This is a genomic window from Nocardiopsis xinjiangensis YIM 90004 (assembly GCF_000341145.1).
GTDB classification, from domain to species: domain Bacteria; phylum Actinomycetota; class Actinomycetes; order Streptosporangiales; family Streptosporangiaceae; genus Nocardiopsis; species Nocardiopsis xinjiangensis.
The window spans coordinates 288358-403700 of record NZ_ANBE01000003.1 but is presented as its reverse complement, the minus strand read 5'-3'; the positions used below and the strand labels follow the sequence as shown (position 1 = coordinate 403700).

Annotated in this window: 101 protein-coding genes, 1 tRNA gene and 1 riboswitch (2 of these 103 only partly in view); of the genes, 69 read left to right on the top strand and 33 right to left on the bottom strand. The window is 69.3% G+C overall.

Translation table 11 applies throughout. The features are described from left to right. From D473_RS0102320 to D473_RS24030, 3 genes are all read left to right on the top strand, one after another. Window positions 1–538: the 3' portion of a hypothetical protein gene (locus D473_RS0102320; RefSeq protein ID WP_017607485.1), read on the top strand. The gene continues 11 nt to the left of window position 1, outside the view; only the last 538 of its 549 coding nucleotides appear in the window; its start codon lies beyond the left edge, outside the window; the stop codon is at window positions 536–538. Window positions 539–759: 221 nt separating this feature from the next. Beyond that, window positions 760–950, top strand: a riboswitch (cobalamin riboswitch). A gap of 158 nt (window positions 951–1108) precedes the next feature. Then, entirely contained in the window at window positions 1109–3664 is a 2556-nt protein-coding gene (locus tag D473_RS0102315) for a ribonucleoside-diphosphate reductase subunit alpha (RefSeq protein ID WP_017607484.1), read from the top strand. Window positions 3665–3717: 53 nt separating this feature from the next. After that, complete coding sequence (locus D473_RS24030) at window positions 3718–4800, top strand: ribonucleotide-diphosphate reductase subunit beta (RefSeq protein ID WP_275040634.1); 1083 nt, start codon at window positions 3718–3720, stop codon at window positions 4798–4800. Between the two features lie 79 nt (window positions 4801–4879). Here the strand turns inward: D473_RS24030 and D473_RS0102305 are convergent, their stop codons facing one another. After that, entirely contained in the window at window positions 4880–5209 is a 330-nt protein-coding gene (locus D473_RS0102305; RefSeq protein ID WP_017607482.1) for a CU044_2847 family protein, read from the bottom strand. 104 nt (window positions 5210–5313) lie between these two features. Here D473_RS0102305 and D473_RS0102300 point away from each other — a divergent pair, with 104 nt between their 5' ends. Next, window positions 5314–5565 (top strand): DUF397 domain-containing protein, encoded by a 252-nt coding sequence (locus D473_RS0102300; protein ID WP_026126521.1) that lies wholly within the window; start codon window positions 5314–5316, stop codon window positions 5563–5565. Here the strand turns inward: D473_RS0102300 and fxsT are convergent. From fxsT to D473_RS27580, 3 genes are all read right to left on the bottom strand, one after another. After that, window positions 5548–9396, bottom strand: a complete 3849-nt coding sequence (fxsT, locus tag D473_RS0102295) for an FxSxx-COOH system tetratricopeptide repeat protein (protein ID WP_017607480.1) — start codon at window positions 9394–9396, stop codon at window positions 5548–5550. The two genes, D473_RS0102300 and fxsT, sit on opposite strands and share 18 nt — an antisense overlap. 183 nt (window positions 9397–9579) lie before the next feature. Then, the gene (locus D473_RS0102290) at window positions 9580–11463 is read right to left on the bottom strand and encodes a serine protease (protein ID WP_017607479.1); all 1884 of its coding nucleotides are present in this window, start codon (window positions 11461–11463) and stop codon (window positions 9580–9582) included. Between the two features lie 20 nt (window positions 11464–11483). Beyond that, the gene (locus tag D473_RS27580; protein WP_193373238.1) at window positions 11484–11660 is read right to left on the bottom strand and encodes a hypothetical protein; all 177 of its coding nucleotides are present in this window, start codon (window positions 11658–11660) and stop codon (window positions 11484–11486) included. A gap of 345 nt (window positions 11661–12005) precedes the next feature. On the opposite strand from D473_RS27580, the gene putP reads away from it, so the two are divergent. From putP to D473_RS0102250, 7 genes are all read left to right on the top strand, one after another. Beyond that, window positions 12006–13589, top strand: a complete 1584-nt coding sequence (putP, locus tag D473_RS0102280) for a sodium/proline symporter PutP (protein WP_017607477.1) — start codon at window positions 12006–12008, stop codon at window positions 13587–13589. 96 nt (window positions 13590–13685) lie between these two features. Further along, window positions 13686–14294, top strand: a complete 609-nt coding sequence (locus D473_RS0102275; RefSeq protein ID WP_017607476.1) for a putative glycolipid-binding domain-containing protein — start codon at window positions 13686–13688, stop codon at window positions 14292–14294. 125 nt (window positions 14295–14419) lie between these two features. Next, on the top strand, window positions 14420–15259 hold the full coding sequence (nadE, locus tag D473_RS0102270) for an ammonia-dependent NAD(+) synthetase (protein ID WP_017607475.1): 840 nt from the start codon (window positions 14420–14422) through the stop codon (window positions 15257–15259). Window positions 15260–15541: 282 nt separating this feature from the next. Then, window positions 15542–16852: an acyltransferase family protein gene (locus D473_RS0102265; protein ID WP_017607474.1), complete on the top strand. Its 1311-nt coding sequence runs from the start codon at window positions 15542–15544 to the stop codon at window positions 16850–16852. Between the two features lie 298 nt (window positions 16853–17150). Continuing rightward, window positions 17151–17972: an alpha/beta fold hydrolase gene (locus D473_RS0102260; protein ID WP_017607473.1), complete on the top strand. Its 822-nt coding sequence runs from the start codon at window positions 17151–17153 to the stop codon at window positions 17970–17972. Window positions 17973–18090: 118 nt separating this feature from the next. Continuing rightward, on the top strand, window positions 18091–18540 hold the full coding sequence (locus tag D473_RS0102255; RefSeq protein ID WP_017607472.1) for a helix-turn-helix domain-containing protein: 450 nt from the start codon (window positions 18091–18093) through the stop codon (window positions 18538–18540). A gap of 1 nt (window position 18541) precedes the next feature. Continuing rightward, the gene (locus tag D473_RS0102250; protein WP_017607471.1) at window positions 18542–19096 is read left to right on the top strand and encodes a PIN domain-containing protein; all 555 of its coding nucleotides are present in this window, start codon (window positions 18542–18544) and stop codon (window positions 19094–19096) included. A gap of 117 nt (window positions 19097–19213) precedes the next feature. Here the strand turns inward: D473_RS0102250 and D473_RS27575 are convergent, their stop codons facing one another. Continuing rightward, window positions 19214–19654: a hypothetical protein gene (locus tag D473_RS27575; RefSeq protein ID WP_152436733.1), complete on the bottom strand. Its 441-nt coding sequence runs from the start codon at window positions 19652–19654 to the stop codon at window positions 19214–19216. Further along, the gene (locus D473_RS0102240) at window positions 19651–20190 is read right to left on the bottom strand and encodes an ATP-binding protein (RefSeq protein WP_017607470.1); all 540 of its coding nucleotides are present in this window, start codon (window positions 20188–20190) and stop codon (window positions 19651–19653) included. The genes D473_RS27575 and D473_RS0102240 overlap by 4 nt, the downstream gene beginning before the upstream one ends. 261 nt (window positions 20191–20451) lie before the next feature. Here D473_RS0102240 and D473_RS0102235 point away from each other — a divergent pair, with 261 nt between their 5' ends. Both D473_RS0102235 and D473_RS0102230 read left to right on the top strand, forming a co-directional pair. After that, window positions 20452–21216: a GntR family transcriptional regulator gene (locus D473_RS0102235; protein WP_017607469.1), complete on the top strand. Its 765-nt coding sequence runs from the start codon at window positions 20452–20454 to the stop codon at window positions 21214–21216. Next, window positions 21213–21650 (top strand): NUDIX hydrolase, encoded by a 438-nt coding sequence (locus D473_RS0102230; RefSeq protein ID WP_017607468.1) that lies wholly within the window; start codon window positions 21213–21215, stop codon window positions 21648–21650. The genes D473_RS0102235 and D473_RS0102230 overlap by 4 nt, the downstream gene beginning before the upstream one ends. Before the next feature lie 35 nt (window positions 21651–21685). Here D473_RS0102230 and D473_RS0102225 read toward each other — a convergent pair whose 3' ends face one another. Together D473_RS0102225 and D473_RS0102220 are read right to left on the bottom strand one after the other, a co-directional pair. Beyond that, window positions 21686–22516, bottom strand: coding sequence for an SDR family oxidoreductase (locus D473_RS0102225; protein ID WP_017607467.1), 831 nt, complete (start codon window positions 22514–22516; stop codon window positions 21686–21688). A gap of 109 nt (window positions 22517–22625) precedes the next feature. Continuing rightward, window positions 22626–23336, bottom strand: coding sequence for an HAD-IA family hydrolase (locus tag D473_RS0102220; protein ID WP_017607466.1), 711 nt, complete (start codon window positions 23334–23336; stop codon window positions 22626–22628). 970 nt (window positions 23337–24306) lie between these two features. Between D473_RS0102220 and D473_RS24015 the strand changes: the two genes are divergently transcribed. The 5 genes from D473_RS24015 to D473_RS0102195 all read left to right on the top strand — a co-directional run bounded on the left by D473_RS24015 (window position 24307) and on the right by D473_RS0102195 (window position 27955). Further along, a complete protein-coding gene (locus D473_RS24015; protein ID WP_017607465.1) occupies window positions 24307–25863 on the top strand; it encodes a sensor histidine kinase in 1557 nt (518 codons plus the stop codon). 155 nt (window positions 25864–26018) lie between these two features. Continuing rightward, the gene (locus D473_RS0102210; RefSeq protein ID WP_088177536.1) at window positions 26019–26438 is read left to right on the top strand and encodes a roadblock/LC7 domain-containing protein; all 420 of its coding nucleotides are present in this window, start codon (window positions 26019–26021) and stop codon (window positions 26436–26438) included. Between the two features lie 3 nt (window positions 26439–26441). Further along, window positions 26442–26813, top strand: a complete 372-nt coding sequence (locus D473_RS0102205; RefSeq protein WP_017607463.1) for a DUF742 domain-containing protein — start codon at window positions 26442–26444, stop codon at window positions 26811–26813. Beyond that, complete coding sequence (locus D473_RS0102200) at window positions 26791–27366, top strand: GTP-binding protein (RefSeq protein WP_017607462.1); 576 nt, start codon at window positions 26791–26793, stop codon at window positions 27364–27366. The genes D473_RS0102205 and D473_RS0102200 overlap by 23 nt, the downstream gene beginning before the upstream one ends. A 31-nt stretch (window positions 27367–27397) precedes the next feature. Then, window positions 27398–27955 carry a GAF domain-containing protein gene (locus D473_RS0102195; protein ID WP_017607461.1) on the top strand — a complete coding sequence of 186 codons (558 nt, stop codon included), beginning with the start codon at window positions 27398–27400 and terminating at the stop codon, window positions 27953–27955. A 110-nt stretch (window positions 27956–28065) separates the two neighbouring features. On the opposite strand, the gene D473_RS0102190 is transcribed toward D473_RS0102195, so the two are convergent. Further along, window positions 28066–29250: an acyl-CoA dehydrogenase family protein gene (locus D473_RS0102190; protein WP_026126519.1), complete on the bottom strand. Its 1185-nt coding sequence runs from the start codon at window positions 29248–29250 to the stop codon at window positions 28066–28068. Window positions 29251–29798: 548 nt separating this feature from the next. Here D473_RS0102190 and D473_RS0102185 point away from each other — a divergent pair. The 3 genes from D473_RS0102185 to D473_RS0102175 are packed head-to-tail and all read left to right on the top strand — an operon-like array spanning window position 29799 to window position 33501. Then, window positions 29799–31058: an AGE family epimerase/isomerase gene (locus D473_RS0102185; protein WP_017607459.1), complete on the top strand. Its 1260-nt coding sequence runs from the start codon at window positions 29799–29801 to the stop codon at window positions 31056–31058. Next, entirely contained in the window at window positions 31055–32023 is a 969-nt protein-coding gene (locus D473_RS0102180; RefSeq protein WP_017607458.1) for a carbohydrate kinase family protein, read from the top strand. Before D473_RS0102185 ends, D473_RS0102180 begins: the two co-directional genes overlap by 4 nt. Before the next feature lie 29 nt (window positions 32024–32052). After that, window positions 32053–33501, top strand: coding sequence for a phytoene desaturase family protein (locus tag D473_RS0102175; protein WP_026126518.1), 1449 nt, complete (start codon window positions 32053–32055; stop codon window positions 33499–33501). An 11-nt stretch (window positions 33502–33512) separates the two neighbouring features. On the opposite strand, the gene D473_RS0102170 is transcribed toward D473_RS0102175, so the two are convergent. Then, a complete protein-coding gene (locus D473_RS0102170) occupies window positions 33513–34658 on the bottom strand; it encodes a carboxylate-amine ligase (RefSeq protein WP_017607456.1) in 1146 nt (381 codons plus the stop codon). 425 nt (window positions 34659–35083) lie between these two features. Here D473_RS0102170 and D473_RS0102165 point away from each other — a divergent pair, with 425 nt between their 5' ends. The 6 genes from D473_RS0102165 to D473_RS0102140 all read left to right on the top strand — a co-directional run bounded on the left by D473_RS0102165 (window position 35084) and on the right by D473_RS0102140 (window position 42838). Further along, window positions 35084–37864: an AAA family ATPase gene (locus tag D473_RS0102165; RefSeq protein WP_051042933.1), complete on the top strand. Its 2781-nt coding sequence runs from the start codon at window positions 35084–35086 to the stop codon at window positions 37862–37864. Between the two features lie 93 nt (window positions 37865–37957). Beyond that, entirely contained in the window at window positions 37958–38797 is an 840-nt protein-coding gene (locus D473_RS0102160) for an ABC transporter ATP-binding protein (RefSeq protein WP_017607454.1), read from the top strand. After that, window positions 38794–39510, top strand: coding sequence for an ABC transporter ATP-binding protein (locus D473_RS0102155; protein WP_017607453.1), 717 nt, complete (start codon window positions 38794–38796; stop codon window positions 39508–39510). Before D473_RS0102160 ends, D473_RS0102155 begins: the two co-directional genes overlap by 4 nt. A 9-nt stretch (window positions 39511–39519) precedes the next feature. After that, the gene (locus D473_RS0102150; RefSeq protein WP_017607452.1) at window positions 39520–40371 is read left to right on the top strand and encodes a branched-chain amino acid ABC transporter permease; all 852 of its coding nucleotides are present in this window, start codon (window positions 39520–39522) and stop codon (window positions 40369–40371) included. 3 nt (window positions 40372–40374) lie between these two features. After that, on the top strand, window positions 40375–41448 hold the full coding sequence (locus tag D473_RS0102145) for a branched-chain amino acid ABC transporter permease (RefSeq protein ID WP_017607451.1): 1074 nt from the start codon (window positions 40375–40377) through the stop codon (window positions 41446–41448). 49 nt (window positions 41449–41497) lie between these two features. Continuing rightward, a complete protein-coding gene (locus D473_RS0102140; protein WP_033352398.1) occupies window positions 41498–42838 on the top strand; it encodes an ABC transporter substrate-binding protein in 1341 nt (446 codons plus the stop codon). A gap of 78 nt (window positions 42839–42916) precedes the next feature. Here the strand turns inward: D473_RS0102140 and D473_RS0102135 are convergent, their stop codons facing one another. Next, a complete protein-coding gene (locus D473_RS0102135) occupies window positions 42917–44110 on the bottom strand; it encodes an FUSC family protein (RefSeq protein ID WP_017607450.1) in 1194 nt (397 codons plus the stop codon). Between the two features lie 216 nt (window positions 44111–44326). Then, window positions 44327–45268 (bottom strand): alpha/beta hydrolase family protein, encoded by a 942-nt coding sequence (locus D473_RS0102130; protein WP_017607449.1) that lies wholly within the window; start codon window positions 45266–45268, stop codon window positions 44327–44329. A gap of 269 nt (window positions 45269–45537) precedes the next feature. Here D473_RS0102130 and D473_RS0102125 point away from each other — a divergent pair, with 269 nt between their 5' ends. Both D473_RS0102125 and D473_RS0102120 read left to right on the top strand, forming a co-directional pair. Next, window positions 45538–45960: a ChaB family protein gene (locus tag D473_RS0102125; RefSeq protein ID WP_017607448.1), complete on the top strand. Its 423-nt coding sequence runs from the start codon at window positions 45538–45540 to the stop codon at window positions 45958–45960. A gap of 52 nt (window positions 45961–46012) precedes the next feature. After that, window positions 46013–47821, top strand: coding sequence for a thiamine pyrophosphate-requiring protein (locus D473_RS0102120; protein WP_017607447.1), 1809 nt, complete (start codon window positions 46013–46015; stop codon window positions 47819–47821). A gap of 66 nt (window positions 47822–47887) precedes the next feature. Here D473_RS0102120 and D473_RS0102115 read toward each other — a convergent pair whose 3' ends face one another. After that, a complete protein-coding gene (locus D473_RS0102115) occupies window positions 47888–48742 on the bottom strand; it encodes an SDR family oxidoreductase (RefSeq protein ID WP_017607446.1) in 855 nt (284 codons plus the stop codon). A gap of 214 nt (window positions 48743–48956) precedes the next feature. On the opposite strand from D473_RS0102115, the gene D473_RS0102110 reads away from it, so the two are divergent. Further along, entirely contained in the window at window positions 48957–51047 is a 2091-nt protein-coding gene (locus D473_RS0102110; RefSeq protein WP_017607445.1) for a catalase, read from the top strand. Between the two features lie 14 nt (window positions 51048–51061). Further along, window positions 51062–52024 carry a TIGR03557 family F420-dependent LLM class oxidoreductase gene (locus tag D473_RS0102105; protein ID WP_017607444.1) on the top strand — a complete coding sequence of 321 codons (963 nt, stop codon included), beginning with the start codon at window positions 51062–51064 and terminating at the stop codon, window positions 52022–52024. Between the two features lie 31 nt (window positions 52025–52055). Here the strand turns inward: D473_RS0102105 and D473_RS0102100 are convergent, their stop codons facing one another. Next, window positions 52056–53426, bottom strand: coding sequence for a cytochrome P450 (locus D473_RS0102100; RefSeq protein WP_017607443.1), 1371 nt, complete (start codon window positions 53424–53426; stop codon window positions 52056–52058). A gap of 385 nt (window positions 53427–53811) precedes the next feature. Between D473_RS0102100 and D473_RS0102095 the strand changes: the two genes are divergently transcribed. The 5 genes from D473_RS0102095 (at window position 53812) to D473_RS0102075 (ending at window position 61300) form a co-directional block, all read left to right on the top strand. Continuing rightward, window positions 53812–55116 carry an SWIM zinc finger family protein gene (locus D473_RS0102095; RefSeq protein ID WP_026126515.1) on the top strand — a complete coding sequence of 435 codons (1305 nt, stop codon included), beginning with the start codon at window positions 53812–53814 and terminating at the stop codon, window positions 55114–55116. A gap of 126 nt (window positions 55117–55242) precedes the next feature. Beyond that, the gene (locus tag D473_RS0102090) at window positions 55243–56745 is read left to right on the top strand and encodes a DUF5691 domain-containing protein (RefSeq protein ID WP_017607441.1); all 1503 of its coding nucleotides are present in this window, start codon (window positions 55243–55245) and stop codon (window positions 56743–56745) included. Then, window positions 56746–57855 carry an ATP-binding protein gene (locus D473_RS0102085; RefSeq protein ID WP_017607440.1) on the top strand — a complete coding sequence of 370 codons (1110 nt, stop codon included), beginning with the start codon at window positions 56746–56748 and terminating at the stop codon, window positions 57853–57855. Next, entirely contained in the window at window positions 57855–60140 is a 2286-nt protein-coding gene (locus D473_RS0102080; RefSeq protein ID WP_017607439.1) for a DUF5682 family protein, read from the top strand. The genes D473_RS0102085 and D473_RS0102080 overlap by 1 nt, the downstream gene beginning before the upstream one ends. Continuing rightward, a complete protein-coding gene (locus D473_RS0102075) occupies window positions 60137–61300 on the top strand; it encodes a vWA domain-containing protein (protein ID WP_017607438.1) in 1164 nt (387 codons plus the stop codon). Before D473_RS0102080 ends, D473_RS0102075 begins: the two co-directional genes overlap by 4 nt. Before the next feature lie 558 nt (window positions 61301–61858). On the opposite strand, the gene D473_RS0102070 is transcribed toward D473_RS0102075, so the two are convergent. The 3 genes from D473_RS0102070 to D473_RS0102060 form a co-directional block, all read right to left on the bottom strand. Beyond that, a complete protein-coding gene (locus D473_RS0102070) occupies window positions 61859–62875 on the bottom strand; it encodes a hypothetical protein (RefSeq protein WP_152436732.1) in 1017 nt (338 codons plus the stop codon). 590 nt (window positions 62876–63465) lie between these two features. Beyond that, window positions 63466–63822, bottom strand: a complete 357-nt coding sequence (locus D473_RS0102065; protein ID WP_017607436.1) for a DUF3140 domain-containing protein — start codon at window positions 63820–63822, stop codon at window positions 63466–63468. Window positions 63823–63852: 30 nt separating this feature from the next. Continuing rightward, the gene (locus tag D473_RS0102060; RefSeq protein WP_017607435.1) at window positions 63853–64866 is read right to left on the bottom strand and encodes an SDR family oxidoreductase; all 1014 of its coding nucleotides are present in this window, start codon (window positions 64864–64866) and stop codon (window positions 63853–63855) included. Window positions 64867–65029: 163 nt separating this feature from the next. Here D473_RS0102060 and D473_RS0102055 point away from each other — a divergent pair, with 163 nt between their 5' ends. After that, window positions 65030–66892, top strand: a complete 1863-nt coding sequence (locus tag D473_RS0102055; RefSeq protein ID WP_017607434.1) for a glycoside hydrolase family 15 protein — start codon at window positions 65030–65032, stop codon at window positions 66890–66892. Between the two features lies 1 nt (window position 66893). Beyond that, a complete protein-coding gene (locus tag D473_RS0102050) occupies window positions 66894–67406 on the top strand; it encodes a DUF1360 domain-containing protein (RefSeq protein ID WP_017607433.1) in 513 nt (170 codons plus the stop codon). 26 nt (window positions 67407–67432) lie between these two features. Here D473_RS0102050 and D473_RS0102045 read toward each other — a convergent pair whose 3' ends face one another. Beyond that, complete coding sequence (locus D473_RS0102045; protein ID WP_017607432.1) at window positions 67433–67870, bottom strand: hypothetical protein; 438 nt, start codon at window positions 67868–67870, stop codon at window positions 67433–67435. A gap of 157 nt (window positions 67871–68027) precedes the next feature. On the opposite strand from D473_RS0102045, the gene D473_RS0102040 reads away from it, so the two are divergent. From D473_RS0102040 to D473_RS0102025, 4 genes are all read left to right on the top strand, one after another. Next, a complete protein-coding gene (locus D473_RS0102040) occupies window positions 68028–68840 on the top strand; it encodes an alpha/beta fold hydrolase (protein WP_241474687.1) in 813 nt (270 codons plus the stop codon). Continuing rightward, window positions 68837–70222 carry a hypothetical protein gene (locus tag D473_RS0102035; RefSeq protein WP_017607430.1) on the top strand — a complete coding sequence of 462 codons (1386 nt, stop codon included), beginning with the start codon at window positions 68837–68839 and terminating at the stop codon, window positions 70220–70222. Before D473_RS0102040 ends, D473_RS0102035 begins: the two co-directional genes overlap by 4 nt. 304 nt (window positions 70223–70526) lie before the next feature. Next, window positions 70527–71465: an aromatic acid exporter family protein gene (locus D473_RS25430; protein ID WP_241474686.1), complete on the top strand. Its 939-nt coding sequence runs from the start codon at window positions 70527–70529 to the stop codon at window positions 71463–71465. Window positions 71466–71616: 151 nt separating this feature from the next. After that, window positions 71617–73305 (top strand): glycosyltransferase family 4 protein, encoded by a 1689-nt coding sequence (locus tag D473_RS0102025; protein WP_017607428.1) that lies wholly within the window; start codon window positions 71617–71619, stop codon window positions 73303–73305. A 7-nt stretch (window positions 73306–73312) separates the two neighbouring features. Here the strand turns inward: D473_RS0102025 and D473_RS0102020 are convergent, their stop codons facing one another. Further along, window positions 73313–74068, bottom strand: a complete 756-nt coding sequence (locus tag D473_RS0102020) for a hypothetical protein (protein WP_017607427.1) — start codon at window positions 74066–74068, stop codon at window positions 73313–73315. Window positions 74069–74497: 429 nt separating this feature from the next. Between D473_RS0102020 and D473_RS0102015 the strand changes: the two genes are divergently transcribed. Next, on the top strand, window positions 74498–75679 hold the full coding sequence (locus D473_RS0102015) for a UDP-N-acetylglucosamine--N-acetylmuramyl-(pentapeptide) pyrophosphoryl-undecaprenol N-acetylglucosamine transferase (RefSeq protein WP_017607426.1): 1182 nt from the start codon (window positions 74498–74500) through the stop codon (window positions 75677–75679). A gap of 21 nt (window positions 75680–75700) precedes the next feature. Here the strand turns inward: D473_RS0102015 and D473_RS0102010 are convergent, their stop codons facing one another. Then, window positions 75701–76930 carry an MFS transporter gene (locus D473_RS0102010; protein ID WP_017607425.1) on the bottom strand — a complete coding sequence of 410 codons (1230 nt, stop codon included), beginning with the start codon at window positions 76928–76930 and terminating at the stop codon, window positions 75701–75703. A 667-nt stretch (window positions 76931–77597) separates the two neighbouring features. On the opposite strand from D473_RS0102010, the gene D473_RS0102005 reads away from it, so the two are divergent. The 4 genes from D473_RS0102005 to D473_RS0101990 are packed head-to-tail and all read left to right on the top strand — an operon-like array spanning window position 77598 to window position 81580. Continuing rightward, window positions 77598–78626: an iron-siderophore ABC transporter substrate-binding protein gene (locus D473_RS0102005; protein ID WP_017607424.1), complete on the top strand. Its 1029-nt coding sequence runs from the start codon at window positions 77598–77600 to the stop codon at window positions 78624–78626. Window positions 78627–78639: 13 nt separating this feature from the next. Next, on the top strand, window positions 78640–79677 hold the full coding sequence (locus D473_RS0102000) for a FecCD family ABC transporter permease (protein WP_017607423.1): 1038 nt from the start codon (window positions 78640–78642) through the stop codon (window positions 79675–79677). Beyond that, window positions 79674–80780: a FecCD family ABC transporter permease gene (locus D473_RS0101995; protein ID WP_017607422.1), complete on the top strand. Its 1107-nt coding sequence runs from the start codon at window positions 79674–79676 to the stop codon at window positions 80778–80780. Before D473_RS0102000 ends, D473_RS0101995 begins: the two co-directional genes overlap by 4 nt. Then, complete coding sequence (locus D473_RS0101990; RefSeq protein WP_193373237.1) at window positions 80759–81580, top strand: ABC transporter ATP-binding protein; 822 nt, start codon at window positions 80759–80761, stop codon at window positions 81578–81580. The genes D473_RS0101995 and D473_RS0101990 overlap by 22 nt, the downstream gene beginning before the upstream one ends. 65 nt (window positions 81581–81645) lie before the next feature. On the opposite strand, the gene D473_RS0101985 is transcribed toward D473_RS0101990, so the two are convergent. Continuing rightward, window positions 81646–82857, bottom strand: coding sequence for a PQQ-dependent sugar dehydrogenase (locus D473_RS0101985; RefSeq protein WP_017607420.1), 1212 nt, complete (start codon window positions 82855–82857; stop codon window positions 81646–81648). A 541-nt stretch (window positions 82858–83398) separates the two neighbouring features. Between D473_RS0101985 and D473_RS0101980 the strand changes: the two genes are divergently transcribed. Together D473_RS0101980 and D473_RS28325 are read left to right on the top strand one after the other, a co-directional pair. Further along, window positions 83399–84739 (top strand): L-lactate MFS transporter, encoded by a 1341-nt coding sequence (locus D473_RS0101980; RefSeq protein WP_017607419.1) that lies wholly within the window; start codon window positions 83399–83401, stop codon window positions 84737–84739. Next, complete coding sequence (locus tag D473_RS28325; RefSeq protein WP_017607418.1) at window positions 84736–84867, top strand: MFS transporter small subunit; 132 nt, start codon at window positions 84736–84738, stop codon at window positions 84865–84867. The genes D473_RS0101980 and D473_RS28325 overlap by 4 nt, the downstream gene beginning before the upstream one ends. Window positions 84868–84931: 64 nt before the next feature. On the opposite strand, the gene D473_RS0101970 is transcribed toward D473_RS28325, so the two are convergent. Then, the gene (locus D473_RS0101970) at window positions 84932–85363 is read right to left on the bottom strand and encodes a VOC family protein (RefSeq protein ID WP_017607417.1); all 432 of its coding nucleotides are present in this window, start codon (window positions 85361–85363) and stop codon (window positions 84932–84934) included. Between the two features lie 90 nt (window positions 85364–85453). Here D473_RS0101970 and D473_RS0101965 point away from each other — a divergent pair, with 90 nt between their 5' ends. Then, on the top strand, window positions 85454–86131 hold the full coding sequence (locus D473_RS0101965; protein WP_017607416.1) for a GntR family transcriptional regulator: 678 nt from the start codon (window positions 85454–85456) through the stop codon (window positions 86129–86131). Window positions 86132–86162: 31 nt separating this feature from the next. Here D473_RS0101965 and D473_RS0101960 read toward each other — a convergent pair whose 3' ends face one another. The 4 genes from D473_RS0101960 to D473_RS0101945 are packed head-to-tail and all read right to left on the bottom strand — an operon-like array spanning window position 86163 to window position 89234. Next, complete coding sequence (locus D473_RS0101960; RefSeq protein WP_017607415.1) at window positions 86163–86858, bottom strand: glycosyltransferase; 696 nt, start codon at window positions 86856–86858, stop codon at window positions 86163–86165. After that, on the bottom strand, window positions 86855–87451 hold the full coding sequence (locus D473_RS0101955) for a class I SAM-dependent DNA methyltransferase (RefSeq protein ID WP_017607414.1): 597 nt from the start codon (window positions 87449–87451) through the stop codon (window positions 86855–86857). Before D473_RS0101955 ends, D473_RS0101960 begins: the two co-directional genes overlap by 4 nt. Then, window positions 87448–88194: a PIG-L deacetylase family protein gene (locus tag D473_RS0101950; RefSeq protein ID WP_017607413.1), complete on the bottom strand. Its 747-nt coding sequence runs from the start codon at window positions 88192–88194 to the stop codon at window positions 87448–87450. Before D473_RS0101950 ends, D473_RS0101955 begins: the two co-directional genes overlap by 4 nt. Beyond that, complete coding sequence (locus D473_RS0101945) at window positions 88191–89234, bottom strand: acyl-CoA dehydrogenase family protein (protein ID WP_017607412.1); 1044 nt, start codon at window positions 89232–89234, stop codon at window positions 88191–88193. Before D473_RS0101945 ends, D473_RS0101950 begins: the two co-directional genes overlap by 4 nt. An 890-nt stretch (window positions 89235–90124) precedes the next feature. Between D473_RS0101945 and D473_RS0101940 the strand changes: the two genes are divergently transcribed. Next, the gene (locus tag D473_RS0101940) at window positions 90125–90961 is read left to right on the top strand and encodes a peptidoglycan recognition protein family protein (protein ID WP_017607411.1); all 837 of its coding nucleotides are present in this window, start codon (window positions 90125–90127) and stop codon (window positions 90959–90961) included. Window positions 90962–91409: 448 nt separating this feature from the next. On the opposite strand, the gene D473_RS26235 is transcribed toward D473_RS0101940, so the two are convergent. After that, window positions 91410–91847 carry a GNAT family N-acetyltransferase gene (locus D473_RS26235; RefSeq protein WP_083917885.1) on the bottom strand — a complete coding sequence of 146 codons (438 nt, stop codon included), beginning with the start codon at window positions 91845–91847 and terminating at the stop codon, window positions 91410–91412. A 338-nt stretch (window positions 91848–92185) separates the two neighbouring features. Between D473_RS26235 and D473_RS27025 the strand changes: the two genes are divergently transcribed. Beyond that, window positions 92186–92911 carry a hypothetical protein gene (locus tag D473_RS27025; protein ID WP_152436731.1) on the top strand — a complete coding sequence of 242 codons (726 nt, stop codon included), beginning with the start codon at window positions 92186–92188 and terminating at the stop codon, window positions 92909–92911. Between the two features lie 32 nt (window positions 92912–92943). Here the strand turns inward: D473_RS27025 and D473_RS26230 are convergent, their stop codons facing one another. Further along, complete coding sequence (locus tag D473_RS26230; protein ID WP_241474685.1) at window positions 92944–93675, bottom strand: XRE family transcriptional regulator; 732 nt, start codon at window positions 93673–93675, stop codon at window positions 92944–92946. Between the two features lie 405 nt (window positions 93676–94080). On the opposite strand from D473_RS26230, the gene D473_RS0101935 reads away from it, so the two are divergent. From D473_RS0101935 to D473_RS0101925, 3 genes are all read left to right on the top strand, one after another. Next, window positions 94081–94359 (top strand): hypothetical protein, encoded by a 279-nt coding sequence (locus tag D473_RS0101935; protein ID WP_017607409.1) that lies wholly within the window; start codon window positions 94081–94083, stop codon window positions 94357–94359. A gap of 102 nt (window positions 94360–94461) precedes the next feature. Further along, a complete protein-coding gene (locus D473_RS0101930; protein WP_026126513.1) occupies window positions 94462–94941 on the top strand; it encodes a GntR family transcriptional regulator in 480 nt (159 codons plus the stop codon). Window positions 94942–95065: 124 nt separating this feature from the next. Further along, window positions 95066–95503 carry a hypothetical protein gene (locus D473_RS0101925; protein WP_017607407.1) on the top strand — a complete coding sequence of 146 codons (438 nt, stop codon included), beginning with the start codon at window positions 95066–95068 and terminating at the stop codon, window positions 95501–95503. Between the two features lie 5 nt (window positions 95504–95508). Here D473_RS0101925 and D473_RS0101920 read toward each other — a convergent pair whose 3' ends face one another. Both D473_RS0101920 and D473_RS0101915 read right to left on the bottom strand, forming a co-directional pair. Further along, the gene (locus D473_RS0101920; RefSeq protein WP_017607406.1) at window positions 95509–95988 is read right to left on the bottom strand and encodes an NUDIX hydrolase; all 480 of its coding nucleotides are present in this window, start codon (window positions 95986–95988) and stop codon (window positions 95509–95511) included. Window positions 95989–96001: 13 nt separating this feature from the next. Continuing rightward, on the bottom strand, window positions 96002–96739 hold the full coding sequence (locus D473_RS0101915) for a DUF5919 domain-containing protein (RefSeq protein WP_026126512.1): 738 nt from the start codon (window positions 96737–96739) through the stop codon (window positions 96002–96004). A 287-nt stretch (window positions 96740–97026) separates the two neighbouring features. Here D473_RS0101915 and D473_RS0101910 point away from each other — a divergent pair, with 287 nt between their 5' ends. From D473_RS0101910 to D473_RS0101890, 5 genes are all read left to right on the top strand, one after another. Then, window positions 97027–97434 carry a hypothetical protein gene (locus D473_RS0101910; RefSeq protein WP_017607404.1) on the top strand — a complete coding sequence of 136 codons (408 nt, stop codon included), beginning with the start codon at window positions 97027–97029 and terminating at the stop codon, window positions 97432–97434. A gap of 95 nt (window positions 97435–97529) precedes the next feature. Next, window positions 97530–97790, top strand: coding sequence for a hypothetical protein (locus tag D473_RS0101905; protein ID WP_017607403.1), 261 nt, complete (start codon window positions 97530–97532; stop codon window positions 97788–97790). After that, window positions 97790–99190: an FtsK/SpoIIIE domain-containing protein gene (locus D473_RS0101900; RefSeq protein WP_017607402.1), complete on the top strand. Its 1401-nt coding sequence runs from the start codon at window positions 97790–97792 to the stop codon at window positions 99188–99190. Before D473_RS0101905 ends, D473_RS0101900 begins: the two co-directional genes overlap by 1 nt. Then, window positions 99190–100881, top strand: coding sequence for a replication initiator (locus D473_RS0101895; protein WP_026126511.1), 1692 nt, complete (start codon window positions 99190–99192; stop codon window positions 100879–100881). The genes D473_RS0101900 and D473_RS0101895 overlap by 1 nt, the downstream gene beginning before the upstream one ends. After that, window positions 100881–102032, top strand: a complete 1152-nt coding sequence (locus D473_RS0101890) for a tyrosine-type recombinase/integrase (RefSeq protein WP_017607400.1) — start codon at window positions 100881–100883, stop codon at window positions 102030–102032. The genes D473_RS0101895 and D473_RS0101890 overlap by 1 nt, the downstream gene beginning before the upstream one ends. Window positions 102033–102149: 117 nt before the next feature. Here the strand turns inward: D473_RS0101890 and D473_RS0101885 are convergent. Then, a tRNA-Gly gene (locus D473_RS0101885) sits at window positions 102150–102223 on the bottom strand. A gap of 221 nt (window positions 102224–102444) precedes the next feature. On the opposite strand from D473_RS0101885, the gene dcd reads away from it, so the two are divergent. From dcd to D473_RS0101860, 5 genes are all read left to right on the top strand, one after another. Then, a complete protein-coding gene (gene dcd / locus D473_RS0101880) occupies window positions 102445–103032 on the top strand; it encodes a dCTP deaminase (protein WP_017607399.1) in 588 nt (195 codons plus the stop codon). A 431-nt stretch (window positions 103033–103463) separates the two neighbouring features. Next, a complete protein-coding gene (locus D473_RS0101875; RefSeq protein ID WP_017607398.1) occupies window positions 103464–104462 on the top strand; it encodes a quaternary amine ABC transporter ATP-binding protein in 999 nt (332 codons plus the stop codon). Further along, window positions 104459–105682, top strand: a complete 1224-nt coding sequence (locus D473_RS0101870; protein ID WP_017607397.1) for an ABC transporter permease — start codon at window positions 104459–104461, stop codon at window positions 105680–105682. The genes D473_RS0101875 and D473_RS0101870 overlap by 4 nt, the downstream gene beginning before the upstream one ends. Before the next feature lie 61 nt (window positions 105683–105743). Further along, window positions 105744–106676 carry a glycine betaine ABC transporter substrate-binding protein gene (locus D473_RS0101865; RefSeq protein ID WP_026126510.1) on the top strand — a complete coding sequence of 311 codons (933 nt, stop codon included), beginning with the start codon at window positions 105744–105746 and terminating at the stop codon, window positions 106674–106676. A gap of 103 nt (window positions 106677–106779) precedes the next feature. After that, on the top strand, window positions 106780–107712 hold the full coding sequence (locus D473_RS0101860; protein ID WP_026126509.1) for a glycine betaine ABC transporter substrate-binding protein: 933 nt from the start codon (window positions 106780–106782) through the stop codon (window positions 107710–107712). A gap of 76 nt (window positions 107713–107788) precedes the next feature. On the opposite strand, the gene D473_RS0101855 is transcribed toward D473_RS0101860, so the two are convergent. Both D473_RS0101855 and D473_RS0101850 read right to left on the bottom strand, forming a co-directional pair. Then, window positions 107789–108409: a rhomboid family intramembrane serine protease gene (locus D473_RS0101855; protein WP_017607394.1), complete on the bottom strand. Its 621-nt coding sequence runs from the start codon at window positions 108407–108409 to the stop codon at window positions 107789–107791. A gap of 98 nt (window positions 108410–108507) precedes the next feature. Then, window positions 108508–108966, bottom strand: a complete 459-nt coding sequence (locus D473_RS0101850) for a hypothetical protein (protein ID WP_193373240.1) — start codon at window positions 108964–108966, stop codon at window positions 108508–108510. Between the two features lie 679 nt (window positions 108967–109645). Here D473_RS0101850 and D473_RS0101845 point away from each other — a divergent pair. From D473_RS0101845 to D473_RS0101830, 4 genes are all read left to right on the top strand, one after another. Continuing rightward, on the top strand, window positions 109646–111346 hold the full coding sequence (locus D473_RS0101845) for an ABC transporter family substrate-binding protein (protein WP_026126507.1): 1701 nt from the start codon (window positions 109646–109648) through the stop codon (window positions 111344–111346). 91 nt (window positions 111347–111437) lie between these two features. Then, complete coding sequence (locus D473_RS0101840) at window positions 111438–112448, top strand: ABC transporter permease (RefSeq protein WP_017607391.1); 1011 nt, start codon at window positions 111438–111440, stop codon at window positions 112446–112448. Further along, window positions 112441–113361 (top strand): ABC transporter permease, encoded by a 921-nt coding sequence (locus tag D473_RS0101835; RefSeq protein ID WP_017607390.1) that lies wholly within the window; start codon window positions 112441–112443, stop codon window positions 113359–113361. The genes D473_RS0101840 and D473_RS0101835 overlap by 8 nt, the downstream gene beginning before the upstream one ends. A gap of 11 nt (window positions 113362–113372) precedes the next feature. Beyond that, window positions 113373–115343 carry the 5' portion of an ABC transporter ATP-binding protein gene (locus D473_RS0101830; RefSeq protein WP_017607389.1) on the top strand. It continues 231 nt past the right edge of the window, so 1971 of the gene's 2202 nt are visible here — the first part of the coding sequence; its start codon is at window positions 113373–113375; its stop codon lies off the right edge, out of view.

Below are 115343 nucleotides of genomic sequence, written 5' to 3'. Positions count from 1 at the left end.
GCGGGTGATCCACGTGACGACGGCCGAGCTCGACCGGCTGGAGTTCGACGCTGTCAGGTCCGGTGAGCACGGAAGGGTCGCCGCGCAGTTGCAGGACCTGGCCAACCGTGCCGAGGCCGCGAGCGAGATCACCCGCGCCGAGCTCTTCGTGCGAGCCGGCGAGCAGTGGGAGATCGCCCAAGAGTACGAACGGGCCTGCTCGTCCTACCAGCGCGCCATAGACGACGGCGGGCACACCGTGATCGACCCGCGGGCCCTGTGCGCCGGCGCACTCCTGCAGATGGACGAGATCGAACGTGCCCACACCCACCTGGGGCGTCTGGAGAAGGACGTTCCCGACGGGCTCCCCACCTACCTGCACATCGCCGAGGTGCTCTATGCCCACGGCGACCTCGAGGGCGCCGAATGGTGGGCCACCTCCGGCGCGCGCAGCCACCCCGAGGACGGTGGCGACCTGTTCGAGGAACTGCTGCGCATCCGGTTCCGGATCCGTTCCGACCTGGACCTGGACGAGGACGACCTCGACCGCTCGATCTGAACGCCCCTGTGCGGCAGGCCCCGTCGGCCCTGTCCGAACGCCGGGTGCGCGCCGGTGCGGGGGGCAGGGCCCCGGCGCCCGCGGTCCGGTTGAACGGTCCTTCCTCCGAACCGTTGCCGGCCGTGTGCCGTGCTGCCTTGGAAGAGGCGGTGTGAGATGTGCGGCCCCAAGGGTGACACGCGATCATCTTGGGACGTTCCGAACTGCCTTCCCCCAGATGTAGTATCTGACCCGCCGATGGTTCACCCCACGTGGGTGAGGCGAGAGGGAACCCGGTGTGAGTCCGGGACTGCCCCGCAGCGGTGAACGGGAACGAAGGCCGTCAATGGCACTGGGTCCGGTGTGGCCCGGGAAGCGATGGTCGTGTAGGCCGCCCGTGAGTCCGAAGACCTGCCATCGGTGCACGCGTGCGACGCGTGCGGATGTCGGGGGCTTCGAGGGCGAGCTCACCGCGACGGCACCGGTCCCCACGACCGCTGCGCCCCGGGTGCAGCAGGTCCCGCCGGTGTGTGCCGCGCCTCCTCCTCGCCGGTCCCCGCAGGGAAACCGATACGAGGTTGGAGCCGCTCTATGACCCTTGACGTCCAGGCCGTGCCCGAGGCCGCCGGGACCGCTGCGCCCCCTGCGGCTGCCGACCGGATCGAGAGCGTCGTGGCCGAGGCCTGCGCGGGGTTGCCCGGGGCCTCCGCCGAGCGGGTGCTCGCCGAGGCCCGCCGCGGTTTCTACCCGGACATCTCCGACGACGAGGTCGAGCTCGCGCTGGTCATGGCCGCCCGCAGTTTCGTGGAGGCCGACCCCGACTACTCCTTCGCCGCGGCCCGCCTGCTGCTGGACAAGCTCCGCCGTGAGGCCCTCACCCACGTCACCGGTTCCCCCGACACCGCCAGCCAGTCCGAGATGGCCGAGCGCTACGGAGACCACCTGGCCGCATACGTGCGCAAGGGCATCGCCCTGGGCCAGCTCGACCCTGACCTCGCCCGGTTCGACCTGGCCCGCCTCGGTGCGGCTCTGCAGGCCGACCGCGACGAGCAGTTCACGTTCCTGGGGATGCAGACCCTCTACGACCGCTACTTCCTGCACGACGACGGCGTGCGCTACGAGCTGCCGCAGGTCTTCTTCATGCGGGTCGCGATGGGGCTGGCTCTGAACGAGGACGACCGCGACGCCCGCGCGATCGAGTTCTACGAGCTGCTGTCCTCGTTCGACTTCATGGCCTCCACACCGACCCTGTTCAACGCCGGCACGGTGCGGGCCCAGCTCTCGTCGTGCTTCCTGACCACGGTCGGCGACGACCTGGGCGGCATCTTCCACGGCATCAGCAACAACGCGAAGCTGTCGAAGTACTCGGGCGGTCTCGGCAACGACTGGACCCCGGTCCGCGGCCTGGGCTCGCACATTCGCGGCACCAACGGCAAGAGCCAGGGTGTGGTTCCGTTCCTGAAGATCGCCAACGACACCGCCGTCGCGGTCAACCAGGGCGGACGCCGCAAGGGGGCGGTGTGCGCGTACCTGGAGACCTGGCACATCGACGTCGAGGAGTTCCTCGATCTGCGCAAGAACACCGGTGACGACCGGCGCCGCACCCACGACATGAACACGGCGAACTGGGTGCCGGACCTGTTCATGCGCCGGGTCGAGGACGGCGGTGAGTGGACGTTGTTCTCCCCGGACGAGGTGCCCGAGCTCCACGACAGTTACGGTCCTGCCTTCACCGAGGCCTACGAGCGCTACGAGGCCGAGGCCGATGCCGGACGGATCCGGGTCTTCAAGCGCGTGCCGGCGGTGGACCTGTGGCGGCGCATGCTCACCATGCTGTTCGAGACCGGCCATCCCTGGATCACGTTCAAGGACCCCTCGAACCTGCGCTCGCCGCAGCAGCACGCAGGTGTGGTGCACTCCTCCAACCTGTGCACCGAGATCACCCTGAACACCAGCGAGGACGAGGTCGCGGTCTGCAACCTGGGCTCGGTCAACCTCGCCCGGCACGTGGGCCCCGACGGCATCGACCGCGAGCGCCTGCGCCGTACCGTGCGCACCGCCGTACGGATGCTCGACAACGTCATCGACGTGAACTTCTACACGATCCCCGAGGCCGAGCGCGCGAACATGCGCCATCGCCCGGTGGGTCTGGGGCTCATGGGGTTCCAGGACGCGCTGTTCCGCCTGCGACTGCCGTTCTCCTCGCAGGGCGCCGTGGACTTCGCCGACCACAGCATGGAGCTCATCAGCTACCACGCGATCGAGGCCTCCTCCGAACTCGCCGAGGAGCGCGGCTCCTACGAGAGCTTCGACGGATCGCTGTGGAGCAAGGGGGTCCTGCCCCTGGATTCCCTGAGCCTGTTGGACGAGGCCCGCGGGGGCGGTCTCGACGTGGAGCGCGGCAGCACGCTGGACTGGGACACACTGCGTGAGCGGGTACGCGAGCGCGGCATGCGCAACTCCAACGTCATGGCGATCGCCCCGACCGCGACCATCGCCAACATCACCGGCGCCAGCCAGTCGATCGAGCCCGTCTACCGGAACCTGTTCGTGAAGTCGAACATGTCCGGCGACTTCACGGTCGTCAACGAGTACTTGGTGCGCGACCTGCGCGACCGCGGTCTGTGGGACGAGGAGATGGTCTCGGCGCTGAAGCTGCACGACGGCAGTCTCGGCGGGATCGACCGGGTCCCCGACGACCTCAAGGCCCTGTACGCCACCGCGTTCGAGGTCGACCCGGACTGGCTGGTGGACGCCGCGGCCCGCCGCCAGAAGTGGATCGACCAGGCTCAGTCGTTGAACCTGTACATGGCCGGCCCCAGCGGCCGCAAGCTCGACGAGCTGTACCGGCGCGCCTGGCGTTCGGGTCTCAAGACCACGTATTACCTGCGTTCCCAGAGCGCCACCCACGTGGAGAAGAGCACCATCAAGGGCACCGACGGCCGCCTGAACGCGGTCTCGGCCACCCCGGGGCCGACGCCCGGGGCGGCCCCTTCACCGGCGCCGTCGCCTTCGCCGTCCCCGAGCCCGTCGCCTTCGCCGTCCCCGAACTCATCGTCGGGCGCCGCACCGGCCGAGGACGGGTTCGAGGTCGACGAGGACCAGGCCTGCTCGATCGAGGACCCCGAGTGCGAGGCCTGCCAGTGACGGCCGCCCCGTCGCACACCCGCCCGCAGCCTTCTGCCAAGGATCGGAACACCATCGCCATGAGCACACCGAACACCGTCGACACCGGCACCGGGCTCGGCGAGATCGAACGCGACGCCGAGCGTGTCGACGCCGGCGACAAGGCGATGATCAACGCCCGCGCCGACGTCAACCAGCTCCTCCCGCTCAAGTACACCTGGGCGTGGGAGAAGTACCTGGCCGGCTGCAACAACCACTGGATGCCCACCGAGGTCGCCATGCAGGCCGACATCGCGCTGTGGCGGTCCGCGGACGGCCTCACCGACGACGAGCGCCTCATGCTCAAGCGCAACCTGGGGTTCTTCGCCACGGCGGAGTCGCTGGTGGCCAACAACGTCGTCCTGGCCGTCTACCGCCAGCTCACCAACCCCGAGTGCCGCCAGTACCTGCTCCGGCAGGCCTTCGAGGAGGCCGTGCACACGCACACCTTCCAGTACATCTGCGAGAGCCTCGGCCTGGACGAGGGCGAGCTGTTCAACATGTACCGGGAGGTCCCCTCGATCACCGCGAAGGACTCCTGGGCGCTCAGGTACACCCAGAACTTGGAGGACCCCGAGTTCTCCACGGGTACGCCCGAGGCCGACCAGGCGTTCCTGCGCGACCTCATCGCCTTCTACGTGATCTTCGAGGGCATGTGGTTCTACACCGGGTTCGCGCAGATCCTGTCGCTGGGACGGCGCAACAAGATGGTGGGTATCGCCGAGCAGTACCAGTACATCCTGCGCGACGAGTCGATCCACCTGAACTTCGGCATCGACGTGATCAACCAGATCAAGCTCGAGAACCCGCACCTGTGGACCGAGGAGTTCCAGGCCGAGGTCCGGCAGATGCTGGTGGAGGGCTGTGACCTGGAGGTCGCCTACGGCCGGGAGACCATGCCGCGCGGTGTCCTCGGGCTCAACGCCGAGCTGTGCGAGACCTACATGCACTTCATCACCGACCGCAGGGCCGAGCAGATCGGTCTGGCCCCGATCTTCGGTGAGACGGAGAACCCGTTCCCGTGGATGTCCGAGGTCATGGACCTGCAGAAGGAGAAGAACTTCTTCGAGACCCGGGTGATCGAGTACCAGTCCGGCGGCGGGCTCGACTGGGACTGACGCACGGGTCGCCCCGAGCAGGAAGGGGCGTCGAGGGACGGGGGTCCCCCCGGACCGGCTCTCGGCGCCCTCCGCCGTGTCAGGTGTGGCGGGCCCAGGTGAGGGTGACCTTGAAGGTGGCCTCGCCGTTGCCCTTGAGGATGACCGCGTCGGCCTCGGCGCTCACGCTGATCCCGAACTCCACCTCCGCGCCGGAGGGGCCTCCGGGGATCTCGGAGAACCCGTTGATCTGCGAGGAAACGGCTTCGGCGACCTTACGGATACGCAGGAGGACGTCGTCGAGGTGTTTTTGTCCGGTGGCTGTCCCGTTCTGTTTGCTGACGTTGTGCGCCCCTTGCCGGCGCTGTTGTGCGGGCTCGATCTTGACGGTGAATCCGTCATCGGTGACGAAGTCGATCGCGTTGTTCACCGTGGCACCTCTGGTCGGTATTTCATGTGGACTTTCGTGATTGTCCGGTTGGAACGTAAAATGGGAATGTGCCGTCAAGCGTCGGTCGTCGCTCAGAGGAGATCGTGGGTCAACTTGACATGGGAACGCGGAAGGGCGAGACGTTGAACTGGGCCGACGGTCGGAGCGCTGACATCTGGCGCAAGTCCCGCCGCTCGCACGACTCGGGCGGATGCTGGGAAGCCCGCCTCAGCCGCGGCGGTGCCCACGTCCGCGATTCCCAGAACCCCTCCGGCACGGAGCTCGGTGTCCCGCTCAGCGAGTGGGCCCGCCTGCTGGCGGCGGTTCCGTGCAGCGTGTCACCGGGAGACCGGTAGGAAGTCCGCGTCGAGCCGGACGAAACCGTCCATGCCCTGTACGTAACGGTGGTCGGGGCCGTATCCGGCCACGAACTCGTTCCGCAGCTGCAACCACTCCTCCCCGACCTCCTCGCCGAGGGCCCGGCGGCTGATGAGCAGGTTGCGCCGGGCGATGAGGGTGAACAGGTGGTCGGGAGCAAGGCCGGCCATGCACGTGGCCAGGGCCGTGTTGTCCTGCTCCAGGGCCTCCTGGAGGCGGCCCAGCCCGAACAGGTCGTTGCCCCGGTTGATCTCCACCGGCGCCAGCGGGCCCAGCTCCGGCGGCAGAAGGTCGGCCAGGCGTTCGTGGGCGACCCGGTCCAGCTCCAGCGCCTCCTCGAAACGACCCGCCGCACGCAGCACGATCGCGGCGTTGACACGCGTGATCCACCGGGCGATGTGTTTCTCCCCGTAGTGGACGTCGGCCGTGACCAGGAGCCGCTCGGCGAGGAGCTCGGCGCGCTCCACGTTCTTGGTGAAGGCCAGGTTCACCGCGTGGATGTTGTAGACGAACACCTCGGTGCGGTTGCGCAACTGGTCGCGCAGGTACTGGGCGTCGGCCGCGCCCTGGGACAGTTCCAGGGCCCGGTCGTGGTCGCCGAAGCGCCGGTGCAGAACCGATTGGAAGAGGGGGATGTCCGCCGCGTGCGAACTGTCCTCGGCCTCCTCCGACTCGAACCGCTGCAGGCAGTCCCCCAAGGTCGCGGTCGCCTCGGTCATACGCCCCAGGCCGAGCATGCTGATGCCCAAGGCCGTCTGTGAGCGCAGGGTCGGGATGCCGTTGGAACCGAACAGGTGGCGGCGGCGCCGGAGGTTCTCCTCGTCGATCTCCAGTGCCTCGGTGAACCGGAAGAGCAACCGCAGGGCCACGGCGACGTCGTGCGCGGCCACCAGGGCGTTGTCGTCCTCCTCGGTGTAGAGCTCGACCACATTCTCGCGGATGGAGCGGAACTCCGACAGCGCGCTCTCGAACTCGCCCAGGTGGCTCAGCGCGATGGCCCGCGCGCGGCGTGCCTCCATGACCTCCTCGCTGTCGCCGCCGTCCAACTCCCGGCGTTCGGCGAGGATCCGGTCGGCCTCCTTCAGGGCCAGGGTGTTCTGGTCGCGCAGACGCAGGGCGTTGTTGCGCAGCAGTTCCATCTCGAAGCGCTGTGAGGGGTCGTCGTACCAGGCCTCGATCGCCGGCTCGGCCATCCGCTGGGCCATGAGCGGGTTGTCGGTCTCCAGCAGGTACACCACGACGTTGCGTACCAGGTTGCGTACTTGCACGTCGCGGGTGCGCCAGGCCTGCGAGGAGAGGATGTGGGCGTAGTAGATCTGGTACTCGGGCCAGTTCTGCGGGTTCTCGGGCCCCAGCGGGTCGCTCTGGGCGAGCAGGCGGTGGGCGAGGTCGCGCAGGCGCACACGTTCGTCCTCACCGAGGGTGCGGCGCACGACCGCCTGGAAGCTGCCGTGGAGCTGGAAGGTGTAGTTGCGGCGGTCGAGGTCGGCGAGGCTGTGCCGGCTCATGTACTGCAGGACCTTGTTCAGGGCCCGGTCGTCGCCCAGGATCTTGGCGAGCTCCCGGTTGTCGCTGAGCCCGCGTGCCCGGTGGAAGAGGGTGCGTTTGAGCGGGCGCGGCGCGAAGAACGAGCACAGTTGGATGAACTCGCGCACGAGCTGCTTGAGTTCGCGGTCGCGTTCGGAGCCGCGCTTGAGCTCCTCCAGCTGCACGTTCCAGGCCGCGGCCAGGGGTTTGTTGTAGTGGCCGTCGGGGCCGACCTCGTCCAGCAGCGAGGAGAACTCGTTGGTGAGCTGGTCGAGGAACTCCTCGGGGCTGATGAGGGAATCGCGCAGGTAGGCGCCCATCTGGGCGAGGGCGAGGGGGAAGTGTTCGAGTTGCTCGGCGATACGCAGGGCGACGGTGTCCTCGTCCAGCCCTTGGGGACAGACGCGGCGCAGCAGGGTGACGCTCTCCTGCGGGGGCAGCTCGCGTACCTTCTTGCCGTCGCTGACGCCGTCCTGGTACCAGCTCTGTTCGCGGGAGGTGATGAGGATGTCGCCGCCGCGGCCCGTGGGCAGCCCTTGTTGGCGCAGTTTGTCGAGGTCCTCGACGTCGTCGAAGACCAGCAGCCAGTACCCGACGTCCTCGCGGAACTGCAGGTCCTCGTGCACACGCTCGACCGTGCGCTCGTAGTTGCCGAGGTCCCCGGGGATGCCGAGGAAACGGGCCAGGTGCAGGTAGGCCTGCTGGACGTCGGTGGCGTTGTTGGCGGGGAACCACCAGATGAGGTCGTAGTCGTCGCGGTGCTGGTGCGCGTACTGGATCGCGATCTGGGTCTTGCCGTAACCGCCGCCGCCGGTGAGTAGGTAGAGCCCGTCATAGGTCTCGGGGGAGTCGAACGAGGCGCGGATGTGCTCCAGGAAGTCGTCCCGGCCGGTGAAGTGCCGGTTGTGCGGGGGCAGGCCGCGCAACTGGGCGGAGCTGCGGCGCCGGCGGCGGAAGCCTCCGGTGCGCGTGCTGACGGGCTCCGAGCCGGTGGACTCCTCGTCGAGGTCGTCGTGGATGCTCACTTGGGGGGTCTGCTCCTTCCGGAGTTTCGTTGGCCCTGCGGGCGGCGGTGTGGCCCCGGGCGGTCCTGTGGGTGCTTCGGAGCCCGTGGCCGCACCGGGGGAAGGCGTTGCGGGGGCCGGTGCCGGTCTGCGGATCCCGAGAGAGTTCTCCAGGCGGGCGGCGAAGCGGCGGTACTCGCCGGGCATCTGGCGCAGGGCGGGCAGAACGGCCCGAGCCAGGCCCCTCTCCCGGGGCGGGACGGTGATCTCGGGGGGCGCTCCGATCTCCAGGCGTGACAGCCACTGGTAGACCTGCGCGGTCTCCTTGAACTCCACGCCGAGGGCGAAGAAGACCGACCGCATGGTGCTGAGGTCGCCGAGCCGGCCGAGGAGCTGTGGGCGGACCCCGGGCAGGAACTCCAGGGCGGCCTCGACGGGATCGTGGAGGTCGCCGACCGGGTGGGTGGGGTCCAGGAGGCCGCTGCCGAGGACCTCGGCGATCTCGGTCCGCCGGGTGCGTTCCTCGCCGGGGTCGCGGGGGATGCCCTGGTGCAGCATGCGGGCCACGGGCAGGTTGACGGGGGCCTGGGCGAGGCGTTGGGCGAGCAGGCGGGCCCCGAGCGAGGCGTGGGTGAGGAAGTGCGCGACGGGATCGGGCACGAGGGTGGCGTCGTCGTTGCGGCTGCCGTCCAGGGGCAGGGCCCACACGTCGGCTTCCCAACCGGCCTCGGGCGCGGGCAGGTTGCGGTGCTCGGGCGGGTTCTCCGGCGACAGGACCGGCAGCGCGGTGGTCCCGCCGGGGAGGTCGCCGACGTCGTCGGGGTGGGCGGGAGACCAAGCGGCGGGGTCGTTGGTCCGGGCGCCGGTGAGGCGCATGGGTGAAGGGTGGACCGGTCCGCGGTGCCAGGTGGAGCGGTCGAGCAGGTGCACCACGTGCAGGGGCAGACGGGTGTTGAGCTCGGCGAGCCAGGAGCGGAAGTGGGGCTGGCGCCAGCCGCGGTCCTGGGCGTCGGTGACGACGATGCCTGCGGTGGCGCCGGCGGGCAGGGGCGCGTCGAGGGGCCACCGGTGCTCGCCGCTGTGGGCACGGGCCAGGGGTGTGGGCGTGATGGCGCACACCGCGGCGCCGACGGACTCGGCCTCACGCAGCAGTTCCGCGATCTCGTCCTCGTGTACGCACATCAGGGGGGATGTGTCGAGCAGGATCACCAGATGTGAGGGGTCGCTGGTGAGGCTGCTGAGGGTGAGGGCAGGAATTTGCGTATTCTGGGGTGTCATGTCCTTTTTACCCCCATTATTCCCTTCTCAAGGGCTCCTGAAGGTGGTCCCCCGTCCTCGGAAATACCGACGCACGAGTCTGACGTCGATTCTGCCACCCCGGCGCGCTCCGGCGAATAGTTCTCCGCGTGCGCGTTTTCCGGATACCACCGGTCGCCGACGTTCTTCCAGGCGGGGTGTGTCTCAGGTTCTCTCCACCTCCCGGAAAAGTACGTCACCGTATTCGTCGTGCACGAGCACGATCCCTTCCCCGCCCTGTTTGCGCTCGGCCCGCTCACGCAACAGCGAGGGCAGGGCCCACACGTGCCGTTGCTCCTCCGACCGGGCCGTCAGCAGCTCCCCGATCAGCGTGAGCAAGGCAGGACGCGGGCCGCGCAGGACCGTCGGTACCCCCGACTCGAGCACGGCGTCGTACACGTTGTGGGTGTCCAACCGGTCGGTCTCCACCACACAGACCGTCACCTCCTCGTCGGAGAGCGCTGCACGCACCTCGTCCCCGACCCGGTCCCACGTGGTCAGCAAGGTGTCGGCGCTCAACAGGGGGTGCTCGTGCTGGCGTTCGGTGCGCGTGCGCCAGGGCCGTTCACGACCGGGTACGTGCCGGGGCGGGCGCACCCGCTCGCGCACGTGGTAGACGAGTTCGTACTCCTCGGCGAGGGTCGGGGCGTCCTGTCGGTCGCCGTGGTGGCCGGTGACCGATCCCAGGTCCAGGCCGAGCAGGCGTTTGGGCAGCAGGAAGCTCAGCCGTGGTGATCCGCGCTCCGGGGTGAGGCCGTCCCGGAAACCCGCCTGGCTCACGAGGTCGCCCACCCGGTCGCGGAGTTGGTAGCGCTGGACCAGCATCGTCGCCTGCTCCCGGTGTTCGTAGCCCCGCCCCGAACGGTGGGCGATGCCGTGGGAGAGCTTGTAGCCCCCGGTCACCGGCTCCACGTCGAACAGGACGACGGTGTCGGGGCGTCGGCCGGGCTGCGGGGCGGTGCCTTCCTCGGCCGAGGGGCCCTCGGGGGACGGGGCGTGTTCCGACGAACGGCGGGTGAGTTCGGAGTCCAGTTCCTGCTCCCATCCGTCACCGAGGTGCTCGCGAGCCTCCTCGCGCAGCCATCGGCCGGCCGAGGGCGGGACGGGCCTGTGGCTGCGCAGCTCACGCAGCGCGTGGTGCACCCACACGAGCCGGAGAGGGGGTGCGTCCCCGGCCGGTACGAGGTTCCACAGGCCCATGAGGACCCGCCACGCACTGGGTTCCTCCCCGATGCGCTCGCGGGTGCGGCGGCGTTCCTCGTCGTCGAGCAGGTGCGCGTGGGGCAGCACGGCCTCCGGGACGGACTCCAGGAAGTCGTGCAGGCGCTCGTAGGCGACCTCACCGCACAGGGCCTCGTCGGTCAGGCGCGAGACCGGTCCGGCCCCGACGGCGCGGCCCTCCCGGCCGCCGTAGCCGCCGTCGGGCATGTCGTCGGTGGTCAGTATGAACGCTGTGCCGCTGGGGCGGTCGCCGTCGTGGGCGTGGAAGTGGTTCTGCTGGACGAGGCCCACCAGCTCACCGGACTCGGTGATGGCCCCGCATCCGCTGAAACCCTCTGTGATCGGCTGGACCTCGTTCTCGGGCAGCGTGGCCTGGTGGCTGGCACGGGAGGGGCCGGCCGGTCCGAGGTAGAGCAGGGAGGAATGCAGCGCGAAACCGTCCGGGTAACCGGTCGTACGGAGGGGTTCGCCCTGGCGTAACCGGGAACCGGTCACCCGCACGGGATGGCCGGTGTCGGGGAAGCCGGAGGAGGTCAACCACAGCACGGCCACGTCGATCTCGCCGTGGCCCGCGGACCACACCTCGGTTCCGACGGAGGCCTCCCACACGGGGCCGTGGCTCTGGGCGAGCCGTACGCGCGCCCGCTCGCCGGGGTGCTCCTCGGTGCCGGCGGGCAGGCCCAGCGCGGTGTTGACCACGTGGGCACAGGTCACGAGGAAACGGGGGGACATGTGGACGGCGCCGCCGACGGGGAATCCGTCGCCGTCGAGGACACGCAGTTGCCAAGCGGGTTCTCGCAGGGGCGCGAGGCGGGGGGTCTCGGTCACGTGAGGGCCTCTCTCACACCTCAGCTGCGGCGGTCCCGATCGGCCTCCGGGACGTAGTTGCGCATCATCATCGAGTTGCACTTGCTGCACAGTCGGCGTGCTGAACCGGGTGACGCGGGCTGCCAGTCGTGTTCGCCCCGTGGGCAGATCCCCGAGGGGCCGATGCTGCGGCCGTTTGCGGAGGGCTGAGCGTCCATGCCGTCACCGTAGTCCGCGGCGGCCCGGAGCAACAGTCCGTTCGTGGATTCGGTGACCGCCGACCGCAGCGCGGCTACCCGGTGTGCGGAGGGGGCGGGATGGGGTCGAACACACCCGGGACCCTCGGGCCCGACCTGTATGTCCGATCGGACGAACAAGGGCGCCGGCGAGTGGCCCGCCGCACAATCCCACCTGGTCGATGACTCGACCGGGTATCGAAGCGGTGTTGTTCCACGAACGACACGTTGTGTCCGGGCTGACAAGGGGACATGATCTCGGTCATCGTCCGTCCGCAGCGCGTATGAAGTGACCGAAAGCGCGCCTGATCACGTAGGAGAGACCGGTTGAACCCCGACTCCTTGCTGGAACCGGTCGTGGCCTTCACGATCTACCTCGGCCTGATGATCGTCATGGCCGTCTATTTCTACAACAAGACGAAGTCGCAGTCGGACTTCGTGCTGGGTGACCGCAAACTCGGCAGTTTCGTGACCGCCCTCAGCGCCAATGCCAGCGATTTCAGCGGCTGGCTCCTGCTGGGTCTGCCCGGCGCGATCTACGCGTCCGGTTTCGGTGAGGCCTGGATCGCGGTCGGCCTGGCGTGCGGTTTCCTGGGCAGCTGGGTGCTGCTCGCTCCCCGACTGCGGGTGTACACCCACCGGGTCACGGACTTTCTCACCGGCGGCGAGTCCAACTCCCTGACGTTGTCCTCGTTCCTGGAGAACCGGTTCGCCGACCGCAGCCGTCTGCTGCGCGCGGTCTCGGCGATCATCATCATCGTCTTCTACTTCTTCTACGTCGCCTCCGGCATGACGGCGATGATGGCTCTGTTCGACCAGGTCTTCGGCCTGGGGCCGGTCCCGGCCGTACTCATCGGGCTCGGCTTCGTCGTCGCCTACACGGTCATCGGCGGCTTCCTCGCCGTCTCCGTCACCGACACCGTCCAGGCGGTGCTCATGTGGATCGCCCTGCTCATCGTGCCGATCGTCGCGATCAGCACCATCGGCGGCCTGGGCGAGGTCCGGGACGGGGTGGCGGCCGGCAGCGAGTCCCTCCTCTCGGCGTTCGGCGGCGCGAGCCTGAACGCCGACACCGGGACGTGGGAGCCCACCGGCGCCCTGGGCTGGGTCGTCATCGTCTCCGGCCTGGCCTGGGCCTTCGGCTACTTCGGCCAGCCGCACATCCTCGCCCGCTACATGGCGATCCGTTCGGTCAAGCAGATCCCCATGGCCGCGACCGTCAGTGTCGGCTGGGCCGTGACCGCCATGGCCCTGGCCGTGCTGGTCGGCTACGTCGGCATCGCCTACTTCGAGGTGCCGCTGAGCGATCCCGAGCAGGTTTTCCCCGCCCTGATCACCGCCCTCATGAACCCGTGGGTGGCCGGCTTCCTCATGGCCGCGATCCTGGCCGCCGTGATGAGCACCGCCGACTCCCAGCTGCTGGTGGCCTCCTCCGCCATCACCGAGGACGGTTACCGGGCTTTCGTCAACAAGCACGCCTCTCCGACGCAGCTCCTGTGGCTCAGCCGGGCCACCGTCGTGATCGTGGCCGTGATCGCCGCGCTGGTGGCCCTGTTCGGCGACCAATCGGTGATGGACCTGGTCGGTTACGCCTGGGCCGGTTTCGGTGCCGGCTTCGGCCCGCTGCTGCTCATGGCCGTGTTCTGGCGCCGCATGACCTGGGCGGGTGCGCTCGCCGGCATGATCGCCGGTGCGTCCATGGCCGTGTTCTGGGACCTCTTCGACGAGAACGTCCTGGGCCTGGGCCTGTACGCGATGATCCCGGCCGTGGCGCTCAGCTTCCTGTGCATCGTGGTCTTCAACCCGCTCGGCAAGGTCACCGAGAAGATGGAGAGCGACTTCGACGCCATGAAGCACGAGATCAAGACCGGTGAGCCCCCGGTGCGTGAGGAGCCGTCCGCCGACGCCTGATCCGTCCGCGCCGGTCCTGGGGCCCGTGTCCTCGTCGGGGCACGGGCCCCACGTGCACTTCTGGCGTCTCCGGCTCCGCGACGGTAGAACGGGTGCATGTCGTCACAGACGGAACACCCCGCCGTGTGGACCCGTACCGACGTCCCCGAGGGACTGGGGATGGGGACCCTCGCGCCCCGGCCGGACGGGTACGTGTTGGAGGCGGGAGAGACCGTCGTCGAGGACGGCGAGGCCTTCTCCACCCGCTTCGGGGTCGAGACCGACCTGGCGTGGGTGACCCGGCACGTGCGTGTGGAGGTGCTCTCCGCGGACGGCCCCGCCCGGCTCGAGCTCACCGCACGCGACGGCAGTTGGGCGCGTGGCGACGGCACCCGGCTGCCCGAGCTCGTGGGCTGCTTCGACGTGGACGTGGCCGCCACCCCGCTCACCAACACCCTCCCCGTCCGCCGTCTGGGCCTGCGTCCCGGCGAGCACCGCGACATCGCGGTCGCCTGGGTGCACGTGCCCTCGTTGTCCGTGCGGAGGGTGCGCCAACGCTACCTCCGCCACGGTTTCGCCGACGGCCTGGACCACTACACCTACGCCGACCCCGAGAACGGCCGGTACCGGCTTTCCGTGGACACCGACGGGCTCGTCGTCGACTACGAAGGACTGGCCCGCCGCCTCCCGCGTCCGGGGCCGCCCGGACGCGGGAGCGGTCCCTGAGCGGGCCGGCGCCGTTCGGGCCCCACCGCAGTGGTGGTCGTAACCACGTGCGAACGGGGTACACGGGACAGGTACGAACCTGGATAATCGGCGAGCACGAACACCACACGACAGGGGGATGCGCCGTGACCGAGACTCAGCTGAGCCAGGAGCGCCGCGGGATCATCAGCGACCTCGAGGTGGCCGCGGCCTTCGACACCGGCGTCGAGACCCAGCGCCGGGTGGCTTTCCTCGCCGAGCGACTCATCACCACCGGCACCACCGCCCTCGTTCTCGGCATGAGCGGCGGTGTGGACTCCTTGGTCACCGGCCGCCTGTGCCGCCTGGCCGTCGACCGGGTGCGCGAACAGGGCCACGAGGCCCGGTACGTGGCGATGCGCCTGCCCTACGGCGTGCAGAAGGACGAGGACGACGCCGCCCGCGCCCTGGGGTTCTCCGCCCCCGACCGCACTCTGACCGTGGACGTGGCCCCCGCCAGCGATGCCATGTCCGAGTCCCTGCGTACCGCCGGCATGATCTTCGACGGTGACACCTCCGAGGACTTCGTGTTCGGCAATGTCAAGGCACGCCAGCGCATGATCGCCCAGTACGCGGTCGCCGGCGGGATGCGCGGTCTCGTGGTGGGTACCGACAACGCCGCCGAGGCCGTCACGGGGTTCTTCACCAAGTACGGCGACGGCGGTGTGGACCTCGTCCCGCTGGCCGGGCTGACCAAACGCCGGGTCCGTGCCCTGGCCGCATCGTTGGGCGCTCCCGAGGACCTGGTGAACAAGGTCCCCACCGCCGACCTGGAGTCGCTCGCTCCCGGGCGCCCGGACGAGGAGGCGCTCGGCCTGAGCTACGACCGGATCGACGACTTCCTCGAGGGCCTGCCCGTGCCCGAGGACGTGGAGCGCACCCTCGTGGCCCGCTACCGTGCCACTGCGCACAAGCGTGCCGTGCCCACTGCCCCATCAGCTCCCTGACCTGGGTATTCTTCGTTGGTGGTGGTGCATGCACCACCACCGGCGGTCGTGTCGCCCGTCGGTGGAGCAGGGTGCCCGAACCATCGCGAACACCTTCCTCTTGCACTTAAGGTCGTATCCGAACACGCGTCGGGCACACGGACGGGGATTCGCCGCCGACGCAGCACAGGCGGTGCGCCCTGGACGCACCGCGACCCCCTGCCACCGGTCGGCACCGCTCCTTCAGCCACGGGCACGTGTGTGTCCACAGGGTGTGGACCGGCGGCGACGAAGGAGCAATCGATGGCCGTGACCACCCCGATGACAGCCGAGGCGACCGCGACCTCACCGGCCGTCCCCGTGCGGGACCGGTTCCTCGACGCGATCCGGCTGCTGGTCATGGTGCTCGTGGTCGTCCAGCACTGGTGGCTGCCGGTACTGGCGGTCGAGGAGGGCACCGGGACCCTGGATGCCGGGAGCGTCCTGGCCACCGAGGGCGGGTTCGTGCTCACGTGGGTCTCCCAGGTCATGCCGCTCATCTTCTTCGTCGGGGGAGCGGCCAACTTCATCAGCTGGCGGTCCGCCTCCCGCCGCGGCACCCCCGCCGCCACCTGGTACGCGAAACGGCTCCGGCGGCTGGCCTGGCCGGTCGTGCCGCTGGCCGCCGTGTGGTTCGTCGGCTGCAGCGTGCTCTTCCTGGCCGGCGCGCCCCACCAGCCGGTCCTGGTCGGCGCCGGGGCCGCCGGGATGGTGCTGTGGTTCCTGTCGGCGTACGTGCTCGTCGTCGTGGCCACCCCCGTCCTGGCCCGCGCCCACGAGCGCCTGGGTTGGTGGGTGCCGATCGGCCTGCTGGCGGGCGCCGCGGCCGTCGACGCCGTGCGCTTCGGCAGCGGCGTCGACGCCGTCGGATACCTCAACGTCGCCTTCGTGTGGCTGGGCGTGCACCAGCTCGGGTTCCACTACTCCACGTCCACGCTCCGGCGCCGGTACGCGGTGGGCATGGTCGTCGGAGGCGTGGCCACGGCGACCGCCCTCGCCTGGGCCGGCCCCCACGGGCTCAACATGACCGGGGTCTTCGCCGCCGAGACCTCCAACGTCGCGCCGCCGACGCTGCTGCTGGCCGCGCTGGGCACACTCCAGGTCGGGGCCGCCATGCTGATGCGCGAGCGGATCGCCGCATGGACCGAGCGCCCCGGTCCCGCCCGGCTCCTCGACCGCGTGAGCCCGCAGCTCATGACGATCTACCTGTGGCACATGGTGCCGATCAGCGTGGTCGCCGGCGTGCTCGTGTTCGGGCTCGACATCCACACCCCCGCCCCGATGACGGGCCTGTGGCTACTGTGGGGGGTGCTGGGGCTGGCCGTCCTCATGCCCCTGGTGGTGACCCTCGCGCACTGGGCGGTGCGGTTCGAGAACCCGCCCACCGCCCTGGACGGGGCACCCGGCCTGGTGCGGGTCCTCCTTGCCGCCGCGCTGATCGGCGGGGGCCTGCTCGCCCTGACCGTCGCCGGCCTGGGGACCGGGCTCTTCACCCTCCTCGGGCTGCTGTCGGTCCTGACCGGCCTGGTGCTGACCCGCGCACGCTCGCGCGAGCGTGCATCCGCCGGGACTTGACGCTCCCTCGGCGCGCGCCGGCGGCGGACCTCGAGAAGTACCTCGGTCGACGTCCTCCCCGTCGTGAACCGACGGGGATCGAGACCCGCCCTCGCGGCGCGCGCCGGTTGGCCGGGCAGGGTGCGGGGCTCGAAACCGCGCAGACCACGGGCGGCAGGCCGGCCGGACCGGTGTGCCGCGCCCCTCCGAGCCAGGACCAGAAACGCCCGTCCGGCACGAAAGGGCGCGGTGGCCAGGCCCGAGTCACCTCCGGACCGAAGGCCGGAGCGCTCTCGGACAAGACGGGTAGACCGGGAACATGGATCCCACACGCATCGCCTACGAACGGCGTGGTCGGGGGCGCCCTCTGGTGCTGCTGCACGGTCTGGGGGACCGGCGGCAGAGCTGGGCGGGTGTGATGCGCCGGCTCGTCGACTCCTACGAAGTCATCTGTGTCGACCTCCCGGGGTTCGGAGACACCCCGGCCCCGCCGATCGGCGAGCCCTACAACGTGGTCTCCCTGACCGATGCCGTGCGGGAGTTCTGTGAGCTGCACGGGTTGGAGCGCCCCCACATGGCCGGGAACTCCCTCGGGGGCTCGATCGCCCTGGAGCTGGCCGCCCGCGGCGCCGCCGGGTCGGCCACCGTCTTCTCCCCGGCCGGGTTCTCCGACCGGGCCGCGCGTTGGGGGATGCGCACCGTCGGACACGTGGCGAACGCGGCCGCGCGGCTGCCCACCCACGTCAAGGAGCAGCTCGCCGACACCCCGCCCGCGCGCGCAGCCGCCCGGGTGGCGCTGCGCGGGGACCCGTCGTCGCCGGGCGCCAAGGCCACCCGGTTCGGCGTCCAGGGATTGGAACCCGGGGCGCCCTACGTGCGGATGGTGCCGCGCATCGCCGAGTACGTGTTCGTGCCGCGCCACATCGACTGCCCGGTCACCATCGCCTGGGGAGACCGCGACCGGACCCTGCTGCCCTCCAGCGCCGAGCACGCCCACGCGCGCGTGCCGAACGCGCGTATGGTCTCGCTCCTCGGCAGCGGGCACATCCCCATGGCCGACGATCCTGTCGCGGTCGCCGAGCACATCCGCTGGACCTGCCGGTCCGCCGAGCGCGGCCACGCGCGCCGCCGTCCGCGCTGAGGGTCCGGGGTGGCCTGCCCGGGCGACAGGGCCACCGCTCTCTTGCGTTTGCTTCGTTTGTTTCGGATAATGCATTTGTAGGCTGATGAGCTGTGCCAAGGTCGAGCGAGGGGGAACCATGGCAGTGTTGTCTTCGCACCCGGACACCGATCAGATCGAAGCAGCTGAGAGCGCCCTGCCCCGGATCCGCCGCTATCTGGACGAGCACCATGAGGCGCTGACCTCTGTCCCCGTGGCCGTCGAGGACAGCCAGGAAGAACTTGTGCTTCCCCGTGCGGCTGTCGAGCTGCTGGCCGGGGTGCTCGCGCACATGGCGGCCGGGCGCGGGGTCTCGATCGTGCCGGACCACGCCGAACTGACGACCCAGCAGGCCGCGGACATGCTCAATGTCTCGCGCCCCCATCTCATCGGTCTTCTCCAGGCGGAGGAGATCGAGTACCGCAAGGTCGGAACCCACCGCAGGGTCCGTGCCGCCTCTCTGTTGGCGTACATGCGCAGGGATGACCGGCGCCGTCGCGAGGCCGCCGACGAACTGTCCGCGATGAACCGGGAATTGGGCCTGGACTGAGATGCCCTTCGTCGTCATCTACGATGCGAACGTCTTGTACCCGAGCACACTTCGGGACCTGCTCATCCGGGTGGCGCAAGCAGGTCTCGTCCAGGCCAGATGGACACACCGGATCCTGGACGAGACCTTCGGCAACATCAAGAAGAACCGTCCTGAGCTCCCGGCCACGGCCCTGGAGCGCACAAGGGAACTCATGATCTGTGCGGTCCGGGACTGCCTCGTCACGGGGTACGAGCCGCTGATCGAAACCTTGGACCTTCCGGACCCCGATGACCGGCATGTAGTGGCCGCCGCCATCCGCGCACGCGCTCAGGTGATCGTCACGGAAAACCTGACCGATTTCCCTTCGTCGGTCCTGTCGGGGTGGGACATCGAGGCCAAGAGCCCGGACGACTTCCTTCTCGATCAGATCCACTTGGACAGGAAAGTGGTCTGGTCTTGTGCACAACAGATCGCCGACTCTTGGCGCAAGCCGCCCGGGACGGTCTCCGACGTGCTCGCCAGTCTCCAACGCAACGGCCTTCACGGCTCAGTGGCTGAGCTGCAGTCCGAATGAAGGTGGTCGGGGTCGGTGAGCAGGCACTGCACACCAAGGAAGATCTTGCTACCAGCGCCGGCTTCGACGGTCGAGGTCGGCTCCGGTAGCAAGAGCCTCCTGGTTGTTGATGGCCGTTCAGCCCAGGAACCCGAACAGGTGGGACACGCAGGCTCCGGCGGTGGCGGCGAGGGTGTGGCCGGCCAGGATCCATCCGGTGCGGCGGCGTGGTTTGCGGTGGTTGCCCGGGCGTCGCGGTGGCACCGGTACGGGTGGTCGCGAGGGGCGGGGGCGTGAAGGGGGTTGTGCGCCGGGGCTGGTCTCGTCCGGTGTCCTGGGGTGCGGGACCGTGGGTGTGGCCGGTCGCGGTTGCCGGCGTGGAGGTGTTCGCTCTTCCTGGGCGTTCATCCAGGCGGGGAGTTCGCCGTGGAGCTGTCGGTAGCGCACGCGGGGATTGTCGGCCATCTGGGCGAGCATGCGTGCCTGGTGGGTTCGAGGGATCCCGGGCCTGGTGAAGCGCCGGCCGCGGGGAGCGGTCAGGACCTGGCGCATACCGTCCGGCAGTGTCGCGGTGCTCATCGCGCACCCCCGCAGGTGCAGCGCGCGCACGTGAACGTGAATTCGGCCCACAGCACGGTGCCGAGCTCGGCGGACGTCTCGGGGCAGGGCCATGGGCGGGTGCCCCATTCGTCGGCCAGGCGGTGGATGAGCAGGAGTCCGCGCCCGGACTCGGTGGTTTCCCATTCCTCTGCCGGTCGTCGGTCCACTTGCGGTGGGATGAACGGTCGCGCCGGAGGCCGGCCCGAGGGGCCCTCATCGATGACGCACAGGCGCATGGTGGTCTTGCGGCCCATGACGAGTGGGGTGGACAGCAGCCGGATGACGCTGCCTCCGGGCTGCTGGGAGCGCGAGTGCCTGACTGCGTTGGCGAATGCTTCGTTCGCGCAGAGCTCGATGTCCTCGCGTGCCTGGCGCGGGATGCCGGCGAGGGTGGTCAGGTCGTCGCGGAGTTCGGAACGGAAGCGTGCGCAGGTGGGCGCGGTACCGGGGTAGTGCCGGGCTTCCCATCGCCGTCCTGGGTAGGCGGGCGTAGGGGGAGGGTGGATAATGGTCATGTCGGCAACTCCTTGTTCAAGTGGGTGGTTGTCGGCTCGGCCTCGGTGGGTGCTGCAGACACCCCCGGGGCCTTCTGTATGCGCGGTCGAGGTCTTGCGAGACCCGAGGCCCGTGTGTGCACCACGATAAACACTTATGGCATAAGCTGCAATGCATATGGCATAAGCAGTCGCTCTCTTCAACGGACATGAGAGGAAGGGGCGAGCCCGGCCGCGCTACGGTGAAGGACGAAGACACACAGGCCGGGAGGGACAAGCCGGATGAGCACCCTGGAACCGCCCCGAGCGCGGTACAAGCAGGTGGCAGCACTGTTGCGTGATGCCATCAGGCGGGGTGACTACACTCCGGGCAGCACCTTGCCCAGCCAACCGGACCTCGCCAAGAAGTACGGCCTCAACCAGAGCTCCATCAGCCGGGCCATGGCCACGCTCCAGGCCGAGGGGTGGATCCGCACAGAACACGGGCGCGGGTCGGTGGTGCTCGATGTGCCGATGGTCAAGCGTGTACGGAAGATCGACCGTCATCACCGGAGTTCCCGTGGCGAGAGCGCGTACGCGGAGGAGCTTGCCGAAGCCGGGATGACCGCGCGGACCGAACTTGTGCATTGGGGTGAAGAGGACCCGCCGGACATCATCTCCGAGGCGCTCCGGATCGCTCCGAGCGAAGCGGTTCTCGTGCGCAAGAGACATATGTTCGCTGATGACAAGCCGGTCCAGATCGCAGCTTCTTACATCCCTATGTGCGTGGCCGGCAGCGTTGACATCGCCATGCCCGATACCGGACCGAGCGGTATGTACGGGCGGTTGGCGGAGCGTGGGTTCGCTCCGGTCCGATTCAGCGAGGACATCGAGGTCCGCGGTGCCACATCAGAAGAGTCCGAGTTCCTGAACATCGTGCACGGCCAACCGGTTTTCCAGGTTCTCCGCACGGCCTTCGACCCCGAAGGGAGGCCGGTGGAAGCATGCCTGAACGTCCTGGCCGCTCTGCGCTGGCGGTTGACGTACACGTGGGAGCAGGAACGATGAGCGACGTGGCCCTCCACAGCGTGAGCGTCACCGGGATCGTCGTGCGCCCCGAGGACGGCAAGGTACTCGTGATCAGACGGGCCGATGACGGGCGCTGGGTCCCGCCGGGCGGGGTTCTCGAACTGGTGGAGACACCTGAGCAGTGCGCCATGCGGGAAGTCCGGGAGGAGACCGGGGTCGAAGTCGAGCCAGTGCGGCTGACCGGGGTCTACAAGAACATGAAGCTCGGTGTGGTCTCCCTGGCTCTGCTGTGCGAACCCGTGGGCGGCAGTGTCCGGACGACCGACGAGGCCCTGAGCGTGGCCTGGTTGTCTCCTGAAGAGGCCGTACGCGCGGCGCCTGAGGCACGGGGCGTCCGTATCACCGATGCGTTGTCCGAAGGCGGCCCGTTCATCCGTGTCCACGACGGAACGCATCTGCTTCCCGAGGCGTGACCGGCGCCGAGGAGGCGCGCACAGACAGGTGTGGCTCAGACGCTGAAACCGCCGTCGGCGCTGATGACCTGACCGGTCACCCACGACGCCTCGCCGGTGGTCAGCCACGCCACCAGCCGTGCCGGATCGTCGGTGGTGGCCATACGCCCGAGCGCGAACTCCGGGGTGAGCTGTTCGATGTCGTCCTCGCTCATGTATCCGGTCGGAACCGGGCCTGGATCGACCACGTTCACAGTGATGCCCTTGGGGCCGAGCTCGGCGGCGAGGGTCGGGGCGAGCTGGGCGAGGGCGCCCTTGGCGGCTGCGTAGGCGATCTCGCCGGGCATACCCCCGTGCATCTGGCCCGAGGTCATGAGCACCAGACGTCCGCCCGGTCCGGAGGGGCGACGGGCGGCGAAGGCCTGTGCAAGCAGGATCGCCGAACGGGCGTCCACGGCCCAGTGCCCGTCCAGCATCCGGGGAGTGACCTCGGCCAGTGATGCGTCGCCGCCGTTGCGGGCGTGGTTGGCGACCACCACGTCCAGGCGCCCGAGCTCGGCGTGCGCCGCGTCGATCACCCGCGCCGGGGCGTCCGGGTCGGCCATGTCGGCACTCACGTGCGCCACCCGTGCGTCAGGGTCCCCTCGGGTCTCACGTACTCCGTCCAGGACGGCGTCGAGGTCGTCGGTCCCCCACGGGAGTTCGGCGTCGTGCGGGCGGTAGTGGTGCACCAGGACCGACGCCCCGTACGNCGCGCCCAGCCGGCGCGCGGTGGCGAACCCGATGCCGTCGCGGCGGCTCGCCCCCGTGACGAGGGCGGCCCGCCCGCGCAGCGGCAGCGGATCGCGGGCGGGGTCGGGCATGCGGTGTCCGTCGGCGCCGGCCATGCGGGCCTCCTCGGTGGTCGCGTTCGGGATCGACCTTGGCAGAGCCCCGTCCGGGGCGCACGCCCTTTCCGGCTCGGCTCACGCTCGGACGGATGCCGTGGTCCCGCGCCTAGACCCCCGCTGCCTCGGCGAGGTCCGCGAGTGAGGTGAAGTGGTGGTCGGGGGTGGTCACCGTGCCGGGCGAGGGTGTGGCCCCCGAGCCTTCGTCCCCGTGTCGGCGCTCGATCCAGCACGTCGTGTAGTCGAGTCCGACAGCGGCGGCGATGTCGTGGTACTGGCTCTGCGCGACGTGCATGACCTCCTCTTTCCGGTACCCGTGTGTGCTCTGCCGGCCGAGGCAGTAGGCGAACATCTGCGGGTCCGGCTTGTTGGCGCCGACGTCCTCGACGGTCACCGTGTCGTGGAAGGGGTCCCCCAGGGTCCGCGCCATGCACCGGAGGGCCCAGTTGTCGGAGTTGGTGAGCGCGACCAGTCGGAACCGGGTGCCCAAGCGGCGCAGCGCATCCACCGAGTCCGTGAAGGGCGGCCACTCCGGGATGGATTCCGCCAGTCCCGTCGCCTCCGCGTCGGTGGTGGCGAGCCCCAGTTCCTCCGCGAGGCGCCGGTGGATGGGTTCCAGCATCTGGGTGAAGGGGAGCTCGGGCGCCAGGCGCTGCTGCACGTCCTCCGCCCGTCCGAATGCCGCCAGCAGAGCCGCGTCCCCGTGCGGGGCCCCGGACCGGGCCGCGATGGGTCTCAGGTGATTCAGGATCCCGGCCTCGAAGTCGATCAGGGTCCCGACGACGTCGAAGGTCAGTGCTCGGTGCTCGTGGACGGCCATCTCTCCTCCGAGGAACATGCCGGTCGGCTCACGTGGAGCCGGCCCGGGCGGGTGGTGATCGGCGTCCGCGGACGTTGCCGCGCTTGCATTCGTGTGGCTTCGTCCTCCGTGAGGACGCTGAACAACAGTTGACTGCACCGATCGGTATACCCGCAATGCCGTCCGGTGGGAGACGGCTCTCGTGTGGGGCCGGGGTGCACGAGGGCTGTTGGTCGTCCACAGGCCGGGCAGTGGGGCCTTCCGGGGCGGGGTCGGCCCCGATCTCCGTTGGCGCGAATCCGCCCAGTATCTTCCTTTTTGTCCTATTTCCTCACGAATCCCTGAAACCCTCCAGTGCAAGTTTGTGTTAAAAATCACCAGTCTGTCGCTTTGTTTCGGGTGTATGCCCATAGAATGCGGTGCGCTCCGTGGTTACTCTGAGACAGGGACTTGTGACCTGAATCGGACACAGCCTCCGCACCGGGGACTCCGGCCCCTGCCCAGAGCCGATCGTGAAGCCAGGGCGCTACGATGCCGCGGGTATGCCGCCGCAGACCGCGGTGGCGAGGCCATCAGCCCCCTCGGTTCGAGTTATGTGCCCGATTCGAGTCCTGTGATTTGGCCCCACCCCTGGCCGAACACGGGCTCGAGTCTTTCGCCGCCTCTGATCACACGTTTATGAAAGGGGGTCGGAGCGGGGTGGGTACTTCGCCCGGCCAGATCCGGAACCCGCTCCGTACACTTCGGATGGCGTTCGACCCGCCCGCGTCCGAGGCCGTCGGCCCGACAGTGGAGAGCTTGTTTCCCAGAACCTGATTATCGCGGTCCTTCCAGGAAAAGCGAGTCCGCTATCGTGCTCCCTGCTGCCCATCGGCCTCACATTTCGAGGACACCAATGTCTGACTCTTCTCCCTCTGTTGATGCTGCGCGCCGGGATAAAGCGCCCCCGTACTCCCACGCTCCTGATCCGGACACGGGCCCCCAGGGAAGCGTGCTCGTCCTCCACTTGGGGATCGCTGTTCTGCCCGCTGCCGTCATGGCTCTTCTGGCCACCACAGCAGTGCTTCTCCTCCTGGCGGACGGCCCCGAGCCCAGCACGAACACCATGGCTCTCCTGCTGGGCGCGGCGGCCACAGCCGTGCTCCTCGTGGCCGTCGCAGCGGTAGCTGCGGGGCGCGCCACCCGTCAGGTCCATGACCGGATCGATGACCTGCGTTCGACGAGCGCTCGGGGGCGGACGTCCCTCCACGAACTCGTCGGGAGGTTGAAGAGCGGTGAGCGCCCCGATGCGAGCCCGGCACCCGCTGTGGTCGCCCCGGACAGCGATCCGTTCACATTCCTCGCTTATGAGCGGGCTTGGGAGCAGTACGCCGCTGAGAGCGCCATCCTCGAGATCGCCGGCCGGAGGACGGAGCACAGCTCCGAGCAGCAGGTGGAGGTGTTCGTCAACGTGGCCCGGCGGATGCAGTCCCTGGTCCACCGTGAGATCACCCTGCTCGATGATCTGGAAGCCCAGGTCGAGGACCCCGACCTGCTCAAGGGCCTGTTCACCATCGACCATCTGGCCACTCGTATGCGCCGCCAGTCCGAAAGCCTCGCGGTCCTCGGCGGGAGCACGTCACGGCGCCAGTGGACCAGACCGGTATCCCTCTACGAGGTGCTGCGTTCAGCCGTTGCCGAGGTCGAGCACTACTCGCGGGTCAAAGTGGTACCGCCGGTCTCGGGCACCCTGAACGGTAATACCGTCGTCGACGTCATCCACCTGATCGCCGAGCTGATCGAGAACGCCACCAAGTTCTCCCCTCCCCACACCCAGGTGATGGTCCGGGCGGACGAGGTCGCCGCAGGGCTGGCCGTCGACATCGATGACCGCGGTCTGGGGATGCCGCGTGAGGACATGAACAGGATGAACGACCTGCTCGCCGACCCGGGGCAGATCGACGTCGCGGAGTTGCTCCGCGACGGACGCATCGGGCTGTTCGTGGTCTCGAGCCTCGCACGCAAGCACGGTGTGAAGGTCCAGTTGAGGAACAACCTCTACGGCGGGGTCCAGACCGTCGTTCTGGTGCCGCACGAACTGCTCTCTCCCCGCGCCCGCGGTCGTGAAGCCACACCCCGCACCGGGGCCGCCCCGGCGGAGCCCGGCCCCGCTCCGGCCGCCCCGGCGGAGCCCGGCCCCACTCCGGCCGCCCCCTCACCCGTACCGCGTCCCGAGGCCGCTCCGGTCCGCGTCGACGTACCGGGAGCCGAGCGGCCGAAACTGTCCACACGGCAGCCGGGTGCCCAGGACGGTGACCGGAGACAGGCCCCGTCCTCCCCGCCTGCTGCCCCTCAGGGCCAGGCGCCCCGGGGGGAACGCCCTCCCCTGCCCGAGAGGCAGGCCCAGACCCATCTGGCTCCCGAGTTGCGCAGGGCCCCCGCCCCCGATCGACGTGCGCAGGAAGTCGACCACACCCCGGGACTCATGGCCGCATACCAGTCGGGTTTCCATCGCGCGGAAGAGCAGTACGAGAGTGACCCGTCCGCCCACGAGAGCAGTACCGATTGACCGAGGTGTGTCCAGTGCCGCGCACGCTTCCGGACACGCTGACAGCCACCCCTCTCACGTCTGCATGGCCACTCGCCACGTGCGACACGGTGGTCTTCCGAGACGGTCGGCATCCACCGAACCCGCCAACACCATCGCGAAGGAGTCCATTCATCATGAGCGCTGCATCCCCGGGCCAGGAGCCGGACCTCGGCTGGCTTCTCAGCGGCCTTGTCGAGAGGGTTCCGCATACCCGCAGTGCCGTGCTGCTGTCCTCCGACGGCCTGAAGAAGGCCGTGTCCGGCCTGGACGTCCAGAGCGCGGAACAGTTGGCGGCCATCGCGTCCGGGCTCTTCTCTCTGGCCCGCGGCACCGGCATCAAGTTCGATGGCAACGACGTGGTCCGGCAGGTGATCGTGGAACTGGACGAGACCATCATGTTCGTCGCGTCCGCAGGTTCCGGGTCGGTTCTCGCCGTTCTGGCGGGCAGGGAGACCGACGCGGGTGTCCTCGGGTACGAGATGTCCCAGCTGATCAAGAGCGTCCGTCCTTTCCTGGCCACAGCGACCAGGTCAGCCGAGTCCCGGGTCCAGTGAACGATGGCAGCCGACGATGACGAGATCTGGACCGACGAGAAGGCCGGGCGCCTGGTGCGCCCGTACACGGTGAGTAACGGACGGACCAGTCCCACCAACAAGCTGGACCTGCTGTCCATGGTGAAGGCCACCGGCCGGAGCGCCCGAGCCCAACTCGACCCGGACCTGGCCCTTGCCCTCCATCTGTGCCACGACCCGACCCCGGTGGTGGAGGTCGCCGCCCATCTCAAATTGCCCGCCGTGGTCACCAAGGTCCTTCTCTCCGACCTGATCGACTGCGGAGCCGCGACCACGCACGCCCCGCGTCCCGCCGCTGACCCCACCGACCGATCCGTACTGGAAGCCCTGCTCCATGGCCTACAACAACGACTCTGAGGCGTTCCCCACCGCGGTCAAGATCCTGATCGCGGGCGGCTTCGGTGTCGGCAAGACGACCTTCATCGGCTCAGCGAGCGAAATCGAACCCTTGAGCACGGAAGAGCTCATCACCACAGCCAGCGTCGGTACCGACGACCTGGTTGGTGTCGAGGACAAGTCCACCACTACCGTGGCCTTCGATTTCGGCCGCATCACCTTCGCTTCCCAACACGTGCTCTACCTGTTCGGGACCCCTGGCCAGGACCGTTTCTGGTTCATGTGGGACGAGCTGTGCACTGGCGCGCTGGGTGCGGTCGTCCTGGCCGACCCGCGCCGTCTGGACGCTTCCTTCGCGGCCATCGACTTCTTCGAGAGCCGCGGCGTCCATTTCCTCGTCGCCGTCAACGAGTTCGACGGTGCGTTCCATTACGAGCCCGAGGAGGTGAGGGCCGCCCTCAAACTCGACCCGAGAACCCCGGTCGTGCTCTGCGACGCTCGGGACAGCCGTTCCGCGACCACCGTCCTCGTGGCACTGGTCCAATCGCTGTTCAGTGCTGCCAGGCCCACATAGTCCCGTCGAAGACCAGGAGTTGAAACCCTCCATGACCGAACACACCGAAGAGCATTTGTTGACCCCCGAGGACAAGGAGGTGCCCGCGCGCATGGCCCGGCTGCGGGAGCTCAACCTGGGGGAAGAGCCCGATCCCGAGTTCGACGAGTTCGCCCGTGAGCTCGCGGAGAGCGTCGGTGCCCCGTTCGCAATGGTCAACTTCATCGACGAGCACCGCCAGTACTTCGCCGGCCTGTTCGCCACCGATAGCCAGAACGGTTCCGCGATGGAGCACGGAGCCGAGGAGCCCGGCCGGGTCATGGAGCGCGACCACGGCTACTGTCCGCACGTGGTGGCCCGGCGCTTGCCCCTCGTACTCGATGACGTGTGTGACTACCCCCGGTTCGCCGGCAACCCGGTCGTCGACCAGGTCGGTATCAGGTCGTACCTGGGGGCCCCGATCATCGACCGTACGGGGACCACCCTCGGCACGATCTGCATCGTCGACCGTGAGCAGCGTCCCTGGGGGCGACCGGGCCTGGAGTACATCAAGGCCAAGGCCGCCGAGCTGACGGATCTCATCCACCGTCGGGAGGAAGAGAGCCGCTGACCTGTGAACGATCCTGTTCCGGCCGCGGAAGCCGAGTACTCCGCGGCCGGAACAGGAACCCTTCCTCGGCCGTGTGCCGGCCGAAGGCCGACCTCAGGCGGAGGGTCCGGTCACCTCTCCCCGGAAGCCGCGAGCCTCTCCGACCACTGCCCCTTCGAGGTGCCGAGCGCCACTTCGCTGAGTCTGAGGAGCTGGACGTCGGATGTACCCGCGGGGGCGAAGATGTGGTGCGCGTCGCGCAGGTACCGTTCGATCGGCCGGTCGGTGTAGAGGCCGCAGGCGGCGTGCACCTCCATCGCGGTGCGTGCCGTGTCCATGGCTCCCTCGACGTTGACGAGCTTGGCGTTCATCAGGTCCGCGTCGCAGGGCAGGCCTCGGTCCAGCCGGTCCACGGCATGGTAGGCGAGCATTCGGGCGGTCATCAGCCGGGACTGCATCTGCCCCAGTTTCATCTTGATCGTGGGAAGCGCGGCCAGCGGTTCGCCGTAGCGCTGTTGAGCGGCGGCGAAGGCACAGGTCTCTTCCACCAGCGCCTGGTGGATGCCCAAGGAGACCGCCGTGAGGTTGGCCCTGCCGTACAGGACGCTCGATGAGTAGGCGACGGGCAGGCCGTCGCCCTCGGAACCGAGCAGGTTCGCGGCGGGGACCCGGCAGTCCTCGAAGACGAGTTCTCCGAAACTGAAACCGTGCAGGCCCATGGCGGGTGTGTGCGGACCGAGCGAGAACCCCGGCCGGTCGGATTCCACCAGGAACGCCGAGAGCCCCTTGGAGCCGGGGCCGGTACGCACGACGACACCGTGCAGGTCGCCGACGTGGCTGTTGCCGACGAACACCTTGCGGCCGTTGAGGACGTAGTCGTCTCCGTCGCGGACCGCGCTCGCTGTCATACCGAGGACATGCCCCCCGGATTCCGCCTCGGTCACGGCGATCGTGGGCAGGCAGCTCCCATCGGCCACGGCAGGGAGCCAGGTCTTTTTCTGTTTGTCGTCACCGAAGTGCAGGATCTTGGCTACGCCCAGCTGGGACGCCTGCACCATGGCGCCCATGGCGCCGCTGACCCGTGACAGCTCTTCGATGATGATCGTCTTCGCCAGGTGGCCGAGGCCCATACCGCCGTATTCGGGGTCGATCGTGACGCCGATCCACCCTTGCTCGGCGATCAGGCGGGAGAGTTCGTGTTGTACTTCCCGAGAGGTTTCCATGTCCGCTGTGCAGGGACGAATCTCAGTCTCAGCGAACGCTCGGACTTCTTCCCGTAGACGCTCGTGATGCTCCATGGTGAACGAGTCGGTCATGGGTTCCCTTCGTGTCTTTCCCACGGTCCGGGGAGCCGTGGAAGAGTGGAGCGCCATCAAGATGAGGCCACGGTGTTCTATGGTGAATTAAGAACCTCAGGAAACTCAAGACCCAGCTTTACCTATGTGAAAAAACGCGCACAGGGGCCTCATTTTCGGCCAGAAATATCAGCCGAAAGGAAGAGCGAAACTCCAGGGAAGTTATGTGACCGTAATGCTGGAGAGCTCTTTCCGGCTCTCATGCAGGATGGCCTGTCCTGCGTGGATGCTCCCGTTCGGAGCCATTTGGGGGGTATGTCCGATATCCTGTGTATGGCTTGTCCTAAAAACCTCTTGATCATCGCAAACATCTCGAACGGGGTTGATCGGCACTCTTGGGTCTTCAGCGTTGAACGTGCAGGTCACAGTCCTGGGGCTTGCCCAGAAGAGGTGAGACGAGGCTGAGCGTCCCTCCGCGGTCGTCCACAGGCCGGACGCGGGGGCTTCCGGGCGGGGACCGGTCCCGATACCGTTGGCGCGCACTCGCCCACGACGGAGGAGAGCGTCCGTTGACCGCACAGCCCACCCCCGGTGAGCCCGCCTGGCTCCGGCAGGAGGAGCACAACCTGTACGCCTTCGCCGCCTCTTCCGCGGTCTCCGACGGTTTCGGTTGGCTCGACACCCGGGGCGAGCTCGTCGCCGAGCGGCCGACCGAGACCTGGATCTGCGCGCGCATGACCCACGTCTTCGCCCTCGCCGACATGCGCGGCGAACCCCGGGCAGGACGGCTGGCCGACCACGGGGTCCGCGCGCTGGCGTCCGGTCCGCTGCACGACGCCGTACACGGGGGATGGCACGAGGCCGTCCCGGGCGAATCCGCGTCGCAGGACCACAACCGGCGGGCGCGCAAGGGCGCCTACCCGCACGCCTTCGTGGTCCTGGCGGCGGCATCGGCCACCGTCGCCGGGCGTCCCGGGGCACGCGCCCTCCTCACCCGGGCCCTCGACGTGGTCGAGGAGTACTTCTGGGACGAGGACGCCGGCGCCCTGCGGGAGAGCTGGGACCGCACCTGGGCCTCCACCGAGGACTACCGGGGCGCCAACAGCAACATGCACGCCGTGGAGGCCTTCCTCGCCGCCGCCGACGCCACCGGCGACCACCGGTGGACCCGCCGCGCCCTCCGCATCGCCGAACGCCTCGTCCACGGGGTGGCGCGCGAGCACGGGTGGCGCCTGCCCGAACACTTCACCCCTGACTGGCAGGCCTTGCCCGAGTACAACCGCGACCGCCCCGACCATCCCTTCCGCCCCTTCGGCAGCACCACCGGTCACCTGCTGGAGTGGTCGCGCCTCCTCCTCCACCTCGCGGTGGCTCTGGAGAAGGCCGGTGACACCGTGCCCGCGTGGCTGCACACCGACGCCCGTGCGCTCTTCGGCCACGCGGTCGAACGGGGCTGGGCGGCGGACGGTGACGACGGGTTCCCCTACACCCTCGACTGGTCCGACACCCCGGTCGTGCGCGAACGCATGCACTGGGTCGTCGCCGAGGCCACCATGGCGGCCTGGGCCCTGGACCACCGCCTCGGAACCACCGAACGCGCCGGGCTCTACGAGCGCTGGTGGCGTTACGCGGCCCGCCACCACGTGGACACCGACCACGGCGGCTGGCACCACGAGCTCGACCCCGCGGGCCGTCCCGCCGGCGGTGTCTGGTCGGGCAAACCGGACACCTACCACGCCTGCCAGGCGGTCCTGCTGCCCCAAGGCGTGCTCGCCCCCTCCGTGGCCGGAGGCCTGCTGCCGACGACGCCCCCCGGGAGGACCCCGTGAGCGACCCGCGTCTCGTGGTGGTCGGCGAGAACGTCATGGACCTGCTGCCCACCCCGCACGGTCCCGAGGTCCTGCACGCCGCACCCGGCGGGGGACCGGCCAACACCGCCGTGTCCGCCTCCCGCCTCGGCGTGCCCACCCGGTTGCTGGCCCGTATCGGCTCCGACGAGTTCGGCGCCCGCATCCGGGCCCGCCTGCTCGCCGAAGGGCTGGACCCGGACGGGCTGATCGAGGCCGAGGAACCCTCCGCGCTGGCCATGGCCACGGTCCGGGACGACGGATCGGCCCGTTACGACTTCCGTATGGCCGACGCCGCCGACTGGTTCTGGCGCCCCGACGAACTCCCCGTGCACCTGGCGACCTCGGTCACCGCGTTGCACGCCGCCTCCATCGCCCTGTTCCGCGAACCCGGAGCCACCCTCATCGAGGCGCTGATGAGCAGGGAGAACACCCGGGGTGAGGTGACGCTGAGCATCGACCCGAACATCCGCGGGGACGTCATCGGCGACTCGGACACCGCCCGCGTGCTCGCCCTGCGCCACCTCGCACAGGCGCACCTGGTCAAGGCCAGCGACGAGGACCTCGCGTTCCTGTTCCCGGACCTGAGCGCCGACCGTGCCGCTCGTGCGATCGCCGACCTCGGCCCGTCCCTGGTCGTGGTCACGCTCGGAGCCGAGGGTGCCCTGGCCGTGCACGGCGGAACCGAGGTGGCCGTGTCCGCCCCGAAGGTGGAGGTCGTCGACACCGTGGGGGCCGGTGACTCCTTCATGGGGGCGCTCCTGCACTGGCTCGACCGCACCGGACGCCTCGGGTCCGAGCCCGCCGCGCGCCTGGCCGGGCTGGACGAGGGCGACCTGCACGCGTTGCTCACCCACGCCGCCACGGCCGCGGCACGTACCGTCACCCGGGTGGGCGCCGATCCGCCCACCGAGGCCGATCTGGATGCACCCGACCGGACAGGGTGAGCCGGCAGCACGTGGGCGAGGAGGAACCGATGAGTGAGGTCGACGCCGTCGTCGTCGGCAGTGGGCCCAACGGGCTCGCCGCCGCGGTGACCCTGGCCCGCGCCGGGCTGAGCGTGGAGGTGTACGAGCGTTCCGAGACCCCGGGCGGGGGCCTGCGCACCCTGCCGCTGCTCGATTCCGACGTGGTCCACGACGTGTGCGCGGCCGTGCACCCGATGGTGTGGCCTTCTCGGTTCATGCGCCGTTTCGACCTGGCCGGGCGGGGCGTGCGGATGCTGCGCCCCGAACTCGCCTACGCGCACCCCATGCCGGAGGGCGGTGCCGGCCTGGCCCACGCCGACCTCGAGCGCACCTGTGCGGGGCTCGGTGAGGACGGTCCCCGCTGGCGCCGCCTCCTGGGGCCCTTGGCCGACCGGGGGCGCGGGACGGCCGACCTGGTCCTGTCCGACCTGCGTTCCCCGCCCGCCGACCCCTGGGCCGCGGCGCTCTTCGGCCCCCGGGTGCTGGCCCAGCGTGCGGGGGGCGGACCGCTGCGCACAGAGCGGGCCCGGGCCCTTCTCACCGGGGTGGCCGGGCACGTCATCGGACCGTTGCCGTCGCTGTCGGGGGCAGCGGTCTCGCTCCTGCTCGGGCACTTGGCCCACACCCCCGGAGGGTGGCCGATCCCCGAAGGCGGCAGCGCGGCCGTGGCCGACGCCCTCGTCGCGGACCTCCTCGCCCACGGGGGCCGCATCCGTACCGGGCACGAGGTCACCGACTTGCGGGAACTGCCCCCGGCCCGGGCCATGCTGTTGGACGTGGCGCCCCGCGGGCTGCTGCAGATGGGCGGGGAGCTGCTGCCGGACCGCTACCGCGCGGCCCTGGACCGGTTCCGGTACGCTCCCGGGGCGGCCAAGGCCGACTTCGTGGTCTCCGGCCCGGTGCCCTGGTCCGACCCCGAGGTGGGGCGGGCCGGAACGGTGCACCTGGGCGGGACCCGGGCGCAGATGTTCCACTCCGAGTCGGAGACCGTACGCGGGCGCCGGGTCGAGGAACCGTTCGTGCTCCTGGTCGACCCGGCCGTGACCGACCCTTCCCGCGAGGTCAACGGCCTGCGCCCGGTGTGGGCGTACGCCCACGTGCCCAACGGCGACCCCCGTGACCCCGTAGACCTCGTGCGGCGCCGGATCGAGACCTTCGCGCCCGGGTTCACCGACACGGTCGTGGCCGCCCGGGGTGTTCCCGCGGCACGGATGGCCGAGTACAACCCCAACCACGTCGGTGGTGACATCGCCGCCGGCGCGATGACCGTGTGGCAGACCCTGGCACGTCCGGTCCCCGCGGTCGACCCGTACCGGACCCCTCTGGGCGGGGTCTACTTGTGTTCGTCCTCGACGCCGCCGGGGCCCGGCGTGCACGGGGTCTCGGGGTACTTGGCGGCGTTGTCGGCGCTGCGCCGGGAGTTCGGGGTGCGCGATGTCCCCGATCTGGCGCCCTGACCTGCGCCCGCTCAGGCAGGCAGGCCCTCGCGGGTCTGCGCGATCAACAGATCGACGACGTCGGCCGGGTCGCGGCGCCGCTCGTGGGCACGGCGTTGGCGTGCGGCACCGGAGCCGGCCCTGTGCACCCGTTCCAACAGCACCGCGGCGAGTTCGGCGTCGTCGGACGCGGTTCCCGGCAGGGCGGCGCGCAGCAGCTGGTCGGCGGCGCGGTGGCCGGGGACCAGATCACCGGTGAGCGGGTCGGGGACCTGCCCCTCCAGGCCGTCACGAGAGGCGCGCCACATGGCGGCGCGCAGGGTGCGACCGGGTATCGCGGGCGCGGGTAGGCCCTGCTGCACGTCGGCCAGCGCGCAGGCGGCCAGGCCACGGATCAGGACAGCCATGAGCAGGCTCTCCTCGGCCGTGGCGGCGACGTCGCCCACCCGGATCTCCAGCGTGGGCAGGTGGTCGGACACACGGACGTCCCAGTAGACCATGTGCGGGTCGAGGATCGCACCGCTCTCGGCGAGGGCACGTACGGCACGGTCGTGTTCGGTGAGTGTGCGCAACATGGGAGGCGGGCCGGCGGAGGGGAGGCGGCTCCAGGTGATGGCGCGCCAGCTCGCATGTCCGGTGTCGCGGCCGTCGTGGAAGGGGGAGTTGGCGCCCAGAGCGGTGAGGAAGGGCAGCCACCGGCGCAGGTGGTCGCTGACCCTGACCGCGTTCTCGCGGTCGGGGATACCCACGTGTACGTGGCAGCCGCACACGACAATGGCCTCGCGCAGAGCACCGAAGTGTTCCGCCATCGCGATGTAGCGCGGTTCGTCGCTGACGCGGGCGGTCGCGGGGTGGCCCAGGACGGGTGTGCCGGAGGCCACGAGTGCCGACCCGGAACGTTCGGCGGCGTCGACGAGCGCGCGGCGGGCGGAGATCAGGAACTCGTGTGCGCTGCTGCTGGTGGTGTGCACGGGACTACTGATCTCCACCTGAGTCCTGGTGAACTCACCGGAGAGGTGTGGGCCTTCGGCGCGCCTGAGGACCTCGTCGGCCCGGGAGGTGATGCGGCGTGTGCGGGGGTCGACGAGGAAGAACTCCTCTTCGACCCCGAAGGTGGGCGAGGGCGACGGGACGGTGGCGCCCCGGTGGTCGTGTGCGGCCAGGGAGTGGTGCTCCATGGATGGTGGTCCCTCCTGCCGTCGGTGCCAGCTCTGGATAACCCGGGGCGGGACGGCGGCGACAGTGTCGTGGGGAACACAGAGGACTGGTCGCGGGGAACACAAAGAACTACCCCTGACGCTTTTGTCGCCTATGCGCTCTTTGTCTGCCTCGCGGGATCGGGGGTACCCGCACGTAACGTTGTGATAACTCGCGCGGTGCCGCCGACGGCCCTACGGGAGGCTCGTGTCACCCCCGTGCGTGGCGTGGATCACGTACGGAAACGCAGGTGGGGTCGGTCATTCGGAACCCGCCGAAGCCCTCGCGCACCCCCTCCGGCCACCGCGTGGCGAGCACCCGCGCGGGTATCGGTGAAACCACCAGTGTGCCCGCACGCACCTGCCGGAACGGCGCCTCCGTGTGTAACGGTGAGCACGTGGACGCGATGCTCACGATCCCCCCGAGCGTCCGACTCCGGGGGAGGGACACAGAACTGCGGACCCTCGGCGCGGCACTGGACGGCGCCCGGGCCCGACGAGGCACGTCGCTGCTCCTGACCGGCGGTCCCGGAACGGGCAAGACGGCCCTGCTCGACCATGTCCGTGCCGACGCCGACGACTTCACCGTCCTGGCCACCGCGGGCGTGGACGACGAGTCCGACGTGCCCATGGCCGGCCTCCAGCGCCTGCTCGCCCCGGTCGAGGCCGCCGTCGGCCTCCTGACCGGACCCCGGCGCGGGCACGTGCGCGAGGCCTTGCTGCACGGCACCCCCGGGGACCGTTTCGTCCTCGGCACCGGCCTGCTCGACCTGCTCACCCAGGCCGCGGAGGAACGCCCCCTCCTGCTCGTCGTCGACGACACCGACCTGCTCGACCGGCCCTCCCTGGACGCGCTCGCCTTCGTGGCCCGCCGCCTGGGCCCCACCCGGGCCGTGCTCGTCATGGCCGCCCGCGACGCCCTCGACCGCACCACGCCCGGAGACCCCACGCCCCAGGGCCCCCGCCCCCTCGTGCCCGGCGTCGACGAACACGTCCTCGCCCCGCTCGACACCCGTTCGGTGCACGACGTCCTGACGGCCACCGCGCCGGTCACCCTCGCCCAACCGGTGCGTTCGGCGCTCGTGGCGGCCTGCCACGGCAATCCGGCCGCCGTCCTCGGCCACCTCGACACCCTCGCCCCGGACCAGCTCGGCGGTGTTCGCCCGCTGCCCGAGGCCCTCCTGCTCCCCGCGCGTCTGCGGGCCCGGATCCTCGAACCCGTCCGGAGTCTGCCCGAGGAGACCCGCCGGCTTCTCCTGCTCGCCTCCCTGGGTGAGGACGTGAGCCTCGGTGACCTGCTCACGGTCGCGGGTGCCCACGACCCCCGGGCCCTCGAACCGGCGGAGGAGCGTGGCATGGTGCGGGTGCGGGCCGACACCGTGCAACTGACCGATCCCCTCCTGCGCGACGCCCTCGTCCAGGACGCCTCTGCTTCCCGCGCACGCGAGGCCCACCGCGCTCTGGCCGCCGTGACCGACCGCGTCCATGCCCCCGTCGCCTTCGCCCGCCACACCGCCGAGGGCGCCGCCGGTCCCGACGCGGACCTCGCCGAGGGTGTGGAGAAGGCCGCACGCCGCGCGGGCCGGGTCGACGGACGCCGTGCCGCTTCCCTGGCCTACGAGCGCGCGGCCCGACTGACCCCCGATCCCGACACACGCGCCTGCCGAACCGCTTCGGCCGCCTACCAGGCCTGTATGGCCGGGAACACGGGCCGCGCCGCCGATCTCCTCACGCGGGCCCGTCCCCTGGTGGCGACCGACCGCCGCCGCGCCATCGTCGACCTCATCGACGCCCAGCTGGCCATACGCGACCAGAACAGCATCGACGTGGCCGAACGCCTGCTCCGGGTCGGGCGCGAACTCGTCCCGCACGACCGCCACCTGGCCCTGCGCGCCTTCGTGCGCTCGGCCGACTCCGCGTCCCTGGCCGGCGACCCCGTCCGGCACGGGCACGCCGTGGACCTGGCCCTGCCGCTGGTGCGCCCGGACGATCCCGAGGTCATGCACCGCATGGGCGACTTCCTCCAGGGCTGCGCGATCTCCTTCCGGGGCGACTACCACGGCTCCACCCCGATACTGCGCCGGGCGTTGCACCTGGCCGACGGCGACGCGGGCCCCTCCGAGCTCATCTGGGCCGGGATCGCGGGGCTGCGCCTGGGCGATGACCCTTTCGTGCACCGTGTCATGACCCGCGCCTTCGAGGGCGCACAGGCACGCGGTGAACAGGCCACCATGCCTGCGGCGTTGGGTTTCCTGGTCTTCTCGGAGTTCTGGAGCGGCCGCTTCCCCTCCGCGGCCGGCACCGCGCTCACCGGACTCCGGGCCTCGCGCAACAGCGGTCAGAGCATCTGGGCCACCCATCACCTGGCGTCCTTGGCGATGGTCGCGGCGATCCAGGGCGACGTGGAGACCTGCCAGATCCGCGCCCGGGCCGTGGCCGCCCAGGCAGGGGAGAAGAGCCTGGGACTGGCCGCCGCAGTGGCCTCCTGGGGCTCGGCCGTGCTGGAGCTCTCGCGCGGCAACGCCGCCGAGGCCTTCTTCCGGCTGCGCTCCCTGGCCACTGCGGGCCCCGGTCAGGGGCACCCCACGATGCGCATGCTCACCGCCCCGCACTTCGTGGAGGCCGCGACCCGCATGGGCGAGGCCGAGTGGGCGGCGGCGTCGCTGGCCGGGTACCGCCGCTGGGCCGAGTCCGTGCAGAGCCCCAGCACGCTCGCCCTGGCCGCCCGCTGCGAGGGCCTGCTCAGCAGCGGGAACGAGGCCCTCGAGCACTTCGAGAACGCCCTGGCCCTGCACCGCGCCGGGGGCGACGACGACGTCGAACACGCCCGAACCCAGCTCCTCTTCGGTGCCCATCTGCGCCGGGCCCGCCTACCCGGACGGGCCCGTGAACACCTCCACAACGCCCAGGAGTCGTTCGAGCGCTTCGGAGCCCGCCTGTGGGTCCGCCAGACCCGCGCCGAACTGCGAGCCCTCGGGACCGCCGACCGCGGCCCCGATCTGCCCGCCGCCAGCGAACTCACCGCGCAGCAACAACAGATCGCCCGTCTGGTCGCCGAGGGTGCGACCAACCGGGAGGTCGCCGCGCACATGTTCATCAGCCCGCGCACGGTCGAGCACCACCTGCGCGGCATCTTCCGCAAGCTCAACATCCGGTCCCGGGTGGACCTGGCCCGGCTCTTCAACTGACGGCCCGCACGGGACCGGACCGCCGCACGTCCGCGGACCCGTGTCATACCAACTGGTCGGTACGCGTATCGGTGACCTGGAGGAAGCACAACCATGACAGCGACTGCCACAGGCGACCTCCTCAGGGCGGAAGGCATCACCGTCCGCTTCGGAGGCCTGACCGCCCTCGACGCCGTCGGGCTCGACGTCGCCCCCGGCACCGTCGTCGGCCTCATCGGCCCCAACGGCGCCGGCAAGACCACCCTCTTCAACGTGCTCTCCGGGATCCTGCGCCCCACCGAGGGAACCTTGACCTGGAAGGGTGCCCCCGTGCCCTCCCGCCGCGCCCACCACAGCGCCCGCGCCGGCATCGCCCGCACCTTCCAGGGACTCAACCTGTTCCCGCAACTCACCGTTATGGACAACGTCGTCGTCGGAGCCGACCGCACCGCCCGCGGGGGACCCTTCTCCCTGATCACCGGTCTCGGCCACCATCACGCCGATGAACGCCGCCTGCGTGAACGCGCCCTGGCCGCACTCGAGTCCTTCGGCATCGCCGAACACGCCCACCGCTTGCCCGGCACCCTGCCCTACGGCGTGCAGAAACAGGTCGCCCTCGCCCGCGCCTGCGTCAGCGAACCCGAACTCCTGCTCCTCGACGAGCCCGCCAGCGGTCTGTCCGGAGACCAGGTCGAGGCCCTCGCCGAGCAGATCCGCGCCTTCAGCCGGGACATGGCCGTCGTCCTCGTCGAACACCACATGGACCTGGTCATGCGGGTGTGCGACCACATCGTCGTCCTCGATTTCGGCCAGGTCATCGCGACCGGGACCCCCGACGAGGTCCAGGCCGACCCCGCCGTCACCCGCGCCTACCTCGGAACCCCGGCCGACGGCTCCACCGCCGACGGGCCGGCCGCCGTCGACCCCGCCCTCGGCAACGGAGACACCCCATGAGCGACAAGCCCCTCCTGCAGGTCGAGGACCTCACCGCCCACCACGGCGCCGTCCGCGCGCTCGACCGCGTCACCCTCGACGTGCCCGAAGGCGGACTCTGCGCCGTCCTCGGCGCCAACGGGGCCGGGAAGTCCACCCTCCTGCGCACCCTCACCGGTCTGCACCCGGCCACCTCCGGACGGGTCACCCTCGACGGCCAGGACATCACCCGGCTTCCCGCCGAACGAGCCGTCACCAAGGGCCTCGCGCACGTGCCCGAGGGGGGCGGCGTCATCGTCGAACTCACCGTCGAGGAGAACCTGCGCCTGGGCGGGCTCTGGCGCGGCCGCCACGACCCCGACACCATGGCCGAGATCCTCGGCCTCTTCCCGCCCCTGGTCGAACGGCGCGGAAAACCCGCCGGCACGCTCTCCGGCGGCGAACGCCAGATGCTCGCCATCGGCCGCGCCCTCATGGCCCGCCCCCGCGTGCTCCTGCTCGACGAACCCTCCCTCGGGCTCGCACCCATGGTCACCGAGCAGATCTTCACCCTGTTGGGCGACCTGCGTGAGCGCACCGGGCTCACCGTCGTGCTCGTGGAACAGAACGCCGCCGGCGCCCTCTCCGTCACCGACCACGGTTTCGTCCTCAACCAGGGCCGGGTCGCAGCCGAAGGGGCCTCCGACGACCTGCTCTCCGACGACCGCACGCGCCACGCCTACCTCGGTTTCTGAGGAGCCCCCATGACCCACTTCATCAACCTGACCCTCAACGGGCTGGCGACCGGGGCGGCCTACGCGGCACTGGCGCTGTCCCTGGTCCTCATCTACCAGGCCACCCGGCTGGTGAACTTCGCCCAACCCGCGTTCGCCCTGCTGTCGGTCTACGCCGCCTTCGCCCTCACCCAGCTCACCGGCTCGTACTGGATCGGTTTCGCCGTCGCGCTCATCACCGGTCTGACGATCGGTGCGGCCGCCGAACGGCTCGTCGTGCGGCCGATCGCGCGGGTGTCACCGCTCAACGGCATCATCGTCACCCTCGGCATGCTCCTGGTCGTCCAGGGCGTGGTCGGCATGGTCTGGGGCAACGAACAACACGGCTTCGGGTACGCGTTCAGTTACGTCGGCCGTTTCTCCCCCGCGGACGCCTTCGCGGTCGGTGCCGTCGCCGCCGTGGCCGTACTCCTGTTCCTCCTGTACCGCTTCACCCCGTTCGGTCTGCGCATGCGCGCCGCCGCACACCACCCCGAGGCCGCACGGCTCAGCGGCGTGCGGGTCGGGCTCATGCTCACCGCCGGGTGGGCCATCGCCTCCGCCATCGGCGCGCTCGCCGGAATGCTCGCGGGCCCGCCGTTCATCTACCCCAACGTTTTCGACGTCGTGTTCGTCTTCGGGATCACTGCGGCCGTCATCGGCGGTCTCGACAACCCCTTCGGGGCGATCCTCGGCGGGATGCTCATCGGCCTGGGCGGCTCCTACGTGTCCGGCTATCTCGGTCCCGAGCTCGCCACCCTCTCCGCCCTGGTCATCGTCGTGGTCGTACTGAGCGTGCGCCCCGACGGCATCCTCGCCCGACCGACCGCGCGAAAGGTCTGACCCATGTCCACCACCACCGGACAGCGTGCCGACCGGCCCACGGGCGCCGCGTCCACGCCCCCGCAGTCCCCCGACAGCCGGCGGCGCGCCCTGCCACTGCCGGCCCGCAACCTCCTCGCGGCTGCGGCCGGGCTGGCCGTGGTCACCGCACTGCTCATGGTCACCGGTGACCTCACCGCTCTGCGCCTGGCCGCGGTCGGCTACACCTTCCTCGCCATCGCCGGACTGCAGCTCCTCGTCGGCGGCAGCGGGCAGGTCTCCCTCGGGCACGGGGCGTTCATGATGATCGGCGCCTACAGCATGGCGCTGCTCGTCATGCGCCTGCCGATGCTTCCGCTGGCGACCAACCTGCTCATCGTCATCGCCGTGTCCGTGATCGCCGGCATCGCCGTAGGGGCGGCCACCGCGCGTCTGCACGGGCCCTACCTGGCCGGTGCGACCCTCATCCTCGCCGTCGGGTTGCCCGGGATCGCGCACCGGTACCACGACCTGTTCGGCGGCTCCAACGGCCTCAACATCCGTATGGCCGGCGCCCCGCCCTTCCTCGACGGGTTCGTCAGCACCAGCGAGTGGCAAGCGCTGGTGGTCTGGTTCACCGTCCTGCTCGGCCTGGCCCTGCTCGCGACCGTCTCCGCCGGGCGCCTCGGACGCCGTATGCGTGCCATCCGCGACGACGAGACCGCCGCCGCCATGGCCGGGATCCCGGTGGGCAGAACCAAAGTGGTCGCCTTCGTGGTCGCCTCCGCCGCGGGAGGACTGGCCGGCGGCCTCCAGGCCTACGTCCTGGGCACCGTCACCCCCAGTACCTTCTCCCTCGTACTGTCCCTGACCCTGATCGCCGCCCTGGTCCTGGGCGGGATCGCCAGCCTCTGGGGCGCACTGTGGGCCGCGTTCGCCGTCGTCTACCTGGAGATCTGGGCCTCCGAGCTCGCCGAGACCCTGAACCTCGGCAGCGACGTGCAGAACAACTTGCCCCTCGTCCTCTTCGGTGTCGTCCTGATCCTCGTCCTGCGCTTCTGGCCGCTGGGCGTGCAAGGCGCCCTACAGACCCTGCGCGCCCGCATGCGGCGCAGTTGAAGCCCCGCTCCCTGATTCCCCTCCCCCCCCGATACAGAGGAGAGAAACCATGCCGCAGACGAGAAGAGGCCGAAACGGCATACGCGGGATCGCCGCGGCCGGCCTGGCCCTGGTCATCGCCGCGACCGCCTGCACCGGTGCAGGCGAGGTCGACGAGAGCGGAGGTGCCGACCTCGACGTGGCCCCCGGCGTCACCGAGGACTCCGTCGTCATCGGAGCCCACCACCCCCTGACCGGACCCGCAGCGCCCGGATACCTGGCGGTCTCGCAGGGAGCCGCAGCGGTGTTCGAGTACGTCAATGCCCAGGGAGGTGTCAACGGGCGCGAGATCGACTACCGCGCAGAGGACGACGCCTACGACCCCTCCACCACCATCGACGTCACCCGCGAGCTCGTCATCGACGACGAGATCTTCGCGATGATGGGCGGGCTCGGTACCCCCACGCACAGCGGTGTCATCGACTACCTCAACGACGAGGGCGTGCCCGACGTCTTCCCGTCCTCCGGTGCGCTGGCCTGGAACAACACCGAGGAGCACCCGCTCACCTACGGCTGGCAGACCGACTACACCAAGGAAGCCAAGGTCCAGGGCGAGTACATCGCCGAGAACTTCTCCGGTGAGAGCGTCGGTTACCTGTACCAGAACGACGACGTCGGAGAGGACTCCCAGGCCGGGCTCGACCAGTACCTGGCCGAGGACGTCGTGGCCCGTGAGCACTACGAGTCCGAGGTCAGCGACCTGAGCTCGCAGATGGCCGAGCTCGACCGGGCCGGCGCGGACGTCGTCGTGTGCTCCTGCATCCCCTCGTTCACCGCGCTGGGCATGCTGGAGGCCGCACGTATCGGCTACGACCCGCAGTGGGTGGTCTCCAGCATCGGCGGTGACACCGTCACCCTCCAGGGTTTGCTGGAGGAGTTCACCCAGGACACCGATGTCGAGGGGACCCCGGCGGACGCGTTCCTGGAGGACACCCTCATCACCAGCTACATGCCGCGGGTCGAGGACGAGGACGACGAGTGGGCGCAGTTCTTCGTCGCCATCTATGACGAGTACGGCGAGGGCGACCAGGTCACCAACACCCACGCGTTCGGTATGACCCAGGCGGTGATGTTCGCCCAGGTGCTGATGTCCGCAGGTGAGGACCTGACCCGCCAGGCGTTGATCGACGCGTTGGAGGGCCAGGAGTGGCAGGGGCCCGGTCACGTGCCCTTCTCCTCCTCCGACGGTGACCACGGCGGCCACGAGGGCGTGTACGTGGTCCAGTACCAGGGCGACAGCGAGATCGAGATGGTCCAGGACCCGCGCGTGACCGACCGCGAGGGCGGCGCGATCGAGGAACCCGAGGGCTTCGACCGGCTCCTGCCCGAGGAGATGGAGTTCCACGACTGACCGTGGACCCGCTGCCTGCGCGCGGCGCCGGCCCCGGACCGCAATTCTGGACCGGCGCCGCGCGGTGCGCGTCCGCCCTCAGCGGTCGCGCTCGTCGACGTAGTACTGGACGATGTCGCAGGAGTACTGCAGCTCGTCCATCAAGCGGCGGGCCTCGATCAGAAGGATTCCGTAGGGCTGGGTGAGGTCCTCGAACGGGGGCGGGTCGCCCTGCTGCGGCGGCTCGGCGAGAACCTCCACGTGGCCTTGTGCCTCCCCCGCGAGCCGACACAGGTCCTGCGCCTGCTGGTCGAGCGTGTCCTCGTCCAACTGCGACAGGCTGTGGGTGATACCAGCCAGCGCCCTGATGAGTTTGCCGTAGCGCACGAAGAACTCCTCGTGGAGCGGCTGATCGTCCTTGGTGGCCCACAGCTGCATCGCGCGTGCGAGCGAGCCCACCTGGGACGCGACTCGGCCCAGGGCCTCCACCAACTGCTCGTAGCCCTCGAAGGACACGTGCATGCGGTGTTTTCGCAACTTCCGGGCCGGATTGATCACGAGCGACTCCCGCGCGGTGCGGACCGAAGCCCGTGTCTGTTCGACGCCGGACCCTATGGATTCGGCGCGCTGCCGCCAGGACGAGGTCTGCCGCTCGTCGAGTTCGGCGTTCTCCAAACCCCGGGCCAGGTCGCCGAGCAGGTCGCAGAGCGAGTGTGAGAGCGCACCGATGGACCACTCGACACTGCGGTGCCGCATCGGTGGGAAGAGGACCAGATTGACCAGGGTGCCCACCACGCAGCCCACGGCCACCAGCAGGACGATCTCGCCCAGTTCCACGAGACGGTCGGTGAACCCGGAGGCGGTCAGGAATGTGGAGAAGGCGAAGAAGGCGGCGGTGGGCACCTGCGGGCCCTGCTCCCCGAGGGACCGCCAGCGCCCGATCACGAGTGTGATGAGTGCGACGGCCGCGAACGTGAGGACGTCTGGGCCCGCCAGGAAGGCCAGGAAGGCTTGGACCGCGATACCCAGGACGACCGCGCCGATGTAACGCAGCGACTGCACTGCGGAGCGGTAGACGGTCATCTGCATCATCAGGACGGCCGTGAAGGGGGCGAAGGCAGGGGTCCCGGCCTCGATCACCGCGTATGCGATGTACCAGGACACGGACGCGGCCAACGCACCCTTGAGGACACCGAGGATCGTGTTGAGTTCGTGGCTGCCCGACCGTCGGGCGCGCAGGAACCAGGCACGTGCCGCGGCCATCCGTTCGGACAGGGCCTCTGTCAGGAGCATGCAGACTGTCCTTCCCCGTGAGGTGAACCTTTGACAGACAGTCGTGTGGTGCGGGGAAAAGGTGACGCGAACCACGCTGGATCGGCTCTCGGTGCGGGCCCCGGCCCGCATGAGAACCGGGCGTGGGCACACGGTGCGGCACACACAGAGGCACGGTGTGGCCCCGGGTCGGAACCCGGGGCCGCACCGTGCGTGAATCCGTGGGGCGGGACCGTTCTAGGCGGCCCCACCGTGCGGGCAGGAGTCGCGGTAGTCCGAGAAGTCCGTGCCGAAGCCGGTGTCCGGCGCCGGGCACAGGAACTGCTCGTAACGGGCGTCATCGTCGACGAACCGCTTCAGCCACGAGATGCTGTACTTCGCGATGGTCGTGTTGGAGATGTTCGGCGCGAAGTGGCTCGCACCGCGCAGCTCCAGATACGCGCTGTCGAGGTCCTCGTCCAAGCTCTCGTACAGCGGGACCGCGTGCGAGCGCGTCGAGGCGATGGTGTCGTCCTCCGCTCCGACGATCATCGTGGGCACCTCGACGTCGGACCAGTCCTTGCTCAGGTGCCAGGGCGTCAGCGGGATCGCCGCGCGCAGCTCGGGCCGGTCCTCGGCGGCGGCGAGGGTTCCGCCGCCACCCATGGAGTGGCCCATGAGCGCCAGGCGGTCACCGTCGACGACGTCGGTCACGTCGCTGTCCTCGACCAGGTAGTCCAGGGCGGACTCCATCTGGCGTCCCCGGCTGTTGGGCTGGTCGTAGCGGGTGTTGGTGTCGATGGTGAGCACCACGAAGCCCTGGGAGGCGATCCGCTCTCCGTACCAGGACATCGACGACTCACTCGCGGTGTACCCGGGGGCGACGACGACACCGCCGAAGGTGCCTTCGCTGTCGTCGGTGGGGTAGTAGATGGTGCCGCCACCGAAACCGCTCACCAGGGAGGAGACGTTCTCGGTGTCGGTGTCGAACGGACCGGTGGGCGCGGTGACGCTGTCCTCGGTGGGGTCCGGTCCGCGCTCGTGCGGGTTCTCCGCGTGCACGGGGGTGAGGGCGCCGACGGCGGTGACGGCGGCAGCGCCGATGACGACGGCGGTGCGGGTCGCGAACCGGCGGGTCCACGAACGCCGCGGGGTGCCGGCGGGGGATTGCGAAGGGGGGAGGGGGGTTGTCGTTCGCACTGATTCATCCTTCGGTGCAGCGGGGGTCCGGGCGGTGACGGTGTGTCACATCCCGGTGGATGTCGTCCCACTATGCGGGCGCCCCCGTGTACGCGCCATCCGTTGAACCACCAGTCCCCGGGGGCGCCCCCGGTCCCGTGGAACGGGGGAATCACGGGGCTCCGATGCGTGTCGCGCTTGCGTCGGACGGTGTGACCACGGTGTTTTCCGTGAGGTGCCTCAGGGCAGGGCCGTCATCGACAGGCACCACGTTTTCGGGGGTGAGCAGCATGCCCGGTAAGCAGGAGCTGCCCGACACACTCAAGCGCTCGCCGGAGAAGGCACAGCGCACCTGGATCAAGGCGCACGACAGCGCCGTCGAGGAGTACGGCGAGGGCGAACGCGCCCACCGTGTCGCCATGTCCGCGGTCAAGCACCAGTACGAGAAGCAGGGAGACCACTGGGTCCCCAAGCAGAGCAAGGGGCCGTCCGACCCCCAGGCGAAGAACCCGCGTTCCGGCAAACGTCCGGGCCCGGACCGCGAGACCGCCGGGGGTGTCGACGAGAACGCCAGCAAGAACCATCTGTACGAGCGAGCACGCGAGCTCGGCATCGAGGGTCGGTCGAACATGAACAAGAACGACCTCGTCGAGGCCCTGCGCAAGGAGAGCAACCGCCGGACCTCGGGTTCGGGACGCCGGCGCAGCTCCTGAACCACCAGTGCGACCGGCCCCTTCCGACCACGGTGGGGCCGTAGGAGGACGCATGTCTCAGAGTGTCGCCAACCACTTGCTGCGCAGGCTGTCCGACTGGGGCGTCACCGAGATCTACGGGTACCCCGGCGACAGCGTCAACGGGCTCGTCGCCGAGCTCGGAAGGATGGAGGGTGGCCCGCGGTTCGTCCAGAGCCGGCACGAGGAGATGGCGGCCTTCGAAGCGGTCGGCCGGGCCAAGTTCGACGACGGGGTCGGTGTGTGCATGGCCACCGGGGGGCCGGGGGCCGTCCACCTGCTCAACGGCCTCTACGACGCCAAGCTCGACCACGTACCGGTGGTGGCCGTCCTCGGCCAGGCCACACAGAGCGCCGTCGGCGGCAGCTACATGCAGGAGATCGACCTGCACAGCCTGTACAAGGACGTCGCCGGCGCCTACATCGCGACCGTGACCGTGCCCGAGCAGCTGCCCAACGTCCTGGACCGGGCCGTGCGCACCGCACTCGCCGAACGCGCTCCCACCGCGGTGATCGTGCCCGCCGACGTCCAGGAAGCCGACTACTCCCCGCCCACACACGACTTCCTCAACGTCCCTTCCAGCAAACCGGCGGCCGGCCCCGTCGCCCCGAGCGCGGTCCTGCCGCCCGAGGGGGAGATCGAACGAGCCGCGGCGGTCGTCGACCGGGGTGAGAAGGTCGCGGTCCTCATCGGGCAGGGTGCCCGCGGGGCCGAGGAGGAGGTCCAGGCCTTCGCCGAGGCCACAGGGGCCGGCGTGGCCAAGGCGCTCCTGGGCAAGGACGTCCTCGACGACACCCTGTCCTACGTCACCGGTTCCATCGGGCTCCTGGGCACGCGGCCCTCGTGGGAGCTCATGCGCGACTGCGACACCCTGGTGATCGTCGGATCGAACATGCCCTACACCCAGTTCCTGCCGCCCTTCGGCAGGAAGGCGATCCAGATCGACCTCGAACCGGGCCGTATCGGGCTGCGTTACCCGACCGAGGTCAACCTCGTCGGGGACGCCGCGAACACCCTCCGTGCGCTCACCGACCGGCTCACCCGGGACGGCGGCAGCGGTGGGCGGCCGGACTGGCGCAGCAGGGTCGAGTCCGACGTCGAACGCTGGCACAAGGTCCAGGCGGCCCAGGCGGAAGTCTCCGCCGAGCCGATCAACCCGATGAGGGTCTTCCACGAGCTCTCGCCACTGCTGCCGCACGACGCGATCGTCACCGCCGACTCCGGATCGGCGACCAACTGGTATGCCCGTTTCCTCCAATTCCGCCCTGGCATGCGGGGCTCCCTGTCGGGGACGCTCGCGACCATGGGGTGTGCCGTCCCTTACGCCATCGGGGCCAAATTCGCTCACCCCGACCGCCCCGTCATCGCGCTCGTGGGGGACGGCGCCATGCAGATGAACGGGCTCATGGAACTACTGACCGCCCAGCGCTACAGCGAGCTGTGGGAGGACCCGCGCTTCGTCGTGTGCGTGCTGCACAACAACGACCTCAACCAGGTCACCTGGGAGCTGCGGTCGATGGCCGGGTCGCCGAAGACGACCTTCTCGCAGGACCTGCCCGACCTCTCCTACGCCGGTTTCGCCGAATCGGTCGGGATGAAAGCCATCACCGTGGACGAACCCGGCAAGATCGTCCCGGCGTGGCACAGCGCCTTGTCCGACGAGGGGCCGGTCGTCCTCGACGTGCACTGCGACGGCGACGTCCCACCGATCCCGCCGCAAGTGGAGTTCGATCAGGCGGTGGAGACCGCGAAGTCGCTGTTGTCCGGCGACCCCGAGACCAGGGGCGTGGCCGCGCGGGGGATCGCCACGAAAATCCAGGAGTATCTGCCCCAGCGGGGCTGAGCCCACCGAACGCGGGGCGCGGACCAGGTGGCCGGTCCGCGCCCCGTTCCTGCGGGTCCTCCGGGGTCAGCTCCCCTGGATCTCCCCGCCCGTGGGGGTGAGCACCTCACCCGAGTAGAACGACGAGAGCTGGTTGCTGGCGAAGAACACGTAGGAGGGCGCGATCTCGTCCGGTTCGCCGGCGCGGCCCATCGGCGTCTGCCGCCCGAAACCTTCGGCGCCCTTCTCCCCGAGAGTGGCGGGGATCAACGGCGTCCAGACCGCACCCGGGGCCACGCAGTTGACGCGGATACCGCGCTCCCTGAGCACCTGGGACAGCGAGAGCGTCAGGTTCATGACCGCGGACTTGCTGGCCGCGTAGTCGATCAGGGACTTGTTCCCCCGCAGCCCGTTGATCGATCCCGTGATGACGATCGCCCCGCCGTCGGGGATGTGCTCGAGCGCCTCCCGCACCGTCCAGAAGACCCCCATCACGTTGACGTCGAACGTGCGGCGCAACTGCTCGGTGCTCAGGTCGGTGAAGGAATCCACCGGGGACTGGGTGCCGGCGTGCTCGACGAGCACGTCGATGCCGCCGAGCTCCTCGACCGTCCTGCGGACCAGATGGACGCAGAACTCCTCCTCGGCCAGGTCACCGCGTACCGCGACCGCGCGCCGACCCTGCTCCTGGACGAGGGCGACGGTGTGTGCGGCGTCGTCGTCCTCACCGAGGTGGCCGAAGACCACGTCGGCCCCCTCCTTGGCGTAGGCGACCGCGACCGCTCGTCCGATCCCCGAGTCGCCCCCGGTGATCAGGGCGCGCTTGCCCTCCAACAGGCCCCGGCCCTCGTACCCGCGCATCTCGTCGCGGGGCTGCGGGTCCATCGGCTTGGTGCGTCCGGGGTAGGGCTGGCTCTGTGGCGGAGGTGGTGTCTCGGACATGGCTCCTCCTCTTCGGGTGGTCCTTCGGGAGGCGTCCCCTACCCAACCGCCGCCGGGGAGATGTACGGCCGTCCCGCTTCCTTGCCGCTCTTTTGCCGGGTTCGGGAAAGCGTGCACAAAGTTCCGGATGGTGTGTTTCGCGGGACGGGAGCCCGGTCAGGGCGGGGGAGATTGCAGGAGTTCACCGCTTCCGACCATTTCGGTGGAGGGATCCATGCCTGGCCACGAGCGCGACGCGAAGGATCGGCAGCTCGAACACGACCGCACGGACTCGACCGAACCGCTGACCACCGACACGGGTGTGAGGGTCGAGGACACCGACAACTCCCTGCGTGCGGGGGCCCGTGGGCCGACGCTCCTGGAGGACTTCCACGCCCGCGAGAAGATCACCCACTTCGACCACGAACGGATCCCCGAACGTGTGGTGCACGCCCGCGGCGCGGGCGCCTACGGCCGCTTCACCCCTTACGAAGGGCTCGGCGACCTGACCGCCGCACATTTCCTCAGCAGCCCCGACATCACCACCCCGGTCTTCGTGCGGTTCTCGACCGTGGCCGGATCGCGGGGCTCGGCCGACACCCCGCGTGACGTGCGCGGGTTCGCCGTGAAGTTCTACACCGAGCAGGGCAACTACGATCTGGTCGGCAACAACATGCCGGTCTTCTTCATCCAGGACGGCATCAAGTTCCCCGACTTCGTGCACGCGGTCAAACCGGAGCCGCACAACGAGATCCCCCAGGCGCAGTCCGCGCACGACACCCTGTGGGACTTCGTCGGTCTGCAACCCGAGACCATGCACATGATGATGTGGCTCATGTCGGACCGCTCCATCCCCCGGAGTTACCGCATGATGCAGGGGTTCGGCGTCCACACGTTCCGGTTCGTCAACGCCGGGGGCAAGGGCACGTTCGTCAAGTTCCACTGGAAGCCGGTGCTGGGCACCCATTCGCTGGTGTGGGACGAGGCGCAGCGGGTGCAGGGCAAGGATCCCGACTTCAACCGGCGCGACCTCTGGGAGTCCATCGAACGCGGTGACTTCCCGGAGTGGGAGCTCGGTGTGCAGCTGGTCGACGAGGAGGACGAGCACGCCTTCGACTTCGACCTCCTCGACTCCACGAAGATCATCCCTGAGGAACAGGTCCCCGTGCGGCCCGTCGGGCGACTCGTCCTGGACCGCAACCCGGACAACTTCTTCGCCGAGACCGAGCAGATCGCTTTCCACACCGCCAACGTCGTGCCGGGCATCGACTTCACCAACGACCCGCTGCTGCAGGCGCGCAACTTCTCCTACCTGGACACCCAGCTCCTGCGGCTGGGCGGATCCAACTTCCAGCAGATCCCGGTCAACCGTCCGGTCGCACCGGTCTCCAACAACCAGCGCGACGGGTTCGCCCAGCACCGGGTGCACCGGGGCCAGACCTCCTATGCGCGCAACTCTCTGGGCGGCGGTTGCCCGGCCATGGCCGACGAAGGGGTCTACCGCCACTACACCGAGCGTGTGGCCGGCGAGAAGATCCGCAAGCGCAGCGAGAGCTTCGAGGACCACTACTCCCAGGCCACGTTGTTCTACAACAGCCTCGCCGACTGGGAACGCGAACACCTCGTCGAGGCCTTCCGGTTCGAACTCGGCAAGTGCGACGAACTGTCCGTCCGCCAGCAGGTCGTCGCCAACCTCAACCACGTCGACCACGGACTGGCCGTGCAGGTCGCGGAAGGCATCGGGGTCGCGCCGCCTCAGACGGAGGAAACCCCGAACCACGGCCGTTCCTCGCCTGCGGTCAGCCAGGCCAACTCCGCCATGGGCGACCTCACCGGGCGCCAGATCGCCCTGTTGGCCGCCGACGGCGTGGACGCCACCGACGCGGAGGCGCTGCGCGCGCGGTTCGCCGACGAGCACGCGCACGTGGAGTACCTCGGGACCAGGGACGGGGCCCTGCACACTCGCGACGGCGGGGTACTGACCGCGGACCGGTCCATGAAGACGGTCGCGTCCGTGGTCTACGACGCCGTGATCGTGGTCGGCGGTGCCGACTCGGCCGCGAAGCTCGCCGAGGACGGGCTCGCCCGCCACTTCGTGTTGGAGGCCTTCAAGCACCACAAGCCGATCCTGCTGGCGGCCGACGGGCGCCGGGTCGTGGAGGGCACACCTCTGGCCGACCGGCTCCCGGGCGGGGCGGACACCACCAGAACCGTGGAAGGCGTGGTCGTGGCCCCCGCCGTCGACGACGAGAGCGTGGCGGAGTTCCTGAGGCTCGTGGGACGCCACCGCCACTGGGAGCGGGAGACCGCGTCGGTCCCCGCCTGACCGAGGGGGAGCTCATGAAAGTCGGGTTCAAGCTGCTCGCCGAGGGGTTCGGCCCTCGCGAGATCGTGGAGCAGGCGGTGCGTGCCGAACGTGCCGGGTTCGATTTCGTGGAGGTCAGCGACCACTTCCACCCCTGGCTGGAAGAGCAGGGCCACTCGGGGTACGTGTGGTCGATGCTCGCGGCGATGGCCGAACGGACCGAGCGGATCGGGTTGGCCACCGGTGTGACCTGTCCGATCATCCGCCAGCACCCGGCGATGGTCGCGCAGGCCGCCGCGACCACCGCGCTGCTGTCCGAGGGGCGTTTCACCCTCGGGGTCGGCTCGGGTGAACGCCTCAACGAGCACGTGGTCGGCATGGGGTGGCCGAGTGTGACCACACGCCACGAGATGCTCCGTGAGGCGATCGAGATCATCCGGTTGCTGTGGAGCGGCGGATACCGGTCCTACGAGGGAAAACACCTCGACCTGGAGGACGCGCGCGTCTTCGACCTGCCGGAGCGGTCCCCGGAGATCGTCGTCGCCGCCGGAGGTGAGCGCGCGGCGGCCCTGGCGGCCGAGCTCGGCGACGGCCTGTTCGCCACGGAGGCCGATGACACACTCACCGGCACCTACAAGAGGAAGGGCGGCACCGGTCCGACCTACGGCGAGGTGCCGCTGGCCTGGGCGAGCGACGACGGAGCGGCCCTGGCCTCGGCCCGCGAACAGTTCAGGTTCGGGCTGACCGGCTGGAAGGTGCAGTCCGAACTGCCCAACCCGGTCAATTTCGCGGCCGCCACCGAGACCGTCCGCGAGGAGGACATGGCCGAGGCCTTCGGATACGGCCCCGACCCCGAGCGGCACGTGGCGGCCGTACGCGGTTTCGTCGACGCCGGGTTCGACCACCTGTGCCTGATCAACGCCGGACCGGACCCGGAAGGGTTCTTCCGCTTCTTCGAGGAGGAACTCTCCGGACCGGTCCGGGCGCTGGGGGCCTGACCCCCGGCGGCACCGCGGACGCGGGGCGGCCTCATCCGCGCAGGCCGCGCCACCAGTTGAGCAGCCGGTCCAGGAGGTCCTCGGGTTCCTCCGGGCCGGTTGCCGCGGCCTTCCGGACCCGGGGACCCGGCTCGGGGGACCGCGGCCCCTCGGGCGCGGCCGGTACGAACGTGACCGGTAGCTCGTGCAGGCCGCGCAGGAACGGGGACTGGGCCCAGCGCAGTTGTCCCGGCGCCACTTCGAGCTGCAGCCCGGCCAGGCGCTCGTGCAGCACCGACAGCCCTGTCGAGGCGATCAAGCGGGCCAGTTCGCGGCCCGGACAGGCGTGCGGTCCCGCGCCGAACATGAGGTGGGCCCGGCTGCCGCCTGCGATCCCGGTGTCGTTCTCGGGTTCGTCGCGTTGCACCGACGGGTCGAGGTGGGCCGGAGCGAACCCGAGGAGCAGGGCATCGCCTGCGCGGATCTGTGCGTTGCCCAGATGGGTGTCCTGGCGGGCGATCCGGCCCAGCAGGGTCTGGAACGGTGTGTTGCTCCACATGACGTGGTCGAGCAGGGCCTGCACCGAGACCAGCGCCTCGGTGTGCGCTGTGCGGATGCGCGGGTCGGTCAGCAGCGTCCACATCGTGTTGCCGATGAGGTGCGTGCTGGACATGTGACTGGAGTTGTTGATGAGCGCTGCCTGGTGGGCGACCTCGTCGTCATTGAGCCCGATGGGGTGCTGCAGCATCCACGACACCAGGTCCTGCCCGGGCCGGTTGCGCTTGCGTGCGACCAGACCGGCGAAGTACTGGTGCATGCGCGCCACACCCTCCTCCCCGCGCTTGGCGTCCTGGTCGAACACGATGGCGGTGATGTCGCCGAGCATGTGCCCGTAGCTGTCGGGGAGCCCGTAGAGGCTGTTGATCACCAGGACCGGCAGGTGCGCGGCGTAGTCCGAGACGAGGTCGGCGCGGCCGTCGGCGACGAAGGAGTCGACGAGTTCGTCGGCGATGCGGCGTACCGTGCGTTCGGTCGCGGCCATGTCGACCCGGCCGAGGGCGTCGACGATGGGGGTGCGCAGGCGCGTGTGCTCGGCACCGTCCGCGTAGAGGGCATTGGGACGCCAGGAGAACGAGGGGCGTGACAGGTCGACACGGCCCTCGACGACTTCGCGCCAGCGTCGGGTGTCGCGGCTGAACAGGTGCGGTTGCTGCAGGACCGTGAGGTTCTCCTGGTAACCGAGAAGCAACCACACGCGTACGCCCGGTTCGATCTCGACCGGGGCGACGGTGCCGTGCTCCTCGCGCAGGCGGGTCCAGAGCGCGTCGCGCCCTGACTCCGGGACCGGTTCGTACAGCCGGGTGTACTGCGCGGGGCAGCCGGGTCCGGGGGTGTTTTCGCCGTGGGAACGGATGGTCGTCATCGGGTGCGCGGAACCCGGGTGTGGGCCGCTTCCCTCCCTTCGAGGAGATGGGCATCGCTGCGGTGATGTGGAAGGGGGAGCGGGGACCGCTGCGTCCGGACCGGGTACGTGCGGAGCAGTACCATGCCGGTCGTGGAATTCTAAGAGCAGAATGGGTCCGCTTTCAACACGTTCGGGCAAAAGGGCGATTGTCATTAGCGGGATTATTTCCTTTGTGCGTGCTTCCTCGCTCGGAATCCATTTCACGTGCCCGGGAGTGGAAGCGGAGGCGGAGGTGGTAGGGGCGGCGGCGTAGTGTGCCAGACTGCTACGACATTCTGGAAAATTATGCGTCGTGGTCGGAAACCACCCCGATTTTGTCGGTGCCCGTCCCTAGTCTTTTCCTGTGAGCGATCGATGGAGTATCGACGACGTCCAGGCCCTGGCACCGGACGCCTCGTCGTGGAAGGCCGCCCGAAAGACCTCTGCCCCCGGTGCTTGGCCCCACGCCGGCCTCCTGCCCGGAGGAGCACTCGTCGTGTGGGGCGAGTGCCGGGGCAGCGGCAGCCGGAGCTACACCGTGGCCGTGCATGTGGACGCGGAGGAGGCCCCCGCCTACAAGTGCTCCTGCCCCAGCCGCAAGATCCCCTGCAAACACACGCTCGGCCTGCTCACCCGGTGGGCCGGCGGTGAACTGTCCGAGTCCGAGGAGTCCCCCGAGTGGGTCGGCCGCTGGATCGGCCGCCGCACCGCGCACCGGCCCCGCCGCGCAGCCCCCGACCCGGCCCGCGCCGAGGCCACCCGCCGCGACCGGGACCGCGCCGTCGCCGAAGGGCTCACCGAGCTGTCCCTGTGGCTGCGCGACCAGATCGATTCAGGGCTCTGCGAGGTACCCGACCGCGGCTACGCCCACTGGGACCGCATGGCCGAACGCCTCGTGGACGCCAAGGCCGCCGGGGCCGCCGCACTCGTGTCCGAGCTGCCGGCCCTGGTCCGCCACCGCGACTGGCCCGCACGTGTACTCGAACGGTTCGCGTACCTGCACCTGCTCGCCGAGGCCCACCGCGCCCGCGAGCACCTTCCCGAGGTCCTACGGGCGGCCGTGCACACCAGGGCCGGGGTGACCACACGGGCCGACGAGGTCATCGCCCGCGGGGAACGCACCACCGACACCTGGACCGTGCTCGCCCGGAGCGAGGCAGACGATCCCGCGTCGGGGGTGAGGAGCCGGCGTGTGTGGCTGCGCGGCCGCACACACGGGCGCACCGTCATGACCCTGGCCCACGGCCGGGAACCGGGCGCCCTCGTCCCCGGCCCGGATCCGGGCACCGGGATCGAGGCGGAGTTCGCGCTCTACCCGGACCGGCGCCGTGCCACCGAGGTCCGTGCCGGGGCGCCGGAGCCCGCACCCGTACCGCCGGGTTCCACGGTGGCCGGGGCGCTCGACGCCCACGCCGCGCACCTGGCGGAGGCCCCCTGGCAGCCCGCCTCCCTCGTCGTGCTCGCCCAGGTGGCGCCCGCCCGCCACGGGCAGGACTGGTACCTCGCCGACCCCTCCGGTGACGCCCTGCCCCTGGGGGCGCCCGACCCCTGGAGGCTCCTGGCCGCGACCGGCGGCCGTCCCGCGACCGTCGCGGGGGAGTGGTCGCCCGCGGACGGATTCACGCCCCTGACCGTGTGGCCCGACGGCGCTCCGGCGGTCCCCCTGTGAGCACGGCCCGAGCCCGAGCCGATGAGGAGGGCCCGCAGGCGACCGCGACGCACTCGTCCGGACCGAGGAGGAAGGTCCGCAGGCGACCACGGCCCCTGGACCGGAACCGATGAGGAGGACCCGCACGTGATCCCGACCCCCGACCCGTGGGAGCAACTGCTTCCCGCCGCGCTCGTCGGAACCGCCCGGCGCGCGGTTCCCGACACCCCCGACCTGCCCGCACCCGAGGCCGAGGACGCCCCTGGCTCCACCGCCCTGCTCGATCGCGCGGCACTCGCCGCCGTGCGCCGGGCGGCCGGACACACCCCGCACACCGCCGAGCCCGTGGAACCCGCCCCGGAGGACGACGCACCCGAGGTCGGCGCGGCCGCTTCCCGACGCCTCGCCGAGATTCTCACCACCCGTGCCGCACTGCTCCCCGAATGGCTGGACCTCGTGGCCCGGGCAGGACGCCGGGTCCCCGCCGCCCACCTGCCCACCCTGCTCGACCGCGGTGCCCGCGACAGCGAACTCCGCCCCGCCGTGGCCGCCGCCGTCGGTGCACGCGGACACTGGCTCGCCCGGTTCCGCGACACCTGGCACTACCTCGGCGCCCACGGCGCCGCCACGCACTTCGACCCCCGGATCTGGGAACACGGCGCTCCACCGGAACGCCGACGCGTCCTGGCCGCCCTGCGCCGCACCGACCCCGCGGCCGCACGCGAACGGACGGCCGAGGTCCTGCGCACCGAACCCGTGGCTGAACGGCGGCGGTCCCTGCTGTCGGTCCTGGCCTCCGGGCTCACCACCGAAGACGAGGACGTCTTGGCCGCCGCCCTCGACGACCGCGCCGCCGGGGTCCGCGGACTTGCGCTCTCCCTGCTCAGCCGCCTGCCCGACAGTGACCACGCAGACCGCCTGCGCGCGTACGTGAGGGCCTTGGTCAGCACAGGCCCCAGGGGAGAGGTACGGATACGCGGTGTCGGCCCCGGCCGGTCCGGGCTCCTGCGCGACCTCGCCCTGGCAGTCCCGGAGAGGGCCGATGACACCGGGGCTGCCCGCTCCGAACGCCTGTGGGCGCTCATCACCCACGCCCCGCTCGACGTGTGGACCGCACTCGTGGCCCCCGACCCCGCACGTGTCCTCGCCCGTGTGGAACGCTCCCGCCGTACCGACGTGCACGACGCACTCGTCAACGCGGCGGGGTTCCAGGGGTCCGCGGAATGGGCCCGGGCCCTGCTGTCCACGCTCGGTCCCGACGTGGGCGGCCACCTCGCCCGCGCCACCCAGGACCGGCGGGTCCTCCAACTGCCGGCCCTGCTGCGCCCGCTCCCGCTCGACGAGCGCTGTGCCTGGGTGCACCGGGCCCTGAACCGCACCGGCGACCTCGCCGACGCCGGTTACCTCCTGCGTGCCGCCGGGGGGCCGTGGACCCCGGAATTGTCGGTGGCAGCCACGAGAATGCTTCTGAACCACCGCAGCGACGGCGGTTACCGCGCCCTCTGCGAGGCCGCCGCCGAGTACCTGCCGCCCGAACACCTCGACCACCTGCCCCCCGATCCACCCGGCCTCGCCCCCGAGGACCGCCGCCTCTACCTCGACACCCGCGACACCGTCCTCTTCCGCCGCGAGATGCAAAGGGAGTTGTAGTTGACCTCCACCGCAGAGATCACCGACACGAGCCGGGCGCTGCGCCCCCACGCCGAGCAGACCCACGCCGACGAACTCAGCGCGCTCGCCGCCGCCGACACCCGCACCCGGCCCCAGGGGTGGCGCCTCTCCCCGCACGCCGTCGTCGACTACCTGCTCGGCACCACGCTGGAGGACGGCACCGAGATCACCCCCAAGTACATCGGCGCCCGCCGTATCGCCGAGACCGCCGTCGCGACGCTGGCCACCGACCGCGCACTGCTGCTCCTCGGCGTCCCCGGCACCGCCAAGACCTGGTTGTCCGAACACCTGGCCGCTGCCGTCTGCGGGGACTCCACCCTCCTCGTGCAGGGAACCGCGGGCACCTCCGAGGAGGCGGTCCGCTACGGCTGGAACTACGCCCGCCTGCTCGCCGAGGGGCCCAGCGAGGCCGCGCTCGTCCCCGGCCCCGTCATGAACGCCATGTCCCGCGGGACCCTCGCCCGCGTCGAAGAACTCACCCGCATGCCCTCCGAGGTCCAGGACGGCCTCATCACCGTGCTCTCGGAGAAATCCCTGCCCGTACCCGAACTCGGTACCGAGGTGCAGGCCGGCCGGGGCTTCAACCTCATCGCCACCGCGAACGACCGAGACCGCGGCGTCAACGACCTCTCCAGCGCCCTGCGCCGCCGCTTCAACACCGTGGTGCTGCCGGTGCCCGACACCGCAGAGGAAGAGGTCGACATCGTCACCCGGCGGGTGGACCAGCTCGGCCGTTCCCTGCAACTGCCCGAGGTCGCCACGAGCCTCACCGAGATCAGGCGGGTGGTCACCGTCTTCCGGGAGTTGCGCGCCGGCGCCACCGAGGACGGCTCCGCCAAGGTCAAGTCACCCAGCGGAACCCTCAGCACGGCCGAGGCGATCTCCGTCGTGACCAACGGCATCGCCCTGTCCGCGCACTTCGGCGACGGGCAGTTGCGTCCCGCCGACATCGCCGCGGGGATCCAGGGCGCGGTCGTGCAGGACCGGATCTCCGACGGGGTCGCCTGGCGCGAGTACCTGGAGACCGTCGCCCGCGACCGCGACGGCTGGGACGAGTTCTACCGGGCCTGCCGCGAGGTGGGCGCCTGATGCCGGCCTTCGACACCGAGGGCGTGCGGGTCCTCGGGGTGCGCCACCACGGCCCCGGGTCCGCGCGTGCCGTACAGGCCGAGCTGGAACGCCTGCGCCCCGAGGCGGTCCTCATCGAGGGGCCGCCGGAGGCCGACGCCCTCCTCCACCTGGCGGGTGAGCTCGAACCGCCGGTCGCCCTGCTCGTCCACCGCACCGGCCGGGAGGCCCGGAGCGGTGGAGAGAGGGGCGGATGGGCGTTCTGGCCGTTCGCGTCCTTCTCGCCGGAATGGGTGGCGCTGCGCTACGCCGTCGACCACGGCGTGGAGGCGCGCTTCTGCGACCTGCCCGCAGCCCACAGCCTGGCCGAGAGGCCCGCGGACACGGGCGAGCCGGACCCCCCGGACGAGGGGACCGGCCCGGAACACACCCGCGCCGACCCGCTCGGGGCACTCGCCCGCGCTGCCGGCTACGACGACACCGAACGCTGGTGGGACGACGTCGTCGAACAGCGCGGCGACGGTGAACCCTCCCCGTTCCCCGCGATCCAGGAGGCCATGGCGGCCGTCCGAGCCGAGACCGGGGCCGGGGATGTGCGCACCGAACGTCGCGAGGCCCACATGCGCCAGGTCCTGCGCTCCACCCTCCGCGCCGGGTACCACCGTGTCGCCGTCGTCTGCGGCGCCTGGCACGCGCCCGCCCTCCACGAGACCGCCCGCCACACCGCCAAGGCCGACACCGCCCTGCTCAAGGGGCTGCCCAGGACCAAGGTCGACGCCACGTGGGTGCCCTGGACCCACGGGCGCCTGGCCGCCGCGGGGTACCGGGCGGGGGTGACCGCGCCCGGCTGGTACCACCACCTGTTCACCGCACCCGACCGCCCCGTGCACCGGTGGCTCACCGACGCCGCCCGTGTCCTTCGCAGGGACGAGGAGCAGGCGGTCTCCTCCGCGCACGTGATCGAGGGGATCCGCCTCGCCGAGTCCCTCGCCGTCCTGCGCGGACGCCCCCTCGCCGGGCTCGAAGAGGTCCGCGAGGCCCTCACCGCGGTCCTGTGCGAGGGGAAGGAGGCACGGGCGGCCCTCGTGCACGGCCGGCTCGCCCTCGGGGAACGCATGGGCTCGGTCCCCGACACCACCCCGATGGTGCCGCTCCAACGCGACCTGGCCGCTCAGCGCCGCCGTCTGCGCCTCAAGGCCGAACCCTTCACCCGGGACCTCGACCTCGACCTGCGCAAGGAGAGCCACCGGGAACGCGGTGTGCTCCTGCACCGGCTCCGGGTCCTCGACGTGGAATGGGGCGTGCCCCGTACCCCGGAGGGCTCCCACCGCGGAACCTTCCGGGAGGCCTGGAGACTGCGCTGGGAACCCGAGATGGACGTCGCCCTCATCGAGGCCGCCCGCTGGGGCGCCACCGTGGAGGAAGCCGCCGCCGCGCGCCTGGTCGACCTCGCCGACCAGGCCGACCTGCGCGGTGTCACCGCCCTCACCGAACAGTGCCTGCTCGCCGAGCTCGACAGCGCCCTGCCCACCGTGCTCGCCCGGCTCACCGACCGTGCCGCCACCGACGGCGACGTCACCGGGCTCATGGCGGCCCTGCCGCCCCTGGCCCGCGCCGGACGTTACGGGGACGTGCGCCGTACCGAGGGCGCCCACCTGAGGTCCGTCGCCGAAGGGCTGCTGCGCCGGGTGTGCGCGGGGCTCCCACCCGCACTGCACGGGCTCGACGACGACGCGGCCGCACGCATCGCCACACTCATCGACCACACCCACCACGCCGTCACCCTCCTGGACGAGGAACCGCTCCGCACCTGGACCACCACCCTCGCCACCCTCGCCGGTGACGATCGCCTCCCCGGGCGTGTGGCCGGACGCCTCGACCGCATCCTCAGCGACGCCGGCGAACTCGACCGCGACACCCTCCGCCGGCGTCTGGCCCGCACCATGTCACCCGGGACCGACCCCGCCCGTGCCGCCGCTTGGCTCGAAGGCTTCCTCCAGGGCAGCGGGCTGGTCCTGGTCCACGACGACACCCTCCTCGACCTCATCGACGCCTGGCTGACCGGGCTCGCTCCGGAACGTTTCGCCGACGTGCTCCCGTTGCTGCGCCGCACCTTCGGTGCCTTCGCCGCCCCCGAACGCCGCCAGATCGGTGCCGCCGCCACCCGCGTCGCCCTGCCCGCCGGCACCGCGTCCCTGCCTCTGGACCCCGAACGCGCCGCACCCGCACTGGCCGCGGCCGGTGTGCTCCTGACCCGTGCCGCCGCCGACCGCTCGCACACCCCCGGGAAGGCCACCACCGTATGACCACCGAAGAGACCGAACGAGCACGCCGCTGGCGCCTGGTCCTGGGCGAGGACGGCCCCGAGACGGCGCTGTCCTCCACCGACCAGGGCATGGACTCCGCCCTCGCGGCCCTCTACGACCGCTCCGGCCCCGGCGGCGGGGAGAGTGGCGGGACGAGTGAGCGCTCCGGGGGCCTCGGGCCCTCCGTCCCCCGTGTGAACCGCTGGCTCGGCGACATCCGTACCTACTTCCCCTCCTCCGTCGTACGGATCATGCAGAAGGACGCCATGGACCGCCTCGGCCTGCACCGCATGCTGCTCGAACCCGAGCTCATGGAGGCTGTCGAGCCCGACGTGCACCTGGTCGGCACGCTGCTCTCCCTCAACTCCGTCATGCCCGACCGCGCCCGGGAGAGCGCCCGCGCCGTCGTACGCCGTGTCGTCGACGATCTCGAACGCCGCCTCGCCCAACGCACACGTTCCCTGGTGCAGGGAGCGATCGACCGCTCCACCCGCACCCACCGCCCGCGCCGGGTCGCCGACATCGACTGGAACGCGACGATCCGCCGCAACCTCGCCCACTACCTGCCCGAGCACCGCACGGTCGTGCCGCGCACCCTCGTCGGCCATGGACGCCGCAGCCGGGGCGTCCACAAGGACGTGGTGCTCGCCGTCGACCAGAGCGGATCCATGGCCGAGTCGGTCGTGTACGCGAGTGTGTTCGGCGCGGTCCTGGCGTCGATGCGCAGTGTGAGCACATCCCTGGTCGCCTTCGACACCGCCGTCGCCGACCTCACCGACCACCTCTCCGATCCGGTGGAGGTGCTGTTCGGCACCCAGCTGGGCGGTGGCACCGACATCAATCGGGCGATCGGTTACTGCCAGGGGCTGATCACCCGCCCCACCGAGTCGACGTTCGTGCTGGTTAGTGACTTGTGTGAGGGCGGGGTGCGGGAGCAGATGCTGCGCCGGGTCGCGCAGATGAAGGCTGCCGGAACCCAGGTCGTGGTCCTGCTCGCCCTCTCCGACGAGGGTGCGCCCTTCTACGACCACGGGAACGCCGTGGCCCTCGCCGAGCTCGGCGTTCCCGCGTTCGCGTGCACCCCCGAAGCCTTCCCCGAGCTCATGGCCGCCGCGCTTCGGGGCGACCCCGTCACCGCCCCGGCCGACGCCCCTACCTGACACCCACCATGATCTCCGGTAGATCTTGCCCATCAGAGCCGACTTCGAGCCCCGGTAGCGCCGATCTGCCCGGTTGGGGATGGTCCCGGTCCCCGGGGCCGGGACGAGCATCGCTCCCCCCTGCCGGGGCCGCTTCCGGGCTGTTTTTGACCGCGGGCGGGGGAGCAGAGCCCTTGGCAGGCAGGAGATGGCGGCGTCGGCCGCGCACACGCCGCCACTATCCCCGTAATGAAAGGGGTGTGGGGGTGGCGCCGATGCGGGTTGCGGGTAGCCCCGGCCGGGTTGAACTCGATGCTCCGACGGACACCATCCACCCGCACCACCGGCCCGTGAGCCGTTGCCCACCTGCATCAACCCACTGGGCCCCACCCACCCCAGGCCAATCCGGGAACCCCCGCCCCGGCGCCGATCCAACAGGCTTCCACCCACCACCGCCCCGATCGAGACCTCTGGCCGACCCGCACTGATGCGGCGGGGATACCGAGAGCGACTCTTTGTGCTCCGCCGCACAGGTGTTCCGGGTTCGGTGCTGCACGGCCGGCTCCGAGGGGATCCATCCTACCCGGCCCCCTTGTCGTTCGAGGGCTCCGGGCAGATGCTGTCGAGCCCTGTCACGGGCGTGAGGGGAACCGAGAAGGAAGGAACCTTGGTCAGCTCCTCATCCGGGTCCCAGAGGAAGTCGGTGTCGTTCGCGAAACCGAAATGGAGGACGGGACGGTCGGTGGGCGGCGCCGGGCCGAAGCGGTCGTCGATCTCCGAGTGCTGCTCGACGCACACCGGTGTCGGGACGATGCCGAACTGGCTTACAGGGGCCCCGCCGTCTTGGTAGTGGGCCACGTGCTCGGCCCCGGTGGACGTGCTCGAATCGAGGATGAACCGCACGGGCAAAAAGGTGTAGAGGACGACGGAACCAACCGCCAGAGACCAGATCACGACACCCTTCGCCCCGAAACCCCCAAAATGGAAGTGGAACAAGAACCCGAAGATGCTCAACGCGAACACGGCCGTCAAGAAGATAATGAGGGCCGATTCTCTGCCCGACAAGAACAAATGGTATCCGGAGATCTCCGCGTCGCCGGGTGAGATCCCGAACTCGGAGAGGTAGGCGTAGATGTTCAGGTGCGCTGCGGGGATCAGGAGTACTGGGAACAAGCCGGTGATCACGACCGGGAGCCACGTGTTCACCGTCCCTTCCCGCAACTGCCGTAGGAGTAGGCACACACCGACGAAACACGCGGCGGAAAGAAAGACCGATCCGGCCAGCTGTATGCTCCCGCCGGGGAGGGCCACCGTGAAGACGAGTGCGACGACCGCGCAGACCACGATCCCCGCGAGCGAGAGCACGAGCATGTCGCGGGCGTTGGGAAGCGGGCTGCGCGCGGGTTCGGCCACCGGTCCTTCCGGCCCGAGGATCGTGACATCGACATCGCGCCCGACGCCGGGGTTCTCCTCGAGAAAACCTGGAAGTTCCTCCTTCGCCCGGGCCAAGGAGCGCGCCCTGATCGTGCCTTGCGAACAGGCCTGAAGGACCAGCTCGTGCAAGCGGCGCCGCAAGGCACCGTGAGGTGCGGCCACATCGGGTACCACGTGGTAGGTCCGGAACGCGGCGCCGGTGTTTCGTGGGCGAGAGGTCGACACTACGTGGGCTTCGATGCGCGCCTGGGTGCACGCATGGGAGAACCGTGAAGCGGCTTCGGTCTCCGCCCACAGGGGCGCTCCCAGAATGGGTACGTGGGCCGTGAATCGCGCGTACCGAGACCGGGTGCTCTCCGGTGGCCTTTCGCTCTCTCGGAAGGGCCAGGACCGGCTTTGCAGGAGAACGCGCAGATCAGGGGCCTCAGCGGCGGGGACACGCACGACAATGCGCACCACATGGTCGTACTTCTTGGGGTAGGTCCCTTCGAACTCCGCGTGCTCGTTGTGTTCTTCCGGGGGATGAGGCGGGGGAGGTTCCCTCTTGAGGAGGGAACGAAAGAACCGGCGCACACGATCTCATTCCGTATCGGCGTGGTTGTCCGGACACGTTATCGTCCAGGGCCGACTTTCGGTTTCCGGGGCCGGCGGCCCTCGGCGGCGAGGATGTGACGTCCGGCGTGCGCGAGCCGAGGGTATCGGGGCACGGCATCACCCCCGCCGTGCCCCGGTGCCATGGTCCTCCTGCGCCGTCAGAGCTCCTCGTCGGGGGCCGGGGACGAGGGCGCGAGCGGGTCGTGGCCCACCGACATGAGACGTCGGCGCCATCCCTGGTCCTCGCGCTGCGGGTCGGCGAGCTCGTTGCGCACGAACTCCGCGACGTCGTTCATCAACTCCACGTCGGACCCGGTCACGTCGGTCTTGCGTTTGCCCAGGACCGCCACGACCTCCTCGCCGCGGTCGGACACCGGATGGCCCGGGTCGCTCGACAGCCCCTCCTCGCCGGCGGCGTCGGTGAGCAGCCACTCCCGCAGCTCCTCGCCGGACATGTTGACCACGGAGTGGAACTCCTGCCAGACGCGATCGGTCTCGGCGCTGTGCTCGGCCATGATCCCTCCTCGTTTTCTCGGACGCGGTGTTCACCCGCGGGCTCGGCGCCAGGCGACCGCCCCGACGGCGGCCATCCCGACCACGGTGCCCGTCACCGCGAGCCGTCTCTCGTTCAGCCACTGCTGGACACTGCTCCCGCGGGCCTCGTCGTCGAACACACCGTGTGCGCCGTGGTCGCGGTCGGTGTCGAAGGGGCGGAACAGGTTGCCCTCCTTCTCCGGTTCGCCCTCACGCAACTGTCCGTCGATCCCGGTGCTGCCCAGGATCAGGTCGAGCACACGTGGCGCGAACCGCTGGCCGAGCGCGGTCTTGACCGTCGACGGCGCCACCCAGTAGGTGCGTCGACGGGGGTGCTCGGAGGCCCAGGCGATCGCGCGTGCGGCCACCTCGGGTTGGTAGACGGGGGCCATGGGACGGGTGGGGCGATCGGTCCGGGTGCGGACCCAGGAGAACTGCGGGGTGTTGAGGCCGGGCAGGTGGACCTCGGTGATCCGCACGTGTGACCCGGCGTCGACCAGTTCGGTGCGTACGGAGTCGGTGAACCCCCGGACGGCGTGCTTGGCCCCGCAGTAGGCGGACTGGAGGGGGATCCCCCGGTAGGCGAGGGCGGACCCCACCTGCACGATCGTGCCCCGGTCGCGCGGCTCCATGAGAGCCAGAGCGGTACGGGTCCCGTTGACGGTGCCGTGGTAACAGACGTCGGTGACCCGGCGGAACTCCTCCGGGGCCGCGTCGACGAACCGGGACATCAAGGTCGCGAACGCCGCGTTGACCCACAGGCTCACCGGCCCGAGCTCTGCCTCGGCCCGCTCGGCTGCCTCCCGGACGGCCTCGCTGTCGGCCACGTCGACCTCGGCCGCGAACACCCGCGCCCCTGTGGCCCGGGCCTCCTCGGCAGCGGCCCCCAGGCCTTCGGTTCCCCTGGCGAAGAGCCCGAGCGAGTAACCGCGGCGGGCGAGTTCACGAGCGGTCGCCCGGCCCACACCCCCGCTGGCGCCGCACACCACGGCGACACCGGTCTCTTCCGCTCTGCTCCCGGCCATGTCGTCGCCCCCTCTCCTCCTGCTGTCGGCGCTACCCGACCGGACCGCCGCATAAGCCTCTTTCGCCTGTTCGGAGGTGGTCTCCGAGCGCGGTTTCGGTCGGCGTGTCGTCGGGCAGCCGAAGAGTCGGGGGCCTGCACACCGAACACCGCCTGGGGGAGGCATGGAGTGGACCGGTGAGCCCGGGATCGGAGAACACGCTTTCCTGTCGGACTGCGGCGCCGCCGCCCTGGTCGATCCGCACGGCACGATCGACTGGCTCTGCGCGCCCGGTTTCGACTCCCCGCCGCTCCTGTGGAGCCTGCTCGACCGCGACCGCGGTGGCTCCTGGGACCTGTACGTGGAGGGCGCCGCCCCCACACGCCTGGCGTACACCGAGGACACTCTCGTGGTGGAGACCCTGTGGGAGGGCCCCGATTGCCGATTGCGGTCGCACGACCTGCTGGCGGTCCGGCCCGACGGTGAAGGGCTGCGCCCGGTCGGCGTGCTCGTCCGTTTCCTGACGTGCCTCGAAGGGCGTGCGCGGGTCCGTTCCACGCTCCGGGCCCGACCGGACGCCGGCCGTGCACGGGCGGCGTGGACGGACACGGGGGACGGCGCGCTGCGTCTACGGGAAGGCATGCTGCTCTCCGGGGGGAGCGCACCCGTCCTCGGCGAAGAGGGCGACCCCTCCTACCGCGTCGACCTGGCGGCCGGCGAGTCCACGGCGCTGGTGCTCGACCATGACCGGGGGGACCGGCGGTACGGCGTCGAGGAAGCCCGTGCCCTGCTCGAAGGCTCCCGCGATGCCTGGCAGGCCTGGGCCGCGCGGACCTCCTACGACGGCAACGGCGCCCAGCACGTGCGGCACTCCGCCGTGGTGCTGCGCGGGCTCCTCCACGAGGAGAGCGGAGGGATGATCGCCGCGCCCACGGCCTCGCTCCCGGAGTGGCCCGGCGGGCCGAGGAACTGGGACTACCGCTACGTCTGGCACCGCGACGCGCCCCTGGTCGTGCTGTCCTTCCTCAGGCTCGGGCACACCCACGAGGCGGGCTCCTACCTGCGGTACCTGCTGAGCACGACCGAGGGCCCCCTCGACCGCCTGAAACCGGTCCACGGCCTCGACGGGAGGGAACCGCACGAGGAGGCCGAGGTCGGCGACGTCCGCGGGTACGCCGACTCGCGGCCGGTGAGGCTGGGCAACGACGCCCACGTCCAGCACCAGTTGGACGTCTACGGCCATGTGCTGGACGCCGTGCTGAGCTACCAGCAGGTCGTGGGCGACCTTCCGGAGAAGAAGGTGAAGCTTGCCGACGAGGTGGTCGAAGCTCTCCGCGGAGTGTGGAGGGAGCCCGACGCCGGGATCTGGGAGGTGCGCTCGGGTGAGCGCCACTGGACCATCTCCAAGGTCTACGCGTGGGTCTGCCTCGATCGGGCCGTCCAATTGGCCCAGCGCCTCGGAAGGCAAGAGGAGGTGCCCTTCGAGGACTGGTGCCGGGAGCGCGACACGATCCACGCCGAGGTCCTCGAACGCGGCTACGACCCGGGCCCGGGCACCTTCACCCAGTCCTACGGCGCGCCGCGTGTCGACGGTTCCCTGCTCCGGTTGCCGCTCCTGGGGTTCTTGGAGGGGAACGACCCGAGGATCGTGCGCACCGTGGACCGGGTGGTGGAGGAGCTCGGAGGTGCGGGGGCCCTGGTTCACCGGTACGACCCCGAGGACACAGACGACGGGCTGCGGACCCCGGAGGGTGCGTTCCTGATGTGTTCGTTCGACCTGGTCTCGGCCCTGGTGCTGGCCGGTCGGGTCGAGGAGGCCGAGGACCGGTTCCGGCGGCTGTGCGGGGCGTGCGGCGACCTCGGGCTGTTCGCCGAGGAGATGTCCGACGGGGGCGTGATGCTCGGCAACTTCCCTCAGGCTTTCACCCACCTGGCTCTGATCGAGGCCGCGGTCAACCTCCGCGACGCCGACCACACCGAGGCACTGCACATCTGGGCCCGGCACCGTGACGGCCGAAGCCCGCACGCCGAGAGCGAGAAGGGATGACATGACACAGGTCGAGGAGACGATTCGGCAGGAGGCCGAGGAGTACCAGGGGGCCGGCGACCAACCACTCGGCGGGTACGCCCTCACGGCCGCTGCCTACCTCGGACTGGTGGGCGCGGGGCTCCTCGTGGTGCGCCGCCGCCGCGACGCCGGATTGAGGGCCGCCGTGGGGCCGTGGGACCTGGTCCTGATGTCCTTGGCCACGCACAAGGCCTCGCGCATGGTGGCCAAGGATCCCGTGACCAGCCCGCTGAGAGCCATGTTCACCCGGTTCCGCGGTGTCTCGGCCCCGGCCGAACTGGCGGAGGAGCCGCGGGGTGAGGGAGGCCGCAGGGCCGTGGGTGAGCTCGTCGCCTGCCCGTTCTGTCTCGCGCAGTGGGTCGCGACGGGTTACGCGTTCGGTCTGGTCCTCGCGCCCCGGTTCACCAGGTCCGCGGGCGCGGTGCTGAGCGCGGTGGCGGTCTCCGACTGGCTCCAGCTCGCCTACGCGAAACTGCAGCAGGCACAGGAGTAGGGCGGAAAGGCCGCCACCGTCGGGCTTCAGACCGGCCGTTCGGTGGCGGGCCCGTCCTCCTCTTCCTCCTCGTGCGCGGGCACCGGGCGTTCCGGCGGGACACCGAGGACCACCCCGTAGAGCAGGTGGTCGCAGAAGAGTGCGACACGTTCGGCGGGACGGGACCGGTGCGCGTGGGCCAGGCCCAGGGCGGGCGCCACCCCGAACTCGAAGACCGCCCAGACGAGTACCCCGTAGACCGGCCCGGTGGTCCGGTAGTGCCGCAGCCGGACGGGCAGGAGCGAGTAGACCGCCCCGGCAGCCCCGCCGTACCCCCAGTGCGCCAGTTCGACCACGGCTGTCCGGCGGTTCTCCGGCACGCTGCGCAGCAACGACGGTGCTCCCTCGGCCAGGACGGCTTCGGGCGGGGTGCGGTCGATCAGCCCGAGCCCGACGAGGAGCTGCCGGGCCCCGCTCATGGACATGGCGCCGACGACGCCTCTTCCTGTTCCGCGCGGAACACGCCGTCGGATCGGATCCTTGCGCAGAGTGCCCATTATTTCCCCTTCACGCGGAAAAGATCTCTCGGAGCTCCCTGACCGCTCGGGACGGGTGCGACACGTGTGGAGCCGAGGTTTTGCCGTGATCAGGGCGGGGGTAGGGGCAGTCCCCACCGGAACAGGAGTCGAACACGGCGCGGTGATGTGGGTGGGCCCCGAACGCGAGACCGATGAGGTACTGGGTACGCAGATGGCGAGCTGGTTCGTGCGGGGACGGAACCCGCCCGTGGTGTGTGTGCACGGGGCCGGGGTCTCCTCTCGGCAGACCCTGCCGTTGTTGGAAGCACTCGATGGGAGGGTCGAGACCTGGGCGGTGGACATGCCCGGTTACGGGGAGAGCGGGGAGCCGGGACGGTTCCTGCACGTCCCCGAACTGGCCGACGCTCTCGTGCAGTGGTTCCGCACCCGAGGACTGGACCGGCCCTGCCTCCTGGGGGTGTCCCTGGGCACACAGGTGGTCGCGGAGGCGGCCGCCCGGGAGCCGGACGCCGTGGGTTCGGTCGTTCTGGCGGGTCCGACCACGGATCCGGCCGCCCGCTCGTTGCCGGCCCTGGCCGCTCGTCTCGTGCACAACAACTTCTACGAAGGGTTGGGTGTGATCCCGCAGAGCTTCCGTGATTATCGCGCCGCCGGAGCGCGGCGCGTGTTGCTGAGCTGGGTGGAGAGCCGCAACCACCGGATCGAGGGCGTCCTGCCCGAGGTCGGGCAACCCGCTCTGGTGGTGTGGGGAACGAACGACAAGTTGAGCCGCCGCTTCTGGGCGGAAGAGGTCACCCGCATGCTGCCGCGCGGGCGACTGGCCGCGATACCGGGCAAGCCGCACGCTTTGACGGCGGCGGCCCCCGGGGAACTCGCCGGACTGGTGGAGGAATTCGTCGCCGGGGAGGAACGGTGAGACCCGAACGTGTCGTGGCCGGTTTCGACTCGGCCACATCCATGCTGAAGGAGCTCTCCTCGTACCTGTCCGGGGCCCGTGTGCCGCGTCCGGGGGAGGGCCCCGGGGCCGCGGCCTCCGCGCTGGCCGGAGCCGCCAAGGTCGCCAATGGTCTTCCCCGGCCGGTGAAGGAGCGTGTGTACGCGGCCTCCGGGTGGGCCGAGGCCGTACAGCGCCACCAGGTGAGCGACATCCGCTCCGACCGGCTCGCGGAGTGGGTGGCGGGGCATTATCCGAGGCAGCAGAGCGATGTCGCCTTCATCGGATCGTCCAATGGGGCGCTGACCCACCTGGCCGCCGCGCTGAGGGCCCCGTGGCTGCCGCAGACCCTGCTCCTTCCGGTCCGCAGGCACGGGGTACCGCCGGAGGACGCTTCGGAGGACCTCCGCCGGATGCGCTCCACGGGGGAGGAACTGCTGCGCGCGAACCCGGACTGGGCGCTGCACCACATGCACGACCCCAACCAGGACCGCCTGATGGTCGCGGGCATGTGTTATTTCCGCACCAAGTGGCTCCGCCTCCCGGCCGCCTACGAACGCCACCTGCGCGGCGTGCTGCGGCCCGGAGGCACCCTGGTCGTGTCCGATTGCGCGATGACCTGGCCCACCACACGTGTGGGGGAGCGGTACACCTTCCAGCACGGCGGGTTCGGGGGAGCGACCACGGACGAGCTCCAGCACGGCAGTGACCGTGTACGCGAGTTCCTGCGTGCCTACGGCTCCGATTACACGAAGTTCGTCGCTCCCGAACCGGACGACGAGAGCCCCGAGGCCGAGTGGGGGTTCGAACCACGTCTCCTGGAGGATCTGCAAGACCTCGCCGACCGCCAGGGATGGAACCTGGTCCGCCTGCGCTACGACGAACCCGAGACACTGAGCGCGCCCGTCGCCGACATCCACCGGGACTGGTACCGGGACCGCGGACTTCCGACCGAGCGCCTGTTGGTGGAGTCCTTCATGCTCGTCGAGACCTACGAGGCGCTGCGGACCGGGTCGGTGCCCTTCTGGACGGTGTTCAACAAGGAACCGTCCCTGCGTGCCTTGGAGAAGTACCTCGACGCGAGGGATCCGTTCGACGAGATCCGGATGGCGCTGTTCTCCCACGGGGTCGAGTCGGTCGGGCTGGCCGGAGCCGACCGGTGGGCCGAGGTGCTGGAGCGGGCGCGCAAATTCGGCACGTTCCTCGGCACCGACCCCGAAGTCTTCCCCCGTGACTTCGCGGTCCTGTTCCGCTTCGGGTGGGAGCTCGCGCAGGTCAGGGGCAAACAGCCGCTCCCGTCCCCGCTCCGCTGGGAGGAAGCGGCACCGGAACTGGCCGCGGCGGAGGGGATCGAGCTCTCCTGACCTGCACGGTGGGCGTGCACACGGGCCGGAACAGCGGGGAGTCGACGGAGGACGCAGGTAAAAGGTGCGTATTTCGGGGTGGGCGCGTGTGAAATGGGCGGAGTGACAGCGGTGTGGGACCGCATGAAAGAGGCCTACCAACGCCTGTGGGAGCGGCGGGGATACGAGCGGGAGAACGCCGTCCTCCTCCTCAAGTCCGCGGTGGCGGCGACGCTCGCACTGGCCGTCGGGATGCCGCTCGACCCGCAGGGCACCTTCGTCGGGTTCGCCCCCCTTCTCCGCCCTCTTGGTCATTCAGCCGAGTGTGTACGGTGCTGTGCACCAGTCGTGGCGCTACGTGGCCGCCGTGGTGGCCGGCGCGCTCTTCGCCGGCGCGGGCGGGCTCACCGTCGGGCTCGAGATCTGGTCGTTCGCATTGGCCGTGTCGGCGGCTCTGGTCCTGGGGCAATTCAGGTTCTTCGGTGGCCAGGGGAAACAGGTCCCGGTGGTGGCGGCCTTCGCCCTGGCGAACGGATCGGCCGAAAGCGCCACGGCCCTGGGACAGCTCCTGCTCATGGTCGGCCTGGGCGCGTTGTCGGCCTTGCTCACCAACTTCGTCATGGCGCCGGCCATCCGCTTCAGGGACGCGGAGAACGCGGTCCTGGACTTCACCGACACCATGCGCGACCTCGCCTCGGGGCTCGCGGAGGAACTGCGCGGGGAAGTGAGCGAGAGCAGAATCGATTACTGGACGCGCCGGTCCGAGAGCCTGGACAGTATCGCAGGCAGCGCCTGGGACGCAGTGGAACGGCAGGAGAACCGCGTGCGGTTGAACCCGCGGCGCCTCCTGCCTCGCCAGCAGACACCCAAGCGCCTCAGCGGGTACCGCACATGGATCCTGGCGCTCGAACGTGCCTCACGGGATGTCGAGTCGATCACGAAGGGCCTCCAGAACCTGTACGGAGGGCACTACGACCACATCGCGCTGGGGGGCGAGTTCCAACATGCGTACGCGGATCTGCTGGAGGAGACCGCGAGCATCCTCCAGGGGATCCACGATGAGCAGGAGCCCGGCCGGGACACGGTCTCGAAGCAGTTGGCCCACCGTCTGGACGAGGCTCTGGCGAGCGTGAGCGAGTGCCGTCGCCGCATGATGAGGGACCCGGGTGACGAGGAACCGGCGCGCGCCGCCCTGTTCACCGACCTCTCGCGGCTCCTGGGCGAACTGAACCGGGCACGGGAACACTCGGGCGAGTCCGGTTGAGCCGAGCCGCTGACGCGTCCCCTTTTGTGTGACACACAGGCCAACGGTCACGCAGGGTGATCCTCCCTCTGGTTAACGTGGTCGGTGCTTCCCGGGGCCCTCCGGTGAACGGGACACCGGGAATCATCGCTGTTCAGCACGAGGGGGCGACATGGGGTTCTCACCGGTGGGTAAGCGTCGGCCAGCGGCGGTCGCGGGGGCGGTCGCGGGGGCGGCCTGCACCGCAGTCGTACTCGGGTCCGCCGCCGCAGGGGCCATCACCTGGCCGACCGCTCTGCTCCTCCTCGGGACCCTGGCCGCCGTGGGGGCCGCCGGAGCCGCCGCGCTCCTGGCCCGCCGGGCCGATCGTCGCACCGCCCGCCTGCACACCGCATTCACCCGCGGACAGGAGCGCCCCGACAGGGCCTCCGAACGCGCCCGTACCCAGGCCGCCGGACGTGCCCGTACCCAGGCCGAGGGCCTCTTCTCCGACGGGCGCATCCAGGAAGCAGTCGACGAACTCGCCCCCCACGCGCCCCACGACGAGGCAGCGGCCCGCCGGCGCCACGATTACCTCAGCCATCGCCGGAGCATCGGCCCGCTGCCACCCCTGCCCGAACCCCCGCTCGCCGCTCAGACCCCTGTTCCCGGCCGGGTCCTGCACGTGGTCACCAACTCCCTCCCGTGCACCCAGGCCGGTTACACCGTGCGCACCCAACGCATCCTCGCCGCACAGCGAGCCGCCGGCCTCGACGCCCGCGCCGTCACCTTCGCCGGTTACCCCACCCCCAAGGACCAGGACACCGACCGCTACGTCGAGATCGAAGGGGTGCCCTACCACCGCGTCGAACCGGGCCGCCGCTATCCCGGCATGTTCGAACGCATCGACGCCTCCGTCCGCGCCGTCACCGAGCTCGCACGGGAACTGCGCCCGGCGGTCCTGCATGCGGCCAGCGGCAACAAGAACGCCACCATCGCCCTCAACGTCGGCCGCGCCCTCGGCATCCCCGTCGTCTACGAACTGCGCGGCCTCCTGGAGGAGAGCTGGATGGCCGGCCCCGGATCCCACGACCGGCGCGGCAGCGAATGGTTCCGCCTCACCCTGCAGCGCGAGACCGACCTGGCCCGAGAGGCCGACGCCGTGGTCACCCTCGCCGAGACCATGCGCGACCGGATCCTGGAACGCGGCGTGGACCCCGAACGGGTCTTCCTGGCCCCCAACGCCGTCGACGAGAGCCTGCTGGACGAACGCCCCGACGGCGCCGCCTTCCGTGCCGCACACGGCATCGGCCAGGAGGAGTTCGTCATCGGGTCGGTCTCCAGCCTCCACCGCTACGAGGGGTTCGGCACGCTTCTGGAAGCCGCAGCCCTCATGCGCGACCGCGACCGCGAGGTGCGGGTCCTGCTGGTGGGCGACGGTGAGGACCGCGAGGACCTGCTCGCCCTCGCAGAGCGCCTGGGCATCGCGCACACGTGCGCCTTCCCCGGCCGTGTCGAACACACCGACGCACTGCGCGCCCAGGCGTCCCTCGACGTGATGGTCGTCCCGCGCCTGGACACCGGGGTCGCCCGGCTGGTGACCCCGCTCAAACCGGTGGAGGCCATGGCCTACGGGGTCCCGGTGGTGGCCAGCGACCTGCCGGCGCTGCGCGAACTCCTCGCCGACGGCAGGGCCGGGAGCCTGGTGCCGCCGGCGGACGCGGAAGCCCTCGCCGGTGCGATGATCCGGCTCCGCAAGGACGACACCCACCGGGAGAGCCGGGTCGCCGAGGCGCTGGAGGAGGTGCGCCGGTTCCGCACCTGGCCGAGCGTCGTGGAGACCTACCAGCAGGTCTACGCGCGCATCGGCGCCCTCGGCTGAGTCCGGATCAGTCCCGGTCGGGCAGCAGACCGCGCGCGAGGACCTCCTCGGCCAGGACCCGGCGCAGCTCGTCGCTCTCCCCGGGGTGGCCCGGATGCCCGCTGCGTTCACGCAGTTCGTCCCGGAGCGCGCCCAGCACCCGGTCCCCGGCCAGCGCGTCGGCCACCGCCCCGGCCTCCAACCCCTCGCGCCACTGGCGCAGGGCGTCCAGACGGCCGTGCTCGACCGCTTCCCGCGTCAGGTGGAAGAGCCCGTCGACGTTGTGTTCGTGGGCGTCCTCGTCGAGCAGGTCCACGTCGACGACCACGACCGGCCGGGGCGTACCGCCGTCGGAGGCGGGACGCAGGTGGTAGAGGCGCCACACACGGCCGTTGGTGAGCACCACCCACTCGGCGCCCTGCTCCGTGGCCAGGCGCCGGGACATCTGGATGTTGCGCAGGTCCAGTTCGGCGCCCACACCGCGTACCTCGATCGGGGCGAACAGGGCGCCGTCCAGCACCACCGCGTAGTCGATGGAGTCGCCGCTGGTGCGGTACTCGGTGGTGAGGTCCTGGTACTTGCTGAAGTTGAGGCCCATGCTGAAGAAGTCCGCGACCAGCAAGCGGGTGTCTCCGTCGTTGGCGTCGCGTTCGACCAGGTCGGCGAGGGGGCCGGAGAATCGGTCCAGGGCCGCCGCCACCCTGCTCCGGACGGTGCGTTCCCAGCCCATCGTGGTGGTGAATTCGCCCGTCCTGCTCATGACCTGGGTGGCTTCAGCGTCCATCTGTGTACCGTTTCCGAGTTGTCGGCGAAGCCCCTCCGGGCCTCCGGCACCGGGCGGCCCGCGACGAAGGGGAAGGTTGCGGGCACGATCGTATCGGTCCGGGGCCTCCCGTACGGCAGGCGGTCCGGCGCTCCGGGGGGCGCACGGTGCGGATCCGGGGTGACGGGGCACCGGCGGGGTGCGGTTACGGTTCATTGGGACCGCGACGGGCGGGCTCGGACTCCCCCACCGAGACCTCGCGCCGGATCGCTCCGGCTCTTCCGGCGAACGTTGCGGCCGTGGGGCCTGCGCGCTTCCCCGGACGGGGCCGCCCACCGGGCCCCGTGTACCGTCCGTACCCGCCCGAGTCTTGTAGGAAGGCGACATGAGTAAGCCACATCTTGAATCCCTTCCCGGCCTTGAGGCCGGGACGTTCTACGGGGGGTCTCGGTGAACAGCGACAACGGCCTTCTCGCCACCCAGGACATCCGCCTGATCGTGACCGGGGGCGGGACCGGAGGGCACACCTACCCGGCCCTGACGACCGTGAACGCCCTGCGCGCACGCCTCGCCCAGGGAGGCTTCTCCCTGGACGTGAAGTGGGTGGGTGCCGAGGACAGCCTGGAGTCGCGGGTGGCGGCCTCGAACGGGATCCCGTTCGAGGCGGTGGCCACCGGCAAGCTCCGGCGGGCCGGTAACCCGCTGAAGATGATCTCGCCGGCCAACGTCAGGGACATGACCAACGTGCCCAGGGGCGCGGCGCAGGCCTGCTCGCTCATCTCCGACTTCGCCCCGGACGTCGTCCTGGCGACCGGCGGATACGTGGCCGTTCCGGTCGGCCTGGCAGCCAAGTTCGCCCGCCGCCCACTGGTCGTGCACGAACAGACGGTGCGGCTGGGCCTGGCCAACAAGGTCCTGGCCCGCACGGCCGCGCGTGTGGCGGTCTCCGCCGAGTCCACGGTCGAGCTGCTCCCGGACGGCGCACGCGACTACGCGGTGGTGACCGGCAACCCGGTGCGCCCGGAGATCTTCGAGGGCCGTTCGGACCGCGCCGTGCAGGCCCTCGGCTTCACCGGCCACGACCCGGGCCGGCCCACCGTCTACGTGACCGGCGGCGCCCAGGGGTCGAAGCAGATCAACGACACCGTGGGCGCACTGCTGCCGTGGTTGCTGGCGCGCGCCAACGTCGTCCACCAGTGCGGGGCCTCCCACCTGGAGCCGCTGCGCGAGGCGGCGCGCGAGCTCCCGCAGGGGCTGGCGGAGCGGTATCACCTCACCGACTTCGTGGGCCCCGAGCTGCCGGACGTCCTCGCTCTCGCCGACGTGGTGGTCTCGCGCAGCGGCGCGGGCACGATCGCCGAACTGACCGCGCTGGGCAAGGCATCGGTGCTCGTCCCGCTGGCGACCTCGGCCGGGGACGAGCAGCGCCACAACGCCGAGCACCTGCAGGGTTCGGGTGCGGCGGCCGCGCTGGTGTCGGAGGTGGGCCCGGACACGTTGCGGCAGGCCGCCGAACCACTGCTGGCCGACCCGGTCCGGCGCACTCGGATGGCCGAGCGCGCGCGTGAGCACGGGCGTCCCGACGCGGCCGACCGGCTCGTGGACGTGGTGCTCTCGGCCGCCCGCCAGTGAGCGCACACCCGAGGCCCGGCATCACACACGGACCCGGTGGCGGCCGTTGGTGTTGAGCAGACCGGCGCCGAGCAGGACCACGATCATCAGGCCGGCCGGGAGCATGAGGCCGACGCCCACACCGGTGTGGGCGGCCACGGCCCCGATGATCGGGGACCCCACCAGAGGTCCGATGTAGCCCATCGATGCGACGGTGCCCATGTTGCTGCCCACGCGTTGCGGGTCGATGTCGGCCGCGGCGTTGAGGATCTGCGGGACCAGACACGACAGTCCCAGGCCCACCAGGGAGAACCCCGCCAGGGAGGCGGGGGCGAACGGGACCGAGAGGGCCAGAACGAACCCGGCGAAGGCCGTGGCCGCACCCGCGCGTACCAGGAGCGTCCGGCCCAGCAGCAGGGTCAGCCTGTCGCCCATGAGGCGGCCGCACGCCATGGCTACCGTGAACGCCGCGAACACGGTGGCCGCCATGGTCTCGCTCGCTCCCACCCACTCCTGGGCGAAGAGGGCGCTCCAGTCCTGGACGGAGCTCTCGGCCAACACGCCGGTGAGTGCGAGGCAGCCCAGCAGTAGCACCATGGGTGAGGTGTTCGGGCGGAACCGGGGACGTTCGGTACTCGGTCGGGGGCGTGCGGCCGCCTCCTGCGGCATGGTGCGCAGGAGGGTGCGTGCCGCGCCCAGGGCGACGGCCACCAGGGCCAGGCCGGCCGCTTGGAACGTGGTGAGCGGGTCCAGGCCCAGGCGGGTCGAGGCCACGCCCGTGAGCGCTCCGGCGCAGCCGCCGATGGACACGAAGGCGTGGAAGGTCGACAACATCGACCGCCTCTGGAAGCTCTGCAGGTGAGCGGCCTGTGTGTTGACGCAGACGTTCAGGAACGACTGGCAGGTTCCCAGTACGACCAGGGCGATGGTCAGGTGGACGGCCCCGGTGGCGGTGCCGGGCAGCAGCAGTGCCGCCGAGGCCGCGGCGGCCACGGGCACGATGGCGCGCCGGGGGCCGATCCGGTCGATCACCGCGCCCCCGGAGCGGGCGGTGATCGTGGCCGCCACCCCCAGGCTGAACAGCGCGATGCCGAGGGAGTCGGGCCCCACCCCGCTCTGTGCCGTGACGGCGGGGATACGGGAGGCCCAGACGGGCAGCAGCGCTCCGGTGATGAAGAAGTAGGCCGACAGGGCGGCCTGGGCGCGCCTGGCGGCGGCCCGGGTGTCGGTGTTCCGGGCGTGGGTCTCTGGGGTGTCGGGTTTCAAGGACACGCTCCACTCTCGAAGAGCCGGATCTGAGAATCGGCCTCTGCCAAGAAATGTCCGGGGTGCGAGTGCGCGGGCGTCCGCGGCCTCCCGGAGGCAGCAACAGAAAAAGTGGCCGAGGAAATTGAGGCTACAAGACTCACCCGACATCAAAAAGCACTTTGTGCCCTGTCTGGTCTTTCGTGAATCCTGAAACAGGCGTCATTTTCGCACTTGAGAGGGGTTGTTATGTGGTGAGTGGGTTGTTTTTTCGCGGGTGCAAAAGGTCGTTTGTTCCTTAGGATCATTCAAGCATTGACTTGCGGTTTTTGTGATGTGCAATTCGCCCTGGCTTGGCGGTGACAATGCTTCTTATGTTGCTTTCGGGAAAGTTATTTATTTTCCTGTTCATGCCTGTGTGGAGAAAGTTTTCGCCATACTCGGGCGCAGGAAGAAGGGGTGATTCGGCGCACAAAAAACCGCCCGGGCGGGGCGGTTCGGTGGGGGTGGAGCGGGGTGGGTCGCGGCGGGGGGGGGGGGGGGGGGGGGGGGGGGGGGGGGGGGGGGGGGGGGGGGGCGTTGAATCCGGCAGGGGGGTTAGGTTAGGCTAATCTTCGTTTGCTTCCGCCGTAGGGAACTTCCGTCGCGGCGGAAGCCGCACTCTCCCCTTCTCGCAGGAAGAACAGGCCGATCCATGCACATCGCTCTCAGAAGCCTCGGCGCCAGCGTAGCCGCTACGGTCGTGACCGTGGCTCTGACCTCCTGCGGGGACGACGGGAGCGGCGGCGGCAGCGGGGAGAGGGCCTCGGGTGAAGGGTTCCCCGTCACCATCGAGAGCGCACTCGGAACCGCTGAGATCCCCGACACACCCGAACGTGTGGTCACCCTCGGCCAGGGCTCCGCCGAGACCTCCATCGCGCTGGGCAACGTCCCCGTGGGTGTCGAGGAGTACGAGTGGGGCAGTGACGAGACCGGCTACCTGCCCTGGATCCACGAGGCCGTCACCGAAGAGGAGGAGGAACTGCCCGAGCAGTTCCGGGGCGGCGAGGACATCGACTTCGAAGCCATCATCGAACTCGAACCCGACGTCATCCTCGCCCCGTGGTCCGGCATCACCCAGGAGGACTACGACATCCTGGAGGACATCGCGCCCACGGTCGCCTACCCCGACCTGCCGTGGAGCACCGACTGGGACCAGCAGATCGAGCTCATCGGCCAGGCGCTCGGACAGCCCGACGAGGCCGCCGGCCTCATCGAGGACATCGAGAGCACACTCGCCGAGACCGCCGAGGACAACCCCCAGTTCGAGGACGTCACGTTCTCCTACATCTACACCGACGGCCCCGGCACGCTCGGCGTCTTCCTCCCCGACGAACAGCGGGTGGCGATGGTCCGCGGCATGGGGCTGACCGTCGACCCGGTCGTCGAGGAATTCCCCGAGACTGAAGGGACCGACTCCGCGCTCATCGGCCTGGAGAACGCCGACCAGCTCTCTGACAGCGACCTCGTCTTCACCTTCTACAGCGACGAGGCCGACCGCGAGGAGATCCAGGGCCAGGAGCTCTACGGTGCCATCCCCGCCGTGGAGAACGACGCGGTGGTCTCCAGCGAGGACAACGCCTTCGTCACCGCCTCCTCGCTCATCAACCCGCTCACCGTCCCCTGGGTCACCGAACGCTACGTGCCCATGATCGACGAGGCCCTCGAGAACGCCGAAGGCTGACCGAGAACCCACGATGGCGACACAGACGACCGCTGCCACGGGCCCCGACCGGCGCGCACGCCCCGGCGGGGTCCGTGTCGCTCTCATGTTCGGCCTGGCCGCAACCGCCCTGGCCGGCGCGGCCGTGCTCAGCCTGGCCATGGGCAGCCGCATCACCGCACCCGCAGACGTCATCGACGCGTTCACCGGCGCGGGCGAGGAATTCACCACCACGGTCGTCGAATCGCGCTACCCCCGCACCGTCCTGGGCCTCATGGCCGGCGCCGCCCTGGCCCTGGCGGGCACCCTCATGCAGGGCATCACCCGCAACCCCCTCGCCGACCCGGGCCTGCTCGGCGTGAACGCCGGCGCCGCCGCGGCCGTCGTCACGGTGACCGCCGTGGCCGGCCCCACCTCCGTCACCGGCACCGTATGGGCGGCCCTGCCCGGCGCGGTGCTGGCCGGCGCGGCCGCCTACATCGTGGGTACCCGCGGCGGCGACGGCGGCATGGTGCGCCTGATCCTGGCCGGCGCGGTCATCTCCGCGGTCCTGACCGCCTATGTGCAGGCCCTCGCGCTCAGCCTGCCCGACTCCTTCGACAGCTACCGCTACTGGGTCGTGGGTTCCCTGGCCGGACGCAGCTTCGACGTCCTCTGGGCCGCGCTGCCCGTCGTCGGCGCCGGGCTCGTGCTCGCCCTGTGCGTCATGGGCGGGCTCAACGCCATGGCGCTGGGCCGGGACGCCGCCGTCTCCCTCGGGGTGTCCACGGGATGGGTCCAAGGCGGCGGACTGGTCGCCGCGACCCTGCTCGCGGCCGGCGCGACCGCCGCCGTCGGCCCCATCGCCTTCGTCGGGCTCGCGGTGCCCCACGTCGTGCGCGCCATGGTCGGCGTGGACTTCCGGCTCCAGGTGCCCTTCGCGCTCCTGGTCGGACCCACGCTGTTGCTGGTCTCCGACGTCGTGGGCCGCACACTGCTCCGTCCGACCGAACTCATGGTCGGTGTGGTCACCGCGTTCGTCGGGGCGCCCGTGCTGCTCTACGCCATTCGCCGGATGAGGAGTGCCGCGTGAGCCACCAGACCACTTTTGCCTCCCGCGCACAGCAGGCACCGCCCGCGCCGGAACCCGAGTACGGGCCGCCGCCGGGGGTGCTCGTCCTGCGCCTGGGCCGTGCCCTGGCGCTTCCGGTCCGGCGCCGTTCCCTGATCGTCTGGCTCCTGATCGCGGCCGCCGTGCTCATGGCCTCCGCCGCCACCCTCACCGTCGGCAACCTCGGTATCTCCATCGCGCAGCTCCCGAGTGTCCTGAGCGGCGGGGGAGAGGCCACCGACCGTTTTGTGCTCTCCCGGCTGCGCGGCCCCCGCCTCCTGGTGGGGGCCGGGGTGGGCGCCGCGCTCGGTATCGCCGGTGCCCTCTTCCAGGCCGTGACCCGCAACCCCTTGGGCAGCCCCGACGTCATCGGCCTCGGCGCCGGTGCGGGCGCCGGCGCGGCCGTGGCAGCCCTCCTCGTGCCGGGGACCGTGCCCGTCCCCGTCGGCGCGCTCCTCGGTGCGGGCCTGGCCATCGGGCTGGTCGCCCTCTCCACCGGGACGGGGCTGCGCCACCCGGGCCGACTCATCGTGGCCGGTATCGGTGTGGCCGCCATGGCCCAGGCCTTCACCCACTTCGTCGTCGCCGTCATCGCCCGCGACGAGGCGACGTCCCTGGCCACCTACCTCAACGGAAGCCTCACCGCCCGAGACTGGGAACACGCGGGCATCATCTGGGGCGCGCTGCTGCTCTCCCTGCCGGTCCTGCTGTACCTGGCCGGGCCGGTCCGTCTCGGCGAGATGGGCGACGAGATCTCCCAGACCCTCGGAGTGCCCGCCAAGGCCACCCGTACGGTCGCGATCCTCATGTCGGTCCTGCTCTCGGCCGCTGCCGTGAGTGTGGCCGGACCGATCTCGTTCGTCGCTCTGACCGCCCCGCAGATCGCCCGGCGCATGGCCGGTGCCGGCGGCCCCAGCCTGGTCCTGTCCGCTGCCGTCGGTGCCCTCCTGGTCGTGTGCGCGGACCTGGTCGTCCAACAGGTTCCTCTCGGCGAAGGGCTGCCCGTAGGCATCGTCACCATGGCCCTGGGCGGTCTCTACCTGGGCCACCTGCTCATCCGCGAATGGCGAAAGGGAACCCTTTGAGCGCCCCCTCCAACGCCGTACTGGCCGCCCGGTCGCTGACGCTGGGCTACGGTGCCGACCCGGTCGTGCACGAGGTCGACCTCGAGATCGACCCAGGCGAGTTCACCGTCATCGTCGGCCCCAACGGGTGCGGCAAGTCGACCCTGCTCAAGGCTTTGGGGCGGGTGAACCGTCCCATGTCCGGGCAGGTGCTGCTGCACGGCCGCGACATGCGCACCCGCCGCACCAAGGCGGTCGCCCGCGAGCTCGCCCTGTTGCCGCAGAGCCCCGTGGTGCCCGAGGGGGTCACTGTGCGTTCCCTGGTCGAACGGGGCCGGTTCGCCCACCACACGCTGCTGCGCCAGTGGAGCCCCGAGGACGAGCGGGCCATCGCCGAGGCGCTCGAGCTCACCGCCACCGCCGACCTGGCCGAGGTGCCGCTGGCCTCCCTCTCCGGCGGGCAGCGCCAGCGCGCGTGGGTGGCGATGGTGCTCGCCCAGGACACCGGTGTCCTGCTGCTGGACGAGCCCACCACCTACCTCGACATCGCCCACCAGTACGACCTCTTGCAGCTCTTCGCGCGGCTGCACCGGCGTGGGCGCACCGTCGTCGCCGTGCTGCACGACCTCGCCCAGGCCGCCCGCTTCGCCACACGCCTGGTCATGATGGACGGGGGCCGGGTGGTGGCCGACGGCACCCCGCACGAGGTCGTCACCAGTGACCTCGTCCGTGAGGTCTTCGGTCTGGCCTGCGACGTCGTGCCCGACCCGCGCACCGGTACCCCGCTGGTGATCCCGCACGAGGAGCCGGTCGCCGGCTGAACCGGGCCCCGTCCCGCCCGGCCGGGTCCACCCGGGACCGCGCCGGTCCCGGGAGCGCTCCGCGGTCACTCGTCGGCGGTCAGCTTCACGAGCGGGGCGCCCTCGTCGTCGAAGGCCACGTACACCGCGCCGTCGTGCGGTCCCACAGCCACGTCGCGCACTCTCAGCCCTTCGTCGGTCAGAAGCTCCTCGGCCTCCTCGACCCCGGTGCCGTCGACGGAGAACCGGGCCAGGTACTGCTGCCCCAGGCCCGCCACCAGCAGATCGCCGTCCCAGGCCGGGAACTCCTCGCCCTCGTAGAAGGCCATACCGGCCGGCGGGAACCCGTCCGAGCCGCACTCCCAGTGGTGCACCGGGGCCTCCACGTCCTCGCGCTCGAACGGGTCGTCGCCCACGGGGACGTCGGTCCCGTACTCGCAGCCGGTGTGCGCGACCGGCCAGCCGTGGTTCTGGCCGCCCTCGATCGTGCGCAGCGAGTCGCCCTCCTGCTCACCGTGCTCGCTCAGCCAAATCCGGTCGGTGCCGGGCTGCACGGCGATGCCCTGCGCGTTGCGGTGGCCGTGGGTGAAGATCTCGTCGGCGACCCCGTCGTCGTCCACGAACGGGTTGTCCCCGGGCACCGAGCCGTCGCGTTCCAGGCGCACCGTGGTGCCGAGCGTGTTCGAGGTGTCCTGTGACGGGTGGTCGTCGAACTCCTTGCTGCCCCGGTCGCCGAAGGTCGCGACGAGCTTGTCGTCGGCGTCGAAGGCCAAGACCGAACCGAAGTGCTCGGTGCTCGTGCCCGGTTCCCCGGTGAAGAGCTCCTCGAAGTCCTGCAGCGTGCCCTCGTCGGCGTCGAACTGCCCACGGCCCACGTGGGTGCTGGTGGTGCCCTCGCCGTCCTCGGCGGAGTAGGTCAGGTAGATCCACGGTTGCTCGGGGTACTCCGGGTCGACCGCGACGTCGAGCAGGCCGCCCTGCCCCTCGGCGGTGACCTCGGGGGTCCCGTCGACCTCCGTGGTCCCACCGTTCTCGGTGTCCACCAGCGACAAGGAACCGGTGACCTGGGTTACCAGGAGATCGCCGGAGTCGGGGAGGAACGCCGTCCCCCAGGCTTGCCCCAGGTCGCCGACGATCGTCTCCATCCGGACCCCGGGGCCGTTCCCGCCCGCCCCCGAGGTGTTGTCGACGATGCCTCGGCCGCCGTCGGGGCCCTCACCCAGGACGAAGAATGCGGCCGCCACCACGACGGCCGACGCCGCCGCCACAGCCACTGCGATACGGGTCCTCGTGCTCATGCGGTTCTCCCGGCGCAGGGGGCACGTCCTCCACCAACTCTAGATCGTTGATGGTGGGTCCGGGGGCTGGCGGAGTTCGCCGGGGCGGGGTTGCTTGTTGTGCCAGAAGTGGCGCCTGGGGCTGGGGTTGTGGGGGTTTCTTGTGGTGCCTGGGTTCGGTGGTTCGTCGGGGTCGGGCTACGCTCGACGCTCCGACGAACACCACCCCACCTGAACCGGTCCACCGGGCTCCTCCCACATCCACGGGCCCGGGTGGGGCGACCGGGTTCCGGAGGGTGTAGCCGGACCCCGGATGGCCGACACGACCCGGGATCGAAGTCCGACCGGCGCGGCGGCCCCGGGACGAGGTCTGACGACCACCGCATACCGTGTTCCGGAGAATGAAAACCTCTGTTGACATCGAGAAACCCACCCGCTTATCGTCAGTTCGCCCTGAACGCTTCCGCCCCAGTGGAACCCCCAGCCTCCCCTTCCACATGATCCCCGCAATCCCCTTCCGCTCCTGTCCATGGACGCATACAACGGTGAACGAGCGTGGTTGATGCTCTCCCTTCTTGACCGCGAGCGAAGTGTCGCTCCGGCCGACTACAACCGGTGGTTCATTCCACCAGCGGCGCTGGCCGTGCATCTGTCCATCGGCCAGGTGTACGCCTTCAGCGTCTTCCGTAACCCCCTGGTGGAACGCTTCGAGACCTCGCTGACGGCGATCGGGGTCATCTTCAGCATCTCCATCGTCATGCTGGGCCTGTCGGCCGCCTTCGGCGGCAAATGGGTGGAGCGCAACGGCCCGCGCAAGGCGATGTTCTTCTCCGGGATCTTCTGGAGCGCCGGGTTCCTCGTCGGCGCCCTGGGCGTGGCCACCGGCCAGCTCTGGCTCCTGTACCTCGGGTACGGGTTCCTGGGCGGCCTGGGTCTGGGGATCGGCTACATCTCCCCGGTCTCCACCCTCATCAAGTGGTTCCCCGACCGTCCCGGCATGGCCACCGGCATCGCGATCATGGGCTTCGGCGGCGGTGCCCTCATCGCCTCACCGCTCTCCTCGGCACTGCTGGAGCGCCTGGGGGAGACCCCCGCCGACGCCATCGCACCCACCTTCCTGGTCCTGGGCGCGGGGTACTTCGCCGTCATGATGATGGGCGCCTTCACCGTGCGCGTGCCCCCGGAGGGCTGGACCCCGCAGGGCATGAGGGCCGCGGAGCCCCAGGCCGACGGGACACCTGCCGTCGACGGCGTCACCGTGGAGACCGCCTTCACCACCCGGCAGTTCTGGCTGATGTGGACCGTGCTCTTCTGCAACGTCACCGCCGGCATCGCGATCCTCGAACAGGCTTCGCCGATGGTGCAGGAGTTCTTCGGCGACGTCGGCCCCGCCGAGGCGGCCGGGTACGTCGGGTTCCTTTCGCTGTGCAACATGCTGGGCCGCCTCGTGTGGTCCTCGGCCTCGGACGCCATCGGCCGCAAACGCACCTACATCGGCTACCTGGGCCTCGGAGGGTTGCTGTACCTGCTCATCGCGGTCGCCGGAACGAGCTCGGTGGTGCTGTTCGTGGCCCTGACCGGCGTGATCCTGTCCTTCTACGGTGGCGGCTTCTCGACCGCGCCCGCCTACCTCAAGGACCTGTTCGGCACCCGCAACGTCGGCGCCATCCACGGGCGCCTGCTCACCGCCTGGTCGCTGGCGGGCGTCGCCGGGCCGATGATCGTCAACGTCATCGCCGACATCCAACTCTCCGCCGGCCGCGACGGTCCCGCCCTCTACGAGCTCTCGCTCTACGTCATGGTCGGGGTGATGGCGGTCGGGTTCCTCGCGAACACCCTGATCCGCCCGCTGCCGGCGTCGGTGTACCGCCAGGACGCGACGAGGAAGGAGGTCGAGGTATGACCGAGGCTGAGACCAAGGTCCGGACGAAGATCGCCGCCATGGTGCTCTGGGCGGTCGTGCTCGTCGCCCTGGCGTACGGCGTCGCGCAGACGGCCGTCGACGCCGCTGCGCTCTTCACCTCCTCGTAGACCGCCGGACCAGAACGGCCGCCCGTGCGCACCACGGGCGGCCGTTCTTCGTTGCGTACCGGATTCAGACCGCGAAGATCCGGGAGTCGTCGGCGAAGGCTTTGAACTCCATCGCGTTGCCGGCCGGGTCGAGCAGGAACATCGTCCACTGCTCACCCGGATCGCCCTCGAACCGCACGTAGGGCTCGATGACGAACTCGGTGTCCGCGGCGCGCAGGCGTTCGGCGAGTTCCTGGAACTTCGCGACGGTCAGGATGAGCCCGAAGTGCGGGACGGGCACGTCGTGGCCGTCCACCGGGTTGTGGATGCGGCGTTGCCCCTCGGGCGCCAGATGGGTCACGAACTGGTGGCCCTCCAGGTTCCAGTCCACCCAGGTGTCGGAGCTTCGTCCCTGGGAGAGGCCGAGCACCTCGCCGTAGAAGCGCCGGGCGGCCGCGAGGTCGTCGACGGGAACCGCCAGGTGGAAGCGGGGAATGGGCGAGTCCAGAACGGTCATGTCAGCAGTACCTTCCTGTGGAGGATCGAGGACGGTCGGCCTCAATGTCTGAATGTTGACATTAGAGTGTTCCGAGGAGGTTCGACAAGAGTGGCACCAGAGAACAGAGCGCCCGGCAAGGTCGGCCCGGCCCGCCGCAGGGGACTCGCCGACGAGGTCGCCGACAGGGTCCGCGCGGCGATCTTCGACGGCACCTACCCGCCGGGCAGCCGACTGCGCGAGACCGAATTGTCGTCCGCGCTCGAGGTCAGCCGCGGTCCGGTCCGCGAGGCCCTCATGTGCTTGGAGGGCGAAGGGCTGCTGCGCAGTGGATGGCACCGCGGCGCCGTCGTCGTCGAACTCTCCGCCGAGGACGTCGCCGAGATCGACAGCCTGCGCGGGACCCTCGAACAACTCGCTGTGCGGCTCGCCGCCGAACGTGCCTCCGGCGAGGACCTCGACACCCTCGCCCGCGCCGCCGACCGCATGCGCCGGGCCGAGGACGCCCACGAACTCGTCGCCCTCGACATCGCCTTCCACGACGCCGTCTACGCCGCCACCGGCCACCGCCGTCTACAGGAGGCCTGGCACACGATCCGCTCCCAGGTGCACCTGTTCCTCGTCAGCCGCATCGGCGTCAGCGTCGAGGGATACCTCGAGACCGTGCCCGGTGAGCACCGCGACCTCGTCGACGCCCTGCGCACGCGCGACACCGACGTCGCGCTCCGCCTGTTCGCCGACCACCGGGCGCACGCCCTCCACGTGCTCACGGGCCGGGACACCGACTGACCGGAGCCGGGACACCGACCGGCCGGGTCGCTCACACCGCTCCCCGCTCCAGGTCGTCGAGCAACCGGCCGAAACCGTCCGGGGCCCGGAACGAACGCCGGGCGGAGGTCCGCACGGGCAGATCTGCGGGACTGAGCACGGAAAGACCCAGCCGGGTGAGGCGCTCCACCAAGGCGTGGTCCTCACCCGACCCGATCCCGGGGAAGCCGCCGGCATCGACGTACGCGGAACCCCGGACCCCGAGGTTGGCGCCGTGCACGTGGCCGTGCCCGTCCGCCACGGGGAAACGCCGCCCGAACCGTACGTCCAGCCCTTCGGACCGCAGCGACCAATCGGCCACCTCCACGGACCCGGCCACGGCGTCGTGTCCTGCGTCCGCGTGCACGAGCTGATCGGAGATCCACTGAGCGGGCACGAGGGTGTCGGCGTCGGTCGAGGCCAACCAGACCGAGCCGGCCGGGGCCCCGCCCGCCAGCTCCAGTGCACGCCGCGCGCCCACGGCCCGGGCCGCCCCCACACCGAGGTGGGGCACTTCGACCACGTGTGCCGCCATGGAACGGGCCGCCGGCGCCGTACCGTCCCGGCAACCGTCGGCCACGACCACCACGTGGCAGTGCTCCGGCGGCACGGGGGCGTGTTCCAGAGCCCGGTGCACCGCCGACAGGCAGGACACCACACACGCACTCTCGTCATGGGCGGGGACGATCACCGCGACCCTCCGGATCACGGGCCCTCCCCGCGCGCGGCCCCCGGCTGCTCGACAGCGAAGGTCTCCAGGACGAAGTCGTCCTCGACGTGGCGGCAGGTGCGCGCCAGCCACGGGGCCTCGTCCAGGATCCGGTGCACGTCGTCGCCGGTGCGGACGTGCTCGTCGGCCGCATGCCGCCAGTGCACGGCGATCACCGTCGCTCCCCGCCGCGAGGAGGCCAGGGTTCGGTCCAGGACTCCCTGCAGGTCGGTGTCGCCGAAGTAGTAGAGCACCTCGGAAAGCACCACCAGGTCGAAGGAGCCCTCGGGCCAGCTCTCGGGCACCCGTCCCCGGACCACCCGCACGTGGCCGACCCCGGACAGTTCACGCCGCGCCTGCGCGACCGCCCCGGGCGCGGAGTCCATGGCCAGGAGCCGGGAACACCGATCGGCCAGGTCCCGGGTGAGCAGACCGATCGAGCACCCGGGCTCGAAGGCCGAACCGTACCGCTCCTCGGGCAGCGCGGCCAGGGTGAGAGCGCGTTTGCGGCGCTCGTACCAGCGGGACCGGAAGTGCCACGGGTCGGGCGAACGCTCGTACATCCTGGTGAAGAGGTCGGGATCCGCACTCACCCGAACACCACCTCTTCACCGCGCTCGAAGTGCTCGACCATCTCCGGGCCCAGTACGGCCTCGTCACCACGCAGATCGCTCAACGGCGCGATCTGCGTGGTGAAACACGCGATCGCGGCCGCCTTCCGGGAGACGGCCCGATCCGACAGTTCCACGCGGCGGGCCCGGTTCCACGGAACCGCCGCGGCACCGGGCTCGGCCCAGTGCCACATCCACACCGGATACTGAAGCAGCTGCACACCGCAGGCGCGTGCGGCATCGACCGCGGCGGTACCGGCTGCCATGTGGTCCGGGTGCAGGTCTCCCTCCCACGAGCTCACGCACAGGTCGAACCCCGACAGGAGCCCGCTCAACCGCAGGGAGACCTCGGCCTCGGCGCCGCCGGCCTCACCGTCGGGCACACCCAGGCGGATCACGTCGGTGTCGGGCACCCCGAGTTCGGCCAGGGCCGCGGACCTTTCCTCCACGCGCCGCTGCGCGAGTTCCTCGGGCGAGGTCGTGGGGCTGCGCGGATGTGAGCCCTCGCCGTCGGTCACGGCGATCACACGCACGTGGACGCCGCGCTCCGCCAGCATCGTGAGGGCACCGCCGAAGCCGAGGACCTCGTCGTCCGGGTGCGGAGCCACGACCGCCACGGAGCGCACACCGTCGAGGTCCAGCCGGGGGAGGTGGGCCGCGCGCCCCCAATCCAGCCACCGGCTCTCGTCCGTTCCCGGACCATCGATCGGATGGGGTGGTTTCATGCCCGGTCCCTCCCGTGGTCGTGTGCGGCCAACGCACCGAGGCGCGCGAGATCGCGGGTCCCGTGGTGTTGGCGGATGTAAACGGACAGGTCCTGTGCGGCGCGGGTGTAGGCCGGGTCGGAGGCGAGGGGCTCTGCGCCCAGGGCCTCGGCGCAGTGCTCCAGCACCGAGGTGCAGGCCGCGCCCACCGCAGAGCGGACCAGGAGGGCGCGTTCGGCGGCCCCGCCCTTGCTGTCGTCCGGGTCCTCGTCGATCTCCCGTGCCGCCCGGCGCAGCACGTCCTCGGCGCAGCGCAGATCGCGGACGACCGCGCCGAAATGGGCCAGTGTGTGCGGGTCGGGACCATGCCGGCGCGCCTTCGCCGCCAAGGGTTCGGCCACCGCGAGGGCTCCCCCGTACCAACAGGCCGCCACGCCCGCGCCGCCGTGGTGGAAACCGGGACGGTCCGTGTACGCGTTCGGTGCACCGACCGGGACCGCACGGACGTTCCTGAAGTCCAGGGTGAAGGTCTCGCTGTCCGACATGCCTTCGGCCGCCCAGGTGTCGGGATCGGCGACGGTGTGCTCGTTCTCGATCGCGAACAGGAGGCGTTCGCCCGAGTCGGGCTCGGCAGTGACCAGGGCCCGGGTACAGGTACGGGCCCCCGAACAGAAGGGCTTGCTGCCCTCGAGGACCCATCCCGTGTCGAGCGGCTGGGCCCGCAACCGGTACCCGGGCGGGTGCGCGGCCCAGACGCCCCAGACCGTGTTCCGGGCAGGCCGGGAACCTTCGAGCTCGGCCAGGACGGCCAGCGCATCGACGTGCCCCTCGGCCAACCGTGCCAAGGACAGGTCCTCGGCCCCCAGCCGGACCAGGGTCTGCCACCTGAGCCAGGTGTCACCGCTCCCTGGAAGCGGAAGATCGAGGCCCCCGTTCTCGATCTCCCTCAGGAGTGCCCGCGTCGCCGGGGCCGACCCCTCTCCGTTCTCGTGCCGGTGAGCGGAAGAGCCGGTGTCCGCAGCGTTCCGCGCGCGTGTTCGTGCTGTTCCGACCGTGCTCATGTGCGCCCCCGTGCAGCAGCGGTGTCACCTTGCGCTGCCCCTGCGGGGTGAGCACGAAACACGGTCCGCGGCTTCGTGTGGAGAGGGGGTCGGGGCGGACCGGCTCTCCCCTCCAGAAGCCGGACCGCCCCCCGTGAGGGACTCGGCCCGGCTTCCCCCGAAACCGGGCCGCCCCGTGAGGGGCATCCGCCGGTCCCTCGGGGGCTCGGGTGGGTCGGCGGGAGTGGACTTCCGCGGTCACCCGAGCGGGCTCACCGGGCCTCTGCACAGCACCCGACCGGTTGAAACACACCAGGTCGGACAGGTCTCGGGAGTCCTCGTGGGGCCGTGGTGGCTCGTGTGAGCTCCCTCGGCCGTAACCCGGATCTGTCCGGCCATGAGAGCGTCTCCGGGCGAATCGGGAACCGGGTCGAAAAAGGAACTGCAGCCCGATAAAGCGCGTACTGAACGAGTCGGCATCTTCTCGTCATTCGAGAAGGGTGGCCTCTGTCCTGTTGCGGTCCGGGTGCGCCGAAGAGTTGTTTTTCGATTCCGCCCCATCCTCCGTGTCGGTGCTTTCTGTTCACCTGGAGGTGCCTACAGTGGGTCGAGAGCGGCTCTGTGGAGGCTCTTCTCGTTTTCGGTCTCCTCGTTCGGTCCACTGTCCTGCCTGCGCAGCAGGGTGATGGGTCGGTTCGGTGTTCCGGGAGGGCCGCGGGTCCGGTCAGAACTGTTTTCTTCTTTCTTTCTGGCGTCCCTACAGCATCAAGATCCGTCTGCCTACGGGGTGAAGTCTTCCTTCCCTGGCCGGAAGCGGTCATGGAAATATCGATACGACCCTTTGTGTGTCATATGCCCCATGCCTTTTCATGAATGGGCAAGTGTCCCATCGAACCGAGAGGGAATCCCCCATGGTCAACATCCCCCAACCGGGGCCCGACAGGCGCAGCATCCTGCGCGGAGCGGCCCTCGCCTCGGGTGCCATCGCCCTGGGCGGAGGCTTCACCGCCATGGGCGCCACGAGCGCCTTTGCCGAAACATCCGGCACGAGCTCGGCGGTCCGGGCGGCCCAGCCGTATCTGTACTGGCGGGGCGCATGGAACGCGCGTCCGCCGAGCAGCCCCATCCAGGTGCTGGCTTCGGCGCCGACCTACATCGTGGTCCACCACACCGCGACGCCCAACAGCACCGACTACTCACTCGACCATGCCCTGCGCCTGTCCCAGTCGATCCAGAACTTCCACATGGACACCAACGGCTGGATCGACACCGGCCAGCAGTTGACCATCAGCCGCGGTGGCCACGTCATGGAGGGCCGTGACCGCACGGGTGAAGCCATCTCGGCGGGTCAGCACGTCGTGGGCGCCCATGTGGCCAACTACAACAGCAATGCCATCGGCATCGAGAACGAGGGCCTCTACACTTCCGCGAGCCCGACTCAGGCCCTGACCGACTCCCTGGTGGAGACCCTGGCGTGGCTGTGCGGGGCCTACGGGCTGAACCCGCAGAGCGCGATCGTGGGCCACCGGGACTTCAACGCCACCGCATGCCCCGGTGACGTGCTCTACGGGATGCTCCCTGACCTGCGCAACAGAGTCGCCGGGACGATGGAGGCCTACGGTCTCCCCATCGGTCAGCGCAGCGTGCCGGCGGAGGACCGCCCGACCTACCCGTCCGTGCCCGAGAACGAGCCCGAGCGCGAGTTCTACCACGGTCCTGCCCGTGGCCCGGACGACTTCACCCGCTAGGAAGTCACGTCCTCGAGTGAGACTCACGGGTCTTCCCGGTACCGGGTGAGCCACGTGTTCCTCGGCCGGGCCACGGTGGCCACCATCCGTGGCCCGGCCCCGGGTCTCGGGGCGCCCGCGTTCCGTGCCGGCCACATATCGGGACGTCGGTGCGTGCGGTGGCCGGCCCCGGAACGACGAAAGGCCAGGTCGAACGACCTGGCCTCTTGCGTGTCTGGAGCGGATGACGGGGATCGAACCCGCGTTATCAGCTTGGGAAGCCGAGAACGCCTCTGACGGGTGGCCTCCCACTTCGCTTACCTGCGCTGATGCCGCCCGTCTCCCCGCGACTCCCTGTGGTTCCCCGATGCTGACCGTCCCGTGTGGCACGTGTGTGGCACGGAATCTGCGGCTTGGAAGTCACCCTCACTCGGTGAGCAGGGGTTGGCTACACCTGGTCCATTCGTGACTACAGAGATTTTGTGAACCGTGTTCCTGATGCGGTGTAATCGCGACGTGTGTAGAACGCATGCGCCTCAGTTCGCTTGGCTCCGGAGTTCAGTTGAGCCCGGACTGCCCCCTTCGCTATGGCCCACTGCTCGAACATGGTGCACAGAGCGGTGCCGACGCCTTGCCCTCGTGCTTCCTCGGCACTGACCAGAGCGATGAGTTGCGCGGCTGGGGCGTCCTCCTCCACGGGAAACAGCAGATGACCCGCAGCGAAGCCGATCAGCCCTCCGGTTGTAGCTTCGATGACCCAGAGCTCATAGGTGGGGTCACCAGCGAGCCGTTCAAGGCGGTTCCGAACTTGCGTGGCTGTCGCGGGGTGCGACAGAGCTGCAAAGAGCGGTACGAGCTGGTCTGCATCTGTGGGGTTACCGGTCCGGACTGACAGTTGAGGCGACATTCTCAAGACCCTAGCTTTGGACCCTGGTTCACTAGGTCTCGCCCGCCACGATTTTGGTCCGAGGTGCCCGGTAGCGCTGGAGTCAGCCACCCAAGACAGTTGTAGCCCGCTGCCGGGTGACTCGGGATCTTCGCACGTCATCAGCCAATTTCGTTGGAGTAGTAGCGATTTGTAAGCGACCGGCTCCAAGATGGCATGTGGTTCCTTTGGCAGCAGCTCGGGACCGGGCGTCAGCCCGCAGCCCGAGCAGCGGCCAAAGGCCGCTGCGACGGCGGTTGCGCCGTCGCCTTGATCCAATACAGCCCAATTCGGCAATTTGGCGAAATGTAGGAGGATCCTTGTCCCTGAAAGTCAACAAGGGGCCCACTGCAAGAGAACTTCCTCTTCCAGGGTCCATATTCTACAAGGAAGACCTAAAGGAAATTTTTTCAACCTTGAATCGAAAGAGTAATGATGGGGGAGTGGCGGTTGTTGTTTCGATCAATGGTGATGAATACGAGATAGATGAAATGGATGATTTTGACAATCCAGAGATCACCTCTCAAAAATTTCGATCAATCAGATACGAAGCCTCGTATGAGGGGTCATCTGTAGTAGTTGACATAAGCCGTGAAGCAGGAAAGGTTATTGAGCTCAGAAAAGATGATGACATTGTTATGACCGGAGTGGCTGATAAAGTTCTCGAAATATCCCAAAGAAGAGAGGATAACCTCAGGACGTTCACCTTGATCATACTCGGATCCTGCACATTGGTTCCTGTCTATCTGTTTTCCGCACGGTTTCTTGTGGGCCCCCTGATTGCCCTGTTTGGGCTCCTTGGGATTCCGATAACGCGTGAGATTCTGGTGGAAGGCGAGCTCCTTGGGCTGATCGTCGCTTTTCTGTACATGCCAGTTCTGATGTTCGCCTTGTCTAAGATGAGGATTAAAGGAAATGCCATCATTAATCATCGAAAAGGGAGGTCGAATCTGCTCCGAGAAAAACTCTTCAAAAACTGGCAGGCGAGTGCATTCTGGGCGATGGCGAGCGCCACGATCGGATTTCTGATGGGAAAATTTTTCTAGGTCCCTCGGTCGAGAGTGAGTCCGACAGAGGTTCAGTTTAGTGTCCTGGAGTCGCTCCAAACCTTCTCGAAGCTGGAGGTGTATATTTTACTCAATTCTGAAAGTGGCTCTCGTTCGATTTCGAGTACAGGAGCTCTCGCTGCTGGCAGGCCGTAGATGTGCTGATTAGCCAGGATCGTTTTCTCCGTCAAGAAAATTGAGCAATAGAGTGCAGTAGAGTGAGTTCGAACGTCTACCCTATTTGAAGTCATGAACTCACGAAACAGAAATAGTGAGTTTCTTGCCCTCGCGGGTAGGATTTCCCCAATTCCTTCGTCTCTTCCCCTTTTTTCTACGGGGTGTGATTCAGGATCTCCGAGGATAATGCGAACACTTACTCCCTTCCTTGCTTGGGACGTCAGGAGTTCTAGTATTCCCATGTCGTCGGCAAGGAACAGGGCGCTGTAAGCCAGGATGCCGATCTCTTGGTCCGCTGAGTTGAACAGGTTCCACCACACTTCCCGTGGCACTTGCCAGCGGTGGGCGTAGACACGTGGGGTGTGCTCGGGCGCCGGGGAGTTCGTTCTGCTCTGGTGACTCTTCTCCGGCCAAAGAGCCTCTTCCTCGACCTGTAGAAGATCGGCAACGGCCCACCTATGGCGGGGATAGGGGCGTGTGCCGGACAGCCAGCGGCGGACCGTCTTGGGATCAACGCCGATGTGCGCGGCGACGTCGGTCTCGGTGAGTCGGGACGCGGCCAGTGCCTTGCGCAGTGCTGCGTTCACGTCGGTGCCCTCCGGGGGTGCGGGAACCCGACGATACCAAAGACGTCCCTAGACGTCCCCCAAGTTGTCCAATACGTGGTACACACGTCCACTCACACAGAGCATCGTTTCCGCTTGTAAGAAGGCTCCGAACTGCTGGGGCCTCCCTCGACCCAAGCGGGAAAGCATGCGAAACCTCCTCCAATCCCTGCGGGCACCTGTGCCGCCACCCCGGCGGCCGGCGGCCCGAGCGTCTTCGAAGACCCTGCCCTTCACCCCTGCACCACCCGCACGCGAGATCGAGCCGCTCGTTCCTGTGGTGCGCCCCTACGTCACGCAACAGAGGCCGCGTCCGGTGACCCGTGACCGTTCCCAACTCGGTCTCGAACTCCTCCTTCAGCTCTCGCGAAGGGTGGCGGTCCCGGCATGAACCCCGATGCTGTGTCCAAGACGCTGCTGTACCTGATGCGTCGCAACTTCGGTCAGCAGTGGTCGATCCGGCGTATCGGACGCCTGTGGATCGCGACCGCAACCAGCCACAGGATCACGCACGCCCCCACACTGATCGAGGAGAACATCGACGTCTTCGTGCGTCAGCTCGAATGTCCTCCCGCTGGGATCGGTCACCCGGCCCTGGTCAACGAACGGCTCACTGAAAAGCGGTTCAACGCTTCGTGTGCCAAGGACACCTGCCCTGAAGAGTGAGCACGCGCTGTGGACATCACCTGTAGGGCTTGCGGCCCATACTTGTCCTAGGTCCGTGAGTGACTCACGGAGCTCCACCGACCCGAACCCGGAGGGACCCGCTTGAACCCGCGTACCCCGTGGGGGACCTACCACCAGATCGCGGACGCTCTGCGCTCTCGCATCTATGCCGGCGCCCCTGCCCCCGGCGATGCTCTACCTTCTGAATCGGCTCTGGGGCAGGAGTTCGGTGTCTCCCGGACCACGGTGCGCCGGGCTCTGGCCGAGCTGGAGGCGGAGCGCCTGCTCAAAGCTCTACCGGGGACGGGGCGTGTGGTCTGTGCCCCTGAAGAACGAACGGACGTGCACGAGTCCCCTCCGTCCCAGTACCGGCGCATCGCCTCCGAGCTCCGCGAGCAGATCACCGATGGCGACTTGGCTCCCGGTGCCGCCCTTCCGAGTGAGGCGGCATTGGTGCGTCAGTACGGAGTATCGCGGGGCACCGCTCGACAAGCCCTCTCCGAGCTTGAGGGGACCGGGCTCGTGATCGCCGTGCACGGTAAGGGGAGGTTCGTCACCGAGGGCGGAAACGGCGCGCGTTAGCCTGGCACATGTGGGACATGTTCACTGGGCGCGGGAGCTCGCGCGCGAACTGCTCGAAGGACCGCTTCCCCGTCGCTGGGCGCACTCCCAGGGGGTAGCCGAACAGGCGCGGTCCCTGCGCCCGATGCTCGGTGATGACGCTGACCTCGTGGAGTCCTCCGCCTGGCTGCACGACATCGGATACTCCCCGAACCTGGCGACCACGGGTTTCCATCCGCTCGACGGGGCTCATTACCTGCGGGCGGTCCAAGGGGCCGATGAATCCCTCGTCTCTCTGGTCGCCTACCACTCGTGCGCAGTAGTCGAAGCTGAGGAACGCGGGCTGGTGGCCGAGCTGAAGAACGAGTTCGCAGCTCCATCTGATGAGTTGTTGGACGCGCTCACCTACTCGGACATGACCACGGGTCCCGACGGAACGCACCTGCCGGTGGAACGGCGGTTGTCCGAGATCTTGGAGCGCTACGCCCCCGAAGACTTGGTGCACCGGTCCATCTCGCGATCCTCACCGCTGTTGACGGCTTCAGTGCGGTCGGTGGAACAGCGATTGGCTGCGGTGATGTGAGTCCGTTAGCCGATGTGGGTCGGGCCTTCAGCGAGGAACTGGTCCACACGCCGGCGCATGGAGCGATCCATCCGGTACCCGGACCCGGACAGCTCCGCCTTGGGGACCCACACGACCTCTTTGGACTCGTTGCTCGTGCGGGGCTCACCCGAGACGGGACGTGCGGTGAACACCATCGAGAACTCCTGGCGGGCCTCGCCGTCGCTGGTGTAGTAGATGATGTGCTTCGGGTCGCTGTAGATGCCCACGATGCCGGTGATCTCGCAGGTGACCCCGGTCTCTTCCACGGTCTCGCGCACGGCGGCCTGCGGCACGGATTCTCCGAGGTCCACAGCGCCCCCGGGCGCTGCCCAGTTGTCGTTGTCGGTGCGGCGGATCATCAGGACCTCATCGCGCTCGTTGACCACGAACACGTTCACGGACGGGACGAGGCTGTTCGCGTCCGGGGCCTGGGGGTCGTCGTAGTAGTCAATCCGCTTGCCCATGCGTGCGCTTTCCTCAGTCGAGCGGGCTTGCCTGTTGCCAGACCTTCTCGTAGCTCTCCAGGTAGGTGCTCACCATGTCCCCGCCGGGAATCTTGCGCAGGTGGAACACGGGAGCTTGCGACGCCATCGCCCCGTACACGTGGGTGTTGACGATCATCTGTTCATCGGCCTGGTAGATCGAGTTGTACAAGGTCGTCCCGTGCAACCGGAACTCGATGCCCTCGATCTCGCGCAACCCCTGGTAGAGCACGATCACGTTCTTGATCTTGGCGGCGAACAGGTCGTCCAAGCCTTCGTCACGTCCGCGTTGGGCCACTGCCTCGCTGTCGGGGTCGCCCAACAGGATCCGCACTCGGACGCCGGCCTCAGCTTTGTCGGCCAGCAGCTTGAGCATGCCCGGGTCGTCGGCCAGGAAGAACCCGCTGAACACCAGGATCGAGATCTCCCGCTGCGCCTCGGTGAACAGGCGCTTCCACAGGTCGGTCGGCACGCTCCACCGGTGGGGGTAGATCTCGACGATCTCACTCTGTGAAGCCGTCTTGTGCTGCTCCGGTGGCAAGGCTTCCGGCCACAGGTAGTTCTCCTCCACCCCCAGGTACGCGGCGGCCGCGAACCGGTGGCGGCGGTACGGGGTGCGTTCCTTGGTGATCCAGCGCTCCACGCTCTTGGCGTCCACGCCGATGTGTCCGGCGAGATCGGCCGGGGTGGCAGCACGCTGCAACAGCGCTGCTCGCAACCTCTCGTTCGCCATGGACCTCGGGGCTCGCCTGGACGTGTGGGGACGCGCTCACAGTATCGAGACGTCCCGAACACGTCCAGCCATGTAGTGATCCCGTCCCGTGTCCACGGGCGAGAGTGGAACCGTACCGAGAACCCGCCTCGGCAAGGCGGAGACGACAACAGCAGACCACGGCGCCCGGTGAACGCTGGTCGCCAAGTTCGATACATGCTATACATGTATCGATGTTCGGTCGGCGGGCAGTTCTCGTCCAGAACATCAGCTATGACCTGCATGAACGATGAGAAAAGGCTGATCAGATGGCTATCAAGGGTGCGTTGCCGGTGTCCTTCGGCACGGTCTTCCCCCACGGCGCTTACGCGCTCGGGGTGGAAGCGATCAACGACTTCGAGACCAAGCGGCCCCAGCTCGACAAGGACACCGGGCTCCCGTTGTGGGCGGTGGACGTGATCGACGCCGACCCCGAAGCACGGGGCAAGGCCAAGAGCGTGAAGGTCAAGGTCGCCGCCGACGTGTGCCCCACCTTGCCGGACGAGGTGCCGGGGTTGCCGTTCCGGCCGGTGGAGTTCGAACAGATGGCGGTCATGCCCTACGTCGACGACTCCGGGCGCCGCCCTCGCGTGGCCCACTCCTTGCGGGCTCGCGGTGTGAAGGCTCCCGGTGCATCCGGTGGTCGCCGTGCTGCTCCGGCCAAGGACGCTGACTGATTCGACATGGGACGGGGCGGCCTGGTGCTCCAACACCTCGGCCGCCCCTGTGAACCCTCCTGCGACTGCGAAATCTCAGAAGAGGTGCCCCCAGTATGACCGACAACCCCTCTGACCTGTCCGCCCTGACCGGCCCCGAGCTGGTTCGGGCGTTCCTGGCCGAGTACGACAAGCCCCGCTCGACATCCCAGCAGCGGGCCGAGTTCTTCGAGTTCAAGTCCCGCGTGTTCGCCGCCATCGCTGAGCGCGAGGGTGACGCCGGCGCCTCCCGGTTCGCTGCGCGTGCAAAGGCCGACTCCGAGTTCTTGTGGGCGGAGATCGCCGACAACGGGTTTCGGAACGGGGGTGAGTACTGATGATGAACCAACCCAAGGTCGGGGCTGCCCAGTCCTCGCCGACCTTGCCGACCCCGGCCCACGGGGTGCGCTGGACGACCCCGATCGTGGAGACACCCGGCATCGTCGTGCTCGGCTCTTGGATCTACCGCCTCGTGAGGTTGGTGGTGATGCTTCCGTTCCGGTTCCCCGTCATGGTCGCTTCGGCGGTGGCCTGCACTGGGGTGTGGTGGCACTGGTCCTGGCCGGGGCTGCTCACTTTCGCCGGTGGCTTGTCGACGGCGGCCTTCGTGTGGTGGCGGCGTTGGCCAGAATCCTTCAGTTACTGCGTGACCTTGCGCCTGCTGGCCTGGTGGCGCCACCTGAGCGTCTACCACCGGCACTGGCAACCCGTGCTCGTCATCTCCGGACTGGCCGAGTCCTACCAGGAACGGCGCTACCTCCCGCGCATCCGAAGAGTCACCTGCAACGACCGGGCTGACTACGTGCGGGTCTCGCTCGTCGCCGGTACCTCCCCGACCGACTTCGAACACCGGGTGGTCGAGTTGGCGCACGGCTTCGCCGCTCCTTCTTGCCGTGTGGTGACCAACGGTCCTCGTGACATCACCTTGGAGTTCCCCCGACACGACACCCTCGCCGAACCCCTCGGTGCCCTGCCGGTCCCGCAGACCTCGGACCTGGCCGCGCTCCCGGTCGGCAAGCGCGAGGACGGCACCGCATGGAAACTGCGCCTGCACGGCACGCACGTACTCATCGTCGGAGTGACCGGGGCCGGGAAGGGCTCTGTTGTCTGGTCGGCCGTGCGTGCGATGCTCCCCGCGATCTCGGACGGAACCGCCGAGGTGTGGGGCATCGACCCCAAGCGCATGGAACTGGCCTACGGACGTTCTCTGTTCGCCCGCTACGCCGACGACGGGGAATCCGCGGTGGCGCTGCTCGAACGCGCTGTGGCCCGGATGCAGGAACGATCCGAACGCTACGCCGGTAAGCAGCGCTCGCACACGCCGACGAAGGATGACCCGTTCGTGGTCGTGGCCCTGGACGAGGTCGCGTTCCTGACCGCCTACCACCCCGACCGGGACATCCGTAAGCGGGCGGAGAACGCGATCGCCACTCTGACCTCCCAGGGACGTTCGGTCGGCTTCTGCGTGCTCGCGGCGTTGCAGGACCCGCGCAAGGAGGTCATGAACCTGCGCAACCTCTTCCCGGACAAGATCGCCCTGCGACTGGACGAGGCATCGCAGGTCGACATGGTCCTCGGTGAAGGTGCGCGCGAACGCGGGGCTGAGGCACACCTGATCGACCCCACCCTCCCCGGGATGGCATACGTGCGACTGGAGACCTCCCCGTCTCCGGTCCGGGTACGGGCCGCGTTCGTCTCGGATGACGACATCACGGCCATGGCGAACGGGGGTGCGTGATGCCCACGCCTACCGGCAAGAGCACCCGGTCCGAGCGGCTCGCCCAACCCCTCGCGCGTGAGGTGGCCGAACAGGTCGCCGCTGACCACGGGGTGTGCGTCAGGCCGGTCTCTCTCCGGCGTACCGCCATGGGCACGGGCGAAACGGAGATCATCGACGTCCCCTGTGGCTCGACCCTCGAATCGCGCTGTCCGTCCTGTGCGAAAAGAAAACGGTCGCTACGGCGCACTCAGTGCGCGGAAGGCTGGCACCTGGCCTCGGAACCAGTCATGGAACCCGACCCTCCGACAGAGCAGCAACAGGACTGGGTGGAACAGCGCGCTGTGGTCACCGCTGAACGGGAGAAGCTCGCCGCCAGTGGTTGCGATCCCGAACAGCTCACTGCTCTGGATGCCGCGATCGCGGACCTGGACGAGGAAATCACCGCCTCCGGGCTGCGCGGCTCGGTCACCCGCTCCGCTTCCCCGGACTCGGGCTCGCGTCGGGTGCGCTCGACCAAGCGGCGTCAAGACGTTCCCGACCTGCCCAAGCGGCCCATGACGAGGAAGACGGTCGGGCGGGCGTTCACCGATCCGGATTCGGGGAAGGTGTTCCGTCCCTCCCTGTTCCTGACGCTCACGCTCGACTCCTACGGGCGGGTGCGTTCTGACGGGACTCCGGTGAATCCGTCCACCTACGACTATCGGCAGGCTGCTCGGGACACCCTGCATTTCTCCAAGCTCATCGACCGATTCGTGCAGAACCTGCGCCGGGTCGCCGGGTTCGACGTGCAGTACTTCGCCTCCGTCGAACCGCAACGGCGGTTGGCTCCGCACCTGCACATGGCTACACGAGGCACCCTGCCCCGTGCCGAACTCCGGCAGATCGCCGCCGCGACCTACCACCAGGTGTGGTGGCCGCATGCCGACACGGTGGTCTACGAGGGCGACCATCTCCCGGCCTGGGACGAAGAGAAGGACACCTACCTCGACCCCGCCACGGGGGAAGCGTTGCCCACCTGGGATGAAGCGCTGGACGAGTTGGACGCCGACCCCGGTGCGGAACCCCACCATGTCGTGCGGTTCGGCAAGCAGGTGGACGCCAAGGGTGTCGTGGCGGGCTCGGAGGACGCTCAGCGATGTGTGCGCTATCTCGCCAAGTACCTGACCAAGGACATCGCCGACTGCCACACGGTCGAGACCACCCGCCAGGAACAGCACGTGGACCGTCTGATGGAAACCCTGCGGTTCGAACCCTGCTCGCCTCGGTGCTCGAGCTGGTTGCGCTACGGCGTCCAACCCCAGGATCCCAAGCCGGGCCTGCGTCCCGGGTTCTGCCGATCCAAGGCTCACCGTCGCGAACACCTGGGCTACGCCGGACGTCGCGTCTTGGTCTCGCGCAAGTGGTCCGGTAAGACGCTGGCCGACCACAAGGCAGACCGCCTCACCTGGGTTCTGGAAGCTCTCGGGATTAACGGCGTTAATAGCGATCCAGCGAACGAGGAACCGGGGGACGAGCACAACACACGGCCCCCGGTCCTGACCTCGGTCAACTCCGGTGACTACGCCTGGGAGCTGGCACTTCCCACCGATCCGGACGTGGCGCCCCGAGAACACCGCCTACTCCGGGCCGTCGGCGAAGCGCTCAAACGCCGTGCCCAACTCGATGCCGCACGTACCCCCGCCCCCTCGGCAACGGAAAGGGCTGCCTGATGGCTCGCGAGAAGAAGAGGGCGTTCGGTAACATCCGGTCCCTGAGCTCGGGGCGCTTCCAGGTCCGCTACCGGAGTCCGGACGGACGTATGCGACCGGCGCCGACCACGTTCGCGACCAAGAAGGCCGCGCAGCGCTGGCTCACGCTCAAAGAGGCCGAGATCGCCCAAGGAGACTGGTTCGATCCCGAAGCCGGTGCTGTGCCCTTCGGTGAGTACGCGGCCGAGTGGATCGAACACCGGGATCTGACGCGTAAGACACGACGCACCTATGAGGACCTGCTGCGTCTCCACCTGGAACCGACGTTCGGCAACGTGCTCCTCAGCGAGATCAAGGAGGCTGACATCCGCCGGTGGCGCTCCTCCCGCCTTCGGCGGAAGAACGGCCGCGCTCAAATCCCCAAGGCTTACCGGCTCATGCGGGCGGTGCTGAACACCGCTGTCAAGGATCGGCTGATCCGTGAGAACCCCTGCCAGATCGACGGTGCGGGACTGGAAGACACCGAGGAACGCCCGGTGCTGTCGGTGGCCGAGGTCTTCGAGCTGGCCGATGCGTTCAAACCCCGTTACCGGGCGCTGGTGCTGCTCGCGACGTTCGGCAGTCTGCGATGGGGCGAACTCGCGGGTCTGCGTCGCCGACACCTCGACCTGGAAGCGCGGACGGTTCGCGTACGGGAAACCGTCTCTGACGTGGGCGGGCTGTACAAGGGTGCCCCCAAGTCCAAGGCGGGGCACCGAACCGTATCCCTGCCCGAACTGATCATCCCGGACCTACGCCGGCACCTGGACGAGTACGCGGCTCCGGGGCCGAACGGGTTCGTCTTCGTCGGCGTGCGCGGCAATCAGCTCCGACGCGGCAACTTCTCGAAGTACTGGGCGGACGCCTGCTCGACCGTGGGACTGGAGGACGTCCACCTCCACGACCTCCGGCACACCGGCAACACCTACGCAGCCGAAGCCGGAGCGTCCGTGCGTGAGCTGATGCGGCGGATGGGCCACTCCAGCACCCGGGCGGCGATGGTCTACCTCCACGCGCGTGACGAACGTGAACGCGAGATCGCGGACCGGCTGGGGGAGAGGGTCACCGAGGAACTCAACCGCAACGGGGCGAACGGGCTGGATGATCCAAGGCCCATGGACGACCGCCCCTGAGGCTCACTCGCGTTCGCCTGTGTGGCACGTGCGTGGCACGGCGTCCGGCGAACGGTCCCGGAAACACAAACGGCCAGGTGTTCGAAGAACCTCGAACGACCTGGCCTCTTGCGTGTCTGGAGCGGATGACGGGGATCGAACCCGCGTTATCAGCTTGGGAAGCTGAAGTTCTGCCATTGAACTACATCCGCGTCGTCGTGCCGGGAGCGTGGCCCCGGTCGGCAACGGAGCCCATTCTAGCCCACGTTCGGGCCCTCACGGCAACTCGGTTCGCCGGCCGAGTCGTGTGGGACCCGGTCGAGCCGCACGGGCCCGCCCACGCGCGGCCGGGCTCCCGTCCGGATGCGGGTGCGGCAGGCGGGTCATCGCCCGAGGTCGTCCAGGGTGTCGGCGCAGGCGGTAAATTCGGAGCGTGCTCCTCTCCGATCGTGATCTCAGGTCCGAAATCGATTCCGGCCGGGTCAAGCTCGACCCCTTCGACCCCGGCCTCGTCCAACCCTCCAGCATCGACGTCCGGCTGGACCGCTTCTTCCGGGTCTTCGAGAACCACAAGTATCCCCACATCGACCCGGCGGCCGAACAGCCGGACCTGACGCGGTTGGTGGAGACGGACGGGAAGGAGGCGTTCATCCTCCACCCGGGCGAGTTCGTGCTGGCTTCGACCTACGAGATGGTGTCGTTGCCCGACGACATCGCCAGCCGTTTGGAGGGCAAGAGTTCCCTCGGGCGCCTGGGCCTGCTGACGCACTCCACGGCCGGTTTCATCGACCCCGGTTTCTCCGGCCACGTGACGCTGGAGCTGTCGAACGTGGCGACGCTGCCGATCAAGCTCTACCCGGGCATGAAGATCGGACAGTTGTGCATGTTCCAGCTGTCGTCGTCGGCCGAGTACCCCTACGGATCGGCGGTCTACGGGTCTCGTTACCAAGGGCAACGGGGGCCCACGCCCTCGCGCGCACACCAGAACTTTATCCGGACCCGTATCGAACCCGAAGATTGATCAGCGGGCCTTCACGGTTCCTCAGGTTTACGGTACGGTCATATGTCAACACATACCGTGCCCCTGTCCCCTCTATGCGTGATCGTTACTCATGTCACCGTAAAACCATGAGTGGCGTAAATCACAATAGGGCTCCTTGTGGGATCCACAACCACGGTTGTAGGTCGGTATATGGCTTTTATGTAAATTAAACATGTTATTTCCTGGTGACATATCGCCTGAACTGTGCGTTCGCAACTCGGTAAGGTGACGATCCGACGTGAACCGGGTAGCGGGCCCCGCCTTGACTGGCGTGCACAGGGGGCTCTGCGTGGGCCTGCTGCCCTCGGTATCCGCGGGTCGAACGTGGGGAGTGCCTCCAGGCTCCGTGCGTGCCTCGCGGTCGGGACAGCCCCATAGAGGAGACCGTGCCAGCAGTACGCGCAGACAACTTGTACAAGGTGTTCGGAAAGCAGTCGAGGTCCGCCGTCGAGCGACTCTCCGACGGCAGTCACCGTGACACCATCACAGACCTCGACGTGACCGCAGCCGTCATCGACGTGTCCTTCGAGGTCGAACCCGGCGAGACCTTCGTCGTCATGGGCCTGTCCGGGTCGGGCAAATCAACCCTGATCCGCATGCTCAACGGCCTCCTGGAGCCCACCGCGGGCGCCGTGGAGGTCGACGGCGTCGACATCACCGCCCTGAGCAAGAAGCACCTGTTGAACCTGCGGGGCGAGAAGATCAGCATGGTCTTCCAGCACTTCGCCCTGCTCCCGCACCGCACAGTGCTGGAGAACGCCGCCTACGGCCTGGAACTGCGCGGCGTCCTCAAGGAGGAGCGCGAGGCCAGGGCGATGCGCAACCTCGAGATGGTCGGCCTGGAAGGCTGGGAGCACAAGCTCCCGCACCAGCTGTCCGGCGGTATGCAACAGCGCGTGGGTCTGGCCCGCGCCCTCGCCGCCGACACCGACATCATCCTCATGGACGAGGCCTTCAGCGCCCTCGACCCGCTGATCCGCCGGGACATGCAGACCCAGCTCCTGGAGCTGCAGAAGCAGCTGGGTAAGACGATCATCTTCATCACGCACGACCTGAACGAGGCCATGCGCCTCGGCGACCGGATCTGTGTGCTGAAGGACGGTCGTGTCTCCCAGATCGGAACGGCCGAGGAGATCCTGAACGAGCCGGCCAACGAGTACGTGACCCGCTTCATCGAGGACGTGGACCGTACCCGTGTGCTGACCGCCGCTTCGGCCATCGACGCCGGCATGGCCGTCGACCCCGACGCGCGCCAGGTCGGTGCCGCCACCCCGATCGCAGAACTGTACGACGACATGAGCACGGCCGACCAGCTCCGTGTCGTGTCCGAGGAGGGCGAGGCCCTGGGCATGGTGTCCCGTGGTTCCGTCCTTGCCGCCCTCGCACCCGGGAAGGAGGACCAGGGATGAGTCAGGTCGCTTTCCCGCCCGAGATCCCGATCGGTGACTGGTTCGAAGCCGGCAACGCGTGGCTCAAGGCCAACTTCGGCCTCGTCTTCGACCTCATCGGCGCTTTTGTGAAATGGGCCGTCGAAGTACTGTCCGGTTTCTTCATGGAGCCGGCCGCCGGCCAGCTGGCCTTCATCGCCGCGTTGCTCATCGCCGCACCCTTGGTTCGCACGGCCAAGCGGTTGCCGTTGGCGATCATCGTCGGCGTCGTCTCGGTGCTCTACATCCTGCACGCGCAGATCGAGCTCGGGAACACCATCATCAACGGCATGCCGCCCTTCCTGTTCCTGTGGGCGGTCAACCTGTTCGACGCCGGGCTCGTCGACGCGTACTTCTGTATCTCGCTTCTCTTCCTGGTCGCGGTGACGGTCCTCGGCGCGCTGCACAAGAGCAGCCGGATCCGCACGGCAGTGATCTCCGGCGGCTGGTTGGCCGCGGTCCTCCTGGGCTGGCTCGTCCTGCCCATGGTCGTCACCGACCCCATGTCGCTGCTGATGATCCTGCTGCTGAGCCTGCTCGCCCTGGTGGTGGCCGGCTGGCGTATGGGTCTGTTCGCGGTCCTGACGCTGACCCTGATCGCCTCGGTGGGCCAGTGGGACAACGCGATGGACACCCTGGGCCTGGTCCTGGTGGCCAGCGCCATCGCCGTCGTCATCGCGATCCCCATCGGTGTGCTGACGGCCTACAACGACACGGCCAGCAAGATCGTGAAGCCGGTCCTGGACCTCATGCAGACCCTGCCGGCGTTCGTCTACCTGATCCCCGCGATCTTCTTCTTCTCCATCGGCGCGGTCCCCGGCGTCGTCGCCACCATCGTCTTCGCGATGCCCCCCGGTGTGCGCCTCACGGAACTGGGCATCCGCCAGATCGACAAGGAGCTGGTCGAGGCGGGCGAGGCCTTCGGTGCCTCCAGCCGCAAGATCCTCACCGGTATCCAGCTGCCGCTGGCCCTGCCGACGATCATGGCCGGCGTCAACCAGGTCATCATGCTCGGCCTGTCCATGGTCGTCATCGCCGGCATGGTCGGCGCCGGCGGTCTGGGCAGCGACGTCTACCAGGGCATCACCCGCAACGACGGGGCCCTGGGTTTCGAGGCGGGTATCGCCGTGGTGATCCTGGCGATCTTCCTGGACCGACTGACCGTGGCCGTCACCAAGAACGGACCGAAGTCCGCGGCCTGACCCGGCCGCACAAAGCCACAATCCCGCACAATCACAGAATTCCCCGAGGGAAGGAACCCACATGTACAGCCGTAAGCGAATGACCGGGCTGGCCGCAGCCGGTATGAGCGGTGCTCTGCTGCTCACCGCGTGTGGCGGTGATGGACAGGACCTGACCGGCGACAACGATGGCGCCGAGGAGGACTCCAAGGAGATCAACATCGCGCTGATCGCCTGGGAGGAAGCCATCGCTACCACCGCCATGTGGGAGGTGATCCTGGAGGAGAAGGGCTACGACGTCAACATCACCGAGGTGGACGTCGCCCCCGCTTTCCAGGCCATCGACCAGGGCGACGTGGACCTGTTCCTCGACACCTGGCTTCCCACGACCCACGAGGAGTACTGGAACGACTACGGGGAGAACCTCGAGGACCTGGGCGTCTGGTACGACAACGCGGTGCTGACGTTGACGGTCCCCGAGTACATGGAGGACGTCAACGAGATCGGTGACCTGACCGATCACGCCGACGAGCTCGACAACCGCATCGTCGGTATCGACCCGGGCGCCGGTCTGACCGCCCAGACCGAGGACGAGGCCATGCCGGGCTACGGCCTGGACGAGGACTTCGAGCTGGTCACCTCCTCCGGTGCGGCGATGCAGGCCGAGCTGGCCTCGGCGATCTCCGAGGAGGAGCCGATCGTGGTCACCCTGTGGCGTCCGCACCCGGCCTACGCCGAGCACGACCTGAAGGACCTCGAGGACCCCGAGGGCCACATGGGTGAGACCGAGTCCCTTCACTCCGTGGGCCGTGACGGTTTCTCCGAGGAATACCCGGCCCTGACCGGCTGGATGGAGAACTGGGAGATGAGCGACGACGAGCTCTCCTCGCTCGAGGTCCTCACCCTGGACGAGCACGAGGACGACCCGCAGGAGGGCGCTCGCGTCTGGCTGCAGGACAACCAGGAGTTCCTGGAGCGCACCATGGGCGAGGACGCCGAGGGTCTGGAGTTCTGATCCCGACCGGGCGTGGCCCGCTTCGTTNCCCCCCCCCCGCCTGTGCAATACGTGTGTCAGTGAACCCCCCTCACCGAACCCTCCGATGAGAAGGACCTTCACCATGTTCAGCCATGGACGCATGATCGGGCTGGCAGCTGCAGGTATGAGCGGCCTGCTCCTGCTCACCGCGTGTGGCGGCAACAGCCAGGACACCGCCGACGAGAGCCAGGAGACCGTTGAGGACCCTGAGGAGATCGACCTCGCGGTGGTCGCCTGGGAAGAGGCCATCGCGGTCACCGCCATGTGGGAGGTGATCCTGGAGGAGAAGGGTTACGACGTCGACGTCACCGAGATGGAGCCCGCCCCCACCTTCCAGGCTTTGGAGAACGGGGACGTGGACGCCTACCTGGACACCTGGCTCCCCAACACCCACGGAGCGCTCTGGGACGACCACGGGGACGACCTGGAGGAGCTCGCTGTCTGGTACGACAACGCGGTCCTGACGTTGACGGTCCCCGGGTACATGGAGGGAGTCGACGAGATCCCGGACCTGCTCGACCATGCCGGGGCGCTCGGCAACCGCATCGTCGGTATCGATCCGGGCGCCGGTCTGACCCGTGTGACCGAGGAAGAGGCCATGCCTGGCTACGGCCTGGACGAGCGGTTCGATCTGATCACTTCCTCCGATGCCGGGATGCAGGCCGAGCTGGGAGCCGCGATCGCCGCTCAGGAGCCGATCGTGGTGACTCTGTGGCGTCCGCACCCGGCCTACGCCCAGCACGACCTGAGGGACCTCGAGGATCCCCGAGGCCTCATGGGTGAGCCCGAGAGCCTGCACGCGGTGGGCCGCTCCGGTTTTTCCGAGGAGTATCCGGTCCTGTCCGGCTGGATGGAGAACTGGCGGATGAGCGACGAGGAGCTCTCCGAACTCGCGGTCTTCGCCCTCGAGGAATACGAGGACGACCCGCAGGCGGGAGCCCGTGTCTGGTTGGGCGCCAACCCCGGGTTCGTGCAGCGCACCCTGGGCACGGCCGCCGAAGGGCTGGTGTTCTGACCCGGCCCCGCACGCGGACGCGGGCCGCTTCCCGGGCGGGAGGCGGCCCGCGCCGTCGCGCCAGGGGCAGGTCGGTTCAGATGCCGTAGTAGCGCCCTTGGGCGCCGCCCTCCCGGCCGGGGTCGATCTGTGCGCGCCGTGCGTCGCGCCGGGGCAGGGCGTAGGCCGCCCCCAGGCCGCCGATGAACCCGAACAGGTGGGCCTGCCAGGAGACGCCGGGGTACTGGGGCAGCACACCCCAGATCATCGTCCCGTAGAAGAGGATCACGCAGATCATGATGACGATGTCGACGGTCTTGCGTTCGATGACGCCGCGCAGGACCGTGTAGCCGAAGTAGCCGAAGACGAGGCCGCTGGCCCCGACGGTCAGGCTGTGGGGGGTGCTGAACAGCCACACCCCCACGCCGCTCACCAGCGCGATGATGAGTGAGGTGAGCAGGAAACGGCCCAGCCCGCTGAAGGCGACGAGCGATCCCAGGACCAGGAACGGCAGCGAGTTGCCGAGCAGGTGCTCCAGGTTGCCGTGCATGAACGGCGAGGTGAGCACGGTCCAAGGCGAGTCGAGGTCCCAGGCACGCAGGCCGAAGGCACGGTCGAGTTGGCCGAACATCAGGAAGCTGTCGATCAGCTCGAAGACCCACATGGCGGCGAGCATGCCGGCCACGGTCACGATGGCGGTGATTCTGGACTCCTTCACGCCATCGAGGGTAGAACACACGACTCCGGTAGAGCATGCGCATGTGGTGTGTGTGGCGCAATGGGCCAATGTGGCAGGAAAAGCCCGATATGGGTGTTTCAGTCCCGGGTGAGGGAGCGGTTCCGCGGGGGGATTCCGGCGGCGGCCATGAACATCTCGACGCGGCCCGGGTCGGTCATGCCGGTCAGCGGCAGGTAGGAACGTGCGGTGCGCAGGTTGCGCAGCGAGGGGAAACGCATGGGGCGCCCGGTGTTGTCGCACAGGCCGAGGGAGCGGATACGCCCGGGGAGCACGTGGTAGGAACCGATGTCCTCGAGGGGCACGCCGACGCTGTAGCGGCCGAGGGTGTAACGGAACTCGTCCTCGTCGAACTCCAGGACGGGCGATTGGATGCGGTGGCCGTGCACGATCAGGACGGCGCCGAGGAGGCCGAGCAGGAGTCCGAGGACGATGCTCGCCCAGTGCGTCGGGTCGAGGGCGACGGTGAGCACTGCGAGTACGAGCACGGTGTAACCGGACCACAGCTCCACGTGTTTGCGGCCTACAGGGCAGGCCATGCGGACTGTCTCGGGCACGACGCAAACCTCTCTCGGTGGGCGCTGAGCGGGGGTGGCAGCGGGGTGGTCCTGCGCGTCGATCCTAACGGCTCGAGCCGGCCGACATACCTGGTTTCGGTCATCCTCGCAGCTCGATTGCGGACATGCTCTGTGAGTTTTTTTGCGTACTGAATGCCCTTTGTCTGATTTTCGGGCGACTCGGGGATAGATGGGATGATTGAATGGTCGGATCTCTCAGCGGCATGCTCGGCCTGCTGTGGGTCGGTGTGCAAGTGACTCAAGTTAACTTGTGTGCGCTTTGCCCCTTGTGTCCGTTTCTCTCTGTGTCACCATTCGGATTTTCTCCGTGAAGAAATGCATGCGGATAAAGGTAAGCACTGTTTACGCAAGGGTGGCTGGATGCATTTCTCTGTGGTGACCGAATCCAGGTTCCGGCTGTGGCCGTAGCACCGTTGGCCTGGGCAAACACCGTTCTCTTTGCTCTGTCGTGCCTGGGGGCGATGCCGGAGCCCCGATGAGCGCGAACGGGTTGCGGATGTGTCACGAATCCGGCATTGGGGCTATACATACATTTCGCTGAATGGTGTTGTGTGCGACTAATCGCCTAAGTTTGGCGGGGTGTGCAGGAGTGTGCCCTCGCCGCGAGCACGGCTCGTTTCCCGGATCAAAGGTGTCATCAATGCACAAACGCAGGAAAACGTTGGCGTTGGCTGCGGCCGCGACATCAGTGGCGATGGTCGCGGGCGGCTGCGCCGGTGACGGCGGCGACGACGGCGGCGCGGACGAGGCCACGTGGGTGCTCAACAGCCTCCCGGGCGCATGGCAGGCCATCAGTCTCGCCGGCGGCAGCGTCTACGTCGTCCAGATGCTGTCCGGGGTGCTGCCCTACACCGGACAGTGGAGCCCCGAGGGCGAGTACGAACACAACATGGACGTGCTCGCCGAGGAACCCGAACTCATCAACGACGACCCCGACGAGGGCGCGTTCGAATGGCAGTTCACCTTCGCCGATGACGCCGTGTGGAGCGACGGCACCCCGATGAACGGTGAGGACCTGCGTGCCACCTGGATGATGTCGGCCTCCCCCGGTGAGGAGCACTGCAACGGCTGTGACACTCGCGGGGGCATGAGCGCCGACAAGATCGAGGAGATCGAGACCGAGGGCCAGACCGCCACCATCCGTCTCAAGGAAGGGTTGGCCAACCCCGAATGGGAAGAGACCTTCGACGCCCACAGCACCGCCGGCGGTTTCCTTCCTGCGCACCTGGCCGAGGAGAACGGTTGGGACATCGACGACCCCGACGAGCTCGGTGAGTACTACGAGTGGTTGCACGCCACCATGCCCGAGTGGTCGGGCGGCCCTTACCAGATCGTGGAGGGCGACCTGGACAACCAGGTCATCAAGGAGCCCAACCCCGAGTGGTTCGGTGACGAGCCCGGCCTGGACCGCATCACGATGCAGTTCAACGACGACGAGGGCACCTTCTACAACGCCTTCGTCAACGGTGAGATCGACGGTGCCAACCCGGCCGACTACAACGAGGACGTCTTCACCCAGATCGAGGGTGTGGACAATGCCGTCACCGACATCGCCGAGGGCGAGGTCTGGGAACACATCGACTTCAACCTGGGGGTCGAGGCCTTCGATGACGTCGAACTGCGCCGAGCGATCTTCACCGCGATCGACCGCGACGACATCGCCAACCGCAACTTCGGCGCCGGCTATCCCGAGTACGAGCTGAAGAACAACCACGTCTTCGGCAACGACAGCGAATACTTCGTCGACCACTACGAGGGTAGCCCCCAGGGCACAGGCGACATCGAGGAGGCCCAGGAGATCCTCGAGGAGGCCGGGTACGAGCTCGAGGGCGACCAACTCACCCTGGACGGTGAGGAGGTCGGCCCGTTCAGCCTGCGCAGCACCGACTCCGACGTGCGCAACACCTCGGTCCAGCTGATCCAGAACCAGCTCGCCGAGATCGGCATCACCGCCAACATCGACATGACCGACGACCTGGGCGCCATGACCGCCGAGGCCGACTACGACATCGTCCAGTACGGCTGGTCCGGATCCCCCTGGTTCGCTACGAACCCCGAACAGTTCTGGCACTCCGAGAGCGGCAGCAACTTCGGCGGTTACGAGAACGAGGAGGTCGACGAGCTCACCGAGAACGTCACCAACGCCTCCGACATCGACGAGGCCGCGGACTACGCCAACCAGGCCATGGAGGTCCTCGTCCCGGACGCCTACGTCCTGCCGATCATGGCGGAGCCGAACTACTTCTTCGCCGACGAGCGGCTGGAGAACGTGCACGACAACCTGAACTCCAGCTACCGCGCCACCTACAACATCGGTGAGTGGACCCTGGCCGACCAGTAGACCACCGGTCCGTCAGGTTCCACACGGCCCGGTCCAGGAACACCCCCGCCTGGGCCGGGCCGGTCCTCGTCATCCTCGAAGGATCACACCCATGCTCGTTTACACGATGCGGCGGCTCGTGGGCGCGATACCCGTCCTGGTCCTCGCATCCCTCCTCACGTTCGTCATGATCGACGTCTCCGGAGACCCCCTCGCCGAGTTGCGGATGGCGACCCCGGCCCCCTCCGAAGAGGTCATCCAGCAGGAGGCCGAACGCCTCTACCTGGACCACTCGATGCCCGAGCGCTACTGGCTCTGGGTCACCGGGATCGGTGGCGACGGCAACATCGGCCTGCTGCAGGGGGAGTTCGGGCCCTCCACCCAGGGGCAGCAGTACGAGATCGGGCCGGCCATCGCCGAGCGGCTGTGGACCACACTCCGCCTCGTCGGCGTCGCGATGATGCTCGCGCTGGGCCTGGCCATCATCGCCGGCGCCGTCAGCGCCATGCGCCAGTACTCCAAGCTCGACTACACACTGACCTTCGTCGGCTTCCTGTGCCTGGCGATGCCGACCTTCTGGCTCGCCGGGATCGTGCAGGCCTCCGGTGTGGAGTTCAACCAACTCCTCGACGTGCAGCTCTTCAACACCATCGGCGACGGACGCTACAGCGCTGAGGGGGAAGGCCCCTGGCCCCAGTTCGTCAACGCGTTCGCCCACATGGCCCTGCCGACCCTGGTGCTGATGCTGACCAGCTTCGCCTCCTGGAGCCGGTACCAGCGCACGTCGATGCTGGAGGTCCTCAACAGCGACTACGTCCGCCTGGCCCGGGCCAAGGGGCTGCGCAACAAGGTGGTGATCCGCCGCCACGCGCTGCGCACCGCCCTGATCCCGTTGACGACCGTGTTCGCGCTGGGTGTCGCCGGCATCATCGACGGCACGATCCTCACCGAGACGGTCTTCCAGTGGCGGGGTCTCGGTGACTTCTTCATCACCGCCGTGGAGAACAACGACTCCTACGCGCTGATGGGATGGCTGATTCTCAGCGGAGTCATGGTCATCCTGGCCAACCTCATCGCCGACCTGCTGTACGGCGTGCTCGACCCGAGGATCCGCTATGAGTAACGGCACGCCCACCACCACAGCCCGCGCCGGCAGCAAGGCGCAGCGGTCGGCGGCCGACCGCACCCAGCTGCAGACCATCGTCCTGCGGTTCGTCCGGCACCGTCCGGCGATGATCAGCCTGTTCGTGCTGCTCGTCATCGCCGGCTTCGCCTTCCTCGGCCCCTTCTTCTGGACGTGGGACCACAGGGTCTCCTCCGACATCCTCAGCAACCAGCCCCCGGACTCCGCGCACCCGCTCGGCACCTCCTCGGCCGGCCACGACGTGCTCGGCCAGCTCATGCGGGGCGCCCAGCAGACCCTCAAGGTCGCGCTGACCGTCTCGCTGTGCGCCACCGCGTTCGGCTCCCTGTGGGGCGCCACGGCCGGGTACTACGGCGGCCGGACCGACGCGATGATGATGCGGGTCGTGGACGTGTTCCTCATCGTCCCGCCGCTGGTCGCGGTCGCGGCGCTGTCGGGCAACACCGCGGGCGGCACCACCTGGTCCACCATCGCGATCATCATCGCCCTGTTCTCATGGGCGCAGATCGCCCGTGTGGTCCGCGGTGTGGTGCTGTCCCTGCGGGAACAGGAATTCATCGAGGCGGCCAAGGCCTCCGGTGCGTCCGCCCCGTGGATCATCATCCGCCACCTGCTGCCCAACGCGGCGGGGCCGATCATCGTCGCGGCGACCCTGCTCGTGGCGATCGCGATCCTCATGGAGGCGGGCCTGTCCTTCCTCCAGTTCGGGATCCAGCTGCCCGACATCTCGCTCGGCCAGATGATCGGCGAGGCCCGCACGGCGGTATCCACACGACCGTGGACCTTCTATCCGCCGGGTGTGCTGCTGGTGCTGATCTGCCTGACGATCAACTTCATCGGTGACGGCCTGCGGGACGCGCTCGATCCGAAACAGACGATGGTGCGGCGATGACGACTGAGAACATGAGCAACACAGAGACGGACGTGGCCGCCCACGGCGACGCGATCCTGGAGGTCGACGCGCTCGACGTCACCTTCCCCTCCGACGACGGTTCCCTGCCGGCGGTCCGCGAGGTCTCCTACGCACTGCGCCCGGGCGAGGCCCTGGGCATCGTGGGGGAGTCGGGTTCGGGCAAGTCGGTCACCTCGATGGCGATCATGGGTCTGCTGCCCAAGAACGCGCAGGTCGAGGGCTCGGTCCGGCTCATGGGCGAGGAGATCCTCGGCCTGCCGGACAAGGCCATCAGCCAGGTGCGCGGCAAGAAGGTCGCGATGATCTTCCAGGATCCGCTGACCTCCCTCAACCCCGTCTACACGATCGGGTTCCAGATCTCCGAGGCGGTGCTCGCGCACAACGACGTCGGCAAGAAGAAGGCTTGGGAACGGTCGCGGGAACTGCTGGAGGTCGTGGGGATCCCCTCGCCCGACCAGCGGCTGCGGCAGTACCCGCACGAGCTCTCCGGCGGTATGCGCCAGCGTGTGGTGATCGCGATCGCGATGGCCAACGACCCGGACGTCATTATCGCCGACGAGCCCACCACCGCCCTGGACGTGACGGTCCAGGCGCAGGTGCTCGAGGCCCTGCAGTCCGCCCGCAGGGAGACCGGTGCGGCGCTGGTGCTCATCACCCACGACCTGGGTGTGGTCGCCGGCCAGGTCGAACGGGTCGCCGTCATGTACGGCGGGCGCATCGTGGAGTCCGGGCCGGTGGAGGAGGTCTTCTACCGGCCGCGGATGCCCTACGCCCTCGGCCTGCTGGGCTCGCTGCCCCGACTGGACGAGGACCGCGCCGAGCGTCTCAGCCCCATCCGGGGTGCCCCGCCCTCCCTCATGGCCATGCCGCAAGGGTGCGCGTTCGCGCCCCGCTGCCCCATGGCCCGGGACCTCTGCCACACGGAGGAACCGGGGCTGCTGCGCACCCTCGACAACGGCGACCGGGTCCCCCCTCAGCCGGGGGACGCCATCGCCCACGTCGCGGCCTGCCACTTCAGTGACGAGCTGAGTGAAGGGATCCGGCCCGAGAACCTGTTCCGGGACGCGGACGCGGACGCGGGCACCGGGAACGCGGGGCCGGTGGCTGCGCCGTCCGGGGCCGATGCCCCGGCTGCCGAGGCCGCGGGCTCTGAGCGGGCCGAGCGCGGGCCCGTGGGCGAGCCCGAGGTGCTGTTGAAGGCCGAGGACCTGGTCAAGAACTTCCCGATCCGGTCCAAGGGCCTGTTGAAGCGCAAGGTCGGCGACGTCCAGGCGGTCTCCGGGGTCTCCCTGGAACTGCGCGAGCGCGAGACCCTCGCGCTGGTGGGCGAGTCCGGGTGCGGCAAGTCCACGACCGCGCGCCTGCTGCTCAACCTCGTGCGGTTGACCTCGGGCGGGGTCAGTTACATGGGCAAACCGCTGCAAGGGCTGTCCGACAAGCAGATGCGGCCCTTGCGCCGCGACCTGCAGATCGTCTTCCAGGACCCGTTCGCCTCCCTGGACCCGCGGATGACGGTGGCCGACATCATCGCCGAGCCGATGCTGATCCACCGCACCCGCAACGGGGGCGCGAAGAAGCGGGTGAAGGAGCTTCTGGAACTGGTCGGGCTCAACCCCGAGCACGGTTCCCGGTATCCGCACGAGTTCTCCGGCGGGCAGCGCCAACGCATCGGTGTGGCCCGTGCGCTCTCGCTCAACCCGAAGGTGCTGGTGCTGGACGAACCGGTCTCGGCCCTGGACGTGTCGATCCAGGCGGGTGTGATCAACCTGCTGGAGGACCTCCAGGAGGAACTGGGGCTGTCGTACCTGTTCGTCTCGCACGACCTGTCGGTGGTCAAACACATCGCCGACCGGGTCGCGGTGATGTACCTCGGCAAGATCGTGGAGACGGCCACGACCGATCAGCTCTTCGAGGCGCCCGCGCACCCGTACACGCAGGCGCTCATCTCGGCGATCCCGTTG

Excerpts from the sequence above, each read along its gene's own strand:
- D473_RS0101970 (WP_017607417.1), bottom strand. The coding sequence starts at position 85,363 with ATGACCGTTCTGGACTCGCCCATTCCCCGCTTCCACCTGGCGGTTCCC.
- D473_RS0101850 (WP_193373240.1), bottom strand. The coding sequence starts at position 108,966 with ATGGCCTGCCCTGTAGGCCGCAAACACGTGGAGCTGTGGTCCGGTTAC.
- D473_RS0102025 (WP_017607428.1), top strand. The coding sequence starts at position 71,617 with ATGGGGTTCTCACCGGTGGGTAAGCGTCGGCCAGCGGCGGTCGCGGGG.
- D473_RS0101865 (WP_026126510.1), top strand. The coding sequence starts at position 105,744 with ATGTACAGCCGTAAGCGAATGACCGGGCTGGCCGCAGCCGGTATGAGC.
- D473_RS0102115 (WP_017607446.1), bottom strand. The coding sequence starts at position 48,742 with ATGTCCGAGACACCACCTCCGCCACAGAGCCAGCCCTACCCCGGACGC.
- D473_RS0102155 (WP_017607453.1), top strand. The coding sequence starts at position 38,794 with ATGAGCGACAAGCCCCTCCTGCAGGTCGAGGACCTCACCGCCCACCAC.
- D473_RS0101925 (WP_017607407.1), top strand. The coding sequence starts at position 95,066 with ATGCTCGGTGATGACGCTGACCTCGTGGAGTCCTCCGCCTGGCTGCAC.
- D473_RS0102135 (WP_017607450.1), bottom strand. The coding sequence starts at position 44,110 with ATGCTCCTGACAGAGGCCCTGTCCGAACGGATGGCCGCGGCACGTGCC.
- D473_RS0102210 (WP_088177536.1), top strand. The coding sequence starts at position 26,019 with ATGAGCGCTGCATCCCCGGGCCAGGAGCCGGACCTCGGCTGGCTTCTC.
- D473_RS0101905 (WP_017607403.1), top strand. The coding sequence starts at position 97,530 with ATGACCGACAACCCCTCTGACCTGTCCGCCCTGACCGGCCCCGAGCTG.
- D473_RS0101910 (WP_017607404.1), top strand. The coding sequence starts at position 97,027 with ATGGCTATCAAGGGTGCGTTGCCGGTGTCCTTCGGCACGGTCTTCCCC.
- D473_RS0102060 (WP_017607435.1), bottom strand. The coding sequence starts at position 64,866 with ATGGCCGGGAGCAGAGCGGAAGAGACCGGTGTCGCCGTGGTGTGCGGC.
- D473_RS28325 (WP_017607418.1), top strand. The coding sequence starts at position 84,736 with ATGACCGAGGCTGAGACCAAGGTCCGGACGAAGATCGCCGCCATGGTG.
- D473_RS0102205 (WP_017607463.1), top strand. The coding sequence starts at position 26,442 with ATGGCAGCCGACGATGACGAGATCTGGACCGACGAGAAGGCCGGGCGC.
- D473_RS0102055 (WP_017607434.1), top strand. The coding sequence starts at position 65,030 with ATGGAGTGGACCGGTGAGCCCGGGATCGGAGAACACGCTTTCCTGTCG.
- D473_RS0102165 (WP_051042933.1), top strand. The coding sequence starts at position 35,084 with ATGCTCACGATCCCCCCGAGCGTCCGACTCCGGGGGAGGGACACAGAA.
- D473_RS0102150 (WP_017607452.1), top strand. The coding sequence starts at position 39,520 with ATGACCCACTTCATCAACCTGACCCTCAACGGGCTGGCGACCGGGGCG.
- D473_RS0102000 (WP_017607423.1), top strand. The coding sequence starts at position 78,640 with ATGGCGACACAGACGACCGCTGCCACGGGCCCCGACCGGCGCGCACGC.
- D473_RS0102105 (WP_017607444.1), top strand. The coding sequence starts at position 51,062 with ATGAAAGTCGGGTTCAAGCTGCTCGCCGAGGGGTTCGGCCCTCGCGAG.
- D473_RS0102125 (WP_017607448.1), top strand. The coding sequence starts at position 45,538 with ATGCCCGGTAAGCAGGAGCTGCCCGACACACTCAAGCGCTCGCCGGAG.
- D473_RS0101895 (WP_026126511.1), top strand. The coding sequence starts at position 99,190 with ATGCCCACGCCTACCGGCAAGAGCACCCGGTCCGAGCGGCTCGCCCAA.
- D473_RS0102200 (WP_017607462.1), top strand. The coding sequence starts at position 26,791 with ATGGCCTACAACAACGACTCTGAGGCGTTCCCCACCGCGGTCAAGATC.
- D473_RS0102080 (WP_017607439.1), top strand. The coding sequence starts at position 57,855 with ATGCCGGCCTTCGACACCGAGGGCGTGCGGGTCCTCGGGGTGCGCCAC.
- D473_RS26235 (WP_083917885.1), bottom strand. The coding sequence starts at position 91,847 with ATGTCGCCTCAACTGTCAGTCCGGACCGGTAACCCCACAGATGCAGAC.
- D473_RS0102170 (WP_017607456.1), bottom strand. The coding sequence starts at position 34,658 with ATGGAGCACCACTCCCTGGCCGCACACGACCACCGGGGCGCCACCGTC.
- D473_RS0101990 (WP_193373237.1), top strand. The coding sequence starts at position 80,759 with ATGGCGAAAGGGAACCCTTTGAGCGCCCCCTCCAACGCCGTACTGGCC.
- D473_RS0101915 (WP_026126512.1), bottom strand. The coding sequence starts at position 96,739 with ATGGCGAACGAGAGGTTGCGAGCAGCGCTGTTGCAGCGTGCTGCCACC.
- D473_RS0101945 (WP_017607412.1), bottom strand. The coding sequence starts at position 89,234 with ATGAGCACGGTCGGAACAGCACGAACACGCGCGCGGAACGCTGCGGAC.
- D473_RS0102240 (WP_017607470.1), bottom strand. The coding sequence starts at position 20,190 with ATGACCATTATCCACCCTCCCCCTACGCCCGCCTACCCAGGACGGCGA.
- D473_RS0102160 (WP_017607454.1), top strand. The coding sequence starts at position 37,958 with ATGACAGCGACTGCCACAGGCGACCTCCTCAGGGCGGAAGGCATCACC.
- fxsT (WP_017607480.1), bottom strand. The coding sequence starts at position 9,396 with ATGACACCCCAGAATACGCAAATTCCTGCCCTCACCCTCAGCAGCCTC.
- D473_RS0102315 (WP_017607484.1), top strand. The coding sequence starts at position 1,109 with ATGACCCTTGACGTCCAGGCCGTGCCCGAGGCCGCCGGGACCGCTGCG.
- D473_RS0102265 (WP_017607474.1), top strand. The coding sequence starts at position 15,542 with ATGGCCGTGACCACCCCGATGACAGCCGAGGCGACCGCGACCTCACCG.
- D473_RS0101950 (WP_017607413.1), bottom strand. The coding sequence starts at position 88,194 with ATGAAACCACCCCATCCGATCGATGGTCCGGGAACGGACGAGAGCCGG.
- D473_RS0102230 (WP_017607468.1), top strand. The coding sequence starts at position 21,213 with ATGAGCGACGTGGCCCTCCACAGCGTGAGCGTCACCGGGATCGTCGTG.
- D473_RS0102250 (WP_017607471.1), top strand. The coding sequence starts at position 18,542 with ATGCCCTTCGTCGTCATCTACGATGCGAACGTCTTGTACCCGAGCACA.
- D473_RS0102075 (WP_017607438.1), top strand. The coding sequence starts at position 60,137 with ATGACCACCGAAGAGACCGAACGAGCACGCCGCTGGCGCCTGGTCCTG.
- D473_RS0102140 (WP_033352398.1), top strand. The coding sequence starts at position 41,498 with ATGCCGCAGACGAGAAGAGGCCGAAACGGCATACGCGGGATCGCCGCG.
- D473_RS0101985 (WP_017607420.1), bottom strand. The coding sequence starts at position 82,857 with ATGAGCACGAGGACCCGTATCGCAGTGGCTGTGGCGGCGGCGTCGGCC.
- D473_RS0101940 (WP_017607411.1), top strand. The coding sequence starts at position 90,125 with ATGGTCAACATCCCCCAACCGGGGCCCGACAGGCGCAGCATCCTGCGC.
- D473_RS0102020 (WP_017607427.1), bottom strand. The coding sequence starts at position 74,068 with ATGGACGCTGAAGCCACCCAGGTCATGAGCAGGACGGGCGAATTCACC.
- D473_RS0102275 (WP_017607476.1), top strand. The coding sequence starts at position 13,686 with ATGTCGTCACAGACGGAACACCCCGCCGTGTGGACCCGTACCGACGTC.
- D473_RS0102195 (WP_017607461.1), top strand. The coding sequence starts at position 27,398 with ATGACCGAACACACCGAAGAGCATTTGTTGACCCCCGAGGACAAGGAG.
- D473_RS0102065 (WP_017607436.1), bottom strand. The coding sequence starts at position 63,822 with ATGGCCGAGCACAGCGCCGAGACCGATCGCGTCTGGCAGGAGTTCCAC.
- D473_RS0101860 (WP_026126509.1), top strand. The coding sequence starts at position 106,780 with ATGTTCAGCCATGGACGCATGATCGGGCTGGCAGCTGCAGGTATGAGC.
- D473_RS0101980 (WP_017607419.1), top strand. The coding sequence starts at position 83,399 with ATGCTCTCCCTTCTTGACCGCGAGCGAAGTGTCGCTCCGGCCGACTAC.
- D473_RS0102145 (WP_017607451.1), top strand. The coding sequence starts at position 40,375 with ATGTCCACCACCACCGGACAGCGTGCCGACCGGCCCACGGGCGCCGCG.
- D473_RS0101900 (WP_017607402.1), top strand. The coding sequence starts at position 97,790 with ATGATGAACCAACCCAAGGTCGGGGCTGCCCAGTCCTCGCCGACCTTG.
- D473_RS0102045 (WP_017607432.1), bottom strand. The coding sequence starts at position 67,870 with ATGTCCATGAGCGGGGCCCGGCAGCTCCTCGTCGGGCTCGGGCTGATC.
- D473_RS0102255 (WP_017607472.1), top strand. The coding sequence starts at position 18,091 with ATGGCAGTGTTGTCTTCGCACCCGGACACCGATCAGATCGAAGCAGCT.
- D473_RS0102120 (WP_017607447.1), top strand. The coding sequence starts at position 46,013 with ATGTCTCAGAGTGTCGCCAACCACTTGCTGCGCAGGCTGTCCGACTGG.
- D473_RS0101845 (WP_026126507.1), top strand. The coding sequence starts at position 109,646 with ATGCACAAACGCAGGAAAACGTTGGCGTTGGCTGCGGCCGCGACATCA.
- D473_RS0101935 (WP_017607409.1), top strand. The coding sequence starts at position 94,081 with ATGAACCCCGATGCTGTGTCCAAGACGCTGCTGTACCTGATGCGTCGC.
- D473_RS0101870 (WP_017607397.1), top strand. The coding sequence starts at position 104,459 with ATGAGTCAGGTCGCTTTCCCGCCCGAGATCCCGATCGGTGACTGGTTC.
- D473_RS0101840 (WP_017607391.1), top strand. The coding sequence starts at position 111,438 with ATGCTCGTTTACACGATGCGGCGGCTCGTGGGCGCGATACCCGTCCTG.
- D473_RS0102175 (WP_026126518.1), top strand. The coding sequence starts at position 32,053 with ATGAGTGAGGTCGACGCCGTCGTCGTCGGCAGTGGGCCCAACGGGCTC.
- D473_RS0101835 (WP_017607390.1), top strand. The coding sequence starts at position 112,441 with ATGAGTAACGGCACGCCCACCACCACAGCCCGCGCCGGCAGCAAGGCG.
- D473_RS0101920 (WP_017607406.1), bottom strand. The coding sequence starts at position 95,988 with ATGGGCAAGCGGATTGACTACTACGACGACCCCCAGGCCCCGGACGCG.
- D473_RS0101890 (WP_017607400.1), top strand. The coding sequence starts at position 100,881 with ATGGCTCGCGAGAAGAAGAGGGCGTTCGGTAACATCCGGTCCCTGAGC.
- D473_RS27575 (WP_152436733.1), bottom strand. The coding sequence starts at position 19,654 with ATGAGCACCGCGACACTGCCGGACGGTATGCGCCAGGTCCTGACCGCT.
- D473_RS0102235 (WP_017607469.1), top strand. The coding sequence starts at position 20,452 with ATGAGCACCCTGGAACCGCCCCGAGCGCGGTACAAGCAGGTGGCAGCA.
- D473_RS0102100 (WP_017607443.1), bottom strand. The coding sequence starts at position 53,426 with ATGACGACCATCCGTTCCCACGGCGAAAACACCCCCGGACCCGGCTGC.
- D473_RS0102110 (WP_017607445.1), top strand. The coding sequence starts at position 48,957 with ATGCCTGGCCACGAGCGCGACGCGAAGGATCGGCAGCTCGAACACGAC.
- D473_RS0102220 (WP_017607466.1), bottom strand. The coding sequence starts at position 23,336 with ATGGCCGTCCACGAGCACCGAGCACTGACCTTCGACGTCGTCGGGACC.
- D473_RS0102005 (WP_017607424.1), top strand. The coding sequence starts at position 77,598 with ATGCACATCGCTCTCAGAAGCCTCGGCGCCAGCGTAGCCGCTACGGTC.
- D473_RS0102050 (WP_017607433.1), top strand. The coding sequence starts at position 66,894 with ATGACACAGGTCGAGGAGACGATTCGGCAGGAGGCCGAGGAGTACCAG.
- D473_RS0102190 (WP_026126519.1), bottom strand. The coding sequence starts at position 29,250 with ATGACCGACTCGTTCACCATGGAGCATCACGAGCGTCTACGGGAAGAA.
- D473_RS27580 (WP_193373238.1), bottom strand. The coding sequence starts at position 11,660 with ATGGACGCTCAGCCCTCCGCAAACGGCCGCAGCATCGGCCCCTCGGGG.
- D473_RS0102260 (WP_017607473.1), top strand. The coding sequence starts at position 17,151 with ATGGATCCCACACGCATCGCCTACGAACGGCGTGGTCGGGGGCGCCCT.